Here is a 115,343-nt window from a genome sequence, read left to right on the forward strand (position 1 = left end):
TTGCGTGGCAACGTCCTATCCTTGCAGGGGGCGATCCCCCAACTACTTTTGGCGTTCAAAAGCTTAACTTCTGTGTTCGACATGGGAACAGGTGTATCCTTCTGGCCATCATCACCACACTATTTATCTGTGAGAACTTCGTTCTCTCAAAACTAGATAATATTTTATTCTTCCGTGAGAACAACCTTACTTGGTTAAGTCCTCGACCAATTAGTACTGGTCCGCTCCATGCATCACTGCACTTCCACTTCCAGCCTATCTACCTGATCATCTTTCAGGGGTCTTACTTCCATAAAGGAATGGGAAATCTCATCTCGAGGTGGGTTTCACACTTAGATGCTTTCAGCGTTTATCTCATCCATACATAGCTACCCAGCGATGCGCCTGGCGGCACAACTGGTACACCAGCGGTATGTCCACTCCGGTCCTCTCGTACTAAGAGCAGCTCCTCTCAAATTTCCTACGCCCGCGACGGATAGGGACCGAACTGTCTCACGACGTTCTGAACCCAGCTCGCGTACCGCTTTAATGGGCGAACAGCCCAACCCTTGGGACCAACTACAGCCCCAGGATGCGATGAGCCGACATCGAGGTGCCAAACCTCCCCGTCGATGTGAACTCTTGGGGGAGATAAGCCTGTTATCCCCAGGGTAGCTTTTATCCGTTGAGCGATGGCCCTTCCATACGGTACCACCGGATCACTAAGCCCGACTTTCGTCCCTGCTCGACCTGTATGTCTCGCAGTCAAGCTCCCTTCTGCCTTTACACTCGTCGAATGATTTCCAACCATTCTGAGGGAACCTTTGGGCGCCTCCGTTACTGTTTAGGAGGCGACCGCCCCAGTCAAACTGCCAACCAGACACTGTCTCCCACCACGATCAGTGGTGCGGGTTAGAGTGTTCATACAGCGAGGGTAGTATCCCACCAATGCCTCCATCGAGACTAGCGTCCCGATTTCTATGGCTCCTACCTATCCTGTACAAGCTATACAAACACCCAATATCAAGTTACAGTAAAGCTCCATGGGGTCTTTCCGTCCTGTCGCGGGTAACCTGCTTCTTCACAGGTATCTCAATTTCACCGAGTCTCTCGTTGAGACAGTGCTCAGATCGTTACGCCTTTCGTGCGGGTCGGAACTTACCCGACAAGGAATTTCGCTACCTTAGGACCGTTATAGTTACGGCCGCCGTTTACTGGGGCTTCGTTTCTGGGCTTCGCCGAAGCTAACTCATCCACTTAACCTTCCAGCACCGGGCAGGCGTCAGCCCCTATACTTCATCTTACGATTTTGCAGAAACCTGTGTTTTTGATAAACAGTCGCCTGAGCTTTTTCACTGCGGCTGCACATAGTGCAGCACCCCTTCTCCCGAAGTTACGGGGTCATTTTGCCGAGTTCCTTAACGAGAGTTCACTCGCTCACCTTAGGATTCTCTCCTCGACTACCTGTGTCGGTTTGCGGTACGGGTAGTTAACTACTAACTAGAAACTTTTCTCGGTAGTGTGACATCAACGACTTCCCTACTAAATTTCGGTCCTCATCACACCTTGTCAACACGGTATTAAGCATTTGACTCAATACCTGACTTAGTGCTTGAACATCCATATCCAACAGGATGCTACGTTTAGCCTCCTACGTCCTTCCATCGGTCAAACATAGTTAACTAGTACAGGAATCTCAACCTGTTATCCATCGCCTACGCCTCTCGGCCTCGGCTTAGGTCCCGACTAACCCTGGGAGGACGAGCCTTCCCCAGGAAACCTTAGTCATTCGGTGGATCAGATTCTCACTGATCTTTCGCTACTCATACCGGCATTCTCACTTCTAAGCGCTCCACCAGTCCTTACGGTCTGGCTTCATTGCCCTTAGAACGCTCTCCTATCACGCAACATAAGTTGCGTCCACAATCTCGGTAATATGCTTAGCCCCGGTAAATTTTCGGCGCAGGATCACTCGACTAGTGAGCTATTACGCACTCTTTAAATGGTGGCTGCTTCTGAGCCAACATCCTAGTTGTCTATGCAACTCCACATCCTTTTCCACTCAGCATATATTTAGGGACCTTAATTGGTGGTCTGGGCTGTTCCCCTTTCGACGGTGGATCTTATCACTCATCGTCTGACTCCTGGATATAAATCAATGGCATTCGGAGTTTATCTGAATTTAGTAACCCAAGACGGGCCCCTCACCCAAACAGTGCTCTACCTCCATGATTCTCGACTCCAAGGCTAACCCTAAAGCTATTTCGGAGAGAACCAGCTATCTCCAAGTTCGTTTGGAATTTCACCGCTACCCACACCTCATCCCAGCACTTTTCAACGTACACGGGTTCGGCCCTCCGGTGTGTTTTACCACACTTTCAGCCTGGACATGGGTAGATCACCTGGTTTCGGGTCTATCACAACATACTATGGCGCCCTATTCAGACTCGCTTTCGCTACGGCTCCGACTTTTCATCTTAACCTTGCATGTTATCATAACTCGCCGGTTCATTCTGCAAGAGGCACGCTATCACCCATTAACGGGCTCTAACTGCTTGTAGGCACATGGTTTCAGGAACTATTTCACTCCCCTTCCGGGGTGCTTTTCACCTTTCCCTCACGGTACTGGTTCACTATCGGTCACTAGGGAGTATTTAGCCTTGGGAGATGGTCCTCCCGGATTCCGGCAATGTTTCACGTGTATTGCCGTACTCAGGATCCTGAACTGAGGGAATTAGATTTCGTCTACAGGGCTATCACCTTGTGTCGCAGAACTTCCCAGATCTTTCGACTATCTAATTCTTTGGTAACTCAAATGTTCAGTCCTACAACCCCACCGAGTAAACTCGATGGTTTGGGCTGTTCCCCGTTCGCTCGCCGCTACTGAGGGAATCGAATTTTCTTTCTCTTCCTGTGGGTACTTAGATGTTTCAGTTCCCCACGTCTGCCTTTCAATGAGTATGAATTCGTCATTGAATAATAAACGATTAAATTTATTGGGTTTCCCCATTCGGAAATCTCCGGATCAAAGCTTACGTACAGCTCCCCGAAGCATATCGGCGTTAGTCCCGTCCTTCATCGGCTCCTAGTACCAAGGCATCCACCATGCGCCCTTAATAACTTAACCTATTACCACGTAGTGGTATTTGGTTAATTGAGTAAATACGAATAAAACTAATTTAAAAAACTCAAAATAACGCGGTGTTCTCGGTTGAAATTGTATTTAATACAATTCAATAATTTGGAAAAATTAAAATATTATCTAGTTTTCAAAGAACCAAGTTTGAGAGTAGACCTCTCAAAACTAAACAAAACTATGACTGTGTAAGGTTCCGAATTATTCCTTAGAAAGGAGGTGATCCAGCCGCAGGTTCTCCTACGGCTACCTTGTTACGACTTCACCCTAATCATCAGTCCTACCTTAGGCGGCTAGCTCCTCAAAAGAGGTTACTGCACCGACTTTGGGTATTACTAACTCTCATGGTGTGACGGGCGGTGTGTACAAGACCCGGGAACGTATTCACCGTGGCATGCTGATCCACGATTACTAGTGATTCCAACTTCATGCAGGCGAGTTGCAGCCTGCAATCCGAACTGAGAACGGCTTTAAGAGATTAGCTTGACCTCGCGGTTTTGCGACTCGTTGTACCGTCCATTGTAGCACGTGTGTAGCCCAGGCCATAAGGGGCATGATGATTTGACGTCGTCCCCACCTTCCTCCGGTTTGTCACCGGCAGTCTCACTAGAGTGCCCAACTTAATGCTGGCAACTAATAATAGGGGTTGCGCTCGTTGCGGGACTTAACCCAACATCTCACGACACGAGCTGACGACAACCATGCACCACCTGTCATCCTGTCCCCGAAGGGAACGGCTAATCTCTTAGCTTTGCAGGAGATGTCAAGGCCTGGTAAGGTTCTTCGCGTAGCATCGAATTAAACCACATGCTCCACCACTTGTGCGGGTCCCCGTCAATTCCTTTGAGTTTCAACCTTGCGGTCGTACTCCCCAGGCGGAATGCTTAATGCGTTAGCTGCGGCACTAAAGGGCGGAAACCCTCTAACACCTAGCATTCATCGTTTACGGCATGGACTACCAGGGTATCTAATCCTGTTTGCTACCCATGCTTTCGAGCCTCAGCGTCAGTTACAGACCAGACAGCCGCCTTCGCCACTGGTGTTCTTCCATATATCTACGCATTTCACCGCTACACATGGAGTTCCACTGTCCTCTTCTGAACTCAAGTTTTTCAGTTTCCGATGCACTTCTCCGGTTAAGCCGAAGGCTTTCACATCAGACTTAAAAAACCGCCTGCGCTCGCTTTACGCCCAATAAATCCGGACAACGTTTGCCACCTACGTATTACCGCGGCTGCTGGCACGTAGTTAGCCGTGACTTTCTGGTTAAATACCGTCAAAGCTTGATCATTTCCTATCAAACTTGTTCTTCTTTAACAACAGAGTTTTACGAGCCGAAACCCTTCTTCACTCACGCGGCGTTGCTCCATCAGACTTGCGTCCATTGTGGAAGATTCCCTACTGCTGCCTCCCGTAGGAGTATGGGCCGTGTCTCAGTCCCATTGTGGCCGATTACCCTCTCAGGTCGGCTACGTATCATTGCCTTGGTAGGCCATTACCCCACCAACAAGCTAATACGCCGCAGGTCCATCCTAAAGTGATGCAAACGCATCTTTCAAACAAAAACCATGCGGTTTTTGTTGTTATGCGGTATTAGCACTTGTTTCCAAATGTTATCCCCCGCTTTAGGGCAAGTTACCTACGTGTTACTCACCAGTTCGCCACTCACTTCGATGTTAAGTCAAGTTAATGCAAGCATCAACTATCATTAACGGAAGTTCGTTCGACTTGCATGTATTAGGCACGCCGCCAACGTTCGTCCTGAGCCAGGATCAAACTCTCATCTTATGATGAAAAGCTTAACGTTAGCTCTTCTTAATATTTGTTACTTTAAAGCGAATTGACTTCGCATAAGTTTTTTGTACTTCATTTAAAATGAAGTTCCTTACACATTTTTTGTCATAATTTTGTTCAGTTTTCAAAGATCTACTTTTGCGCGTCGCTCTTAACGACAACTATTTAATAATATCAAATTGATAACTAGATGTCAACAATTTTTTAAAATTAAATTTGGCTGAATTAATAACAAATCTTTATAAGGTCGTCATTAATTTATCAGCATTAACTACTATACAGACATTTAAATTAAAAGTCAACAGATTGAATAAAAAAAGATGAGATTTTTTCAATCCCATCTTTTAAAGTTTTAAAACTATTCTTCTGGTTGTGAATTATCTTCTGGACGCATCGTAGGGAAGAGAATAACATCACGAATGGATTCAGCATCCGTCAGTAACATTACTAACCGATCAATTCCAATTCCCAATCCACCAGTAGGTGGCATTCCGTATGACAAGGCTTCGATAAAGTCTTCATCAATTCCTTGCGCTTCATCGTTACCAGCATCTTTTTCAGCAGCTTGAGCTTCGAACCGTTCTCTTTGATCAATTGGATCATTAAGTTCAGTAAATGCATTTCCGTATTCAGTTCCAGAAATGTAGAGCTCGAAACGATCGGTAAAACGTGGATCATCAGCATTTTTCTTAGCTAATGGTGAAATTTCAACTGGATGGCCGTAAATAAAAGTTGGTTGTTTAATCGTATCTTCAACAAACTCTTCAAAGAATTCATTAATGATATGACCAACTTTCCAGTATGATTCGTATTTAACGTTATGTTCATCAGCAATTTTACGGGCTTCTTCATCAGTCATTGGTTTCCAGAAATCGACCCCTGTAACTTCTTTAATTGCATCTACCATGTGCTTGCGAGCAAATGGTTTACTAAAGTCAATTTCTTCTCCATCGTAAGTTACTTTTCCGTCATCGGTAACGGCATTGGCAGCAGCTTTAAAAATCCCTTCAGTTTCATCCATTACATCCTTAAAATCAAAATATGCAATGTATGATTCTAATTCAGTGAATTCTGGGTTATGATCTTGGTCCATCCCTTCATTTCTGAATACGCGTCCAATTTCATAAACCCGTTCCATTCCACCAACAATCAACCGTTTCAATGGTAATTCTAGTGCGATTCGAAGGTATAGATCGATATTCAAAGCATTGTGGTGGGTAATAAATGGACGTGCACTTGCTCCACCAGCTTGGTTGTGAAGTACTGGCGTTTCAACTTCAGTACAGTCCATTTCGTTATTAAGGTAACTTCTAATTGCAGAAATAATTTTAGTCCGTTTTTGGAAACGATCAAAACTTTCTGGATTTGAAATTAAATCAAGGTATCTTTGACGATACTTTTGTTCCTTATTTTGTAAACCATGGAATTTATCGGGTAATGGCCGTAGTGCCTTTGATAAGAAAGTAATATGAGTAGCACGAATCGTTAACTCACCCATATCAGTCTTAATGATGTCACCTTCTACACCAAGGTGATCACCAATATCAGAACGCTTAAAGATGTGGTAGTTTTCTTCCCCTACAACGTCTTTTCTAACGTAAATTTGCATCCGACCAGTTCGATCCATGATGTCCGCAAATCCAACTTTACCCTTACCACGTTTAGCAACCATCCGACCGGCAATAACTGCTTTTTTACCTAATTCTTCAATTGATTCCTTACTTAAATCATTGAATTCAGAATGGAGTTGCTTTGCTAAATAAGTTCTTTTGAACGCATGACCAAAAGGATCAATTCCTTCTTGGCGCAGTTCGTTCATTTTATCTAAACGAACCCGCATTTGATCATTCATTTCTTTTGCCACAATAAAACCTCCGTTTTTTGTTATGATGCATTGTTTTTCCATAACTTATTATCAAAAACATTATATCATTTTTTAAAACTACTGGCGATTAACGATTGGAATTAAGCCATTCTAGTAGTCCGCTTTGCTCTTTTTGCTTGTTTATCAACAAATTGATCAAAAATTTCATTCATTTCAGCTTCAGTATTTGCATCATTCAAAGCTGCTCTTGCCCGTGCTGAATGTGAAATTCCCTTCAAGTAGTAAGCAGCTTGGCCTCTAAACTCACGGGGAGCAACAAAATCACCCTTCAGACCAACTAAACGGTGGAGGTGTTCCTTTGCAGTTTGAATTTTTTCTTCCACGCTTGGTTCTGGCAGTAATTCACCTGTATCTAAATAATGGGTAGTTTGTTTTAAAATCCATGGATTCCCTTCAACTGCTCTACCCATCATTACTGCATCCGCTCCAACTTCTTCAAGCATTTGCTTAGCTTCTTGAGGGGTTCTAACATCCCCGTTTCCCATAAATGGAATGGAAATATTATTAGCCACTTCATGTAGGATCTCCCAGTTAGAGTGTCCCCGATACATTTGAGCCTTAGTCCGACCATGCATTGCTAAAGCAGAAATTCCAGCTTCTTGCGCAGCTAGGGCGTTTTCAACCGCATAGAGATGATCATCGTCCCAACCAGTACGCATCTTAAGCGTAACAGGTTTTTCAACGGCACTGGTAACTGCCTTGGCCATTTCATAGATCTTATTTGGATCTAACAGCCACTTGGATCCAGCATCAGTTCTCACTACCTTATTAACTGGACAACCCATGTTGATATCAATAATATCAGCATCAGTTTGTTGATCGATAAATTGAGCAGCTTCAACTAAGGTCTCCTTACTCCCTCCAAAAATTTGGATACTCATTGGATGTTCCTCAGGATTAACCCCAATCATAGTCATGGTTTTCTTATTGCGATACATTAGGCCCCGATCAGAAATCATTTCACAGACTACTAAACCAGCTCCAAATTTTTTACAAATAATTCTAAATGCAGAGTTAGTGACCCCAGCCATTGGGGCAACCACTACTCGATTAGGAATTTCAATGTTCCCAATTTTCCAACTATCATTTTTCATAAATTTTCTCCTTAATCCTTTGATTCATCATCTTCAGCATCCATTTCAGCACGTTTTTCACTAATTGCTAATATGGATTTTAATTCTTGTTCATCATAATTATAACGAGCTCCACAAAAATGGCAAACTAATTCTGCCCCATGATCCTCATCAATGATTCTTTTGATTTCATCAGGACTGACCCTTGATAATGCCTTTGCAAAACCTTTTTTAGAACAACTACATGTGAATTCAACTGGTGTATCAGTTAAAAAGTCTAAATTTTCTTCACCAAAAATCAAATTTAAAATATCCTTTGGCGTTTGACCTGAGAGCAATAGTTCAGATACCATTGGAATTTCTTTTAATCGTTTTTCCAATCTGCTGATTGCCTGGTCATCAGCATCAGGAAGGGTTTGAATTAAATACCCTCCCGCAACCTTAATTGAATTATCTTCGTTAACGAAGACTGATACTCCAACGGCTGAAGGAATTTGTTCAGATTGAGCTAGGTAATAGGTAAAGTCATCACCGATTTCACCAGATGCCAATGGCACACTACTAGAGTAGGGTTCATCGCCCCCCATACTCTTCATCACCTGCATGAAGCCATTTATTCCCACAGCCTTACCAACATCAATTTTGTGAAATTTATTAAGTGGTAAGTGAACATGTGGATCTTGAACGTATCCCTTAACATGTCCATTCGCATCGGCATCAACCATAATCGTTCCGACTGGTCCACCACCATTAATCTGAACCGTCATTGTCTCTTGACCCTTCAACACAGAAGCAGAAAGTAAAAGACTCCCTACTAATGTCCGTCCAAGAGCAGCAGAAGACGCACTCCAAGTATCTTGACACTTTTGAGCTTCAGCAACGACACCGGTTGCATCAATTGCGTATGCTCTAAACATTCCATCCTTAGTAATACTTTTAATCAAATGATCTTTTGGCACCATTTTAATCCATCCTTTCATTTCATTAATCAATGGTATTGATATACAAAAAACGTGAGTGCAATGTTTAACCCACGTTTTTTAACTAGATATTCATCTTTTTAATAATAATTATCGTCATCATCATGTTTTTTTTCATCGTGCTTAGCTTGTCGATCAGCTTCTGATTCAAATTCTTTATCCTTATCAGCCTCTTGCTTAGCTAACTCCTCTTTAGTTTGTTCAAAAGTAGCAGCTTCGCTTGGATATTCACTATCCTCGGTAGGCATCTTACCAGTATTGTATAAACTAAGGATTTGCTTTTCATCAAGTGTTTCATACTTAAGCAATGCTTCAGCAATAACCCGATGTTGTTCACGATGCGATTCAATGATTTGCTTAGCAGTTTCATGCCCTTCACTAGTAATCCGACGAACTTCAGAGTCAATCAATGCAGCAGTTTCATCAGAATAGCGAGGTTGAGCATATGCTTCTTGGTTTGGATTTTCTAATTGGACCATTCCAAGCTTTTCACTCATTCCATATTGAGTAACCATTGCTCTTGCAATATTGGTTGCTTGTTCAAAATCATTAGAAGCTCCAGATGATTGAGAGTTAAAAATAATTTCTTCAGCAGTCCGTCCACCCATTAAACCAGCAATTTGTTCCATTGCATTTTTCTTAGAAAGCAATTGTTGGTCTTCCTTAGGGAGCATAATCGCATATCCACCGGCACGACCACGTGGGACAATGGTAACCTTATGAACAACCCTTGCGTCGTTCAGAACTAATCCAACGATCGTATGACCAGCTTCATGATAAGCGACCGTCTTTTGCTCTTGTTGATTAATGACCCGATTCTTCTTGGCAGGACCAGCAATGACCCGATCTTCAGCTTCGTCTATTTCAGCGGGTCCGATTAACTTCTTATCCCGACGAGCAGCTAATAATGCTGCTTCATTCAACAGGTTAGCAAGGTCAGCCCCAACGAACCCAGGCGTCTGCTTAGCAATCTCATGTAGATCCACATTATCAGCAAGGGGCTTACCCTTAGCATGCACATCCAAGATTGCTTCACGTCCCTTAACATCAGGACGACCAACAAGCACCTTTCGATCAAAACGACCAGGACGAGTCAAAGCATTATCTAAAACATCAGCACGGTTAGTAGCTGCAATAACAATGACCCCTTCATTCCCGCTAAAACCGTCCATTTCAACCAGGAGTTGGTTAAGGGTTTGTTCACGTTCATCGTGACCACCACCGGTTCCGGAACCACGTTTTCTACCAACGGCATCAATTTCATCAATAAAGATAATTGCTGGTGCGGATTTTTTAGCCTGTTCAAATAAATCACGAACTCGACTAGCTCCAACCCCAACAAACATTTCAACGAAATCAGAACCAGAAATGGAATAAAACGGTACGTTCGCTTCACCAGCAACTGCCTTAGCAAGAAGTGTTTTACCAGTTCCAGGAGGTCCCTCTAAAAGAACCCCATGTGGAATCGTTGCTCCCAATGATGAATACTTTTTAGGATTCTTCAAAAATTCCACTACTTCAACTAGTTCTTGTTTTTCTTCCTCTTCACCAGCAACGTCAGAAAAACGAACCTTGTTTTCCTTACTATCTGTTGGTTTAGCCTTACTCTTGCTAAACTTCATGATTCCATTTCCGCCACCACGGCCGGCTTGGTTCATCATCATATAGAAGAAAAAGACTAATAAAATCATTGGTAAGATATAAACAATTAAATTAATCCAAATACTATTAGATTCAGCTGGTTTAACATTCACCTTAGTATCTGATTGTCTTGCTGCCTTATTAACTTCAGCAACTGAAGAATTGTTCTTTAAAATCGTAGTTGAAAAGTTAGTAACCTTATTGCTCTTAGCTGCCCCAAGTGTGAAGGTGCTTTGGTTAGAATTACTTGCAGATTGTGCACTACGATATTGACCAGTAATCCTATAAACACCGCCAGAAGGCTGGATTGAGAAGTTTTTAACTTTATCTGTTTTTAATGAACTTATGAATTGGCTTGATTGAATTTGTTGAGTCTGGCCGCTATTGCCATTGCCACTAACGAAGTATAAAACCCCAATCAACAACATGGCAATAACAATATAGAACAGACTACTTCGGAATAGTCCATTTTTATTGTTTTTCATTAAGTGCCTCCTAATTAACCGATTACGATTAAGCGGTATTTCGCAACAATCGTAAACTTATTTTACAAAAAATAATGATACCATGATTTTCATAAATGAACTAATTATTTGTTTTGATAAATATCAGGCTTTAACACCCCAATATAAGGTAAGTTACGATACTTTCCCTGATAATCAAGTCCATATCCCACTAAAAATTCATTAGGAACGTCAATTCCAACGTAATCAACTGGTAATTCAACCACGCGTGCCTTAGGCTTATCAACCAGTGTACACATTTTAATCGACTTAGCTCCGCGATCATTAAGTAGTTCTTGAACGTACTTTAAAGTCCGTCCAGTTTCGATAATGTCTTCAACAATGATTACATCACGGCCCTTAACATCACTATCTAAGTCCTTGATTAAATTGACCTTCCCAGAAGATTGAGTGCCACCATTATAACTAGACACATCGATAAAATCGATTGATAAGTACAAGTCCATATAACGAACGACATCGGTCATAAAGAAAATCGCACCATTCAACACCCCTACTACCAGCGGTTCTTTACCTTGATAATCTTTTGTAATTTGTTCCCCAAGTCGCTTACAAACTTGCTGAATGTGCTTTTGATCACAGACAGTCTTCAATATGTCGTTATTCATGGAATTCTCCTCTCAAAATTAAGTCCGAATTAATAATTGATATGAGTCGACTGCTCCATCATTTTCAACAAAAATAGAATCCTTATATCCTAACAGCGAAATGACCCGATCATTGTTATCAACCAGTACCATTGCTTGTTCACGCTGTGCATTAGGAACTTTTTGATTAATCAAGACTCTTTTTACCTTCTGATGGCCACCAGATTTCAAAGTCACTTTATCCTGTGGTTGCCAAGGTCTAATCGTTAATGGTAAACAAGAGACGTTCAACTGGAAATTTAGGATGTGGGCATTCGTTAATTTAACGGGGCTCTGAGGTGTAAAAACCCCAACAGTCATTCGATCATTAATTCGATACCAATGATTTAATCTTACCATAATTTTATTAATTTTGATTGCATTTTTCTTAATAATTTTACTAACATCTAATTTAAATCCAACGTAAGTTTTCCGAAGAATTATGCTTGCATTAATTTTAAAAATTCCCTGCGGTTTTTGGTGATTATTCAAAATTCGTAAAATATTTTGCACTTGTTTTGCGTTTAGCGGCCGTCCAGCTCCTAGATCTCGATCAATTCTAAATAACAATTGTTTCTGTACATCTAACGGAAACTTCAAAAAAGGAGCTAAATGATAATAATCCGCTACTTTAATTTGATTAATTAGTTGTTCGAGCATAAATTGATTGGTAGATAAAACTTCAGAAATTTGACTGGCAAATTGGCTTAATGCACTCACTATTCGTGGATTTTCACGTTCCATCATCGGTAGTAAATTATGACGGACTCGATTGCGCATTACATCATCATCTTGATTAGTTTGATCTTCGAACCACTTGATCGAAGCTTCATTTGCATACTCAATTAGTGTTTTTTTAGAAAATGCTAGTAACGGCCGCACTAATCCCCCGTTAGCAAAGCGACGCTCGGGTTGAATCCCCCTGACTTGCCCAATACTATCACCACGGATCAGCTTCATTAAAACCGTTTCAGCTTGATCGTTTTGGTGGTGAGCGGTAACTAACACTTGAGCATGATTTGCATTCATTACCTCCTTAAAAAAAGCGTACCGAAAATCACGTGCTGCTGCTTCAACCCCATTTTTCGGATGATCAGCACGGGGCCAAATCGTTTCTGCTAATTCTATTCCATGCGCTTTGCAGTAGTCTTCAATATAAAGTTGTTCCTCATCACTAGCTATTCTCAGCTTATGGTTAACATGTGCCACGATAATTTTTGGAATGCGAGTCCTTAAATGCAACAATAGATCCAGTAGTACCATTGAGTCTACTCCAGTTGAAACCGCTACCACAATCGGTTGATCTGATTGCCAATATTTATTTCGTCTAACAATACTAGCGAACTGTTTTCGAAGCGCTAATTTCATTGCACCCCTCCTAAATAAAAAAGACTAAGGTTTCATCCTTAATCTTTTATAATTATTAAATAATTTAACGGTTAACTCCGTCGGCCACCACGACCGCCACGTTTACCTTCAGTATTCTTTTTAAGTGTTGCTAATCGACTATCACTTTGCTTGAGAAATTTTGACATCATATCATCAAAATTTTCCGTCTGGGTATTTTTATGGTTTACGGCACCTTCATTATGGTGATTATTAAAGTGGTTCTTATTGCCACCATTTCCATGAAAATTCTTGTGACCGTTGTGTTCGTGATGTTCACCGTGGTTTTGATTATGTCCACCATGTTTTTCACTAACATGACTATGTTCATCATTTGCTTGCTTCATAGAAAGAGCAATTTTTCCATCGTCACCAACTTTTAGGACCTTAACATTTACTTGGTCGCCAACCTTAAGTACATCATGAATATCCTTAATAAAGCCATCTGAGACTTCACTAATGTGTACTAAACCAGTTTTGTGATCTCCTAGGTCTACGAAAGCCCCAAAATTAGTAATTCCAGAAACTTTGCCAGGAACTTTTGTTCCAACTTCAATTGCCATAAAAAAGTGTTTCCTCCTAATAATTAAGTGCTTTTAGTATAGCACCAAAAGCATCAATATTACATATAAAAAACGTAAAAACATTTAATTTTGTGTAACATCCTTAGCCGTGTCATTAGGCAAACTATAAACGGTTTCACCAGACTTAGTATAGTAATATTTGTCACGAATCAATTGTTGGACGTATTCAGAATTATTCAATTGTTTTACATTCAACTTTAACTCTTGGTTTTTTGCCTTTGCATCAACTAAATTTTGTTTGCTAACGTTTGTTTGTTGCTGAATTGCGGATGTTTGTGAAGACGACTTAATAATCCCAAATAACATCGGAATTGAAAACAATAAAAAAATAATCGAAGCTAGACAAATGCGCCTAAATTTTGGTTTATTAATGAATGCCCACTTAATTTTACGATAATAACTCTTGGTATAATCGTTATTCAGCGCCTTGACATTGCTATTTTTCATAAATAATTCCCCCAAAAATTATTCAATTGCCTTAAGTATAGCAATAAGTCACGCCATTGTCTATCGTACTAGGGATGAAAGCGTTTAAAATTGTTCATTTTGATAATCATGTTCATAATCTTCGCTTAAAATTTTATACATTTTATCTGCATCGGCCTTTTTAGTGGTATCAACTAATTGAACCACCTCGATTGTTAAAGTTTTATTACCAAACTTAATTGTTAATTGATCGCGGGGACTAACGTTGGTCGATGACTTTGCAACCCGACCGTTAATTTCAATTCGTCCTTGATCAGAAATACTTTTAGCAACGGTTCTTCTCTTAATAATTCTGGAAATCTTTAAAAATTTATCTAATCTCATAAAATTCACTCTCCGAATTTAATTATTTTTTCATCCAATGATTAATAATTGGTAAATCGCTTAGCTCATCGGGTTCAAATATTTTCAACTTTAGTACTGCAAGCAAAGCTGTACAACCACCAAATAATGTTTCAATAATTAACATCCCTAACGTCACCATTCTTCCAGGTATCGGCGGCATTAATTGGTTTAGCCCAAATTGAATAATAATAACGACGACGGCCATTATAAAAGTAGCCATTAGTAATTTTAAAATCATCTGCCACGAATATGCCTGGATTGAAAGCAGCTGCTTAACCCCGATTTCATTTACCATTAATCCAACTAGCAGTGCAACGACGGTCGAAATACTACCACCCAATATCCCAATTCTAGCAACTAATGCCTCTGTAATGAATGCTTTTATTACCATACTTGTAATAACCGCATAAAAACCAATTCGAAAATTACCAATTCCCTGCAAGATACTATTATCGGTAGTAATTAAAGTTACAATAATGATACTTAAACAATAAAATGCTAGCGTCATGCTTCCTGAAGTCGTTCCAAACAACACCCGATTGATTGAAGGCATTAAAATGATCATTCCCGTCGTTATCAAAACGGTTATTACCAAGCTGCTCTTTACCATCAACCGTGCAGTGGATTCAAACGTTCTTTGATGGTGTTCTTGGATTGACTTTGCTAGGGATGGTAATGCGGCAGAAGCAAACGAGGTCCCAATTACTAACCCGACTTGCACTAATGGTTGCGCCCGATCATAAACCCCCTTGATATCTTGCGAAAGCAATCCATCTACGCCTGATAGAATTAATCCCTTTCTAATCGTAAATGAATCGACCAATTGCATCATTATCATGATTGAAGATAATAAACAAATCGTGCCACCTTCGATGAATAATTTTCTTGTAATTTGCCAATTACTGATTTGAGGGCGCTTACCATGTTTTTTGAAAGTTGGCCAAATGAACATTAGTAAAACTAAGCTAGAAAAAATTGCCCCAATCGGTGATGACAACATTGCATTCCGCCCCATTAAATAAAGGTCCCAGTGATTACGGTGGGCTAAAATTGCAACTATGATAATAATTGAAATTCTAATGATCTGCTCAACTACCTGCGAAATTGCAGTTGGCAACATGTTCAAGGTGCCTTGAAAAAAACCACGACTAGTTGATAAGAACGGCATTAATAAAAACATCCAGCTAACCGCACGAATGACAATCGATAATCGGACATCCCCCATCTGAATTGCAATCAATGGCGCCCCTAATTGTAGTCCTGAAAAAATGAATATTGCTGCAACCACCAAAATCAAGTGGATCCTTTTGATCAAACCAATTCGCTGTTCTAAGTTGGATTCTTCAGCCACTAGTTTAGAAATTAAAACTGGCAGTCCGGAAAGCGCAAACGTCATCCCAATTCCATAAATTGGGTAAACTTGTTGATAAATATAAAAGCCAACGTTCCCGACTAGGTTTTGTAATGGGATTCGATAAGCTGCACTTAAAATTTTAGCGATCAAAGCGGAAATAGTTAATATTCCAGCGCCACTCATTACGGTTTTAATTTGGGAATTACCGCTCATCATCAATCTCCATTCTGCGTTGGAACAATGACTCAATCAACTTCATTAGCTCGTTTAGCCATTCAGATTGTTTCATATTGGGCTGAATGATCAGCTTAATTTGAATTCGTTCATTCACAACCTCAATCGTAGAACGAAACTTGGTTTCAGCAATGGCCCTTAAAATATCCTTGGAATCGAATTTATCGGTCCCCAATTTAGAAAGCGTAATTAAGATGGCCTGATCATTGTTACTAATTTTTTTAATCAAAGCTTGATCCGATAACATCTTCATTCGGCCGATCAATAACAGGTTGGCAACCGCTTGTGGATAATCACCGAATCGATCGATCAAATCACCCTGAATCTCAGTGTATTGATCTTCATTCTCCAATTGGCGAATCCGTTTGTAGAGCTCGATTTTTTGTTGATGATCGCTAATGTAATCATCTGGCAAGTATGCTTCAACATCCAATTCGATCGTGGAGTCAACCTTCTGGGTGCGACTCGTCCCACGTTTTTGAGCCACTGCATCTGATAACATTTCGGTATACAGATCATAACCAACCGAATCAACGAACCCGTGTTGCTGCTTCCCCAGTAAGTTACCAGCACCACGTAACGATAAATCGCGCATGGCGATTTTAAATCCAGATCCCAGTGCCGTAAAGTCACGGATGGCATCCAAGCGATTCTCACTAACCTCGGTCAACACCTTATTGGGCTTGTACATGAAATAAGCATAAGCGATTCGATTACTCCGCCCAATCCGACCGCGCAACTGGTACAGCTGTGACAAGCCCATGTGATCAGAATTTTCCACGAAAAGCGTATTGGCGTTTGGGATATCGACACCCGTTTCAATAATCGTCGTGGTGACTAATACGTCGTATTCACCATTCACAAAGTCATAGAGAACGCTTTCCAATTGATTTTCGTTCATCTTGCCATGAATGTAACCAACCCGAGCATCTGGCACCAATTGTTCTAGTAGCCCGACCGTTTTTTCAATATCTTCGACACGGTTGTGAAGATAAAAGACCTGCCCGCCGCGGTCCATCTCACGGTGAATCCCATCTTTGATCGTCCCAGCATTTTCTTCTAACACATATGTTTGAATCGGATATCGATTGGTCGGGGGCGTTTCAATTACTGACAGATCACGGACCCCCATCATCGACATGTTTAAAGTTCTGGGAATCGGCGTTGCCGTCAAAGTCAAAACATCGACGGCAGAACGCATCGTTTTGATCCGTTCCTTATGCTTGACCCCAAACCGTTGTTCCTCATCGACGATCAATAGGCCGAGGTCCTTAAAACGAACGTCCTTAGACAACAATCGGTGGGTGCCGACCACGATATCGATCGAACCATCAGCAAGTCCGCTAATCGTCTCTTTAATCTCTTTTGGGGTTCTAAAACGTGATAATACGGCCGCTTGAACTGGAAATCCATCGAAACGTTTTAGAATCGTTTCATAGTGTTGGTGAGCCAATACGGTCGTCGGGACTAAAAAGGCAACTTGTTTGCCCGCTTCAATGGCCTTAAACGCCGCGCGTAATGCGACCTCGGTTTTACCATACCCAACGTCACCGACTAATAGGCGATCCATTGGATGGGGCTTTTCCATATCGGTTTTAATTTCATCAATGCTCTTGAGTTGGTCAGGCGTTTCTGGATATGGGAACGCATCGTCGAATTGTTCTTGATAAACATCATCAGGTGGGAATGCAAAGCCAGTTTCGGATGATCTTTTAGCGTATAGTTCAATCAAGTCATCAGCGATATCTTCAATCTTGCTGGCAACCTTACTTTTGGTCTTGGCCCATTCGGTCCCACCAAGTTTATTGATCCGCGGACGTTTATCTTCCGATGAAACGTATTTTTGAATCAAATTTAACTGTGTCACAGGAATGAAGAGCTGGGCATTATCACGATAGGTAATCGTCATGTAGTCTTGATGTTTACCATCGACTTCCATCGTCTTCATACCTTCATAACGGCCAATCCCGTGGTTGACATGCACAACGTAATCACCAGGTTTTAGATCAACGTAACTCTTGATCCGCTCCGCATTCGAAAAGGTCTGGCGTTTGGCGCGGCGCTTCGTAACGTGATTGAACATCTCCGCTTCGGTAATCAACGCCAAGTTCGCAAACGGCAACTCGAAGCCGTTGTTCAACCGCTCTGGAATCAATTGAACTTTATTTGCAATGATGTTATCCCAATCGGTTTGGGTCGCATGAATTGCAAAGTCTTCCATCGTGTTCGCTAGTTTAGCCATTTGGGCCTTATCACGGACCATAATGATAACGGTTTCTTTTTGCTTCAACCAGCGATTCATCTCGGTCTTAAGTAGTGGAATTTGCCCATAGAATTTCTGCATTGGTTGAACTGTAATTTCAATCAACTGGGTTAATTTCAAACCATTCAATCCCCGTTGGAACCGCGAAAACATTAGTTCTGCTTGCTTAGCAGCTTTGAAAGTCTTTTTAAAGTCGTGGCCGAACTTTTGGTCGCTAAAGATTTCACCATTCAATAACTTATCGGCCGCCCACTGCTGTTCATCGCCCAGTAGTTCCTGTTCTGACTCTAATAACCGATTATAGTCATCACAAACGATGACCCCATCAGCTGGAACGTAGTCGAAAATCGACGTAGGTGTCTTGAACAGGTAGTTAGCAAACAAGATTAATTGATCATCAATGATCCCCTCTTTAAATTCATCAATGATCGGTTGCAAATAATCGGTCATCGCTTCAGCGACGCGTCGATCCTTCATCTGCCCAGTCGAGAGGTTTAAGTGGCTTTGCAAAAGCTCGGGACCATTTTTTAATTGATCGGCATTCAGGATAAAATCGGTTGCAGGAAGCACCTTAAATTGTTCAAGGTTTTGAATACTACTCTGTGTGGAGACATCAAAATAGCGAAGTGAATCCACTTCGGTATCAAAAAAATCAATTCGAATTGGGTATTCAGAATTGAGTGGATAAATATCAACAATCGAACCACGAACCGCAAACTCACCAGGAGCAGCGACCATCCGCGTTTTGCGGTATCCTAGCCGAAATAATTTTGCCTGCATCTCGGCTAATTCAATTTCTGCCCCGACTTCAATTGCAAACTGGTTTGCTGAGAAGTCCTTCGGAGTCGGCAACATTCTGCGGATTCCTGACATAGATGTCACAACTACGCACGGTTGATCGGTCTGAAGGGCATGCAGCGCCCGCACCCGTTGCGAACGATACTGCGGGGAACTAGTCGCTGCTTCAGCTGCGATCAATTCCTCTGCTGGAAATTCAAACACCTGATTTTCAGATAGCAAGTTAGTGAAATCATCCGCAACTTGGGTCATATGATGTAGATTATCCACTACTAACAAGATCGGGTGGTTAATCCGCTGCATTAAAATCGATAGTAACAATGTTTTGGCTGAGCCTGACATCCCCGTAATTAGTTGACGGGTGGCAGGCTTTAAGTTGTCAGTAATTGTTTTAAATTGGGGAATCGAAGTAAAAAACTGACTTAGTTTCATTCAAAGGGTCCTTTCAACACTTTAATTATATTTATTTTCAAGTTTATCGAACGCTTCGCCACCTACCCAATCGTTCAAAGCGGCTACTGAATGGTCACAAGCGGTCTTAAAATCAGGGAGTTGTTCATCAGTAAACTTCCCCAATACATAGTCAACAACGCTTTGTAACTTGGGATGATCCGTACCGACTCTGATCCGATTAAATTGATTAGTTCCTAAATGGGCAATTAAGCTCTTAATCCCATTATGACCACCTGCAGCACCATGGGTCCTTAATCTAATCTTACCAACTGGCAGGTCCATATCATCATATACAACGATCAAGTCTTCAATATCTAGTTTATAAAATTTCATCAATGGACCAACTGCACGACCCGATTCGTTCATAAAGGTAGTTGGTTCCACTAATAAGACCTTTTCACCATCGATCATCGTGGAGCCTAACTTAGCATCCATCTTACGAGTGGTAAATTCAATTCCGTGGTCAGCAGCAAATTGATCTAAAACTGCAAAGCCAGTGTTATGACGAGTCCCATCGTATTGGGGGCCAATGTTTCCTAATCCAACGATCATTTTCATTTTTAATTGCACTCCTATTTTTATCTATTTCTATCTATTATAGCAAAATATCAATTTAATATAATTAAAGGTGTCCTCTTCGTTATCAACTTAAGGTTAATTATGCTATAATTACCTCTGGAAGCATTAAAATCAAAATTCTTTTGAAGGGATGATTATTTTGGCATTAAAACACCAAAAAGTTGCTTTAGTCGGTGACGGTGCGGTTGGTTCATCATACGCATTTGCTATGATGCAACAAGGAATCGCTGAAGAATTCGTCATTATTGATATTGTTAAGGATCGTACAGAAGGAGACGCTTTAGACCTTGAAGACGCTCAAGTTTTCACTGCTCCAAAGAAGATCTACTCTGGCGATTATGCTGATTGTAAGGATGCTGACCTAGTAGTTATTACTGCTGGTGCTCCTCAAAAGCCAGGCGAAACTCGTCTTGACTTAGTAAGCAAAAACATCAAGATCCTTTCATCAATTGTTAAACCAGTTGTTGATTCAGGATTTGATGGTATTTTCTTAGTAGCTGCTAACCCAGTTGATGTGTTAACTTACGCTACTCAAAAATTATCAGGTTTTCCAAAGGAAAAGGTTGTTGGTTCAGGTACTTCACTAGATACCACCCGTTTCCAAGTTGCTGTTGGTAAGAAGTTGGGTATCAACCCAGCTGATGTTCACGCATACATCATGGGCGAACATGGTGACTCCGAATTTGCTGCAATTGATGAAGCAGAAGTTGGTAGTCGTCCATTACTTGACGTGGCTAAGGAAAATGGCGTAAGCAAGGACGATCTTCTTAAATTAGAACAAGAAACTCGTGACAAGGCTTACACGATCATTAACAAGAAGGGTGCTACCTTCTACGGTGTTGCAACCGCATTAATGAGAATTTCTCGTGCCATCCTACGGGATGAAAACTCAGTATTACCAATTGGTGCTCCAATGAACGGTGAATACGGATTAAACGATATTTACATCGGAACTCCTGCCGTTATTAACGCATCTGGTGTTGCTAAGGTTCTCGAAGTCCCATTGAGTGCTGATGAAGCTAAAAAGATGTCAGCATCCGCTGAAACTTTGAAGGAAATGGCTAAAAAGGGTATGGATTCATTAAACTAATCCACCAATTTTAAACATTTAAAATAACCGCACTCCGTTGAGTGTGGTTATTTTTTATTAGAAAGAAGGTTTGCGGGAGTTCCCGAACAATTAACTATGAAACGGCAAATCAATCAAAAACTCGGTTGGCCTTTAATTATCCTAACCGCAATATTAAGTTTAATAATTACCGCATTTGTCACCACCACTTCCCCCCTATTTGCATTTAACAATTCATGGGACGGTAATACCATGTTTACAGTTGGTAAGGGGCTATGGCATGGTTTGATGCCGTATCGTGATCTGTTCGATCAAAGAGGGCCGTTAATATACTTAATGAATTCATTTGCAGCTTTAATTAGCTATCGGACATTTATTGGTGTATATCTATTTGAAGCAATCACGGTCCTATTTGATTTAATCTTAAGTTATAAAATCATCAACCTTAAATTTAGCAAGCCGATTGCATATGCCAGTAGTTTTACATTACTGCCGATCGTTTTTAACGACTACTTCTTTGAAAACGGTGAATTACCAGAAAGTTTGATCATGCCCCTGGTGCTTAGTTTAATCTACATCGTTTTAAAGAATAACGGAAAATCAGAAAGTAACTGGCAATTGTTTGGCCAAGGAGTGGCATTATCATTAGTCTTTTGGACCAAGTTCAGCCTGGTATTACCATGGGTCGCATTTTTCGTTTGGATCGGTCTGAACGCCATTTTTAAAAGGGAATGGCATGAGCTGTTACGTAAAGTTACCTTTAGTATCGCTGGTTTTTTAACTGTTTCCATCCCAATTATTGTTTTTTATGGAATCATGGGGGCTTTAGGAGATTTATTTAAAATTTATTTCTTTGCTAACTTTAAGTATTACCCCCACAGTAAATTTTTATCAGTTCAAATAATATATACAATTACGGATTTCATCATCAAAAATTGGCGAACCATGACCATTACGACGCTATTTTGCTTAAGCATTGGTTACTTTATCTGTGCAACTAAGTTCAAATGGTTCCCCAAAGTAATTATATTAACTGGAATTATGTTTGAAGTGATCATGATCGTTGGTAATCAACACAGTTATCGTTATTACTTCGTTGGATTAGGCGTTTTCATGATCTTTCTATCAATGGGAATTGCTAGCCTCTTAACTTTCTTTGCTGAACACAGCTTTGATAATCAAAAGCAGTTAAGCATTATCGTAATGGCAATTGCAATTGGATCAATCTTCATTACCAATCAAATTTATCGCAACACGATCTTATTTCCACACAACCAATCAATTAGTACCAACCAAAAATCAACCATCCCATTTCAAATTGAATTTGCTAAAATTATTGATCGCAGTAACGACCGCACTATTTTAAATTATAATAATCTAGACGTAGGGGTATATACAGCGTCTGGAACATTGCCCCCGACTAAATACTTTGCTAAACTGAATTTGAAGGGTTTTAAACCGTTGATGCGCACCCAAAATTATATTTTAAATAATCATAAAGCTCATTTTGTAATTTTCACACTTCTTGCTGGTGAAACAATTTGGGATTCACCAAACCATCCAGATGAATACTTTACCAAAGCATATCATCTAGTTGCAAAGCGTCGTGCAATTTTCCAAAATCACAAAATGACATACTTACTATATGAATTAAGGAGCTGATTTTATGTTATTAAAATCTCTAGTTAAACCTAAAAATGGTTTAACAATGGTCACTGAAAACAATACGTTGGCAGAAGCGTTACAAATTTTAGAAGAAAAGGACTTTCGCTGTGTGCCAATTTTAGATGAAACAGGCACCCTTTTCCGTGGTAACATTTATAAGATGCATTTATATCGTCATAAGTCACGGGGCGGAGATATGAACCTTCCCGTTACCCATTTGATTAAAAATTCGACTAAGTTCATTAGCGTTAACGCCTCATTTTTCAACGTTTTCTTCTCAATTAAGGATCTACCATACATTGCAGTTCTGGATGAACAAAATTCATTTTACGGAATTTTAACCCATAATCGCTTAATGGACATGCTTTCTCAGTCCTGGAACGTTAACGTTGGTAGTTACGTAATTACGGTTGTATCAACTGGCGAACGTGGTGATTTAGAAAAAATGGCCAGAACCATTTCTAAGTTTACGAGTATTGCTAGTGTAATCTCCCTAGATGTCCAGGAAGGCGAATTAGTCCATCGGACCATGTTCACCCTACCATCAGATGTGGATAAGGAATTACTCAATAAGGTCATTACCACCCTTAACAAGCGTGGCTTCAAGGTCCCAGAAATTGAAAATCTAAATAGCATGCAATAACCAACTAAAAAGATTCGTAAATGATGAATTCATTTACGAATCTTTTTGGTTATGTATACTACTTTTTATCATTCACTTTTGAAGATAATCCAATGCTTAACTCTAAAGCAGTATCAACTTTTTTCATTAGATATTTATTTAAATGAGCAACTCGGTCGTTAAGCCGCTGCTTATCAATCGTTCGAATTTGTTCCAGTAATATTACCGAATCCTTCTCAATATCCGATTGACTTGCCTTTATCCCCACATGGGTGGGCATTTTAGGTTTAGAAATCCGTGCAGTGATTGCGGCTACAATGACAGTCGGACTGTAATGATTTCCAATATTGTTTTGGATTATCAATACAGGTCTGACCCCTCCTTGTTCGGAACCGACGACCGGAGATAAATCAGCATAAAAAATATCACCACGTTTAACATCTGTCTTGGCCATTTCTGATATACCCCTCCTTTATATTATTAACGAATTTGTGTTTCACTAAATATTCATTAATAGTTCTTGCCGCACAATCCTCAGAGGGCATAAACTCTTTAACGATATCCTTATTTAAATTCCCCATAAAGATATATCCATATATTAATTCCTGAAAATATGGGGAATAGTTATATTCAGGATTAACTAATACAGAAAACGTTCTATAATTAGTTTGGTTATTTCTAATTTCATTGATCAAAATTAGTTTAGACGTTCTAACTAAAAAACGTTCACACAAAATAAATGGCATAATAAATACCCCTTATTATAATATTAATTGAAACAATCACTAAATATATACTCTTGGTAGTCGCTCTTGGAATAAACAAGCAACTTCATAATGAATTGTATCACAAAATTGAGCTATTGATTCCAATGAGATTATATTTTCTCCATCTTTTCCAACTAGGGTCACCTTAGTTCCCAACTTAACTCGTTCGGGCAACCTAATCATAAATTGATCCATGCAGATCCTACCAACGATTGGGCAAAACTGACCGTTAACCAATACGTGAAAATTCTGTAACGATCTTACATACCCATCAGCATACCCCACTGGGACCGTCCCAATCCATTGCTCTTCATCCGTTGTATATGTGGCTCCGTATCCGATTGAGCGACCAGCTGGAACTAATTTACAATGGACCACCTCAGAAAACAAACTTAAGGCTGGCAATAATTTATATGGCGGTTTGATTTCAGTCCCAGAAGGATTTAGACCATATCCAGCTACCCCAAAACGAATCATGTTCCCGTTACATTCTTGATGCCATAAACTAGTCGCAGAATTTGAAACATGAACATAACGTGGTCGCTTGGGAAGAGCTTTAAGGAAGCGTTTGAAACGATCTACTTGTAGTCTAAAGTATCTTTCATCATTAGAATCAGCAGTTGAAAAGTGGGTAAAAATCCCCTCAATATTAATCAATGATGCATTTGTGTTGACCACAGCGACTGCTGCATTCATTTCATCGATCGACTGAAAACCAATTCTACCCATTCCAGTATCTAAGGCGATGTGAACATTTAATCGGGGCGCACTAGGCTGCTGTGCTAAAACTTGAATTGCCTCGTTAAGCCATTCATTTGAAGGTAACGTAATCGCAATATTATAAGTAGCAGCCAATAAAACATCTTCGGGTCTTGTAACCCCAAGAACCAAAATTGGTTCCGTAAACCCAGCCGAACGTAAATCAATTGCTTCATCCAAGATCGCAACACAAAAGCCAGTTGCACCCGCAGATTTAGCAATTTTAGCAACTTCAACCGCCCCATGTCCATATCCATTGGCCTTAACAACCATAAACATTTCAGTCCCGTTAGCTAATCGCTTGACCTCACTGTGAATATTATGAAAAATTGCCTGCCTATCAATTACTAGGCTAGCGTTTCGATGAAATCCAACACTCATAATCTGCACCCTCAAATATAATTTATAGTCTATTTTAGCATTAAATCATATAATAAAAAATAGGAACGTAGATTTATAATCCATCATTCCTATTTCTTATTAATATCTTATTCTTTTAAAATCATTAAATTAATCGCGTTGTTTGATTGTAAATGACTTGCCATTTCCGTTTGAGCGATGGTTATCATTACCACGTCGATCATTGCTTCGACCATGATTACGATCATTACGACGGTTTCCACCACGACCATTAAAACGACGGCTACCGCCACCGTAATTACGATTTCCGCCGCGACCACCACCATGACCGCTATAACGACGACCATGACTAAAGCGCCGTTTCTTGTTTGGTAATGGCCGTTCTGGAGTAATTCGTACCTTTACCTGACTTCTAGTCATCTTACTGAGCAATACGGATACTAATTCCTTAGCAGAATATTTTTCTAGCAATTCATCTGCGGTTGCTGAAAATTTATCCATATCAGTCTTTTCAATCATGCTAGCCAATTCGCCCTTAACAGCACCTAATTGACCGTTTAATGCTTCGGTTTCCGAAGGAGGCTTAAGTGGTAACATTCTAACCTTGGTTAATTTTTCAACTTCACGAAGGTAGTCCTTTTCATTGGGTTCAACAAAAGTAAGTGATACCCCATGCTTACCGGCCCGACCAGTCCGACCGATTCGGTGAACGTAACTTTCTGGGTCTTGTGGAATATCGTAGTTATAAACATGCGTAACTCCACTAACATCGATCCCACGTGCAGCAACATCAGTTGCAACTAAGATTGAAATTTTGCCATCACGAAATTCACGCATGATTTGTGAACGCCGCTTTTGAGTTAAATCACCGTGTAATCCAGCAGCTGGATACCCACATGCAATTAAGCCACGGGAAACTTCGTCCACTCGACGCTTAGTCCGACAAAAGACGATCGTTACCTTTGGTGCTTGAACATCAAAGAAGCGTGTCATTAAGTCAAACTTCTCAGCTTCTTTAGAACGAACGTAGAATTGATCAACTAAGTCGGTAGTCAATTCCTTGGCTTTGATTTTAACTTGCTTAGGTTGATTCATAAATTGAACCCCAACCCGCTTAATTTTATCTGGCATCGTAGCTGAGAATAAGAGCGTTTGACGTTCAGTAGGAAGGGCTTTGATGATACTTTCAATATCATCTAAAAATCCCATATCTAACATATCATCAGCTTCATCAAGAACTAAGAATTTAACATTCCCTAGTTTTAAAGTCCGTCTATTAATATGGTCTAAAATCCGTCCAGGAGTTCCAACCACAACTTGTGGATGCTTTTTAAGATTTCTAATTTGTTGACGAATATCTGCACCACCATAAACTGCTTGAACCTTAGCGCCTTCTACCCTACCAAAACGATTCATTTCGCGTTGGGTTTGGATTGCTAATTCTCGCGTTGGTGATACGACTAATGCTTGGACATTTGAATCTTCTAAATCAATCTTGTCCAAAATTGGTAAGGAAAATGCAGCTGTTTTACCAGTCCCCGTTTGGGCTTGACCCAACACATCATGGCCTTCAAGAATCAAAGGAATCGTATCCGATTGGATAGGGGTAGCTTCGGTAAAACCTGCTTTTTCAACGGCTGTTAATAGGTCTTGTGATAAACCTAAATCTCTAAATTTCAAAAAATTTCCTCCTATGATTTCGAAAATTACTAGTGAGCTAAGAAAAATCCGTTTCCGTCAAACACCCAAAAGCTGATTCAAAATCAATAAATCTATTATTAAAGTTGTATATCTAAATAATAATAATCCTTTTTCTTTAATTAAGCAACAATATTAATGCTGATCAGTCAGAATATTTAAGATTATCTCCAAATGAATTCCATGACTAGCCTTAAGTAATAACACATCATCAGCAGTAATTATTTTTTCTAGTTCTAAAGCACCTTGCTTAATTTGATCGGCTTCATAATAATGAATTCGATCAGAAGCGTACTTGCCAATTAATTTATCGCGTAACGCTGCCATATCAGTTCCAATTAAAAATACTTCTGGAATTAAAGATGGGTTTAAATAGTCAGCAAGTGACTCATGCATTGCTTTTGACTGCGCCCCTAATTCTAACATGTCGCCTAACACCGCAATCCGCCGCCCAGTAGTTTTAACTTCATCAAACGCTTTTAAAACCTCCTTAACGGCAGTAGGGTTAGAGTTATAGACATCACTTAAAATTAATTCACCACGTTTTCCCTTAATCCATTCGGTTCGATTAGCAGTTAGGTTAACGTTTTTTAAACCCTTCCGAATTGATTCAGGTCTAATTTGAAATAATGAACCAGTTAAGACAGCAGCTAGGGCATTATTAACATTGTATTCACCAATCATTGGGATTGTGAATGAAAAATCTTGCCATTTATTAGTAACGAAACTCGTTTGAGTAGTTTGGTCACTAATTTCAGTTGGATAAATATCGTTAACTCCGTTGCGTCCGAAAGTTAATTCATTAAAATTAAATTGGGCCGCACGCTGCTTTAAGAGCGGTTCATCACCATCATAAATAAACGTCCCATCTTCTTTTAGTCCGTGTAAAATTTCTATTTTGGCATCGGCAATCTTATCACGGGTCCCAAAAAACTCGATGTGGGCTTCACCAATCATCGTAATAATCGCAACATCAGGTTGGACCAACCGACTTAAGAAGTCTAATTGACCAGGGCGATCCATCCCCATTTCCACCACCAATACTTCTGTATTAGACTCCATTGAAAGCACGGTAATCGGAACTCCAATCTCATTATTAAAATTAGCATGCGTCTTGGTAACGTTAAAATTAGTCGCTAAAATTGAAGCAACCATATCCTTAGTCGTGGTCTTACCGTTGCTCCCTGTAACGGCAATCACCTTCGGATTAATTTTGTTTAAGTAGTACTGGCTTAAATCCTGGAGTGCCTTCAACGGATCGGGTACTACAATAATTGGAAAATCAGTCGGCATACCATCGTGATCGCTCGCCCAAAATGTGGCACTCGCACCATTGATAATGGCACTGTTAACAAACCGATGGCCATCTTGATCACCAACAAGCGGCACAAATAATGCTCCCGATTTCAATTCTCGACTATCGAAAGATACACTCGTTAATTCAACGTTAGCAAATTTGGTAACGTCATTTTCTGCTGATACAGCCTTAGCAATTTCAGCTAAACTCATTTTCATATTTTTTAACCCCATTAAGCTATCAAATAAAAAACATTCTGGTGTTTCTAACAACCAGAATGCAATTAATCTTCAAAAATAAAATTATTTGGTAATTTATCTTCATCAATGTGAAGTTGCCATTTTTGTTCATAGATTAGATACTTTAGTGTCCCAATCGAAACAGCATTCTGATATATATCATGTTTAGTATACCATGTACTCTGTTTTTCTGGATACTTTTCCATCAATAATGGGATATTATATTGCCGTTGTTGCTCAAAAGATTGGTCAAAAGCAACTACTAATCCCTCACTACTTAATTTAATAATTTTAGTTAGGACCATTTCATCAATATCCTTAATTACCAATGGTCTTACAAACATTCTTCTTCCACTATGCATTTCCCTAAGGTGCCGCTTCAGACTAATTTCTAAAACATGGTTGAACTTAGAAAACTGCCGATAAAAAACCTTTACAAAATCAGATTTCAAAAGAATATAAATATAATTATTACGCAATTTAGAAGAAAACGGGCTATTCATTGGATATGTCATATGTCCCAGATAAAGTAAATTTGCAATCTCGCTATCCAGCAGAACATTTAAATCATCATTGGAATGAAAATCAATAATTTTTTTATCTGTAATCTGTTTATTAAGTAAGTAATCACGCACCGCTCCACTTCCAGTAATCGTGCTAAACTTAGCGTGTGCATTATAGCTATTTGCATTTTTACGATCATCATTCAATAAAATAATATTACTCGGAACGTTTGCTAGTCCATTTACAAAATCTGCGGAATCGATTCCCCTAGTAATCGTCATGTTTCTTACTAAATTAGCGTCGATGTAAATAAAGTTATCCCGCATTACAACCACACTTTCCCAAATATTTAACTATTCAATTGTACTACTTTTTAAATCAATTGAAACATGCTAATTACATTTTCTCCAATCTTTGAATACGCGATTCAATCGGTGGATGAGTATCAAAAAGGCGGGAAAAAGAAAATCGATGCTTTCCATGGTATGGATCTTCGATATATAATCCTGCACTATTTGAATTAATATCGTGCATTGGTTGCCCACCTGAAATTTTCTTCAAGGCGTTAATTAACCCCAACGGATTTCTGGTTAATTCGACCCCAGAAGCATCGGCTAAATATTCTCGATTCCGTGATAAAGCCATTTGAGCAATGCTAGCAGCGATTGGTCCTAAAATAATGATCACAACGGATGCAATGATTTCAATGATTCCATTATCCTTTTCATTATCATTCCGTCGGCCACCACCAAACCAAAGGGAACGCATTCCAAAATCAACAATAATTGAAATTGCAGCTGATAGTGCTAATCCAATCGTTGATACTCGAATGTCATAGTTCCGAATGTGAGAGACCTCGTGGCCAATCACACCCTCTAGTTCCTCACGATTTAAAATCGCTAATAGGCCAGTCGTAACCGCCACAGCAGCTTTTTTAGGATTATTTCCAGTTGCAAACGCATTCGGACTATCATCATTAATGATAAATAACCGTGGCATTGGAATTCTTGCAACTAATGCCATATCAGAAACAATATGCCATAATTCTGGGGATTGATGTTCATCTGTTATTTCTTGACCATGATTCATCATCATCACAATATCGATCGATTGGTTAATCATGATCAATGAGTAAATCAGGCCAACAACAAAAGCAATCACCATACCCACGATTGGATTTCTAAAGAATAAAATACCCACGGCTGCCCCAACGGCTAATAGTAATAAAATAAACCCAAATAAAACATAGATCGTTTTTCGTTTGTTATTCGCAATTTGTTCGTATAACATCTGGGCGCCTACTTATTAAAGCCCTTAAATTCATCAAAGTTAACTTTAGGAGCTTGTTTTTCTGATTCTGGCACTTCTAGATAATCACGCTTAGTAAAGTGGTGAATGCCTGCAATTAGATTAGTAGGAAAACTATTAATTTGCATATCATACTTAGCGACCGTTGAATTATATAACTGTCTAGAATAAGCAATTTTATTTTCAGTATTCGTTAATTCTTCCATCAATTCTTGAAAATGAGTGTCTGCTTTTAAGTCTGGATAATTTTCAGCAACTGCAAACATTGATTTCAAAGTTCCTGATAATTGATCGGATACCTGCATTAACTTATCACGATCAACATTCCCATCAATTGAAATCATTTGATTTCTTAATTCGGTTACCTTAGCCAAAGTTTCTTGTTCATAATTAGCATATCCCTTAGCAGTAGAGATTAAATTTGGAATCAAGTCGTTCCGCCGTTTCAATTGAACATCAATTTGACTCCACGATTCGTCTACGTAGGTTCTGGAACGTACGAGCCCGTTGTAGATTAAAATGTATGCAAATACTAAAATTGCAATCACGATAACTGTAATAATAATTCCCATCTTAAATATCTCCATTCTGTTAATTTCGTATTAATCATAACAAAAACAATCTAAATTAGCTATAATAATTATAATCAATTCAAATATAATTTAGGGGGATTCACAATGGTTAACGTTTTATTTGTCTGCTTAGGAAACGTTTGTCGTTCACCAATGGCAGAAGTTATCTTTAAAAAATTAGTTCAAAAACAAGGACTGACCAACCACATCCAGGTAAAATCAGCGGCAACTAGTGATGAGGAACAGGGTAACCACCCCCAACCAGGGACGATTCAAACTTTGACAAACCACGGCTTCGATTGGCACGATTTGTATTCGCATCAAATTACCACGGCTGATTTTGAGTGGGCTGACTACATTATTACCATGGATCATCAAAACGTGATTGATTTAAAATCCATGGCACCAGCTGATTGTCAGTCTAAGATTCATCTTTGCCTAGACATCTTCCCAGAAAAAAGGGGGACTGCGATTCCAGACCCCTGGTATACCCATAAGTTTGACTATACCTATGATGTTTTAGCTGAAGCGATGCCTGCTTGGTTAGATAAAATCAAAAAAGATAATGGAATTCAATAAAAAAAGAGTTCGTCATTCGACGAACTCTTTTGCGTAATTATTAATATAATTACTTGTTTAAACCGTAACGCTTGTTGAAACGGTCCACAGCACCATCTGCTTGAGTGAACTTTTGACGTCCAGTGTAGAATGGGTGTGAATCTGATGAGATTTCCACAAGAATCAATGGGTAAGTGTTACCATCTTCCCATTCAACGGTTTGATCGGAAGTAGCAGTAGAACCAGTTAAGAAACTGAAACCAGTACTTGAATCCTTAAATACAACCTTGTGGTAATCTGGATGAATTCCTTTTTTCATTATATATATCGCTCCTTTGCCCTGAAATCTTTCTGAAAACAGAGATTATCGATTAGTCGATAGTTATTATATTAACACCAAATAATCGTTCAATCAATCTTTTTTTATTTTATTAAATTAGTATTATTGATTAATTCAACCTGTGCATGTAAATTGGTCAACTTATCAATTACGTTATCATAACCACGCAAAATATTATCAGCGTTAGTGATCTTTGTAATGCCATTTGCCATCAGCCCTGAAATCATCGCAGCCGCTCCAGCCCTAATTTCACCAGCATCAACGACCGCTCCCGTTAGCTCAGTGGTGGGGCTAACGATGATGATATGGTCATCTTCATTTACCTTAATGTGTGCACCCATTTTAACTAATTCAGCAACATGCCTTGTCCGTTCAGGATAAATGGTATCAACAATGATACTATCGCCATTCGCTTTTAATAACAACGGCGTAATTGGCTGTTGTAGATCAGTTGCAAAGCCTGGGAATGGCAACGTCTTGATCTTAATCGGTTCAAAATCATCACATCGATGAACATAGATACTATCTTCGTTAGTATCTAATTTGACGCCCATCTCAGTTAACTTAGCAATAAACGATTCCAAATGTTCTGGAATTACATTATTAACTAAAACGCCATCACCAATTACCGCGGCCATTGATAAATAAGTCCCCGCTTCAATCCGATCAGGAATAATCGTGTGGGTATTTTTAGCAACTAAATTATCGACCCCATCGATTCTAATCACATCGGTGCCTGCACCCCGAATTTTAGCCCCCATGTTATTTAAGAATGTAACAACATCGATAATTTCTGGTTCCTTAGCAGCATTCCAAATCGTAGTGGTCCCCTGTGCCCGTACAGAAGCTAAGATCGCATTAATTGTAGCCCCGACTGAGACGACATCCAAAAAAATGGGCGCCCCATGTAAGCCGTTCGGACCAGCTTCAATCTTAATTGTGCCATCTTCTTTTTCATCAACGATTGCACCTAGGGCCTTGAAAGCCTTAATATGTTGATCAATTGGCCGTGGTCCAATGTTATCACCACCGGGAAAAGTTAATTCCGCACGGTTAAAGCGACCTAACAACGCCCCCATAAAATAATAAGAAGCCCGCAAACTCTTGATTGCCCTACTTGGGAGCGGTGATTGTTTAATATCGGTCGGATCAATCGTTAATACCCCGTCAACAAATTCCGAATGGACATTCATTGACTCTAAAAGTAACATTAGATTCTTAACATCCAGGATATTAGGAACCATGTCCAATTGAACTGGTGAATCAGCTAAAATTGATGCCGGAATGATTGCAACTGTACTATTCTTCGCACCGCCAATAGTTACCTCTCCTGAGAGTCTATGCCCCCCATGAATAATCATTTCACTCATTATTGCATTTCCTCGCTTAATTTTAATCATTAACACTGGTTTTAAATGGTCACTATGCCATTCACCAAATGAAAAATCAGTCGTGATATAAAATTTAATCACTGACAATAAATTATATCATTTTTTATATCCATTTTGTGAATTTATTAGCAAATGTAAAATAAAAAAGACTAAGTTTTATGAAATAATCTCATAAAAAATGTCTTTTTTATTGAATCAATTTAGCTTATTAGTTTACGCATTGCCATGTTGTTTATTCGCAGCTGCAACAAAGGCTTTGAATAATCCTTCTGGCCGATTTGGTCTGGATAAAAACTCTGGATGGTATTGAGCAGCAACGAAGAACTTGTTTTCTGGAACTTCAATTACTTCGACCAAGTGGTTATCAGGAGATGTTCCTGAGAATACTAAGCCCTTTGCTTCTAAGTCTTTTCTAAACTTGTTATTAAATTCATAACGGTGTCTGTGCCGTTCTGAAATTTCTTCTTTATTATCATAAGCAGCAGCGGTAACCGTTCCTGGCTTAATCTTACATGGGTATGCCCCTAGTCTTTGGGTCCCACCCAATTCTTCGATATCAGATTGATCAGCCATAATATCAATTACGTTATGCTTAGTATCTGGATCGATTTCAGTGGTGTTAGCATCAGCAAAACCAGCCACATCACGAGCAAATTCGATACTTGCTACTTGCATTCCAAGACAAACCCCGAGGAATGGGATGTCATTTTCACGCACGTACTTAACGGCTCTGATCATTCCTTCAACTCCACGACGGCCGAAACCACCGGGTACGATTACACCATCAGCGCCTGCAAGCATTTCAGCAACGTTATCATCGGTAATATCAGCAGCAGCCACCATCTTCAAGTTGATTTTGGCATCCACTGGATATCCAGCATGATGTAAAGCTTCAGCAACTGAAATGTAAGCATCGTGTAGTGATACATACTTTCCAACTAATGTGATGTTCACTTCGTTCTTTAAGTTCAGTGCCTTGTGTTCTAGTTCGCGCCACTTCGTCATATCTGCTTCTGGAGCTTCGATTCCAAAGTGTTCAAGGATTTGATCATCCATGTGTTGAGCTTGCAAGCTCAATGGAACAGAATAGAGGGACTTAGCGTCAATTGATTCAACAACCGCTTCTGGTTTAACGTCACAGAACAATGAAATCTTCTTCTTCATTGAGTCGGTCACTGGATGTTCAGCTCGTACTACCAATAGGTTTGGTTGAATCCCTAATCCCCGTAATTCCTTAACACTGTGTTGAGTAGGCTTTGTCTTCATTTCACCAGCAGCATGTAGGTATGGAATCAAAGTCGTATGAATGTAAAAGACGTTATTGGCACCCATTTCAGTCTTCATTTCCCGAATGGCTTCCAAGAATGGTTGGGATTCAATATCACCAACAGTTCCACCAATTTCAGTAATCACAACGTCTGCATCTGAAATATCAGCAGCCCGCTTGATTTTTTCCTTAATCATGTTCGTAATGTGTGGAATTACTTGAACGGTTGCACCAAGGTAATCCCCACGCCGTTCTTTTTCCAGTACTTCTGAATAAATTTTTCCAGTCGTAACGTTTGAATATTTATTTAAGTTAATATCAATAAAACGTTCGTAATGACCTAAATCAAGGTCAGTTTCAGTACCATCATTGGTGACAAACACTTCACCATGTTGGTAAGGACTCATGGTTCCTGGATCCACATTAATGTATGGATCAAACTTTTGAATCGTCACCTTAAGGCCTCTATTCTTCAATAGTCGACCAATCGATGCTGAAACAATACCTTTACCAAGTGAGGAAACAACTCCACCAGTTACAAAAATATACTTAGTCAATTGAATTTCTCCTTTTTCTAATGATTTAGGGATACATTTAAAAACAACAATAAAAAATAAAAAGACTCCCCATTCCATGGAACAGGGAGCTTATTTACTACATAATATAATCGATCAATTCCTTACGAACTACTCGTAAGGAGCCCAAACAATATACTACCCATATTTAAGATTATAGTCAAGCAAAAAAATTATTTTTTACTTTCGTCTGAATCATCATCATCGTCAACATCGGTATCATGAAGGTCGATATCATCTGGAACATCATTACTATCTTCATCATCGATTGGGTTTTCTTCGTCAATATCATCTAAATCATGATCTTCATCGTCATTATCATCGTCACCATCAAAATCATCTTGATCTTCAGGATCGTCATCATCGTAATCGATAACATCGTCATCGTCATCTGCATCAGCTAAAAATGCATTTACCTTCCGACGCTTCTTCTTTGGGCGTTCTTCATCTTCGTCTTCTGGATGAACAGTTGCTTCATCAATTGATTCGTATGGATACCAAGTCCGAAGGCCCCAAAGGTTATCACCTAATGAGATGAAACTACCATCAACGTTTAAATCAGTGTAGAACTGAACTAAGCGGTTTCTGATTTCTTCATCTGAATCACCAAGGTATTTTTGAATCTCATTAGCTAAATCAGCAAATGACATAACATCACCGTGTTGAGCTAAAATTGCGTGTGCAACTTCAATCATTGAGAGTTCTTTTTTGTTTTTACCTTCTAAGGCTTTTAATTCCAAATTGGTGCACGTCCTTTCAAACACTTTCAAATCGTATTAATCGCTTTATACATATACTACCTTATGTTACTCGTCTAGGCGTTAAATTGCAACCTAATCTTATAGTCACCAAGTAAGTTTTCCCCTGAATATAGCCGATAATCAACTTGCAGGCTCCCGTGAGCGGGATTATCTAAATATTGATATGATAATTGCACTGTTTCAGCATCCATACTCATTAGTCCATAGGGTGTACTATAACGCGCCGTGTGTTTTTGTCCCTGTTCAAAACGAACCTGGAGGCGATTTTCAGCTGCACGTGTTAACCGCACTTCCCCGTTATCATCTAGTTTAAATGTTACTGGGACTTGCTTACCCGTTTTAGGATCATCTTCTTTATACCTTAAATAAAAGGACATCCCAACTCGTGCTAGTTGTCCTTGTACATCGTATACAAAATCTGAATGGTCACCAGCTTGACTTACGCTCGTTTCCAGATGAATCGTGACATCTTGTACGTCTGTATCTCTAATTTTTATCACCCCTAAATAAAGTTATCCTACTTTTAATTATACTTATGAAAAAGTAAATTGCACTCATTTAATAGTCACGAAACTGAATTTTAGTTATAATAATATTATAAACATTTGATTTAAAAACTTGGGGGAGTACAGCATGTCATACGCTAACAAATTACTGCCACGCGAAAAGGTTTTTCGCGATCCAGTTCATAACTATATCTATGTACGCCATCAAGTGATTTTGGACCTAATTAACACTCCGGAATTTCAAAGATTGCGCAGGATTAAACAACTAGGAACATCATCATTCACTTTTCACGGTGCTGAGCATTCCAGATTTACCCACTCGCTGGGCGTTTATGAAATTGCCAGACGGATTTGTGATAACTTTCAACGTAATTTCCCATCCCAAAATCCTAACGATGGATTATGGGATGATGATTCACAAAGGCTAGTCGCTCTTTGTGCAGCTTTACTGCATGATATTGGTCATGGTGCATATTCACACACGTTTGAACACATTTTCAAAACTGACCACGAAAAAATCACTCGTAATATCATTACCAATCCAAATACAGAAGTCAACAAAGTTTTGCACAAGGTCGACAAAGATTTTCCCAAAAAAGTGGCCAGCGTAATCGATAAATCATATCCTAATAAGCAGGTCGTCCAAATGATCTCCAGCCAATGCGATGCCGATCGAATGGACTATTTACTCCGTGATTCTTATAGCACCGGGACCAGTTATGGTAACTTTGATCTTACGCGCATTTTAAGAATCATGCGCCCGTATTCTGGGGGGATTTGCTTTGATATGAATGGGATGCATACGATCGAAGATTACATTATTGGTCGGATGCAGATGTATCTACAAGTTTATTTCCATCCGGTCTCACGTTCAATGGAGGTCATTTTAAACCATCTCCTCCAACGTGCTAAGGATCTATATGAAGCTGGGCAAATGAAACCTGAAATGGTTCCATACCAGTTAATACCATTCTTTAATAAGGATAGCTTCAACCTATCGGACTACTTGGAATTGGACGACGGCGTTTTAAACACCTATTTTATCCATTGGCAACACGCTGATGATCCGATTTTAAAGGATTTAGCGGATCGCTTCATTAACCGCAAACCATTTAAATCGGTTAAATACCAAAAAAGCGACATCACAACCATCGATCAGCTGCGCTCGTTAGTAAGTGATTGTGGATACGACGTTAAATATTACACTGGCATCGATAATAGTTATAACTTGCCTTATGACTCCTATGATACGAAGCGCGGGATTAACGATAATCGGATTCAGTTAATTAATCGTGATGATAGCCTCGTTGATTTGTCAAATGTTAGTGAGCTCGTCAAAGTGATTACCAATAAAACGGTTGGTGAGGATCGTTTCTTCTTCCCCCGTGAATTTCTTAAAAATGATGGCGAACAAACTGATTTATTTTTACAGAAACAAGAACAATTTAGAAAATACATTAAAAACGACCACGTTATTTAAAGTGAGGAATAAAAAATTATGGATATTAAATTAATTGCAATTGACATTGACGGAACCCTTGTTGACGATGAAAAGGTCCTCCAAGAACCTACCAAACAGGCGATTGCTGCTGCTCGTGAAAAGGGAATCAAGGTCGTCCTTTGTACTGGCCGTCCCATTTCAGGGGTTGAAAAATATCTTGAGGAACTATCCATTTCTGGAGCAGATGAATATGCAATCACGTTCAATGGTTCCACAATTCAAGATGCTAATGGTAAGGTCATTACTAACCACACCATTACCTATGATGATTTCGTTGATACCGAAGCACTGGGCCGTAAGTTAGACGTTAATTACCAAATTGAAACGCCCGAAGCCATTTATGCTTTTAATCATGACCTAAGCCAATACACAGTTTACGAAAGTTCAATCGTTAGACTGCCAATTAAGGTTAGAAATCCTGAAGATATCAAACCAGAATTGACCATTACTAAGTCAATGTTCGTAAGTACTCCTGATAAAATTACGCATGCCAAAGCAAATATTCCAGCAGCCATTAGTGATAAACTATACGTTGTTCAAACCGAACCATTCTTTTTGGAATTTTTGAATAAACAAATCAGTAAGGGAAATGCACTGAAGGAACTAAGCAACAAACTCAACTTAAAGCCAGAAAATGTGATGGCAATTGGTGATCAGGGCAATGACCTTTCAATGATTAAATTCGCAGGGCTAGGCGTCGCCATGGGTAACGCGATTGAAGATAATAAACAAGCAGCTCAATTCGTTACTAAGACTAACGTTGACCATGGGGTTGCCTATGCAATCAATAAATTCGTTAACAATCCCGAATAAATCCACTAAATAAAAAAAGCTGACCAATCTGGTCAGCTTTTTTAAATTAGTGTAATTAAAATACTCATGATTATCATTGGCAGTGCAATTTGTAAGCAGTAACTAGCAGCACGACTAACCTTGATGGGGGCGTTTTTTAAACGGCCCACCTTTCTAGCAGGCACCTGTTCATCTGGTAACTCAGCATCGTCACCACGACGCCGAACTCGATGCCAGCCGGTAAACAAATGTCCACCTAATAGCATAATAAACGCTGCAAACACTAAAAATAACAATCCCACCATAAAATAGAAGTTACTTATGGTAAAAATTACGGTCCTAGAATTAATCATTAACGAAATTAAAGCAATGAAAACCGTAATAATGATTACCAATAACGCCACTTTAAAGCGCAATATTAACTGCTTCATCATTTTAGGCCTTGAATAGTGGACTTAAGGCTTTATTTTGGTGAATTCTAGTAATTGCATTCGCCATTAATTTTGCAATTGTAATTTGGTTAATTTTGCTAATTTTTTGTTCAGGCTTTAATTGAATCGAATCAGTAACCACCAATTGCTTGATTGGTGATTTCTCAATTCTTTCAATTGCTGGGCCGGATAAGACTGGATGGGTACAACAAGCATATACTTCCTTAGCACCAGCATCAATTAGGGCCTGTGCACCAAGGGTAATCGTCCCTGCAGTATCAATCATGTCATCAACCATTAAACAGGTTTTTCCTTCAACATCACCAATAATGTTCATAATCTTAGCAACGTTGGCCTTGGGCCGCCGTTTATCAATAATAGCAATTGGTGCCTTTAGACATTCAGCTAACTTTCGTGCTCGGACTACTCCACCATGGTCTGGCGAAACAACAACCGTGTTTGAATCGAAACCTTCTTTTAAGAAGAAGTCAGCTAACAGCGGTGCTGCCATTAGGTGATCAACTGGAATGTTAAAGAAGCCTTGAATTTGAGCAGCGTGTAAATCAAGTGAAACCACCCGACTAACCCCTGCAGTTTGTAAGATATCAGCAACTAATTTAGCTGTAATTGGTTCTCTTGATTGTGCCTTGCGATCCTGACGCGCGTAACCATAGTAAGGAATTACGACGTTAATCGTTCTTGCACTGGCCCGCTTAAGCGCATCGGCCATAATCAAAAGCTCCATCAAATTATCATTTACCGGTTCTGAAGTAGATTGGATGATGTAGACATCATCCCCACGAATACTTTCTTCGATTTGAATTTGAATTTCACCGTCGCTAAAATGATTAACGTTTGCCTTCCCCAATTCAATTCCCATATCATCAGCAATCTTCTTTGCCAATGGGCGATTTGAACTTAAAGCAAAAAGTTTAAAATTAGGATCGATTTTTTGTTCAGCCATGAGTTCCTCCATCTAAAAATCCATTCATATTGATTATCATTTCAAATAAAACAGGCATGTTTTACTCTTGTTACTTACTATTTTACACTAAAATCCCACATTATCATACAATGTTACGTGAATTTATTCACTATCCATTGTAAGGTAACTTTTTATAATATCCGGGTTTATTAGTTTGTCTTGCCCGTGCAATTGCCATATCATATTCATTTACATCATCAGTGATGGTCGAACCAGCGGCAATAAAGGAGTGATCAGCAATGGTCACAGGGGCGATCAAATTGGAGTTACTACCGATAAACGATGCATCCCCAACGGTAACGTTGTGTTTATTTTTACCGTCATAGTTGGCAAAAATAACCCCACATCCAACATTGATGTTCTTCCCTAAATGAGCATTTCCAACGTAAGTTAGGTGCCCTACCTTCGTACCTTCATCAATTTGGGCTTTTTTAACCTCTACAAAGTTACCTAGGTGAACATGCTCACCAATTAGAGAGCCTGGTCTTAAATGGCTGTAAGGGCCAATATTAGAATTATCTAGCATTTCTGATTCCTGAAGATATGATGAGATCACATGAATATTATCGTGAAGAACGCAATCAGTGATTTCAGAATGGGCCCCAATTCGACAATTTGATCCAATCGTCGTCTTACCATGAATTTGAACCCCAGGTTCGATAACCGTATCTGAACCAATCTTAATATCAACATCAATGTAGGTATCATCAGGATTAATAATGGAAACCCCTTCAGTCATGTGGTAGCGATTAATTCTCTTCTGCATCACTTTCGTTGCTTTAGATAGTGCAATTCGATCGTTAACCCCCATCGATTCACTAAAGTCAGCCATTTGATAAGCTGCAATAATTTTGCCAGCGTTTTTCAAAATTTCAATTACATCAGTCAAGTAATACTCGCCCTGTGCATTATCGTTGTTAATCTTGTGGAGGGAGTCAAATAAAGCTTGATTATCAAAAACATATACCCCGGTGTTGATTTCGTTGATCGCCTGCTCTTCCTTCGAAGCATCCTTTTGTTCAACAATTTTTTCAACAATCCCCAAATCATTACGCACAATTCTACCATAACCAGTTGGGTCGGGAGCCTTGGAAGTCAAGATGGTAACGGCAGCCTGCTTTTCTTCATGATATTTAAAAAGCTTTTCAAAGGTTTCACTAGTGAATAGCGGGGTGTCACCACTTACCACCATCGTAGTCCCTTCAAGGTCTGCCAATAAGGGTTCGGCCTTAATCACGGCATCCCCAGTCCCTAGTTGCTTTTTTTGAACAACGTATTTGGTACGGTCGCCTAATTCCCGTTCAACATCTTCAGCACCATAACCAACCACGGTCACAACGTTGTCCATATTAGTCTTTTCAACTTGCGTCAAGACATGGTCAACCATTGTCCGACCACAAATGCGATGTAGGACCTTATATAATTTTGATTTCATTCTAGTTCCCTTACCAGCAGCTAGAATAATTGTGTTTCTTAATGCCATTAAATTGATCCTCCTATTATTGATTAAAGACGGTCGTTAAGAAGTTCCCGTCTGATACTGTAATATGTTTTGCAATATCAACTTTGACTAATGACACATATTGTTGATCAGCAAACTCATTCCGATCATAATTTTCCTCAGCTAGGACCGAAATCCCAGCTACTTCACAATTAAACTCACGAGCCAAAGTAGCTAGTCCATTGACAGTGCCACCACCCTTAAGGTAGTCATCAACGATCAATACTCTGGAATTAGCCTTTAGGCTCCGTTTAGATAATACCATTTTTTTGACATTATTATTAGAACCAGATACGTAATTAACACTAATCGTCGAACCATCTGTGATTTTGGAGTCATGCTGCGCAACCACGAATGGAACGTTTAAATTACTAGCAATGCTTTGGGCGATTGGAATTCCCTTAGTTGCGACTGTCAATACCGCATCGATCTTTTGATCAGTATATTTAGTTGCCATTATTCGGCCGATCGTTCTAAGCGTATCAGGATAGCTCAATACATCAGACATATAAATATAGCCACCGGCTAAATACCTACTATCATCATTTAATGCATCCTTTAAGTCGTTAACGAACGATTGTGCCTCCGCTGCTGGAATCGATGGTAAAAACTTAGTTCCACCAGCTGCTCCAGGAACCGTATCAACAATTCCAATTCCACGCTCTTTAAAAGTTTGCTTTAATATTCCTAGGTCTTCACTAATGGAAGACTTTGCAGAACCATAACGGTCCACAAAAAAAGTCAGGGGAATAAGAGTATGTGGTCGATCTAAAAGATATTTAGTCATATCAATCAATCGATTACTTCGTCTGACCTTCAAATCTTTCACCTCTATAATAAATAACAAATTTTCCTATCAATCAAATTTTAGCATAAAAGTTCGTGTTTTACTCAACTTTTTCGTAAATTAATATATGAATGTAAGTAATATTATAAAGGTCTAACTAGGTATGCTTCGTTACAAAAACCGCGAATGCTGTTTAAAATCCGTTTCGCACGGCTATATTTATGGCACACTGCAAATACAGTCGGCCCAGTTCCACTCATTTGAGAACCGTCCGCACCGAAGCTCATTAAGCGATTCTTGATTTCTAAAATTTCTGGATAGTGCCCCGCTGAAATTGATTCTAAAACATTTCCCATGTTAGCGGTGATTCCGGTCAAGTCCCCCCGCTTTGCAAATAATATTAATTTATCGATATTCGGATGAATCAACCGATCATAATTAATCTCTTGCAAAATTTTAGGCGTTGAGACACTCACCCGCGGTTTGACTAAAATTACCCACATTGAAGGCAGCTTAGGCATTAGTTCGATGACTTCACCGCGACCAGTTACTTTAGCCGTTTGACTATAAATACAGTAAGGAACGTCAGAATCAACCCGCAGTCCAATCAATGCTAATTCTGAATTATTAAGCCCCAGTTGATAAAGTTTATTTAAGCCCCTTAAAACGGCAGCGGCATCAGATGATCCGCCTCCCAAACCTGCAGCAATCGGAATATGCTTAATAATTTTAATTTCAATTCCATCCTGAATATTAAACTGCTTTGTAATCAGCAACGCCGCCTGATAAGCAAGGTTACGTTGATCATTAGGAATAAAAACACTATCAGATTCCACAACGATCTTACCACTTTTATTAGTGCTAATCTCTACGTAATCCGCTAAATCAATCGAAGTCATAACCATTTTCCACTCTGGTAACCCATCTTGATGGATGTAAGGTGTATCTAGCCCTAAATTGATTTTAGCAGGCGCTTTTTCTACGATTTTCAAGTCCACCCCTCCAATCATCTAATTTATTTATTTTTCATTATACTAAAAAATCAATGAAAAGTCAGTGGACTAAAAAAGCAACTATTTTAATTAATAGTTGCTAATTAGGTTATTTTAAAATGCCAATTTTATGGTAGGTATTAGCAAGTTTCACAAAGTCACTCACCGTTAATCTTTCGGGGCGAACGCCTGGATCAATGTCTAATTCTGCCAAACCTTTTTTGACCTGCTCCTTTATTTCTGGGCGCTTCCCAAAAACACTTTGTAAATTATTCCATAACGTCTTACGACGATGAGCAAAACACCCGCGAACAAAACCCATGAATGACTTATCATTGAATGCTTGATCATTTCGATGGTTATAACTAGTTAATGTTACAATTGCGGAATCCACGTTCGGTGATGGGATGAATGATTTTCTAGAAACCTGCATTGGAACTGTCACCCGATGCAGATATTGCACAATTACAGAAAGGGAGCTATATGCCTTCACACCTGTTTTGGCGCATAATCGATCGGCAACTTCCTTTTGCATCATCACCACAATTTTAGAAAAGTCAATCGGGCCCTTTAATAAACTTAAAATAATTGGAGTAGTAATGTAATATGGCAAATTGGCAACCACCTTGACATGTTCGTTGCTACCAAACTCTTGATCGATCATCTCTGGCAAGTTTGCCTTTAAAATATCTTGATTAATGATTTTAACGTTATCATATTGATGTAAAGTATCATCTAGAACTGGTAATAAATTTTGGTCTAATTCGTATGCAACGACCTTATTCGCCCGCTTGGCCAATTGCTCAGTTAAAGACCCAATTCCAGGTCCAATTTCAATTACATTATCTTCCTTTGTGATTTCTGCAGCATCCACAATCCCGACTAAAATATTTAAATCGGTCAGAAAATTTTGTCCCAAACTTTTCTTTGCAGAAAGGTGGTAACGATTCAATATCGCCTGAGTTCTGGCTGGGCTCCCAATTGCTGGTGTTTCTGTCATTATTGCTCCTCCTTGATTTGCTTCATTGCGGCATCAAATTGTTGGGGGGTGATCGAAAACATTTGCAGTCGTTTTCCGAGTCGCTTCCCGTTTACATATCCGATGTTCAAAATATCACATAACTTTTGCCGTCGTTGCTTGGCTCCTGGTCCCCCTAATAGGTTATATTCCAATAACACACGTTCTGGAATCAGCGGCTCTGCGGTTAGATTTTCAGTATACAGATTCGCAAGCGCCTCTCTAATCGTATCCATAGAGGCATGTTCGACGCCCAATGAGCCATGGTGATGGTTAGGGGTTGCTAAATTGCGCTTGATGAAGGCATGCTTAGCATCTGGAACCGCTTTGGCAACAATCTTTCGAATTCGTTCACCAGAAAAATCAGGATCTGTAAAGATGATGATTCCCCGTTGTTCAGCAATCTTTTTGATCAATGCAATCGTTGCATCATCAATGGCTGAGCCCCTAGTCTCTAAGGTATCAGCGTTCACAGCCATCTTAATGCGGGTAGTATCATCTTTACCTTCCACCACAATTACTTCTTTAATTTTTTTCATTATTCCTCGATTCCGAACAAGCGTAACGTATTACGGTAAGTTGCATCAGCAACTACGTCTGGAGTCGTATCGCGATACCTAGCAATTGCTTCGACTGTATAGAGTGTATAGCCAGGTTCATTTTGCTTTCCACGGTATGGCTCTGGTGCTAAATATGGAGCATCAGTTTCCACTAGGATTTTATCCAGTGGGGCTTTAGCAGCAGCTTCATGGATTTCACGGGTCTTTTTAAAGCTGGCAACCCCACTAAATGATAGTAACATCCCCAAGTCGATAAACTTCTGTGCCCATTCAGGATCACCATTAAAGCTGTGCACGATTCCATGAGTCGCACTGACATCGGTTGATTTAATAATATCGTAGGTATCTTCGAACGCATCCCGATTATGAACGGAAATTGGCAGCCCTGCATCCTTTGCAATTTCAATTTGGCGTTTGAAAACACGGCGTTGGGTGCTTTGCTTCACTACGTTTTGGTGGTAATCAAGGCCGATTTCACCAACGGCAACGACCTTTGGATCCTTAATTTGTTCGATCAACTCCGCTTCGGCAGCTTCATCAAAGTCATTGGCCGATTCTGGATGGTAGCCAACGATTGCATATAAATTATCGTATTGGTGGGCTAATTCAATTGCTAAGCGATTTAAATGTTGATCAGAACCAACGATTGCCATCTTAACTACCCCTAACCTTTGGGCATGGGCGATGTATTGCTTAGCATCGGGATATAAAATATCATCATTCAAGTGGGTATGGGAATCAAAAATCTTCATAAAATCTCCTCCAAAACGAAATTAGCCATTAATCAAATTGATTGAATGGCTAATTTAGGGTTTTCATTATTCTAAAGTAGCCCCGTTTTCGAAGCTTTCAGGAAGGGTCGCTAATTCAATTGAACCATCCTTGTGTTCAACGGAAAGTAACATTCCCTGACTGACTTCACCACGCATTTTACGAGGCTTTAAGTTCGATACGGCAATTAGTTTCTTACCAACTAATTTTTCGTAATCTGGGTACCATTGTGCAATTCCCGAAAGGATTTGCCGATATCCTTGATCACCCGCATCTAATTTGAACTTCAATAGTTTATCCGAACCTTCAACGGGTTGAACTGCAACCACTTCAGCAACCTTTAATTCGACCTTATCAAAGGCTTCGTAACGAATTGCTTTTTTAGTTAACGTTAATTCAGTCGTATCTGGGTCGAAACTGCCTTCAGCAGCAGCCTTTTGGGCTGCCCGCCCCTTCGTTTTATCAGACTTGGTCATTTGCCCCTTGATAAATTCAACTTCAGCTTCCACATCAAGCCGTGGGAAGATTGGAACACCCTTCTTGATTACCTGGGTGTTTGCTGGTAAATCAGCGATATTCAAGTTCGTTAAGTCGAACGAATCGCTTGGCAAGCCAAGTTGTTCAGCAATCTTTTTAGGAGCTTGTGTCATGATTGGACTAACCAAGAAGGCAATTACCCGTAAACTAGCGGCCAAGTGGGCCATCACGGAGTCTAATTGATCCTTATCAGCAGCAGCATCGCTTTTGGCTAACGACCATGGTTCAGTTTGGTCAATGTACTTATTGGTTGCAGCTACTAACTTCCAAACTGCAGCTAGTGCATCGGCAAAATGAACGGAATTCATTTTTTCCTTGAACTCGGTAATCGATTCGGTTGCGACTTGTTCCAAAGGTTGGTCAAATTCTGTCACTGCTGACTTAAATTCTGGGACGGTCCCGCCTTCGTACTTGTTGATCATCGCAACTGTCCGATTCAATAAGTTTCCTAGGTCATTGGCAAGGTCATAGTTGACCCGATCAACGAAGTCTTCTGGCGTAAAGACCCCATCGTTTCCATAAGGCATGGAACGAAGGAGGTAGTAACGCGTAGCGTCTAGCCCGTAACGTTCGACCAATGTTTCTGGATAAATAACGTTGCCCTTAGACTTGGACATTTTACCATTCTTCATTAATAGCCAACCGTGGCCAATTACGTGCTTAGGTAGTTCTAATCCCAATGCATGTAAGATAATTGGCCAGTAAATCGTATGGAAACGAACGATTTCCTTCCCTACCATTTGAACGTCAGCAGGCCAGTACTTCTTAAATAATGAATCATCATCAGAACCGTAACCCAGGGCAGTGATATAGTTAGTCAAGGCATCGATCCAAACATAAACGACGTGCTTAGGATCACTCTTAACAGGAACCCCCCATTTAAATGAAGTCCGTGAAACGGCAAGGTCTTCAAGGCCTGGCTTGATGAAGTTATTGATCATTTCATTCATCCGCGCTGATGGTTCAATGAAATCTGGATGATCACGATAGTATTGAAGTAACCAATCAGCGTATTTACTCATCTTAAAGAAGTAACATGGTTCGTGAACCAATTGGACTTCGTGACCGCTTGGTGCCTTTCCACCAGTTACATTACCATCATCATCCTTGTAAACCTCGGATAATTGGGATTCAGTGAAGTATTCTTCATCAGATACGGAGTACCAACCAGTGTATTCACCAAGGTAAATATCCCCATTATCTTGTAATTTTTGGAAAATCTTTTGAACAGCTGCAACATGGTAATCATCAGTCGTTCTAATGAACTTGGTGTTTGAGATATCAAGGGTCTTCCAAAGCTGCTTAATGCCATCGGCCATTTTATCAACGTAAGCCTTGGGCTCCATCCCTAATTTTTCTGCTTTTTGTTCAATTTTGAGTCCGTGTTCATCAGTTCCAGTTAGGTAAAAAACGTCATACCCCGTGTAACGTTTGAAACGAGCTAATGCGTCACACGCAATCGTTGTGTATGAATTTCCGATGTGTAATTTACCAGATGGATAATATATTGGAGTGGTAATATAATAAGTTGGTTTTGCCATAGATGATGCTCCCTTTCTGAAGCGGCAGCCGCTAGTTAATTATTTTTCATTATAGCATAACTGCCGTGCTTTAAAATAAATCTAGTTGTTTTGGTGCTAATCCAGTAAAATGTAGCCCTAATAAGGATTGTAACTTTAAGGCATTGGGGGCCGCATCTTTGCCAGAATTGTTATTAAAAATAATACATACTTCTCTTACTTGGGAATCTAAATCACGAACGATATTTGCTAAACCAGCTAGTTCATGATCATTATAATGATACAAAGTCCTGCGCTTGCGCCAATCTCGGCCTTGATTGAACCAGCCTTCTGCATTGCGCCCATGAAGCCGAATAAATACTAAATTTGGGTTAGTAATTAGTGGAACGAATGGGACGCCATCATTTAGATTATGGGGCTCATCCACAATGGCCAATGTCAAATGCAATTGCTTTAAGCCGTGAAACAGCCGATTAATAAATGGATTTTGATACCAAGAAGGATGCCGAAACTCGACCGTAATCGGCAACCCAGGGAGGTGGTTAGGAATGCTTGCTAAGTAGGCAAGGTTTTCATCACTGACCTTAAAAAAGGGCGGAAATTGAAATAAAACCGTCTTTAGCTGGTGGGATTCAACCAATGGCTTAATCATTGCATTAAATTCAGTAAAAACCTGCCAACGAGTTGGTAAAGAAACCGCATCTGGACTTTTTAAGTCATGTTGAGTCATCAAACGATTCGCCTTCACCACAAATTGAAACTGACTAGGGACTTGTTTAATCCAATTATCAACTGTGGTAATTTGGGGAATCGCATAAAATGGAGTATCAACTTCAACGGTCGGTAAAAAACTCGCATACTCATTTAACTTCGGTGGTTGATTAGTATTAGAAAACAAGGGATGATCAGACCACGTTGTTAAACCAATTGTAATCATTAAACTCGCAGCTCCTTAAAGAATTTAACTGCATCCCCTTGAATCATCTTCAAGGGAATCCCTAAGTCTAGTTTTTCTTGATTGATTGCAATAACCGGTGCACTGGGGTTGCGATACTGAAGTAGCCCTGCAAATGGGTAGACACGCATTGAAGTCCCTACAATTACGATCAAGTCGCTTTTAGACATTAAATCAACACTGTTTTGGACCCTATCTGGATCCAATCCTTCATCATACAAAACAATTCCAGGACGTAATACACCGCCACAATCCTTATGAATCGGACTATTCAAATATTCATGCCAATCAACTGATTGATGACACTTTTGGCAAGTAACATCATATAAATTACCATGAAATTCAATTAGGTGGGTGGCATGTGCAACGTTATACAAATTATCGACGTTTTGTGTAATGATGCTAGCACGATCCTGATTAGTTAACGCAGCCTGCTTTTCATGAATTGCATTGGGTTTTGCATCTGGGTAGTACATATTATTTTTCACAAACGAATAAAATTTATCAGGCTCATTTTGCAAACAAGCATGACTTAAATAGTATTCAGCGGGTCGTCCATCGTTATCCTGTTCATATAACCCATTTTTAGAACGATAATCTGGAATCCCAGAAGGAGTTGATACCCCCGCCCCAGTTAAAAAAACAATTCGCTGCGATTGATCAAATACCCTTTGAACATCTGCATCCATATTTGACGCCCCCCAAATTAATTAACGAATAATAAATGGCATTTTAAGTTCCTTGAACAAGTCTTTGACGCTTAAATTGTAAAGTCGTTTAAAATAAGCTGGACTATCATCCATCCCTGTTGGTGATGGAACAACAAATGAATTTTGATCATCGACCTTACTAAAGCCAACGTAGGCTCTTCGATTGGTGACCTTTTCGTGCAGTTCAGAATGAAAAATTTCAAACATTTGATTTACTTTAAGGTTTAATTGGCGTTCTGAAAGCACACTAGTAATCGTTGTAAAGTCCTTATTATTTAATGGTGGTAAACCCCACGCCTTTAATTGATCATCAAACAATCTGAATAATTTAACAACGTTTCTACGCAAGCCAAATGGTGAATCAGTTGGCTTAACAGTAATCTGTTTATAAATTTTTTGAGCAGCAGCTAGTGAAACTGGATAATCATGCTTCAATTCGTCAACAACTGTATCGAAATGATCTCCGTAAAAGACCATTGCATCCAAAAGGGTTAGTAATCTTAATGACATTTCATCATCCAGTTCCTTAGGTTCTGGTTTGATGGTTTCCTTAATTCCCTTTAGATACATAGCTTCAATATCAGCATTGATCAATTCATGTTTGCGTTGTTCTGAAACAACAACAAAGTGAGAAACAATATCAAATAATTCAGTTCCCATTGCTTGCAATTGATCATCTAATTCTGGATTACCAGTAGTTAATGAGAAGAAAATCTGGGGAAAGCCCCGTAAAGTCATTAACAAGTGCAACAATTCATGTGAAGCCGTGTAGTTAGGAGCAGATAAATCTGAAATTTGTACATAAATATTTTTACCTTCCTGAACTACTTGTGCTTGATCATGTCTTACATATCCTGATTGTAGGCGACCAATAAATTGAACCTCAATCTTACCAGGAAAAAATTGATTCACAACGTTGATCAAACTTTGGGTCTGTTCATTTAAATTAATATCTTCTGGTTCCAAGTAATTTCAACCTCACTTATTAGATTTTCTGATTTGTTGGATGATTGAACGAGCATCTTCAATTCCAACGTTCTTAATGGTTCTTAATTTTTTTACAACTGGCGCAACTTCCGATGGAGTAGCCCCAGCGCTAATTGCTAATGAATTTAATTGCAGTGCCATATGCCCCTTTTGGATTCCATCCGTCACGATTGCCTTCAGGGCAGCTAAATTCTGTGCCAAACCAGTTGCTGCAATTAACTGCATTAACTCACGTGCATTTTTAACCTTAGCAATGGACTTATTAATCTGAACAAGTGGAAAGACCTTAGTCGCCCCACCAACGAAACCAACAGGCATTGGAACAACCATCTCGCCAACTAGTTGGTTATTAATAATCTTCCAGTGACTTAATCCGCGGTACTGTCCATCTTTTGCTGCATAGGCATGAATCCCACTTTCAATTGCACGCCAATCATTACCCATTGCAATCGTTACTGCGTCGATTCCGTTCATAATGCCCTTGTTATGGGTCGTTGCGCGATATGGGTCAATTTGGGCAATATGGCTAGCTAAACCAATTCTAACAGCAACTTCTTGTCCCGTCATCCCAGGGGCACCTAATTGATCAAAGTCAATTCGGCCAGTTACTTTGACCAAACTTTTTGTCGCATAATTGGATAAAATTTGCATTAAAACAACTCCGGGTTGTTGTTCATTGATGGTTGCACCCAGTTGTTCTAACATCGAATTAATAATGTTTGCACCCATCGCTTCAGATACATTAACGCTCAGATCAATCGAATAATCATCCTTATCCAATGCTCGCACGGTAACTTCGGTAGCCCCACCACCATAATTACTAATGCTCGGGTGGGCTGAATCAGCTAGGGCAATCAAATTCCCCTTATGATTTTCAATCCATTCCAACAGCGCTGAGCTAGGTTTATGCAAAATTACCTGACCAATCAATTCCCGATTAATTACTGTTGCCGAGATCCCATTCTTTCTGAGCATCCGTGCCCCGTTGCTGACGGCCGCGACTACAGATGGTTCTTCAGTCACCATGGGAATGGCATGCTCAACGCCATTGACCATTAAGTTAACCCCTACGCCTTCAGGCAACGAATAATCAGTAAGATAGTTTTCGATTAGGTGGGCATCAGTATCGTTTACATGATCCTTAATCAATGACCGTGCGTTTTCATCTAAAGATGCGTACTCCCCAACAACTGATAACCTATCAGCATATGATTTACGATAAAAATGTTTAAATATATTATCCATAAATAAAGCTTCCACCTTTGCAATTGCTCCCCACAATCAGGAGCATTTAAAACAACTAATGTTTTTGGTTTGATTTCATGTGGCGTAAATATTCATTAATTAATCCCTCACGGACCCCGCTATCAGCAAAGATGACCTGCTTAGAATTAATTCTGTTAATAATCGAGACCAATGGTAATAATCCACCAACGATAATATCGGCACGATCGGACTCTAACCCTGAAATCTGTTTGCGTTGTGCATTATCCTTTGCGATCAATAGCTCGAATGTTTTTAAAACCTGTGATTGCCTTAATTGATAGCGATTTAAGCGGTGCGAACGATTTAGGTGCTGGTGGTGCTGATTGATTCTTGCCAACGCCCTAGTTGCGCCACCAAGTAAGACTAATGGATAGTGATAAGCCCATTTCAGCCAGAAAACCCGATGTAGTTCTTGTTGGATATAACACTCTGCTTTGAACAAATCAGATGATTTAATATAACTATTTAAATGGTAATGTTCTGAAATACTTACCGCTCCCATTGGAAGGCTAATTAAATTCTTTTTTTTATGGTTTTGAACTAGTACTAACTCCATACTGGCCCCACCAATATCAACTAAAATATAATTAGACTCCTTGATGTTGTTTACAACCCCTAAATAGTCATAATAAGCTTCCTGATTTCCAGATAAAATTTTAACCCGCAAACCAAGGGTATCACGAACCTGTTTTAAAAATGTATCTTGATTATTAGCTTGGCGGACCGCAGCAGTAGCAATGACTTTCACATGCGCATTTGGGTATCCCTTATAAACATTTTGGAAATTTTGTAACGCATTAATTGTCCGCTTAATCGCTGCTGGTCTCAACATTTTTTCTCGACCCATCCCTTCGGATAGTCGACTATCATTTTTTAATCTTTTAATTTCATGATATGATCCATCATTTTCAATTTGATTAATGGCCATTCTCACTGAATTGGAACCAATATCTAGAATTACAAAATTTTCCAATTTAAACACCCTTCTTTAAATAATGTTTTAGTTCAGTGATTATTTAAAGTAATTAATCCCAATTGCATCCCGAACTTCTTGAAGGGTTTGATTAGTAACCGCTTGGGCCCGTTCACTCCCTGCCTTTAAAATATCATAAACCGCAGCGGGATCCTTTGCGAATTCTTCTCTACGTGTCCGAATTGGTTCTAGTTCTGCTTGAAGGACCTCGTTCAAGTAACGCTTAATCTTTACATCACCAAGTCCACCATGTCTATATTGTTCCTTTAATTCACTAACATGGTCTTGATCCTTTGCAAAAATATCTAAGTAGGTGAAGACGGTATTGCCTTCAACTTTTCCAGGGTCTTCCACGTGAATATGGTTCGGGTCAGTGTACATGGACATGACCTTCTTTTGAATCGTGTCTGGGTCATCTGCCAGGTAAATGGCGTTACCAAGTGATTTACTCATCTTAGCATTACCATCCAGTCCAGGAATCCGTCCCATTTCTTTTGGTGGGAAGTAGCCTTCTGGTTCAACTAAAATATCCTGTTTATAAATTGAATTAAATGAACGCACGATTTCACGAGTTTGTTCAAGCATTGGTTCTTGATCAGCCCCAACTGGAACTGTATTGGCCTTAAAGGCAGTGATATCAGCAGCTTGGCTTACTGGATAGATGAAGAAACCAGCTGGCACACTTTGGCCGAAGTTTTTTTGTTTAATTTCGGTTTTAACAGTTGGGTTACGGTTTAACCGTGAAACTGTAACTAGATTTAAGTAGTGCATCGTCAATTCATCTAACGCTGGTAATTGTGACTGAACACAAATGGTGGATTTCTTAGGGTCAATGCCAACTGCTAAGTAGTCCAGTGCCACTTGAAGTAAACTGTGTTGAATTTTTTCTGGATCACGAGCGTTATCGGTTAACGCTTGCATATCTGCAATTAATAGATAGGTGTCATATTCACCTGAGTTTTGTAAAGCAACCCGATTTCTAAGAGAACCAACATAGTGTCCAATGTGTAACTTGCCGGTTGGGCGATCACCAGTTAAAATTACCTTTTTTTCTGTCATCATAAATCATCCTTTCTAAAAAAAGGCGTGCTACTGGATGAATATCCAATAGGACGCCTTTAACGTGGTACCACCTATGTTGCGAGAGTTAAAACCCGCCACTCTTTCCGATAAGGAGGAACCCATTCAACCATTTCATTTCCCCTAATCATTCTCAGCATCTATGATCTCTCTGAAGGTGGGGCAACTACTTTTTTAACATTTATAATCATCTAATATTTTAATTGATTACTAATTTAATGTCAAAGTGAGTTTAATTGACATTTAAGCATTTTAAACCTAAAATTATTGCACGTTGAAAAGAATTTGAAGAAATGGAGGAATGATCTTGGAACCCGGTGAATATGAAAAAGAGGAAGCCCGTGTTGAATCAATTGTTAAAAAAATTACGAAACGAATTCAAAAGACTAAAGTTGATTTAAATAGAGCTCACCAAGAAACTGAAAATGTTCAGCAAAATTATAGTGCCAATACGTCTGTTAACTACTTTGAAGTTGACGATCGAATTGAAACGAGTGCTGAACTACAACAACAAAGAGGATTAGTTAACCGAGATATTGAAAATGAAGCAATCATCAAACGACACTTAAACACGTTAAAGGATTTAGAAAATTCTCCCTATTTTGGGCGCATTGATATTCTTGATGATGGTGATACAAAACCAGAAAAACTTTACATTGGGACAGCATCATTTGTTGATGATAATCAAAATTTTTTAATCTATGATTGGCGGGCTCCTATTTCTAGCATCTATTATAATGGAACCCTGGGCAAGGTTAGCTACACTACTCCTGCGGGGCGTTTCTCAACCGAATTAATAAAAAAGCGTCAATTTCAAATTAAAAATGGCAAAATTGATAATCTGTTTGATACTAATGAAACCGTTGGCGATGAAATGCTTCAACATGCATTAGGTGAACAAAATGATGAGACGATGCAAAATATCGTTGCTACGATTCAAAGTGAACAAAACGATATTATTAGGGATACGACTAGTGACCTATTAGTTGTCCAAGGGGTCGCTGGATCAGGAAAAACATCAGCAATCCTCCAAAGAATTGCATTCCTACTTTACCACAGCAGAAGTTCGCTAGTGGCAGATCAAATCGTGTTACTTTCACCCAATAAACTGTTTAGTCACTACATTTCAGATGTGCTACCTAGTTTAGGGGAACGCAACATGCGACAAGTTACGCTTGCTGAATTTTTTAACCATCGATTTGAGGGATTAAAAGTTCAATCAATTTTTGATCGTTACGAAAATCAACAATCATTAAGTAATTCCCAACAACAGATTCATCAGTATAAAGATAGTGATAAATTCATGAATGCGTTATCAGATTATGTTTCTGATATTTCAGCCGATCAAATTCAATTTAGTTCAATTTTATTTAGGGGCAATCCATTCTTTACTGCTGAAGATATTCGCGCAATTTATGAACAATACCCAAAGAGTATGCACACATCACAAAGAATCTTAAAAACTAAAAACCAACTTATCAGAACTTTAAAAAGAAGAATTAAAACTTCAATCCACGATCCATGGGTAAATGATGAACTAGAAGTTTTAAGTGAAGAACAGATTCGAACCATGATGAAGGGAAAGCAGCTTCGTGAATTCCAAAGCCAAGATGACGAACGGGATTTTCTAGCACAGAAAATCGTTAAACGTGAATACCGAATTATTTATGATGCAATTTTTAATAATAATTTTTTTGATCCATATATTCAATATGTCGATTTTCTAAATAGCTTAACGCTTCCTGCAAATATCGATAATAAAGAATGGCAAGCCTCTATTAAGAAGTTTTCAGAAGACTTAGAAAATCATAAATTAGGTTTGGAAAATGCTGCACCGCTCCTATATCTACGTGATTTAATTACAGGTGAAGGTAGAAATCGTGCAATTAAATATTTGTTTATCGATGAAATGCAGGACTACTCAATTGCTCAATTAATTTACTTGCGATTTATATTTTCAAATGCCAAATTTAACCTAATTGGTGACAGTGAACAAGCTTTATTTAAAGAAGTTGAATCCCCTAAAGAACTGCTAAATAAACTTAACGATGCGTTTGGCACTAATCATTCTAGGCTCATAACGTTACGTAAGTCCTATCGATCGACTTATCAAATCACAACATTTGCTAAGTCATTATTACCAGATGGAAATGAAATTGAAGCATTTAATCGTCAAGGACCACTTCCTGAAATCATTGTTAGATACAATGATCAAGAAGCATTAGCAAGTTTAAAATCATCCGTTAAAAAACAATTAGCTGATAATGGAACTGTTGCTATTATCACTAAAAATATGAATGATGCTAAGTTTATCAACCACAATCTATACCATAGTTTTAAAACTAATATTCTAGATGATGCTGATCGCACCTTACCGAAGGGAGTAATTATTTTGCCCGTCTATTTGGCAAAGGGATTAGAATTTGATTCAGTAATCGGTTGGAATATTTCTAATGATAACTTTAATAGCACTGATTTAATTGGAACGCTTTACACGATTTCAACAAGAGCAATGCATAACTTAATCTTAATCAGTGTTGGTGCAGTTAGCTCGCTAATTACAAAATCCAAAGTCCCGAAAGAAGTATTTAAAATTGACCATCAATTAAGCTCACATAGCTAATATTAAAAAAACTGCCGTCCCCACTAAGAGTTAGTAGGGACGGCAGTTTTTAATTAAAGCCGTTTCCGGGATTTGAACCCGGGACCTCTTCCTTACCATGGAAACGCTCTACCTCCTGAGCTAAAACGGCATTTAAATATTAAAATAAAAAAGACCTTCGTAAAAAACGGAGATCTTTTTTGTTTGCGTGGCAACGTCCTATCCTTGCAGGGGGCGATCCCCCAACTACTTTTGGCGCTCAAAAGCTTAACTTCTGTGTTCGACATGGGAACAGGTGTATCCTTCTGGCCATCATCACCACACTATTTATCTGTGAGAACTTCGTTCTCTCAAAACTAGATAATATTTTATTCTTCCGTGAGAACAACCTTACTTGGTTAAGTCCTCGACCAATTAGTACTGGTCCGCTCCATGCATCACTGCACTTCCACTTCCAGCCTATCTACCTGATCATCTTTCAGGGGTCTTACTTCCATAAAGGAATGGGAAATCTCATCTCGAGGTGGGTTTCACACTTAGATGCTTTCAGCGTTTATCTCATCCATACATAGCTACCCAGCGATGCGCCTGGCGGCACAACTGGTACACCAGCGGTATGTCCACTCCGGTCCTCTCGTACTAAGAGCAGCTCCTCTCAAATTTCCTACGCCCGCGACGGATAGGGACCGAACTGTCTCACGACGTTCTGAACCCAGCTCGCGTACCGCTTTAATGGGCGAACAGCCCAACCCTTGGGACCAACTACAGCCCCAGGATGCGATGAGCCGACATCGAGGTGCCAAACCTCCCCGTCGATGTGAACTCTTGGGGGAGATAAGCCTGTTATCCCCAGGGTAGCTTTTATCCGTTGAGCGATGGCCCTTCCATACGGTACCACCGGATCACTAAGCCCGACTTTCGTCCCTGCTCGACCTGTATGTCTCGCAGTCAAGCTCCCTTCTGCCTTTACACTCGTCGAATGATTTCCAACCATTCTGAGGGAACCTTTGGGCGCCTCCGTTACTGTTTAGGAGGCGACCGCCCCAGTCAAACTGCCAACCAGACACTGTCTCCCACCACGATTAGTGGTGCGGGTTAGAGTGTTCATACAGCGAGGGTAGTATCCCACCAATGCCTCCATCGAGACTAGCGTCCCGACTTCTATGGCTCCTACCTATCCTGTACAAGCTATACAAACACCCAATATCAAGTTACAGTAAAGCTCCATGGGGTCTTTCCGTCCTGTCGCGGGTAACCTGCTTCTTCACAGGTATCTCAATTTCACCGAGTCTCTCGTTGAGACAGTGCTCAGATCGTTACGCCTTTCGTGCGGGTCGGAACTTACCCGACAAGGAATTTCGCTACCTTAGGACCGTTATAGTTACGGCCGCCGTTTACTGGGGCTTCGTTTCTGGGCTTCGCCGAAGCTAACTCATCCACTTAACCTTCCAGCACCGGGCAGGCGTCAGCCCCTATACTTCATCTTACGATTTTGCAGAAACCTGTGTTTTTGATAAACAGTCGCCTGAGCTTTTTCACTGCGGCTGCACGTAGTGCAGCACCCCTTCTCCCGAAGTTACGGGGTCATTTTGCCGAGTTCCTTAACGAGAGTTCACTCGCTCACCTTAGGATTCTCTCCTCGACTACCTGTGTCGGTTTGCGGTACGGGTAGTTAACTACTAACTAGAAACTTTTCTCGGTAGTGTGACATCAACGACTTCCCTACTAAATTTCGGTCCTCATCACACCTTGTCAACACGATATTAAGCATTTGACTCAATACCTGACTTAGTGCTTGAACATCCATATCCAACAGGATGCTACGTTTAGCCTCCTACGTCCTTCCATCGGTCAAACATAGTTAACTAGTACAGGAATCTCAACCTGTTATCCATCGCCTACGCCTCTCGGCCTCGGCTTAGGTCCCGACTAACCCTGGGAGGACGAGCCTTCCCCAGGAAACCTTAGTCATTCGGTGGATCAGATTCTCACTGATCTTTCGCTACTCATACCGGCATTCTCACTTCTAAGCGCTCCACTAGTCCTTACGGTCTAGCTTCATTGCCCTTAGAACGCTCTCCTATCACGCAACATAGTTGCGTCCACAATCTCGGTAATATGCTTAGCCCCGGTAAATTTTCGGCGCAGAATCACTCGACTAGTGAGCTATTACGCACTCTTTAAATGGTGGCTGCTTCTGAGCCAACATCCTAGTTGTCTATGCAACTCCACATCCTTTTCCACTCAGCATATATTTAGGGACCTTAATTGGTGGTCTGGGCTGTTCCCCTTTCGACGGTGGATCTTATCACTCATCGTCTGACTCCTGGATATAAATCAATGGCATTCGGAGTTTATCTGAATTTAGTAACCCAAGACGGGCCCCTCACCCAAACAGTGCTCTACCTCCATGATTCTCGACTCCAAGGCTAACCCTAAAGCTATTTCGGAGAGAACCAGCTATCTCCAAGTTCGTTTGGAATTTCACCGCTACCCACACCTCATCCCAGCACTTTTCAACGTACACGGGTTCGGCCCTCCGGTGTGTTTTACCACACTTTCAGCCTGGACATGGGTAGATCACCTGGTTTCGGGTCTATCACAACATACTATATCGCCCTATTCAGACTCGCTTTCGCTACGGCTCCGACTTTTCATCTTAACCTTGCATGTTATCATAACTCGCCGGTTCATTCTGCAAGAGGCACGCTATCACCCATTAACGGGCTCTAACTGCTTGTAGGCACATGGTTTCAGGAACTATTTCACTCCCCTTCCGGGGTGCTTTTCACCTTTCCCTCACGGTACTGGTTCACTATCGGTCACTAGGGAGTATTTAGCCTTGGGAGATGGTCCTCCCGGATTCCGGCAATGTTTCACGTGTATTGCCGTACTCAGGATCCTGAACTGAGGGAATTAGATTTCGTCTACAGGGCTATCACCTTGTGTCGCAGAACTTCCCAGATCTTTCGACTATCTAATTCTTTGGTAACTCAAATGTTCAGTCCTACAACCCCACCGAGTAAACTCGATGGTTTGGGCTGTTCCCCGTTCGCTCGCCGCTACTGAGGGAATCGAATTTTCTTTCTCTTCCTGTGGGTACTTAGATGTTTCAGTTCCCCACGTCTGCCTTTCAATGAGTATGAATTCGTCATTGAATAATAAACGATTAAATTTATTGGGTTTCCCCATTCGGAAATCTCCGGATCAAAGCTTACGTACAGCTCCCCGAAGCATATCGGCGTTAGTCCCGTCCTTCATCGGCTCCTAGTACCAAGGCATCCACCATGCGCCCTTAATAACTTAACCTATTACCACGGAGTGGTATTTGGTTAATTGAGTAAATACGAATAAAACTAATTTAAAAAACTCAAAATAACGCGGTGTTCTCGGTTGAAATTGTATTTAATACAATTCAATAATTTGGAAAAATTAAAATATTATCTAGTTTTCAAAGAACCAAGTTTGAGAGTAGACCTCTCAAAACTAAACAAAACTATGACTGTGTAAGGTTCCGAATTATTCCTTAGAAAGGAGGTGATCCAGCCGCAGGTTCTCCTACGGCTACCTTGTTACGACTTCACCCTAATCATCAGTCCTACCTTAGGCGGCTAGCTCCTCAAAAGAGGTTACTGCACCGACTTTGGGTATTACTAACTCTCATGGTGTGACGGGCGGTGTGTACAAGACCCGGGAACGTATTCACCGTGGCATGCTGATCCACGATTACTAGTGATTCCAACTTCATGCAGGCGAGTTGCAGCCTGCAATCCGAACTGAGAACGGCTTTAAGAGATTAGCTTGACCTCGCGGTTTTGCGACTCGTTGTACCGTCCATTGTAGCACGTGTGTAGCCCAGGCCATAAGGGGCATGATGATTTGACGTCGTCCCCACCTTCCTCCGGTTTGTCACCGGCAGTCTCACTAGAGTGCCCAACTTAATGCTGGCAACTAATAATAGGGGTTGCGCTCGTTGCGGGACTTAACCCAACATCTCACGACACGAGCTGACGACAACCATGCACCACCTGTCATCCTGTCCCCGAAGGGAACGGCTAATCTCTTAGCTTTGCAGGAGATGTCAAGGCCTGGTAAGGTTCTTCGCGTAGCATCGAATTAAACCACATGCTCCACCACTTGTGCGGGTCCCCGTCAATTCCTTTGAGTTTCAACCTTGCGGTCGTACTCCCCAGGCGGAATGCTTAATGCGTTAGCTGCGGCACTAAAGGGCGGAAACCCTCTAACACCTAGCATTCATCGTTTACGGCATGGACTACCAGGGTATCTAATCCTGTTTGCTACCCATGCTTTCGAGCCTCAGCGTCAGTTACAGACCAGACAGCCGCCTTCGCCACTGGTGTTCTTCCATATATCTACGCATTTCACCGCTACACATGGAGTTCCACTGTCCTCTTCTGCACTCAAGTTTCTCAGTTTCCGATGCACTTCTCCGGTTAAGCCGAAGGCTTTCACATCAGACTTAAAAAACCGCCTGCGCTCGCTTTACGCCCAATAAATCCGGACAACGTTTGCCACCTACGTATTACCGCGGCTGCTGGCACGTAGTTAGCCGTGACTTTCTGGTTAAATACCGTCAAAGCTTGATCATTTCCTATCAAACTTGTTCTTCTTTAACAACAGAGTTTTACGAGCCGAAACCCTTCTTCACTCACGCGGCGTTGCTCCATCAGACTTGCGTCCATTGTGGAAGATTCCCTACTGCTGCCTCCCGTAGGAGTATGGGCCGTGTCTCAGTCCCATTGTGGCCGATTACCCTCTCAGGTCGGCTACGTATCATTGCCTTGGTAGGCCATTACCCCACCAACAAGCTAATACGCCGCAGGTCCATCCTAAAGTGATGCAAACGCATCTTTCAAACAAAAACCATGCGGTTTTTGTTGTTATGCGGTATTAGCACTTGTTTCCAAATGTTATCCCCCGCTTTAGGGCAAGTTACCTACGTGTTACTCACCAGTTCGCCACTCACTTCGATGTTAAGTCAAGTTAATGCAAGCATCAACTATCATTAACGGAAGTTCGTTCGACTTGCATGTATTAGGCACGCCGCCAACGTTCGTCCTGAGCCAGGATCAAACTCTCATCTTATGATGAAAAGCTTAACGTTAGCTCTTCTTAATATTTGTTACTTTAAAGCGAATTGACTTCGCATAAGTTTTTTGTACTTCATTTAAAATGAAGTTCCTTACACATTTTTTGTCATAATTTTGTTCAGTTTTCAAAGATCTACTTTTGCGCGTCGCTCTTAACGACAACTATTTAATAATATCAAATTGCTAACTGGATGTCAACGATTTTTTAAAATTAATTTTGAACAACTTTTGAAAGTTGTTAGTCGAAATGAATAACGCAAGTAATAATATACCGCGTTCAAACTTTAATGTCAACATAAAAAATAAAATTAATTTGAAATGACTTTGCTAAATAAAAAATGGGCCATGGATAAATTATTAACCATGGCCCATTAATCAAACTCCTACTTAGTAACTCGTGCTAAGTAGTAACGCTTTTTACCTTTTCTAACAACTACGAATTTACCATCAAAATTATCGTTCGGGTTAATTACTGCTTCAACATCATCAACCTTTTCACCATTAATTCTGATCGCACCATTTTTGACATCTTCCCTAGCTTGTCTTCTTGATGGTTCAATTTTAGTATCATCAACTAACCATTGAATAATATCATTTGGTTCAGAACTAACGTCGACACTTGGCATGTTCTTAAAACCTTGTTCAACTTCACTTACGGTTAAATTCTTGATTCCATTTGTAAATAAAGCTTTGGTGATATTTTCAGCTTCTTCAACTGCCTTTTCACCATGGACGAACTTAGTAACTTCTTCAGCCAATCTTCTTTGGGCTTCGCGTTTCTTAGGTTCTGTTTTCACCTTTTCAGCCAACTCTTCAATCTCTTCATGACTAAGGAACGTAAAGTACTTCAAGTACTTCACAACATCCCGATCATCTTGATTGATCCAGAATTGGTAAAATTCGTATGGAGTTGTCTTTTCAGGATCTAACCAAACTGCTCCACCTGCAGTCTTACCAAACTTAGTTCCATCAGACTTAAGCATCAATGGAATCGTAAGCCCGTATACCTTCGCATCGGCACCTTCCATCTTGTGAATTAGGTCAGTTCCAGAGGTAATGTTACCCCATTGATCAGACCCACCAATTTCAAGTTGTACGTCGTTGTTCTTAAAGAGGTGTAAGAAGTCCATCGATTGTAAAATTTGGTAGGTGAATTCAGTAAATGAAATCCCAGCATCCAAACGACTAGCAACGACTTCCTTATTCAACATCGTATTCACGTTGAATACCTTTCCGTAATCACGAAGAAAGTCTAGTAGCGTGAACTTGGAAATCCAATCATAGTTATTAACGATCGTAAAACTACCGTCTTGGCCAAATAACTTGGTCATTTGCTTAGTTAAGGCTTCTTCATTATGTTTAACTTGGTCCATCGTTTGTAGCTTTCTTTCAGCCTTTTTACCACTAGGATCACCAATTGAGCCGGTTGCCCCACCCACTAAGATCACTGGATGGTGTCCCGCTAATTGAAAACGCTTTAAGATCATGAATGGAATTAAATGCCCAATGTGCATACTGTCACCAGTTGGGTCAATTCCAGCGTATAGTCCAATTTTCTTTTCATTAACTAGTTCGTTCAAACCTTCTGCATCCGTTTGTTGATTAATGGCGCCACGCCACTTTAAATCATCAATAATATCCATTTCATTTCCTCCTTAAGATAACAAAAAATCCCCTACAGCTTAATAAGCCATAGGGGACGAAAATAGTTCCGCGGTACCACCCAAGTTATCATTTATAATGATCACTCTAACCATTAATAACGAAATGACCCGGCAAATATGCACGCTCCATAGGTGTAATTTCTCAAATGAATTGCTTAGCTCACAGCCCCGCTAAGTTTCTGAATTCTCAAATTCATTTGATACTAGAACTACTTCTCAGCATTTGTTTAATTACCAATATCATAATAACCAACTGCTGTTTTGTCAATAAACTAATTACTTAATTTTGTCCAATTGAGCTTGGACTGATGGTAATAACTTTTTAAGTGCAGCTGCTTTTGCTTCAGCTTCGACCTTCTTCTTACCAGCAGCAGTAGCTTGTTTAACGACTGCTTCTTTTTCACCAGCATTCATTGAAGGATCTTCCTTTTCAGCTAAAGTCAGTTCTTTTTGAACGTATGCTTGCACTTGTTGCTGTAATGCTGCTTGTTGTTGGGCTTGGGAAGCGCCGGATTGCTTTTGCAATTTCGCTTGTTCTTGCTTCATGATGGTTGGCAATGCCTTGACCTGTTTAGCATTTAGCACTAACCAATCCTTTGGTACGTAGAGTGTGTTGGTCTTATGATAAACAGATGACTTTTGGGCTAATCCATACATAAATCTTTCAAAGCTATTCTTGTATTCCCAACGAACTGTCTTGGTAACTAACTTAGCGTGCTTTAAGTTACTACTTTTCACTACTACGTTAGTAACGTCAGTATCCGGTTTAACCGTCTTCTTAGCACTACCGCTCTTGTATACAATCGCCTTATCCTTACTATTACTTTGGCCAACTGGTTGGTCAACAACTAAATTAAGACTAGGTGATAAGGAAGCAACCTTAGTAGTAGTATCGGTAGAAGCCACCTTATGCATCCCATAGTGGTACTTAAAGTTGGCAACTGATAAGAACATTACACCAATCAACAATGCAGTAAAGATAATATTTAAAATCAAATGAAGTGGTTGCTTGCCTACTAATAAATTCCAAGAGATGAAGAATAGGATCGCAACGATCACTAATAGAATAATAATCATTATTGACGACCTCCTTCAACCTTAGCTTCTGGAATACTTTTACCCTTTTTCAGCATGAACGTGAATGCTAACCCGATCAAACCAAAGATAAATGCAACTAAGAAAGCGGAATGATAACCACTCAACACAGCATTTAGCATTTTATCTTTGTATTGTAATGGGTCAACAGTTAGTAAATGATGGGCTGGTTTGGCATTATTAGTAACGTTGGTCAAAACGGAAGTCATTACCGCAGTGGCAATTGAACTAGCGATTTGCCGTAACGTATTATTTGCAGCAGTCCCATGATTCATCATACTAACATCTAACGCATTCATACTATAGGTAGTAATCGTCATCATTGACATTGCGATCCCACAAGAACGGATGGCGTAAATCACTACCACGTACATGATTGGCATATCAGTAGTTAAGAAGAAGAATGGAATCGTTCCAATTGTTAATAGTAAGAAACCACTAATTCCTAAGTAACGAGCCCCATACTTATCGAAGATTCGACCAGTAAATGGACTCAATACCCCAATCATCATTGCTCCGGCTAATAGCGTTAGTCCGGAATGAAACGCGTTGTAACCACGAACGATTTGTAAATACAATGGGAGAATCATTTCAAACCCAATCAAAGACATCATTGCAAGGGCTCCAATTATTGAGCCGATTGTAAATTGTTTGGATTTAAATACGTTTAAATTCACCAATGGATTACTAGTCTTGAATTCACGCATAATGAATGCAATCACAAAGATGACTCCAATAACTAACGTGGAGATAACAACGGCGCTACCCCATCCCTTATCACCAACGGATGAAAATGCGTATAGCGCACTCCCAAAACCAATCGTTGATAATAGTAATGAAGGGAAATCGAGCTTCGTCTTGCTAGTTGGTAAGATTGGCTTCATGGCAAATAAACTACCGATAATCACAAATGCCATAATTGGAATGATCATCCCAAAGAGATCACGCCATTGCGCATTCACAATAATCCAACCAGAAACAGTCGGACCAATTGCAGGTGCTAATCCAATTACAACTCCGGATAGCCCCATTGCAGTCCCCCGCTTTTCAGGTGGGAAAATTGATAACATGATCGTTTGTAGCATTGGCATTGAAATTCCAACCCCAACGGCTTGAATTAAACGCCCTGACAATAATGTCGCAAAGTTTGGCGCAGCGAAACACATTACCGTTCCAACTTCAAAGATCACCATTGCTGAAATGTAAAGCCACTTGGTATTAAAACGACTGGATAACCAAGCGGTAACGGGAATCAAAATCCCATTGACCATCAAAAAACCACTGGTTAACCATTGAACTGTGGAAGTATCAATGTTAAACACATCCATTAGCTTTGGATATGCAGTCGCCAATAGCGTTTGGTTCAACACGGTACAAAAAGTACCAATTAAAAGGAACAACACAAGTAGAGTTCTACTATATGGGTTTCCCTTTTGATCTAACGGCTTATCCATTAGAACATTCCTTCTTTCTAATTAATAAATAAAATAGATATCAAATATTACTTTCTTCACTATCTAATTTAGCACTAGCATTTTATTTTGTCAACTAAATTGACAATAGGCTTATATGTTATATAATCATTATATATTATTAAAGTTGATTTTAATTAAGTTAGAAAGGGGAGCTCATTAATCATGGATAGAGAAGACGATACATTTAAAGAAGTCAAAAGCAGAATCTTTAACCTATTCAAACGCGAAGACTTTCTGTTTGGCATCGGTGAAATCGCAAGCTACACTGATATCCCCCAGAGTAAATTACGCTACTGGGAAAAATGTGGGTACATTCGATCCAAAAAGTGTTCTAAAAATCAGAATCGCAAATATTCTTACCACACCCTCATGAAAATCGAACTAATCAAATCATATTTAGAATCAGGTTTCACTCTCAATGCCGCTGCTGATAAAGCCAGTAATTTTACTAATTACAACATCGTCATCGCCCGCATGCTAAAGAACCGCATCAAAGAAATCGGAACTGTTGATGATAAACCCGCGATCAATATGGGATGTTTAAACGACGATCCTTCCAAATCAATTTACTTTGTTGATGATGGAGATGAAATTAAGGCTTATATTAAAAATAATAATTAATTTAAAACTTCCAATTTATTGTTTTCATAATTGGAAGTTTTTTCATTCATAAAATTATGTGATTCCAAGCGATAAGCAATCTAAAATATGGTATGATAAAAAGGATTATGCAATAATAAACTTGTTGCGATAAGCTCGAATTTATATTTGCTTAAATCCCAATGCAAATCTTTCGTCGGGAAGATTACCTTCCCAGTTTTCAAGGAGGAAAACAATTTATGTGGTTCAGTAAAATGATTAGCGATTTTATATTCGGATACCCCGTAATGGTGTCAGTCGTATGGATCGTTGGTTGTATCTTCAAGGAGTGGACACTTCATCATACTCAAGATAACGATTCCGATCGTAAACCGTTGGTTTCAATATTAGTACCTGCTCACAACGAGCATGATACCCTGGAAGAAGCGGTTAAGTCACTTGCTAACTTAACCTATAAAAATTATGAAATTGTATTGATCGATGATAAAAGTTCAGATGATACTTTAGAAATAATGCATCGATTACAGGATCAATACAAATCACAATTTAATATCCAAATCGTTGCCATCCCCGTTAACCAGGGAAAAGCAAATGCTATGAACCAAGGGCTGAAAGCTGCTCGTGGAGAATACCTATTGGGAATTGACTCTGATTCTGTTTTAGATCCAGACTCACTTTCGTACGTTGTTAAAACTTTAAATAATAACCCTAAGGCTGGTGCCGTTGCTGGAAAACCAGTTGTTAGAAATCGAACTACTATTTTGGGCCGCCTTCAATTACTGGAATACATCGGTGTTATCGATATCATTAAGCGTGCAGAATCATTCTTAACTGGTAAGATCACTACCGTTTCAGGAGTTATTGTTGGTTTTAGAAAAACAGCCGTTGAATCGGTTAATGGTTGGAACACGAAGGTCATGACCGAAGATATTGATATTACATGGCGATTATATCGTAACCACTGGGAAGTATTATATAACCCCAATATTATTTGTTGGATTTTAGTTCCAGAAAGCGTTCGAAACCTAATCAAACAAAGACAGCGATGGGCGCGTGGTGGTTTAGAAGTACTCGCTGGTAACCGTGATATGTTGATTCATGGTAGTTTTAGCGAAAAGTTTTTACTATCTGAAACAATCGTAAGTAACACGTGGGCAGTGGTTACAATGCTAAGTACAATTACCTACATCCTTACATTTATTTTGGATCGCAATTTGACCCTTGATGGTAATATTTTACTATTCATGCTAATGGTCAGTTTCACCCAGTTCTTAATCAGTTTTTCTTTCTCAAAGAAAGCAACATTTATGAGTTGGGGGGACTTCTTACTAATCCCTGCTTACATTATGTATTATTGGATCATTAATTTGATCAGTTGTATCTATGCTATGATTTCATTCTTCTTAGACCCAGAACATGTTGGAACATGGCGTAGTCCGGATCGGGGGCGCTAAAATTGGAAAATAAACCACAATATAATTTCGTAATTCGTAAAAAGATCAGTATTAAAAGAAGAATTTGGAATTTTTGTTTATTTGCGGCTCTATGGTCAGCGGTGCTATTTATTTTCTACGTTAACTACGGATTTATCTTTGATTTATACACAGATAATCTAGTTACTTACTACTTACTTCTTAACTTAGACTACGGATTTTACTTTGGGCTACTATATACAATTTTATTTTTTGGAATTGGAACTATTATTTTTAGCTTTTATAGATTAAAAAAAATGCGGAGGAATCTAAAAAATGACACGAAGAACTCGTAAAATTATTGTTTGGATTATTGCAATCCTAATCGTTCTTGGAATGTCATTAACGATTCACAGAACGGTTCAATACGATAAGGGTGAAAACACTAACTATGCATTAAAAGCACAAGCTGCTTCACAAAAAAATGGGATTTTAGTTTTTTGTTATCACCGAATTATTAATGATGATTTAGGGGTTAATGTTGTTAAATCACTATCTGATAACTCACAACTCCATGACTTTGCAGTTACTACAACTGAGTTCAAGAAACAAATGAAGTTTCTTAAAGATCATGGAATTAAGGTCATTAGCGGTCAACAAATGTATGAAATGGTTAGTAATCAAGAACCAATTAAGGGTAAATATGCCGTCCTAACCTTCGACGATATTGACCGTTCAACCATTGAAAATGCAATGCCAGTAATGGAAAAATATAACTTCCCGTTTACCACTTTCATTGTTACCGGAAATACAGGTCGTTATCGTGAAGGATCTAAGTTCGCTACTTGGAAAAATATTTTAAAAGCCAAGAAAAAAGCCGGTAACTTACAAAGTCTAGAATTGCATACTAACAATATGCACTACCTAACCCGTGGATTAATCCCAATTATTCAAAGACCGGACGAATATAATCACTTCAAACGTGACTTTATCACTAGTCAACGAATTATGCATGAAAAAACGGGACAATTCGGAACTTCATTTGCCTATCCTTATGGTGGTGGAACCGATAAAACAACTAATTTCTTAAACTCTCAAAATCTCCAATGGATCGCTACATTGAATACTGGAATTGTAAACGACAAGACTAATTTAATGTACACCCCAAGAATGATCATTAATAATGATTCTTGGCCAAGTATTCAAAAATGGTTCTCAACCAAATAAAAGGTGCGCTAGATTAAATTCTAGCACACCTTTTTATTTGCTCTTAAGAGCGTTTAATCAACCTTTTAATGCCATAACATAACCAATTAAACCGATCCAGCCAATGATTGAAACCCAAATAAGGCCTCTAAACCAACCAGCACTTTGGTATTGAATCGTTAAATGATTAACTCCTGATTTTCCATTTACAGTAATCGCACCGATTGAATCGGTCTTAACGGTTTTTAATTGTTTCCCATTTAATTTTATGATTGAGTGGGCATATTTAACAACTGCTAACTTATGGGGTTGAGTATGATTACTCTTATTTGTCCATTTAACAGTCATTATACCGTTTTTAACCTGATAATCATGGTTTATATTCGGCTTGATAATTGATTTACGATACTTGATATATGGACTAAATTTTTGATATTCAAATACTGAAATTTTTTGCTTCACTGGCATATAATCTGGGGTTGCCTTAATTACCAACTGCAAAATTCTTTGCGGATCATCAGAACGCAATGCTGAACGTAATCTATTCGGATCGGACGTTCTAATAATCGTTTTACGAGTACTAATGATTACTTTGTGTGAATTAAAGTAACGACTCTTACTTAAAACATGCCTAAAGTCCTTATACATCACAAGTAGCATTAGTAAAATCGTTATGCCCCCAATTACATAACGAGACCAATTGATGCTTTTATCAGAAAGCAGGATTCCAATCGCCAAATATAATAAAACGTACGGGATCACTAAAAACCGAATCGGATTTTGAATCACGGAGTCCACCGCTGGGATTAGCTTAGATAGCAATGTCCACGGGAAAAGGAAGGTCGGAATCCATAGAAAAAATGTTCCATTCAGAATAATAACCCGAGTAGTTAAATCAATGTGCTTCCATCTAATAATTAGGTATAAGATTGCAATTACAAATAAGAACAGCGTACTGTACTGAAGCCTAGTGGTGCCGTTGGGGGCAAACAAAGAATCAGATGCTAAATGTAAATCTGGCAGCACGGGCAACAAATGATTGGAAGAAAATAGTTCTAACATCCCACCCCAAACGTTGAATGACAACAATAACGTTAGGCCAATTGATTTAAAAAGTGATTGCCACATTTGTTTGCGATCATCTGTGATAACCAACCCTGTTACAAAAAATGGAATTAACGCTAATGCACAAATCGCACTAGTAATGTTATGAATTTCAAGCAATAAAGTCATCGAAAGGGCCAATTTAATCCAAGCAATCCGTCTGGTGCGAATCATTTCAGTTCCACATAGCATTATTAATGGAACAAAAGCCGCTCCCCATGCGGTAAATTGTTGCCCATTGATCCAATACAAGATGGGGGTCGAAAACATATAACATCCAGCAATTACTAGCGCCCATAACTGCTGAACGTTGTTTTTAATTGATAAATGGTACATTAAACAGCCACTGATAATGAATAATAACGCTGAACTTATTAGCTGATAATTAACCCAGTTTTTGCTAATAAGTAGCAAAAAACCGTTAAAATATGCAAATAATGGTCCATAGACGGCGTTAACCACCCTACCAGACTGGCCAAATCCGAAAAATGATTGAAAATAGCTATAGCTACCAGTTTTAATTTGCATCATTGCATCATAGAATCGATTCATATGAAAAAGTGAGTCGATTCCTACATAAGCGGCATTAGTGTACCATTGTGGAAACATTGCTAATAATGAAATAACCAAAATGACTCCGTATGGCCACGTAGTTCGCCAATTAATTTTGTTATTAAGTGATTTCATGATCAACTTCCCTATCAAAATTTGTATAAAAAATAAGGCAATTGATTTAGACATAGTAAATCAATTACCTTAATTATAATAAATTAGTCGTCTAATTTAGTCTTGTTAGTAACTTTAAGTTTGTCGTCAAAGTCATAAACAACTGGTTCACCAGTCTTCATTTCTAAGTCCATGATGTCATCATCGCTGATTCTTTCAATGTACTTGCTTAATGCACGAAGTGAGTTACCGTGAGCAGCAATAATTACATTCTTACCGTCTAATAACTTAGGTGCAATTTGATCTTCCCATAAAGGCATAACTCTTTCAAGCGTAACCTTGAGGTTTTCACCTGCAGGAATCAAGTTTGGATCTAAGTCAGCGTAACGACGGTCCTTCTTTGCAGAGTATGGAGAGTCATCTGGAAGAAGTGGAGGAAGAGTGTCATATGAACGACGCCAAATGTGAACTTGTTCGTCTCCATATTGTTCAGCAGTTTCCTTCTTGTTTAATCCTTGTAACTTACCATAGTGACGTTCGTTCAAACGCCAAGTCTTAGTTTCAGGAATCCATAGTTGGTCTGATTCTTCTAAAGCAAAGTGTAAAGTCTTAATCGCACGGGTCAAAACTGAAGTAAATGCATAGTCAAATTCTAGACCGTGTTCCTTCAATAATTTACCAGCGTTCTTAGCTTCTTCAACACCCTTGTCACTTAAATCAACGTCAACCCAACCAGTAAATTGGTTAGAAAGGTTCCATTGACTTTGTCCATGACGAATTAATACTAATTTTGCCATAAGTTCCAAACCTCTTTCTATTTTATAATTAAAGAATTCATAACAATGATACACCATCTATCATTATTTTTCAGTAGATTTAGATTTTTTTATGATTTTTACTTCATCATTGGGATGATTGTCGACCCGTTGCACATTTAATATATGGAGAATAAAAGTAAAAATTGGGACAGACACAATCAATCCCCAGCCACCAAAAATTTTTTCACCAACAATCAAAACAACAAAGGTATAAAAAATTGGTAGCTTAGTTCTCGATGACATAAACTTTGGGTTTAATACGTATGCTTCAATTCCATGAACCACTATAATTGTAATGATCATATAAATCACATCGTAAATGCCGCCAGTAGAGTAACAAACTAATGATAATGGAATAAATGAAATAATTACCCCAGCCACTGGAATTAAACTAAGGAAAAACACTAATAATGCTAGTATCAATAGTTGTGGTAACCCCATTACTGCCATCACAATGGTCGTTAAAATGGTATTGCAAATCGCAATAAATAACTGTGCTTCTAAAACAACACCAAACGTCTTAACGAAAATTTGAGCATAGTAATAAATATCTTGGAATAACCAACCGATATTACTCGTCAAAAATTTCTTGGAAAAGGTAGCCATTCGATCACTTTCCAGTGTAAAAAAGAAACTCAATATTAAAGAAATAAAAACTGAAACACTGACTGATCCGATACTGGTAATATATTCAAAGACAGTATTCGCACTCCCCTTTAGAAACGAAACAACGTTAAACTTAGACAAAAAATCAGCAATGTAAGCCTGAATCTCACTATCTTGTCCAGTTATGTCATTAGGACTCTGGTAGAAATTAATCAATGATTTAATCCCCATAATTGCTTGTTCGATAATTTGGGGAACATAAACTGCTAAGGCCCATGATACTAATACTACGATCGTAGCATAAATAATACATACTAATAACGACTTAGGAATTTTAACGTATTTCCAAATCCAATTAACAATGGTGGTTACTAAGAACGTAAATATAAAAGTTAGTAAAATAATCGTCATCATTCCACGGACCAAGTAGAGGACGGAAATGATTGCTAATAACACCACCAATCTCCGTAATCTCACGTTTTCAATAAATTGATCCCATAAATGCATTCAAATTCTCCTATTCTGATTAGTTATTTAGAACTTGTCCACTCTCTAATTGATTGATGGTTTGTGGACGGATTGCTAAGCGATTCGTAACGGCTGCCCGATCCATTTTTTTAGCTGAATTAGCATTTCTTAACGCTTTAATTCGATCGGTAATATTCTTAAAATAGCTATTATTTAAATTGCCATTGGTAAATGCTTGTTGTAATAATTTCGCTGATTGAGCATATTTTTTAGAATGGTTAAGTCGTAATGATTGGTTATAAATGCCCGTTAGTTCAATTGCACCGTTCAATAAATTTTCACTATTTTTTAATTGTTCGTTTGCCCGTTGTACCAGTAATGATGACTGCTTCAAACTAGCTACTTTTTGATACTGGGCAATTGCGGTTACAAAGTGTTGAGCATTATAAAAAGTATCAGCAGCTTGAATGGTCTGTACCTGCTGAAGCGATTTAAGTGCAACTTGATTATCAGGCTGAGCATCTAATGCCTGCTTAAAATTTACAACTGCTTGGTGATATTGCCGATTTTGAATTGCCTGATTACCCTTACTGATGGATGAATTAGCTTCATGATTACTGGAACTATGGCCATTAATCATAAGGCCGCCAAACAATCCAACTACAATAATGGCAACAATCGCTACCAATATTTTTTTCATATCTAATCCCTCTTATACTTTATTTTATTCAATTATACCATTTTTCCAGTAGTAAAATAGAATACATTCCTTCCAAAAAATTAATAAATAAGCGTATAATATTATTCATAGTTAAATTTCTAGAGAGGATTTGTTTATTTATGTTAGAAAAACCTTTTTATCGGCAGTTTTTGAAAAGAAGCTTTAATATGCCTGTTAAAGTAACTTATTGGGACGGTAAAAGTGAAGTCTATGGTGAGGGTGAACCCCAGGCTCACATCACATTTAAGGAAGCAATTCCCATTCGACAAATTACCAAAAATGCTTCAATTGCACTTGGTGAAGCTTATATGGATGGCAAAATTGAGATTGACGGTAATATTGAAGATTTAGTTACCTCAGCTTACGAAAGTGCGGGCAGTTTCATGCGTAACAGCAAGTTCATCAAGTTCTTGCCTAAACAATCACACAGTGAAAAAGAAAGTATGAAGGATGTCCAAAGTCATTACGATATTGGAAACGACTTTTATAAGATTTGGCTCGATCCAACAATGACATACTCATGTGCCTACTGGGAAAACCCAGATGACACATTGGAACAAGCACAGATGAATAAAGTTAGACACATCATCAAAAAACTAAATCCTAATCCAGGAAGAACCCTTCTTGATATTGGTTGTGGTTGGGGAACCTTAATGCTAACTGCTGCTAAGGAATTCGGCTTGACCGTTGCTGGAATTACCCTCAGTAAAGAACAATATGATTACGTTCAAAAGCGGATTCAAGATGAAGGCTTAGAAGATGTTGCAACCGTTTACCTCCGTGACTACCGTGATTATCATGATGAACAATTTGACTACGTTACTTCAGTTGGAATGTTCGAACACGTTGGGAAGGAAAACCTTGGTGAATACTTCAAATACGTTAATAAATATTTGAAGCCAAACGGTGTGGCTTTGATTCACGGAATCACCAGACAACAAGGTGGTGCCTACAACGGTTGGATCAATAAGTACATTTTCCCAGGGGGATATGTTCCTGGATTAACGGAAAATATTGACCATATTGTTGAAAATGGAATGCAAATTTTTGACTTAGAAACCTTGCGGAGACATTATCAAGTGACCCTCGAACATTGGGATCATAATTTCAATGAGCACTTGGATGAAGTTAAAAAAATATTCGACGAACGCTTTATTCGGATGTGGGACTTATACCTACAAGCCTGTGCCGCATCATTTAAAGCTGGAAATATTGATGTTATCCAATACTTAATCTCAAAGGGACCATCTGGGCATGCTTTGCCAATGACTCGTGAATACATGTACGATGATAAAAACAAGCCAGCAAGTAAATAATTAAAAAAGTGGTGATAACGATTAATGTTATCATCACTTTTTTTAGAATAGATTAGTCAAGCCGCGCCAGAATCGAACAAAGATGTTAGCTTCATCAACAGAATTGCTAGCTACCATTGGCACTGATAATTGTTTATTATTTAATGTCTTAAAATCGGTAAACGTTAAATTCCCAATTTTTTGATTAGCCTTCACTGGAGCTTTAATCCCCTTACCGTCCTTGACGTTATCGTCCAAATTTAATTTTACATTAGAACCAGCTTCATTTTTATCAATCCAGTAATTAAATTGTGCTTTGGTTTTAACTTTAACGCTAGTGGATTTACCATCGGGAACCGCAACTTTTTGATAAGCGGTGGTTGAGCCGTTGGCAAGGCTTACATAGCGGTAGTTATCATAAACATAGTTCATAATTTTTTTAGTTTGGATAAAGCGACCAGGATCGGTAGGCATCGTATTGGAAGCATGCATCACAACAGTAATAATGCGGTGTCCATCCCGATTAGTCGTTCCAATAAAACTTCCCCCACAAGTAGAAGAAGTCCCGGTCTTCAGCCCTTGAACTGGCAGATTTTTATCGTACTCACTTCCCCCTGGTAACATGTAGTCACCATTCCTTAGGGTCTTGCCCCCTAATGTATACTCACTAACGGAAGTATTATTTAAAACATCTGGAAATTGTTTAATAAATTGCTTTGCAATGGTCGCCATATCACGCGCAGACATCTTATTTTCATCGTTATCATTAGCATCTGGCATGCCAAGGGCTTTACCAACTTCCCCGTTGGTTAAACCACAAGCAGTATATAACTTAGCATCGGTAATCCCCAACTGCTTAGCCGTTTTGCGCATCATAAGCGTAAAGTTCTGCGTTGAGCCACCAACTAGGTTCGCTAATGACATCATTGCAGCATTAGCTGATTCAAATGACGCTTGGTAAATTTGTCTAACTGTATAGTGCTCTCCCTCAGCTAACGGTGCATTAGCGTATGTGGTATCAACACTTAATTTATGTAAAGCAGAGGATACTGGAACCTTTTGATTCCAGCTAATTTTGCCCTCTGCAATTGCTTTTCTAACGATATACAAAGACAGTAATTTACTCATCGAGGCTAATGCCATTGGTTTATTGATGTTCTTAGAATATAGCATTTGACCTGTATTCGCATCAATTGCAATTCCAGTTGTGGCATCAATATCTGGCTGCGCAGTTGTCTTAACAGCACTGGCACTTGCTGAAATCGGCAAGGCCAAAGTCATCAAAACGATTCCGATCATCAAAATCATTTTAGAAAATCGGTGAGTAATATTCATAACTATTTATCCTTCTTATCTGTAAACTTTAATTTTTCAAATCCTGTTTTTTTCAACGGTTGATCAGCATGAATTGGCAAATGAATCGCAAAACTCGTTAATTTGCGGTTAGATTCAACTTTAATAAATCCATTATGACTATCAACGATGTTTTGGACAATCGCTAAACCAAGTCCGGTCCCTCCGGTTTCCTTATTTCGTGATGTTTCAACCCTGTAAAACCGTTCAAAAATTTGGTTAATTGATTTCTTAGGGATTGGTTCTCCATCGTTTGCAACCGAAATAACCGCTTCATTGGCATTCATTTGGGAAGCACTTAGGTAAATGTGTCTAGCGTCTTTTCCATATTTCAACGCATTTGAAATTAAATTATTAAAGACCCGCCCTAATTTTTCGGCATCAGCTTCGATGTACAGATTATCATCCTTACATTCAGTAATAATTTTAATGTTCTTCTTTTCCGCTTCTAGTTCAGAACTTATTGCTAGCTGCTCAACTAGTTGTTTAACATTGACCCGATTCATTTGGAGATTCGTCGGCAATGTCCGTGCTTTTGAATATTCGAATAAATCATCTGCTAATGACTTCATCTGCTTAGACTTAAAAAAAGCAATGTGGGTATATTTAAGCAGGTCTTCCTTACTCTTATAGCCACCAGATTCAATTAACCCTAGGTAGCCAATAATCGATGTTAGGGGCGTTCTAATATCATGGGATACGTTAGTAATTAATTCATCCTTAGAACGCTCAATTGCGCGTTCCTCATTCATAGATTCAATTACACTATCGACCAAAGAATTAACACTATCAACGACCTTTTGATTCTCACTGTTAATTTTAAATGGAATGCGGTGATCAAAATGACCATCAGCAATGTAATGAATTTCATCAATTACATGCCGTAATTGAATTAAATGGTAGCGACGTAATAGCCGCCAGTAAATTACTACTAGGTCCACGATTCCCATCAATGCTGTCAAAATATTCTGCCACGTTAATAGTTTCATCCACCACGGAGCGGGATGCCCCATCGGATTTTGAAATGGAGCGCCCGGATTAGTAAAAATAGAATGCTTAATTGTAATAAACCCAAATTTTAATCCTGGATTATGAAAAAGCGCCTGGCTAAATAATACAATTATCGACAAATTAAGCAACAATAGTAGGATTAAGGTAATTACCCCTTCACCAAACAGCTCCGTTTTTTCTCGTGTTGTTAATTTCAATTTAAAGTATCCCCGTTAATTATTTCATTTCAATCTTGTATCCAACACCCCAAACGGTTTGGATTACCTTTTCGCCATTAGTGGCTTCTTCAATTTTATCACGCAAATGACTCACGTGAACCATCACGGTTTTAGCTGAAACCACACTTTCTTGTCTCCAAACGCGTTCAAAAATTTCATCAGCTGAGAACACTCGATTAGGATGGCTAGCTAGGAGGTATAAAATCCCAAATTCAAGTGCCGTTAACTGAATTTCCTTATCATCAGATGTTTTTACTTCATGTGAATCCTTATTAATGGTTAATGAACCAATATCTAATACATCGGGTTCATCATTGGTCATCTTATCTTGACTTCTTCTTAGAAGGGAGCGCACTCTGGCCATGATTTCCAATGGATTAAATGGCTTAGTAACGTAATCATCGGCTCCACTGATCAACCCTTGAATTTTATCCATATCGGTGGTTTTAGCAGATAGGATAATCACTGGTAACTTAGAATCGCGACGCAATTCCTTGAGCACTTCAATTCCAGTCATATTTGGCATCATAATATCCAAGATCATCAAACCGATGTCATTTTCAGTCCGTAACACCGAAAGAGCGTCCTTACCGTTGTAAGCAGAAATTGGTTCGTATCCTTCGTTTCGGATGTAAATTTCTAATAATTGTGCGATTTCTTTATCGTCATCTACGACTAAAATTTTCATAATATCATCATCCTTAATTTCATAATTTTATTAATTATAGTGTAACAAATTAAAGCCAAATTTATTTTCTTAAGGTTTATTCTTTAATACTATTTTACTTGATTTACAAAACTTTAACATTTCTATTTTATCATACTAATTATAATCTAAAAAAAGCTAAGGAATTGAGAAAGCCCATTCCTTAGCTTTTTGTTATTTATTTTATTTGTAATTAGGAGCTGCCTTTGTAATTTGGACATCATGTGGATGCGATTCAATTAGTCCAGCATTTGAAATTCTGACAAATTGAGCGCGATCGATCATGGTTTGAATATCCTTAGCTCCGGTATAGCCCATTCCAGAATGTAAACCTCCAACCATCTGGAAGATAACATCCTTAGCGCTACCCTTGTATTCAACCCGAGCTTCAATTCCTTCTGGAACGAGCTTTTGGGCTTCATTCACTTCCCCTTGGAAGTAACGGTCCTTTGAACCATGTTCCATGGCAGCGATACTTCCCATTCCACGGTATGCCTTGTACTTCTTCCCGTTTTCTTCGAAGACCTTACCAGGAGCTTCGTCAGTTCCTGATAACATACTTCCTAGCATAACGGCATTTCCACCAGCAGCGATTGCTTTAACAACATCACCACTGTACTTGATTCCACCATCGGCAATGATTGGCTTGCCCCATTCACGAGCAACTGAAGCAGCATCATAAATGGCAGTTAGTTGAGGAACCCCAACTCCGGCAATGATTCTAGTGGTACAAATTGAACCAGGACCAATTCCGACCTTAACTACATCCACCCCAGCTCTGAACAAAGCATTGGTTCCTTCACCGGTTGCAACATTCCCAGCAATTAAAGTGGCCTTTGGATAGGTATCACGGATTTCCTTGATCTTCCGTAAAACCCCTGCGGAATGACCGTGCGCAGTATCAATAACGATTGCGTCAGCCCCAGCATTTAACAATGCTTCTGCACGTTTGAAAGTATCACTAGTCACCCCAACGGCAGCGGCAACTAGTAAATGATTATTTGAGTCAACAGCAGCATTTGGAAAACGCTTGGCGTCTTTTTCAACCGCCTTAACCTTTTCTACTTCTTTAGCTTGATCATCGATCACCATGTTCTTGTGAATTACACCTAATCCACCTAAATTAGCTAAAGTAATGGCCATTTCATGTTCAGTAACGGTATCCATACTGGCACTTAAAAATGGCACATTTAGCTTTAAATTGGGTGCTAATTGGACACTGGTATCAACTTCGTTCGGTAAGACGTGGCTTTCTGCAGGTATCAATAAAACATCATCAAATGTGATTCCTTCTTTGGCAAATTTTGTATCCCAATTAGACATAATTTAAAGCGCTCCTTTTATAAATATTCAACTGTGTAAAATTATATTGTTTCTAATTTACCAAAAAAAAATATACTTGTAAACAAAACTTTATCAAACAAGTAAAAACTAATCTTTTTCACATCATTATCTTATTTTTGGAACAAAAAACGCTGAATTCACGAACAATTCAGCGTCAAATTTTTGATTATTTACGAACTGGCCTTCTAGAAACGAACAATCCAGTTGTAATGTTGTAATTTTTACGAACCCACAATGATACCCCAGCAGATACCAATGCGATAATGATATAAACCACCCCTGGCAAGACTGGATTAATGGCTGTTGGAATTATCAATACCAGGCCAAAGAACACAGAAATCCAGACGATTGCAAGCAACAGCATCCCTAATAATCGCATATACCACTTGCTGGTGTGTTTAACAGCTGGATCAAAGAGACGGGTGAAAATCGGCATTAGTGCCCCAGTAATAGCTGAAGTAACTAAGATAACAGCAACCCCAGAAGACTTAGCTTGTTCTGCGGTAACATTCTTGGACATTAAGAGGGTGATTCCATATAACACTGAGAACAAAGCCAGAAAAATTAAAAAGTTATAAACGGCGTTAGACCAGTAGTTAGTGAATAACTCCTCTTTTTCACGCGGTGGATTCTTAATGAACTCAATTCGTTGTTCGATCGTTCCATAAAGATTCCGAGCGGTGGCCCCACTTTTTTGTTCCTTGACCAATTCAGTGACCATTGATTCAACCGTCGTTTGTTTCTTTTCAGCAGGTAAATTGACCCGATCTAATTGCTGTTTAAAACGAAACATGTACTCGGCATTCCGCTTCGTTAAGCCCATGTTATCGAAGGCATTACGTTCTTCTACTTTAGCAGCAGCCTTCTTTTGTTGTGCAGCAGCGGCTGCATTTCGTTTTCGATTATCGTTACTCATTCAATTCCTCCGTTATTAAACGTTAAATCTAAAGTTAACAATGTCACCATCTTGCATGACGTATTCTTTTCCTTCGACCCGTAGCTTTCCAGCTTCCTTAACGGCACTTTCACTACCGAGTTGGTCTAAGTCATCAAATGACATTACTTCAGCTCGAATAAAGCCACGTTCAAAGTCAGAGTGAATAATCCCAGCAGCTTGTGGTGCCTTCGTTCCCTTTAGATAAGTCCATGCCTTAGTTTCCTTTCCACCAGCGGTAAAGAATGTCTCAAGCCCTAATAACTTATAAGAAGCCCGAATCAACTTGTTTAGGCCAGGTTCTTCAACCCCTTCAGCTTCAAGGAAGGTTTGCTTATCATCATCATCTAATTCAGCAATTTCTTCTTCTGTTTCAGCAGCAATTCCAATTGCTTGAGCACCATCCTTGGTTGCGTAATCTTGCACTTGTTTGAAATATTCTGAACTTTCAGGATCAGCCATATCATCTTCACTAACGTTGGCAACGTAAAGGACTGGCTTTGAGGTAAGTAAGAACTCACCCTTTACGATTTTGGCTTCGTCTTCGTTAAAGTCGATTGAACGCACTGAGCCACCATTTTCGAGAACGGGCTTAATCTTCTCTAAGACTGCCTTTTCCGCTAGGGCATCTTCATCCTTACCCTTAGCGGCCCGTTCAACTTTTCCTAACCGCTTGTTAACAGCATCCAGATCAGCAATCCCTAATTCCAAGTTAATCGTTTGGATATCAGCAATTGGATCGACTTTACCAGTAACGTGGGTGATATTATCATCATCGAATGCACGCACTACATGAACGATGGCATCGACTTGACGAATGTTTTCCAAGAACTTATTTCCTAGTCCTTCACCCTTACTAGCACCCTTAACGATTCCAGCAATATCGGTAAATTCAAACGTAGTTGGCACGATTTTCTTAGCTGGAATCAATTCTTGAATCCGCGCTAATCGTTTATCTGGTACTTCCACCATTCCCACATTGGGATCGATCGTAGCAAATGGGTAGTTCGCCATTTCTGCTCCGGCATTTGTAATTGCGTTAAAGAGGGTTGACTTACCAACGTTAGGCAGCCCAATAATTCCTGCTGTTAATGACATAAAAAAATTCGCTCACTTTCTGTTTATTCTGTTTCGTGTTTTTCAAGTACTTTTTTGATTTTGTGATCAAATTGACGTCTGGGAAGCATTACAATATGACCGCAATTAGTACACTTGATTTTAATATCGGCACCCATCCGAATAATTTCCCAACGGTTCGCACCGCATGGATGGGGCTTCTTCATTTCAACAATATCATGTAGTTCATACATTGCAAAAACTCCAATCTAGTCAATGTTAATATCTAATATTTTTAGAATTCGGTTCAAATCGTCATTAGACATGTAATCGATCTCTATTTTCCCATGACCACGTTTAGAACGATTGCCATTGATTGAAACAGCGGTTCCAAAGCGATCCTGGAGCTGATCTTCAGTTGCTCTGAGGAACGGAGATTTATGACCACCACGAGCGCCCTTCTTTGCCTTTTTAGAACGCTTGCCACTGCCCATTTCTTCGATCTCGCGATTGATTTGACGAACCGTCAAAGTCTGCTCATAGACCCGTTTCGCCAATTTTCTCAATTCCGCCTTATCACTAATTGATAACAAAGCCCTTGCTTGCCCCATTGATAACTGCTTTTTTTGCACCATCGCTTTAACTTCATTAGGTAAGCCAAGTAGTCTTAAGTAGTTAGCAACGTATGAGCGACTTTTTCCCAGGCGGTTAGCAACTTGAGCTTGCGTTAAGTTCAAGTTCACCATTAGCGTGTTATAGGCCTCAGCCTCCTCAATTGCTGTTAGGTCCTCTCTTTGTAAGTTTTCAAGAACCGCAATTTCCATCATCTTTTCATCGGTAACATTCCGAATGATGGCTGGAATTGTTTTTTTACCCGCAATCTCAGATGCTCTAAACCGTCTTTCACCAGCTAGAATTTCATATTGACCATTCTTAGCTGCTTTTCTTACGATAATTGGTTGGAATACGCCTGATTTTTTGATTGAATTTGCCAAATCATTAAGCGCATCCTTATCAAATCTGGTCCGTGGTTGGTATGGGTTCGGAACCAACTCCGCAAGTTTAATATCATTGACCGTTTCTTCGGATTGAACTTCATTATCTGAAAATAACGCTTCAATCCCACGGCCTAAACCTTTTTTATTTGCCATGAGCAGCCAACACTTCCTTTGTAAGTTTCATGTATACAACTGCACCCTTAGATTTAGGATCATAATCATTAATTGGTTTTCCATAACTAGGTGCTTCTGATAGTCGGACATTCCGTGGAATTACAGTATCATAAACCTTATCCTTAAAATAATCGCGAACTTGCTCATTGACCTGACGGCCCAAGTTAGTGCGTGAATCAAACATCGTAAGCAAGATGCCTTCAATTTTAAGGGTTGGGTTAAAATGCTTTTTAACTAAATTAAAAGTATTTAGCAATTGGCTAAGGCCCTCCAACGCATAATACTCACTTTGAACTGGGATTAAAATGGAATCACTAGCGGTAAACGCATTTACGGTAATCAAACCAAGCGATGGTGGACAATCGATTAAGATATAATCATAATCATCTTCCACTTCAGCAATCGCTGTTCTTAAAATGGTCTCGCGCGCCATTTTAGAAACTAACTTAATATCAGCACCAGATAAATCAATTGTCGCAGGAACTGCATCTAAGTGGTCATAATCGGTATGAATAACGGCATCTTTAATTGGTGCATCTTCAACTAAAATATCATACATTGTGGGGAGCTGATTTTCTTTAATCGACTTTTTTTGAATATTAATCCCACTAGTTGCATTTCCCTGTGCATCAGCATCAATTAATAAAACCCGCTTTCCTAAAGACGCTAAATCTGCACTCAAATTAACAGCAGTCGTTGTTTTGCCGACGCCACCCTTTTGGTTAGCTAATGCGATTACATATGCCATCTTAAGCCCTCCTTTTATTCCCCAATTGGTTTTTTATTTGGCGTTCCCGCCTTACGTGGATACTGACTTGGGGTTGGTTTTACCTTCTCGATCACCACAATATTTCTTTCATCATTTGAAACAGGCAACTCAAATTCATGGTCTTGGGTCAACTTACCACCCAGTAACTGAATTGCTTTTTGGCCAACGCTTAATTCGCTAGCAGCTTTAGCAGCCTTAAGTGCAATTAAATTGCCGCCAACTTTTACGAGTGGCAAGCATAGCTCTGCTAAAACACTCATTCGAGCAACTGCACGGGCAGTAACAATATCAAATGACTCCCGACTAGCAGACTTTTTACCGCCAAACTCTTCGGCACGTGCATGAACGGTCTTAACATCAGTAAGACCTAGCTTTGCAACTAAATCATTCAAGAAATTAATCCGTTTGTTCAAAGAATCTACGATCGTTACTTTTAACTGGGGAAAAACGATTTTCATTGGTAAGGATGGAAATCCAGCCCCTGCACCAACATCACAGATAGTAAGTGGCTCTGTTTGCAGTTTATTAAAATAAAATGCGGGAGTAATAGAATCGTAAAAATGCTTTAAATAAACGTCATTTCGATCAACAATCGTTGTTAAATTAACGTTTTTATTTGTTGCTACCAACAGCTGGTAGTATGTATCAAACTGCTTCATTTGATTATCGGTTAACTCAATTCCATTATGAGCCAATTGTGCTTTAAATTCTTCTGGATTCATTTAATTACTCCATTAATAATTCTATTTCTTTACCCATTAATACTTATAGATAGTCAACTTTTATTTTATCATAAAATAACGGTGCTGGATAAATTGAAAGATATCTTTAAGCAAAAAAAATAAGCTCCTACCTTTAGCGGCTAAAAGCTTTGCGACTGGTAAATATGTACATGCAGTTTAAGCAAGCCACCGCACAAAGCAAATTCATGACATCGTCCACCTAATCCATCAAAAGGTGACCCTGAATCACGACACGAATAGTATTGTAACATAAAATCCAAAGAAAGAAATAACTTTTTTAAATTTTAATAAAAAAAGATACTGAAGTTATCAGTATCTTCAAAAAATGGCTGAAATCAACCTATTTTTTTATTATTTTTAAATATCCCTTGTTGTTAGCGGAGTATTTAATTCCCTTGTAAATCACAATATTGTTCTTAACTAATGAGCCGTCACTAATACTATAGTACTTCTTTACCCCGTGTTTACCAAAAACAACAGCACCACGAGTTTGAACACCATCTTCATTAAAGTGATATTCAACTCCGTTTATCACTTTCGTCCCAGATGTTGTTTGGCCATCCTTATTGAGGTAATACCATTTATTATTAATGTTTTCGAATTGGTTCCGAACTTCATTACCAGTATTAGCATCATAGTAATACTTTCCACCCCAGCCGCCAGCAACCTGGTCTCCGTTTTCACGATCAAAATATTGATATTGACCGTTCACTAGGGTTCTACCCTTAGCCATAACACCATTTGCAAAGAAGTATCTAGGGTTTCCTAGTTCTGGATCAGTAAAGAATCCTGAATGATACATCCCACCATTTGCACCAAAGTAATATTGTTTGCCGCTACTATCACGATAAACTGAATTAGTTAATTCAGAACCATCGGGTAAGAAGAAGAATTTAGAGCCGTTAATTTTTTGCAACCCAAATACCATATTTCCATTATCATCAAAATAATAGGTCTTTTTATCGTAACTAATAAATGTATCCTTAGCCTTGTAGCCACTATAAGTGTAATAATTAATGTTCTTACCGTTTTGAACGAATCCAGTTTTGAAGGATTGGCCCATCATTTGTAGTGGCATTGTACTTAAATTATTAATATTTAAATATTGACCAGTAATCCCATTATTTAAAATGTAATCAATCCCAACTCCTTGGACATTAGTTCCATTAATGTACTTAGCACTCCAGGTTGTAATTTTTTCGCTCGGATCGATCGGTTTATTCGTCGAAATTTGCTTAGTAGTAAATAAATCTGGGTACATTTTTTGAAGTGCTTCCAAGAACTTGCCACCATATTGGGCTTGATAGTCGTTACCACTACCAATTGTATTGGAATAGTATAATTGGTTCGTAATCTTGGTTCCAATTAATTCTTGGCCATAGTTATTAACCCGCTTAACCGTTACTAACTGCTTATTTGGCATGTCATATACTTGATCCGGTACAAAGTCAGCCATCGCTTGAATTCCATTTGCATGTAACGCTTGAATCGCTTGAATCAACTCATCGGCAGTTCCATATTTGTTCGGACCACTGAGTCCTAAATCATATCGGTCACTAAACGCATATCCATTTTGGAATGTTTCATCTAGGAATGAATTACCCTCAGTCGAATTATACTGTGGTGGAAATTCAAAGCTAGTAATTCCCCATTGTTTAAATAAGTTGGCATTGTTTGCAATCACTACGTTTTCTCTTTGTGAATCAGTTGTTGGGAATGATTGGAAGTTAGAGAAGCCCTCAAAAATCACGTTAGAATCCAAAGCAGCATTTGATACGTAGTTACTACTCTGTTTAACATTCTTGCTTTGGGTCTTATTTGTAGCGGAAGCAGCTGTTCTAGAATCTTGATCATCAGCAGCCCCCATTGGCACCCAGGCAGAAAGATATCCTGATACCTGCGGGTTGGAATATCCCTTAATATCTGCACGAGTTAGAATTAATTGCCCTTTGGCATTTGTATATTTAATCTGGGACTGACTAACATCTGAGTCATTATTAAAGACTGACAAACCAGTCTTAGTCGTATTCAACAATGGTCTAAAGGCCTGATTTTTATGACTAGCCCCCATGTTGATAACGACTTTATCATTACTAGAAAGCTTTAATTCAGGGTTATTAGATTCAACAATTGCGATTCCGCTCTTATTATTTGGATTAACATTTTTAGGCCCCCAAATATCCTTTCCATAACGAACTGATGTTAAAACGCCGGTATATTTATCCTTAGCCTTAGTCATTGAAGGGGCTCCAACCATTGTTTGAACGTTAGATGTTTGCCCACCAGCAACATATTTAACCCGCGCCCTCAATAATGCATCGATCGAATCATAGTATGGCGATTTGGATTCCATGAACTGCTTATTTTCCATATACATATCACCATAGTAAACCCGTGGGACTAAGGACTTATCAGTCAATAATAGCGCGTAGGCAGCTGGGGTATTGTAAAGTGAATATTTTTTATCCGTTTTCCATTCGTCATCAGCATAAATCTTAAGGGCCTTTTGGAAAATTTGCATCGTAGATGATGGATTATCTGGGTTGACAGAACTATCAAATTTATCTTGAATAATTTGACCGACAATTCCTTGAACAGAGTTATCGTGTGCTCTAAAGAAGCTATAACTAGGAATCGTATCATCGACCTCATTCCAATCAGCATGACGATCAGCCAACCCATCATTAATTAGAAAATCAAGATTGGTCCTTTGGGTAGGATCAGCTGTTGAAAGGGATTCTTGGAGTGCATTTTTCAGTTGCGGATTCATTGTAATTTGTGGATTCCCATTCTTGCGCATGTAGAATGGATCAATCCAATTATCCCAATCTTCCAAAATGCTTAAATGATTATTAGCATTTTGATCGGATTGACTAGTTTTATAAGCATCATTAAAGTACTTTCCAATAATTTGAATTAAATCAGAGTCAACATCATCAATCGCATCCACTCTGACCCCATCAAAATTACCGTTAGGATTATTCTTTAAAATCGTCCCCAAATTCATGACATAGTGCAACCAGTTCAGATCTTCAGCCTGAACGGTCGGATTAGAGTTATCAATATCATTCCCTAATAGAAATTCAAAGTCCCCTCCGGAGGCAATCGTTTGCTTCAAGGTCTTTCCATTTTGATCTGAAAGGCCCCGATTCAAAAGACGATAATTAGAATTAGCATCGCTAGTTAATGGATCGTTAACGTATAAGAACTGACCACCTTGTAACCCATCTGAACCACGTTCTTCACTATCGAAATTCCACTCGGATTGTGTTTTAATGAATTGATCCAGTAGATTATGAAGCCATGTTGTATCACCATTGTTGGCATTAATCTTCTTTTCAATCGATACTTGCACTTGTCTAGCAGATTGATTTAAGCTATTGGCCCCATCCCCAGCAGAATGCCAAGAAGGTGTCACTCCTAACCCATTTTTATTCATAAAGTTAAGATAATTTGCTTCCACTTTTTTATTTGGCCACCAAGTCATCAATAGTGGGCGCATATCATTTTGATTCGATGCCGTCCAATCATCACCATTTGATAAAATTTTCTTTGGACGATACCAGGTATCAGGGGTCAAATAACCATTAACGTTTGTAATACTAGCATTGTCAACGTTATAAAATGCATTATTCGTTGTAAAATCATCTGATTTCACAGTCTCACTTTTGGTAATAGGGAGGTCTTTCTTAGCAGTTAATGCTCCTGTTTTCTTGTTAAAATACATAACTTGATTACCTAGTTGAACAGTAACGCCCAAATGGGGATCACCGTATGTATCAACATAGTAATATTTACCGTTCTTTTTCTTAATATTAGTAACCTTGTATTTTTTCAATAAACGTTTAATGGTTCCATCATCGGCATTAGTAAGGCTTTTAATTTTGCTAGTACTATTAGCATTTTTACTCGTTGTTCTATCAGCAGACGATGAACTACTCTTAAGAACTGCATTTGATTTCACAACAGCAGCTGAACTACTACTAGAACTTGAGCTAGTATTGCTGCTAGAAGTATTAACATCACTAGTGCTACTAGACGAATTAGAACTACTACTAGAATCAATACTAGCGCTGCTTTGTGCCACTGATGACTGGCTAGCGGCACTACTAATGCTAGCATTAGAGCTCGCCGCTGAAACATTTGCACTACTAGAACTGCTAGTTGCACTGACGCTGCTTTGCGTATCAGCTTTAACTGAATTTACATTAACTTGATCAGCGTAAAAAATCCCCATCGTTGCTGTGAACAGCATTGCTGTAACCCAATGCTTACCCGATTTATACATTTTATAATGTTTTTTGGTTTGTCCGTTAAACATTATTCAATCCCCCTATTTAATTCCTACTGGTAAATAAAATTGATTATTTTTCACCATATAATACTTTTTGGTAGCTAAATTTCTTAATATATAATTAATCCCACGTCCTTGGATATTGCTACCGTTCAAATACTTGGCAGACCAAATGCGTAGTGGATTACTATATACTAATTTTTTACCATTCGAAATTTGTTTAACATTAAACAAGCTCGGATGTTGACGATGTAACGTTTTTAAAAACATCCCACCATATTGATACTGATAACTACTCTTAGAACTACGGGCATTCGCTAAATAAAGGCGATTAGATAGTTTAGTCCCCTTGATCTTTTTACCGTTAATATCGACCCGCGTTGCAGAAACAACCTGCCTTCCAGGCAGATCATAAAGTTGGTTCGGCACAAAATCAGCAAGCGATTTAATCCCAACACTGTGGAATGCTTCAATCGTATTGGCTAGTTCACTTGCGGTTCCATACTTAGTGGGACTGCCAAATCCGAGGTCATAACGATCATTAAACGCATATCCATTCTGCACGGTCGCATCAACGAATGAGTTCCCCGTAACGGAGCGATATTGAGGAGGTAATTGCATATAAGTAATACCCCATTTTTTAAAATCATTCACTTTTTTAGGCAAGACCACGTTTTCATATTCACTCGTTTTAGTTGGAATTGGCTGAAAATTAGAGAACGCCTCAAAAATGACCTGTGAATCCAATGCATTATTAGATCGGAAGGTTTGCTTGCCACCATGATGTTTAGAACTAGCCTTAGTTCTAACGTCTTGATTATCCTTTGCCCCTACTGGCACCCATACGGATAGATAGCCAGATAACTGAGGATTACTGTACCCCTTAATCTGGTTATTATTCAAAATTAACTGGCCCTTAGCATTAGTTTTAACTGGATTAGCATCCGTTTTAGCATCCGCATCTGATAAATAAGCCTTAACCCCATCGATTGTTGGTGTGATTACCGACCGATAATATTGATTCTTGTGGGCAGCCCCCATATTAAGAACGATTTTATCCTGTGAAGATAACTTGAGTTGGGGTTGGTTACCAATCACAACTCCAATTCCAGAGGTTCTAGTTAACGAATTCCCCTTACTATTAATGCTATTAGCACCATCCCCAAACCGCACCGACGTCAACAAACCATTTTGCACTTTCATTTGTTGACCACCAGCAACGTATTTGACGCGTGCCTCAAGCATTGCCTCAATTGCATCATAATAAGGTGATTCTTCTGCCATGAACTGGCCATCATCCTTATACATATCGCCATAATAAATTCTCGGCACCGTATCCTTATTCGTTAACATAAATGCATAACTGGATGGGATATTATAATACGTATATTTTTTATTCGTTAACTGTTCATCAGCATCATAAACCTTTAGGGCCTTGCTCAAATCTTTCGGATCGACCTTTCCACCAACAAAATTATGATTGTACTTATCTTGAATAATTTGAAATAAAATTTCTTGAACTCCGCTATCATGAGCACGCATAAATGAATAATTAGGGATCGCTTGATTTTGTTTGGTATCGTTATCACGATTAGATACGATCGTATAGTCGTTTAGATGTTGCATATTCATTCGTTGCTTTACTGGTAACGCGAGTGAATTAATCATCGCAAAGTGTTGATCACCATCCATCGTTAGTTGATTATTGCCGTGATCTTCAACGTAGTTAGGATCTTTACCGGCCCAATCTTCTAGAATGGAAAGGTGATCAATGGCATTTTGGTCACTTTGGTTCACATGGTATTCCTGCTTAAAGTAATCTGACATAATATTTAATAGGTCCGCATCAACATTATCAACAGCATCAAAACGAATGCCATCAAAGTTAGCATTGGCATTATGCTGCGTGATGGAACCAAAATGAGTCAAGTAATAAACCCAGTTCAAATCCTCAGATTGAACAACCGGATTTGAGTTATCAACATCGTTAGCTAATAAGAATTCATTCCCATCTGATTCGCCATCATCATTATATTTATACTTACCAGTTTGCTGATTGGGATAACGATTAATAATGCGATACTTAGAGTTAGCATCGGGCGTGTCCTTATTATTACCGTAAAGTAACGCGCCTCCTTGAAAACCATCCTGTAGATTATAGCCCTCACTTTTAATATTCCATTGTGATTGCGAATTAATAAATTGAGTAATTAATTTTTTTAACCAACCGATGCGTCCAGTTGCGCTGATCTTTTTTTCAATATCAACTTGAACTGCACGGCTAGCGACCGCTAATTGGTGGTTTGATTCATCAGTCGTATGCCATGAAGGTGTAATCCCAAATCCACGGCCATTCATAAAGTTTAAATAATTAACTTTCGTGGATTTATCTGGCCACCAAGCCATCAACAACGGGCGCTTATCAAACGAAGTTGATTTAACCCAAGTTGTCCCCGCACGCAATATTTTCCTAGGTCGGTACCAAGAATCAGGCGTTAAAAATCCCTCTGCCGTATCAAAGAATGAAGCAGTGGAATGATTATAAGCCCGATTATTACTATTAATATCAGTTAATTTCACTGTACTTGCGATGGCTTTGGGTGCAAACTGAATCGCAAACCAAGTACCAGTAACTAAAAGCAGTGTAATTAACACTAAAAAAGTTCTTATGATTTTCTTAAACATTATTAATTTATCCTTATTTTCAATTGAATCTTAAACATTTATTAATAATATCTCAATATGTTAATACGTGCAAACTTTGCACAAAAAAAGCCGTCTATCACAAGCGAACTTGGATGACGACCCTTTAAATTAAATTATTTACTTTCAATTCCTAAATTAAATAACTTAGTGGTGTAGGTGTATGGCTGACTATAGCCAGGTAAGTTATTAACAGTAACTGTATAACTGTGATTTACTTTAATGGCATTGGCATCTGGAGTGAACCAAACGTTGCCGCCAAAGTAACCAGCAGTTCCAGAACCCGAATTGATCGAAGCTGCGTTTACATCTGAAACGTTTACATCAACATTACTGGTATTATCGTGAATGGTAACGCTTGGCGTTGCATTGAATGAACTAGAAGGAACTGAAATTGACCAAGGCGTGTTTTGTACTAATTCGAATGGGAATAATCCATTCCCTGGGAAGTTAACAGGGGTGTTGACTCCAGATACTTCGCCATCATTTGAATTATCAAAAACCTTATAATCATAATAATTTCCATTATTATCAGTTGAAACATAACCAATTCCAACACTACTAATATTGCCAATTAACCATTCACGATGCCCTGGTCCCAGTTGTGGAATTCCATTATTCCCATCATTTAAAAAACCAGAAACAATGTCATAAGGGGTGGGATTCGATGTCGGATAACTAAATTGAAATCCAATATTACTATTCATGGTTACGTCAGAAGCATGTTGCCAATCTTGTGAATTAACGAAACTAGGTTCGATGCTAGCGGGTAAGCCGTGTTGAATCGTCCCAATCGTATTGTTACTAACGTTCAGTGCCGCTAATCCTGCAGCACCGTATTGTGCATCTTGACTCCATGAACTATTTTCAGACAATGAAGATAATCCTAACATATTTCGGAAGAAGTTAATCCATTGAATACTGTTATCAATATAGCTTTGGTTTAATTTTCCAGTGCTAAATTGCCCATTAACATTTGGTTTCGCACTATAAACGTCGGCATCTGCGTTTCCGTTGCCGATCTGAGCTGCCTCACTCTTGTAAGTATTAATTTGATTAATTTCACTGCTCGTAAAGTATTTAGCTAATTCATTGGCACTAGCTGAATTGGCTGATTGCCCTGCATTGTTACTATTTGAACTAGATGTAGCACTAGATGATGAACTAGCTGATGAACTAGCTGATGAATTAGCTGACGTTGCTGAACTCGCACTTGAGCTTGATGCAGATGATGCGCTTGAAACATTGCTAGTAGCACTATTAGATGCTGAAGATGCTGTTGAACTAGCAGTTTTGGCACTGGTTGACGAATTAGAGGCAACGGAACTCGTAGTACCATTACTTTGGTTACTTGATGGAGTAACGGGATTAGTAGTTGGAAGTGAACCGTTATTATTGTTATTGTTGTTAGTCCCATTATTGTCACTACTTACTGCTGGGGTATTATTACTTAAGCTATTAACATTAGTAGTGGTTTGAGAATGGGCATTATGGTGCTTCTTGGCCTTCTTGACTTTAACCAGTTTTAGCTTGTTACTTAACACAACGCCCTTAAGTTTCTTATGCTTGATCAAACTATAAGTATGTTTTTTACCCTTTTGATCCTTAATCACATACTTTTGTTTCGTTTTAAAGGCAACGTTCTTATGTTTCCTAAGGTTACTTACTACCTTATTCAATTTATAGTTAGAATAAATAACCCCATTTTTTCCCTTTACAGTTTCTGCATGTGCTAATTTAATTTTTTTAACTAACTTAGCTGATTGGTTAGTCTTAGCAAAAGCACTAGCATTTGAGACCCCAAAAGTGCCGACTGCTACTACTGCTACTGCAATCAATTTATAAATATTCTTTTTCTTCATATGTAAGCTCCCTAATAAAAAATATTAAAATCATTATTTTAATTATAAAATAATTAAGTTTTTTTAGCAATTATCATGTTAAATCGTTGTGATATCAGCATTTTATGTATAAAAAAATAGCTACATTAGATCATTTTCTAATGTAGCTATTTATATTTAACCGTTTGATTTAATCCCTAAATCAAATAACTTGGTGGTGTAGGTATATGGTGAAGAATAACCAGGGAGATTGTTGACCGTAATCGTATAGCTGTGGTTAACCTTAATGTCATCACTATTTGGTTTGAACCATAAATTAGTACCAAAGAAGCCGAAACCATAGGATGTAGAACTTCCACCATCATAGGTATTTACAACGGTTCCATTCATATTAACACTAGTGACTGCAACGTCTTTATTACTGGTATTATCGTGAACTGTCACAGTTGGTACAGTAGGATTATTATTAAAATTAATTGGGAGTGAAATTGTCCAATCTGCATCCTTTATTAAATTAATTGGGAACAATCCACTTGCAGGAAAATTAACTGGAGTGGTAGTTTGATTACCTTTAAAGTTATTATTAGCGTCAAATATCTTATAGTCACTGTAATCCCCAGATTGTCCTACTCCAACTTTATCAATGTTACCAATTAGCCATTCTCGATGCCCAGGTCCATCTGATGGGTCATCATTATTGGCATCGGATAGGAAGTCATTAACTACAGAGTAAGGAATTGAACCAATTTTAGTTGCTCCATCAAAGTATGAACTATAATTAACGTTACTAGAGTAGGTTGCATCAGATGCTCTTTTGAAATCTTGATCACTAATAAATGAAGTTTTAAATTTATTATCGAAACCATGGGCTAGGAATGAACCGTAATTATTCGCAACGGCAATCATGTTTAATCCGGCAGCCCCATATTGAGCATCTGCACTCCATGAATCATCTTCATTTAAAGGTTTAACCCCCACCATGTTTCTAAAGAAGTTAATCCATTTAACGGTAGTATTAATGAACGTCGGGTTCAACTGACCAGGATTAAAAGTATTCTTAACTTGTGAAGGTTCAGTGTAAATATTTTCATCAGCACCACTATTATTAATATTAGCTGCTTCACTTTTATATGCATTGATTTGATTTATCTCGTCGCTGGTAAAGTAATCAGATAAATTAACTTGATTGTGCTTTTTATTATCATCTGATTTGCTATTATTACTATTTGAAGTCGGTGTTCTTTTTGCTTGAATCGACTTAATTGACTTACTTAAAACGACCCCCTTAATTTTATTACTCTTAATTAGGTTATATGTACTTCTCTTACCATTCTTATCTTTAATCACAAATTGACGATTAGTCTTAAAGGTAATGTTTTTATAATTTTTTAAGTTACCAATAACCTTATTAAGCTTATAGTTTGAATATATTTTACCACTAGTCCCTCGAACATTTTTTGAACTAGAGAATTCAGTATCACTTATGACTTTAGCTTGATGGATACTTTTAGCGGAAGCATTAATAATGAAAACATTAGTTAATCCCAATGATATTGCTAAAGCAATAGCTACTCTTTTGTAAATATATTTATTTAGCATATAATAACTCCTAAAATTTAAATTTTTAAATGTTAATTTAATTATAAATTAACGAAAAATCTTTAGCAATTATTAAATAATAAAAAAGCACCCCATAATCGCTAGATTTATTTAACAATTATCGGGTGCTTCAATTATCATTAATCAAACGGCCACCAAGCTACTCGCTTAGAAGTTGCAGGTTCATCCTTCATTTTGGCCACGTATATCGGGCCAACTTGTTCTCGCATTGAAATTGGAATCTGAGCTTTTGAAATCAAGCGAATGGACGAAACGTATGAACCCTTATGCTTCACAACTGCCCATCTTTGCTCTTTACCATACTCACCCGTATAAAATTTCAGCCAACTGCCAGCGCCAAATTGATCATCAGATACATACGCACTTACTTTTTTCATTGGTTCTGGACTCTTTAATGGCAGGGTTGCATAACCAACCTGAGTTTTTAAAAACGGGTTGACTGCATCGATATATTCATTTTGGGTCGCCCGACCATAACCTAAAATCCCTAGCCCCAGCAATAAAATACTAACAATTCCCAATCCGCTTGCTAAAATTAGCGTGTACCATTTATACTTTTGCTTTGATCTTACATCATTACTAATTTGATTAACCATCCGATTGTTTTCCCCCTTCAATAGCTCATCTAACGTCACGTTTAAAATTGCCCCTAGATTGACCAACGTATCCAAGTTCGGATAACTCAAATTATTTTCCCATCGTGATAAAGTCTGTCTCGTCACGTGGAGTTGATCGGCTAATTGTTGCTGAGTTAACCCAGCCGATTTGCGTTTGCTTTTTAATACCGTTGCAAATTCCAATTTAAGCACTCCTTTCCAAGATCACGATAGCAAATTAGCTTCTGAATGTAACGCAATTATCGTGTTACATCATTGATATAACAACATTTTATGTATAAAAAAAGGAAGTCAGTAGTGACTTCCTTTCGATGTTTAGTGTAATCTTACCAAACGAATAAACCAACAATTCCTGCTGACATTAGTGAAACTAAGATTCCGGATAGGAGCAAGTAAACAACGTTCTTACTGATTAAGTCGTTGTGTTCCTTATCAACGATCCCCTTAAATGCACCGATGATCATCCCAACAGTACTCAAGTTCGCAAATGAAGTAATGAATACAACCAATTGAGCTTGGTAGTGAGGTGGAAAGACGCTGTGGTTATTAATCGTCTTAGTAATTTGTTGCATAATTACGAATTCGTTCGTAACCAACTTCTTACCCATAAATTGAGCAAATTCAAAGGCATGGTGAACATCGAGCCCCATTAACCATGCAAATGGGAACATGATGATTCCTAAAACGTGTTCAAGTGAAAGCCATGGGTTAACGAAGCCTAATAGCTTATCGATCAATGCAGCTAAGGCAACGAATGCAATCACGTTAGCGGTAATGATTAAGATTAACTTCCCAGCGCCAAGAATGGAATCACCCAAGAATGAGAAGAATGGTTCGCGACCCTTTGCAGAATCACCATCAGCAGCTTCAGCGGTCGCATCTGCAACGTCTGAGCTGGAACCTAGTTTTGCAATTGTATCTTCTTCTGGTGTAACTTCGACTGGATTTAAAATACTAGTGATAATTACCGCATTCAAAATGTTCAATGGAACGGCAGTCAAAACAAATTGACCAGGTACTAATTGAACATATGCTCCCAAGATTGAAGCAGTAACACATGACATTGACATCATCGCAATCGTTAAATCACGATTAGCCTTCATTTGCTTCAACTGAATTTGAGAAACAGCTAAAGCTTCAGTGTTACCAAGGAACATCATTTCAACTGAGAAAAATGATTCGAATTTTGGTTGACCAGTAACGAATGAAAGCCCCCGGCCAATCCACTTGATCAAGAATGGTAGTACTCCGATATAGGTTAAAATATCGAAAACCGGAACGATCAAGAGGATTGGAAGTAATGCACTAGTGACAAAGTCAGGTGTCTTCAAAGCAAGCCAACTAGGTAACGCAAATCCAATCCCGGCATTAGCAACTTCAACTAAGCCACTAAAGCCATCAGCCGCAGCCTTAACGGCTTCACGACCCCACGTAAATTCAGTGAGCAGAAAAGCAATCACTAAATTGAGAATTAAAACAGTAATAACTGAACGCCAGTTAATGTTTTTACGGTTCTTAGAGAAAAGCACCGCAATCGCAAGGAATACAATGATTCCTAGGATGTTAATTAAGAGATACATTAAAACTGATCCTTTCTGTAAATAAATAAAGAACTAAATCTAAACAAGAAACAGAGCAACAAATCACCAATTTGTCACACATCACTCCTCTCAAATTAGCGGGTTACTTAGTTAGTTCATGTAATAAACTATGTTTAAATTTATCTTTACTCATGGAATCAGTAAAGTTTTCCATTATTGTTGTTGCCAAATCACCCAAAGTTCTTCTAATCCCTAAGGAATGCCCCTCGGTAAACTGCTTTGCGTATAAGATGATTGGTAAGTACTCCCTAGTGGTGGGGAGATCAATTGTAATATCCTTTGCAAAACTAGAAGTAATGACCAATAGGTCAGTATCTAACATTGTATCCATTAGCAATTGAATTTGTTTATCAATAATCATTAAGCGGCTGGCATAGTCCTTAGCATCACCACTTCGCGCTGAAATTGATAATTCTGGAACCTGATTATATATGATTCCCTCTTCGATCTTCTTTAAGTTATAAAGAACTTCCACAAATGAAATATCATCGCTAGCACATTGTACTTGTTTACAAACATCTTGATTTTCTAGATAGTTTACAAACCTTGAAATTAACACATTTGAGAATCCTTGGCGTGCTAAAGTATTAAAAATACTGACTACCCGCAGTGGTTCGGAATAATCAAACATTTCTCTCAACGTTGAGGAAGCATGACTAGCCTCCACAGCCGCATGCATCTTACCATAGAAGCCCTTGGGATGCTCAACCATTGGAACCGTCTGTAATTGATGATCCCATCTAATATTGCCAAATCCCAACGATTCAAGGGTTGGCAACTTTAAGGTATCTGTAAACTGTTCATCTAAGTGTCCAATGGTATCAGCACCAACTGAATCGTACCGATTGGCATCGCTTGCTTCACCCATCCCCAGTGAAGCCACATCAATGATGATAATTCGCCGAAAATTCATTTAAATAGCTCCTTAAACTTTAAGAATCTTTAAAATCTTTATAACGATTATAGCAGTGTATTAATTGTTAGTAAATAGAATTTAAGCGCCACCATCAAAAAAAGCACCAATCATCCAAATTATTTTGGAATAATCGATGCCATAATTAGTGCCGACCAAATGGCCTGCCCCTGCCAAGGAACTACATTATATCACTAAATTTAATGTCATTTTCGGATTCATAATATATAATAGAGACAATATTATCTCTAAGGGGGATTCATTTTGAAAATACTTGCACTTGGTGATTCCATCACCAATGGATACGATGGTGACCGCGATCTTACTTCCGGCACTTATCCGCAAGAACTCAGTAAATTATTAAATTGTGAAGTCGATAACTATGGTGTGAACAATGCGATGATCACCCGCCATCAATATGGTGATCTTACCCCACGGGTGTCCAGCGTTGACTTTACTAAATATGACCTGGTAATTATATTTTACGGTACTAATGACTATGCACACATGTCATCATCACTTGAGGAGATTGAAAACGAATTAGGTGCCGATGTTGAGGAAATCAAAAATAAAAATCCCCAAGCCAAATTACTTGGTATCGTGCCGATGAACCGCTGGGATTTCAATCAAAACGCTGATTCAATCGTTCGAGCTGGCGGTTATTCTTTTCACCAGCTACAAGACGGCATCGCTGCAACATACGTTAAGCATCAAGTTGCTTGTCTTGATTGGCGTAAAATCGCTCCTAACCTATTGACTGATGAAAACTACCAAGAACGCCTCCATGATTCTCATCTTCACCCTAACGCTAATACTTACGGTATCATGGCAGACTATATCGCTAAATTCATCACCAATAATCACCTGATTTAGGTAGGAGGATTTTCAAATATGATTTCATTTGCATACCGTGCATTTAGCGCCGTAGTCCAGGAAAAAAGCTTTTACAAAGCAGCCAAACTATTAGATGTTACCCCATCAGCAATTAGCCATGCGATCAATCAACTTGAAAAATTTCTTGGCTTTTCAGTGTTCATCAGAAACCGTTCTGGGGTTAAATTGACTGCTGATGGCAATGCTGTCATGCCGATTATTCAAGATATAATCAATACTCAACAACGCCTAGAGCAAGAAGCTGCTAACATCACTGGACTTAATGCTGGTTCCGTTAGATTAGGTGCCTTTAGTAGCGTTTGTATCAACTGGCTGCCCCAAATAATTAGTTCGTTTCGGGAACAATATCCAGACATCTTAATTACAGTTGATCAAGATGCCTACGATGAAATTGGCAATAATGCTAAATTAGGCACGATCGACATCGGTTTTACGTGCGACCCCATCATTGAAAAGTTAATTAAGGTCCCATTAGTTAAAGATCAAATTTACTGCATTACCCCCAGTGACTTTATTCCATTAAACGGGCAAAACATTACCAGCGAAGACGTTGAAAATCAAAGTTTTATTTTACAACGTAGTGACTACTATGGCGATACGAAAAAAGTATTAGATCGCTATCACGTTACCAATGCCGCCTTACAATTTAGTATTGATGATCAATCAATGCTGGCGATGGTCCGTAGCAAATTAGGAATGGGGATTTTACCTAAGCTAGCATTGACCAATATTCCAACTGGAGTCAAAGTATATCCATTTGACCAAAAATACTACCGAACCATTTACTTAGTTATCAATTCAGTTCAAATTAAAACTCCTGCAACTAGAAGAATGCTAGACCACATTAAGGATTTCATTAAACAAAATTATCCATCAGGAATTCTAGACTAAAAAAACTGCTCATGATGAGCAGTTTTTTTAGTTTGAATTTAATTATTCAGCACTTAAACTTTCAATTGGATCAAGCTTAGCAGCCCGTCCAGCAGGAAGGAGAGCAGCAAGTAAGTTAATAATCACTGCGACTACGATTCCAAAGATTGCGTTTCCAGGCGTAATTTGAATAATGGAGTAATGAATTGCACCACTAGCGGCGGAATTGATCCCCCATTCGATCAAGTAGGCTACGATGGTAGCTGAAATGGATGAGAATAAACCAAGGAGTAATGATTCGCTAAAGAATAATCCCCGAACGTTACCCTTAGTAACCCCGAGAGCACGGAGAATTCCGATTTCCTTCGTCCGTTCAGCAACACTAATGTATAGCACAACGATAATCATGATGGCAGAAACTAGTAGTGAGATTCCGGCAATTGCAGCCAATACGTTCACTGCTAAGCTAATGTATGTGTTCAACGTTGAAACGATTGAACCAGCACCAGTGATTTGGAAGTCCTTCTTACCATTAGCATCCTTTAGAGCCTTGATCTTATCTTGAGTTGGGTTAACTTCTGCTACCCCACCCTTGATATTAGCTGTAATGAAGTTGGTCTTAAGGGTTTGCTTATTATTCTTGTAAATATCCTTTAAAGTATCGTAACTTACGGCAATTACTGGTGAAGCACTATCAGAAATCCCGCTTACCGTTACCTTCTTGCTCATTTGAACTGGTTGACCATTCTTACCACTAGCAGCAAATGAAAGGGTAATTTCCTTGCCAACTAATGACTTGTAGTCACTCTTAATCTTTTGAGCGATACTCTTTGGTAGTAATACGGTATTGCTTGCAGTAGGTTTGCTACCATTCTTGATACTCTTATCGAGCATCGTCGAATTGTAAGTCTGAAGCACTTGACCTTGCGTCGTCTTACCATTGTAGCTCAATTGGGGACTAACGGCCATGGCACCCTTTTCAACCGACTTAACGTTCTTAACATCCTTAATCTTATCGATATCCTTATCGGTAACATTAGATTTTAGGATTGCAGATGCGTCAGTTCCACTGTCAGCCTTCCCCTTCGTTACTTGAACTGAGTTCGGGTTAATCTGATCGTAGATTTGGTGGTTAATATAACCTTTAATCCCGTTTCCAAGCCCCAGCATGAAAATCACACTGAAGATTCCGATCGCACCCCCGAAGATAATCAAGAGGTTTCGCTTTAGATTATATGACATTTGTTGGAAAGCCATCTTGAACGTATCGATCAAATGAAGTGGATGTAACTTCATCCCACTTGATGGTTCGGTCTTGTAAGCATCCCGTAACTTTTTATCACTATCGATTTGTCCACTGGCCATGTGAACCACACGGGTCCCGTAGGCAGCCACCTTATCGGAGTGGGTAACGGTCAACACTAATTTTCCTTCTGAAGCAATTTCATCCAACAACTTCAAAATTTCATCAGTATTTTGCGCATCCAAAGCCCCAGTTGGTTCATCGGCAATGATGATGTCTGGATCAGAAGCTAACGCCCGCGCAATTGCAACCCGTTGCTTTTGACCACCTGATAATTGGTTGGGGTGCTTATGAATGTGTTCACCCAAACCAACACGCTTTAATAGGTCTTCTGAACGCTTGTTTTGTTCAGAACGGGATAAATCACTCATTTCAAGAGCGACCCGCACGTTGTCTAAGATCGTCATGTGTCCGATCAAATTAAAGTTTTGGAAGATGAACCCAATTGTTTTCCGTCGGTATTCATCTAATTGTTTATCTGTATCGTGTTTGAGCGAATTACCATTTAGTAAAACGTCCCCCTGGTAGTTACTGTCTAACCCACCAATGATATTCATTAAAGTGGATTTCCCACCACCAGATTCACCAAGTAGTGAAACAAATTCACCATGGTTAAATTCTAGGCTAATCCCCTTCAGGACTTTGAATTCTTGCTTACCAAGGTAATAGGACTTTTGAATATCCTTTAATTCAAGTAAAGCCATCTGCGTTCTCCTCTCAAAATTGGATCTTTTTTAATGTGTTTGTTAACTTTGTTTCCAATAGTATATCAAAATATAACAATCGTTAAAAGTAATTTAACTCAAAAAAAGAATTAAAATTATCTAAAGACCTAAAATTAGAATTTATATTTGTAAAAATGTGCATATCAGTGTACGATATAAAAATCGTGAATTTTCACATTCGTTGTATTTTACAACCTTTAGAATTAAAATTAAATATAAATAGATAATTAATAAGGAGCGATTAACATGGAAATCAAGTGGCACTTAGAATCATTCGAACATTTAATGAACGATGAAATTTGGCAAATTTACGCACGTCGGGTTCAAGTATTTGTAGTTGAACAAAACCGTGCTTTTCAAGAAATTGATCAATTAGATAAACATGCCTTTCATCTCTGGGCAACTGATGAAAACGATAAAGTCGTTGCCTATGCAAGAATCTATCGTGAAGAAGACTACATTTCATTTGGTCGAGTCCTTACAACTCCAGATACCCGTGGGACTGGAATGGGCAAGGCCTTAATGGACCATGTCATGAAGGCCATCGCTGAAAACTATCCTGGCGAACCAGTTAAGATTCATGCCCAAGCAGATAAGGAACACTTCTACGAAAAATTCGGCTTTGTTGCCCATGGTGAGCAATATACTCACATCCATACTCCCCACATCTTCATGGTGAAGGAAAAATAATTAAACCCGAATGGTCAATCCGCCAATGGATTGGCCATTTTTAATTTGGCATTTTAATCGCTACTAATAATTACGTTAAAATAATCAACTATTGTTGATTAAGAAGAGTATAATTACTTTTAAATTAAAATACAAACGACATTTATTAAACAAAAGTTGATTAAAGTAGAGAAGGGGTTGATTGAATGGGGAAACAGGATTTAAGAATTAAAAAATCGAAGCATGCAATCAAAGCTGCTTTTTGGAATTTGATCATCCAAAAGGGGCTCAAAAATGTTACTACCAAGGAAATTATTAATGAAGCTGGCGTTAATCGCACTACTTTTTATAATCACTATGCCAATCAATCAGCATTATTATCTGAAATTGAAAATGATCTAATCGATCGAATTAACAAAGAAGCTAACCACTTTCCAATAGATGAAACTCTAAACAGTATCCCATGGCAGGCCTACCATAAAAAAATCATTAACGTAATTTATGAAAACGGTACCTACATCAAAACGTTGATCGATAATGATGAATCACAATTTTTACAAAAGGCCGTCCATCAAAATCGCATCTCATTAAAAGAAAATAACATTCTGGATAAAATTACCATCCCTGAGCGATACGTAGTCGAAGGATTATTTGGCCTAGCCACCACCATCATCTATGAATGGATTCGTTCTGGGTACAAAGAAACTCCTGATGAATTTTTCAAAATTTTTCAAAAAAATGATTCAACCAGTTCTAATTAGTAATAATATTTTAAGATAAATATTATTTATCGCAATAATGATCAACCCCTACAGTTAAAAACAGTCTAAAACAAAAAAATTCCGCAATTGCGGAATTTTTTTATTAATGCTATTTAATTGGGGTAGTTGTTTTAAGAATTTCTGGTTTCCAAAGCATTAATAGGTAACCATATCCTTGTGAATCAAAAGTTAAATCTTCAAATTCACGACCCGTATTAAAGGAAATGTAATTAACATCTGATGGTTGAACGGTCCCTGCACCTAATTTATCAGCTGGAACTGAAGTAATAATATCATCTGAAACAATGTATAAACGATTATTAACTGGGTTATATGAAAGTCCTTGGTTATGCGTCCCACCCCAATTGATCGTCTGTTGAACTGGAGCAAAGCTAACCTGACCAGTTGTTTCGTTTAATTGTCCCTTGAAAATTTGATACTTCTTACCAGACTTACGTCCAAAGTATGCGTTCCCATCGTTATCAAAAGTTAAAGTATGCAATGCATAATTTGAATTATTGTGTAGCATTTGGAAATTAAACTGTTTAATTGGTTGTAGGGTATTTGAATCCAATTCAGTAATTACGTTACTACCATTCATAGCTAGATCACCAGAGGTTTCATCTTGCGCCAAGTAAAGGTTCTTCGTAGCTGGATTGTAAGAAAGTGTCTGACCATGCCCGATATTAATTAAAGGACTAATTTGAGCAGCATGGGCAATTTCGGAATACTTAGCAAAATCAACTTGGTTTTGGGATAGTTGATCAATTGCCTTTTGAGCATCAACCACAGCTTGGTTGGCATCATCAACAGCTTGTTGATCTTGACTCACTAAGTCATTAGCATCCTTGACGTTTTGGGTATTAGTAATCCAATTCTTAGCAAAACCATTCTTAAATTGATCAATATATGAATTGTTAGTAGCTTTTTTATTTTTAATAGCAGTCTTTTGAGCAGTCAACTTAGCTAACTTTTTAGTAAGTGGAGCGAGCTTCTTTACATATTCATCCTTAGAAATCTTCTTAAGCTTAGTCTTGGTATCAGTACTACTAGAATCACTAGAACTAGTGCTACTATCACTAGCTACATTCGATGAATTACTACTATCAGCACTGCTATTGTCATCACTGGAACTAGCTGCACTGGATGCATTTGCTGCATTTGCTGCACTTGCTGCAGTATCATCTGCACTACTATCAGCAGTTAAATCACTATCATCAGCGGATGATGAGCTATTGGAATTAACATCCGTTTCTGTTTTTAAAGTAATCTTTTTAGGGGTTTTGCCCTTGTAAGCAGCCTTTAAATCGCTCATTGATTGTAGAACTTGTTGTTCCTTTGCAATCAACTTGTTTAACCGTTCATCATAAGCACTATTGGCAGTTTGTAAAGTCGTCACAAAATTATCCAAAGTCAATTTGACTGGCTTAGGAGTGCTTTTGTCGGTTTTCTTATCAATTTTATAAGCATTGTTTATTTGGGTTTGAATCTTTTTGATTTGCTTATTAGCTAATTTAGCATCATTATTAACTTGTTTTTGGTAATCATCAACTTCTTGTTGATCACTAGCCATTTGATCCTTAGCATTTTGCACCTGGTTTTGCGTACTCTTTAAGTTGCTATTAGCATCATCTAAGTAAGATTGATAGTTAGCATACAACGAAGAATGATTATTTCCCGACTTAGTATAAGGTGAAATGTACTTCAACGCCTTCCAAACTAAGTCAATTCCATTCCCGTTATCAGATAAAACCCCCATTTGCTTCAAATCATTAATATTATAACGAACAATGGCCCCCTGATTCGTACCAGTTCCCATTGATTCAACAACATAGATGTTATCGCCGACCTGAACTGAACTTTGGTAGTTACCATGTTCGGTATCCTTAACGTGAAAACCTTCTGGAAGGTAATAATAAGTATTAAAAGTGGTACTCCCATCTTGAGAAGTATAACTATCCGCTTTATTTTGAACATTCATATCCAACTTCGTATGAACATACTTAGCAGGCACAGTCACCTTAGGTGCGGTAGTCGCAACGTTTTGTATCGAGCTATCGCTATAACTAGCCATTGCATTGGAAGTATTCGTTTCTTGTTGAATATTAGTATTAGTATTAGGAACGCTATAAAATTGTTCAGCAGCAGATACCTTCGTATGTTGTTGTGAATAGCCAAACGCAAATATACCTAATGAAATTGCAGAGATTGCTCCTATTCTGACCCATTTATTCATTGTAAATAATTCTCCTATCCTATATGTAATCATTAATCTATATTTTACAACATCCTTTCATAAATATCCTATTTTCATTCTAAATGTTATAATATGGTAATAATTAGTAATGAAAGGAAACATTAATGAAAAACTATCAAAATACTAATGATCAGTTTCAAATTGGTCAACAATTTACTTTAAATACCAAACCGGAGTTTGACAGAATGGGTGTCAACGGTGAAGCTGTTGGTTACGTTGAACGGACATTAGTCTTTATCCAAGGAGCCCTACCTAAGGAACGGGTCACGATCGAAATTACCGATACCTACCACCACTATCTAAGAGCTAAGGTCGTAAACATTATTACCCCTAGTCCCTATCGAGTTACCCCACGCGATGATTACGCAGAATCAGTGGGTGGATTTGAACTAGAGGCAATGGCATACCCTGCCCAATTAAGATATAAAAAAGAAATCGTTAGACAATCACTTTATAAATACCAACCAATTGGGTTTGAAAGTTATAAAATTCACAACACCATGGGGATGAAAGATCCTTATGGTTATCGCAATAAGGCCCAATTTCAAATTCGCAAACGCGATGGTAAGGTCATTGCTGGATTATATAAAACGCGTAGTCACGACCTAGTCGATCTAAAAACGTGTTCAGTCCAATATCCAGTCACAATGAAAGTAATGCGAACAGTCGTCAACATGATCCAAGAACTCGAGATTCCAGTATACGATGAATCTAATCATTCTGGAATTATCAAAACCGTCGTTGTTCGTGCATCATTACACACTGATGACGTGCAGGTCGTTTTCATTACTAATACACAAAAATTTGTTAAACAGCATCGGATGTTAATGAAGATTGCCCTCCAGCTGCCAGAAGTAACCTCAGTTATGCAAAACGTAAACCCAGGCGATACTCCATTAGTATGGGGCGATGAAACGATCCTCCTTGCTGGCGATCCATTTATTGTCGAAAAGATTGGTGGATTAGAATTTGAATTATCAGCACGTGCTTTTTTACAGCTTAATCCGTTTATGACCCCCCAACTATATGAAGTAGCAATCAATGCGCTTGATTTAGACGGGAACGAACGATTAGTTGATGCCTATTCTGGAGTCGGGACAATTGGGTTGCCGCTTGCTAAGCACGTTAAGGAAGTGCGTGGAATGGATACGATTGCAGAAGCCATAGAAGATGCCAATCAAAATGCAGGTATTAATGGCATCAAAAACGCTCATTACTACGTTGGTAAGGCCGAAGATCTAATCCCTGAGTGGATCAATGATGGCTGGACACCAGATGCAATAATTGTTGATCCACCTAGAACTGGTTTAGCTGAACCATTATTAGATGCGATTTTGGATGTTGCTCCTCAAAAATTCGTCTATGTTTCTTGTAACCCTGCCACGATGGCCCGTGACCTAGTAGCATTAAGTCGTATCTACCGCGTTGATTTCATTCAACCAATCGATATGATGCCCCAAACCGCTCGCGTAGAAGCGGTCGTTAAATTTACCCGTAAGTAAACACTTTGTTTTAAAAAAGTGCTAATTAGTGTTACGCTATTTTATAAAATAAAAGGAAAGTAGGGATTTGCATTGCAGGATCCATTTGGAAATGGAATGATTCCGATTCCACCGAATTATGCAACTTTCAAAAATCCGCACACTGGTGAACTGAAGATTAGTAAAGTTGGATTTTCTTATACTTCATTAATTTTCGAATTTATTCCAGCCATTTTTAGGGGCGATTGGTACAATTTTTGTTGTATCGTTTTCATTAACGTCACGTTGGGAATGACTCTGGCACTCATAATTGGTAAACCCCTTGATTTTGCTTATCAATACACGGAAATTATTATGCACTTCATCTGGGGCTTTTTATATAATCGGATGTATTGTCGGCATCTATCAAATATTGGTTTTGTTCCAACCGATGAACGCTCTGCGGCATTATTATTTAAACACAAATATATTAAAACAAAATAAAAAGCTGACCATTGAATTGGCCAGCTTTTTATTTTAATTAACGCTTAATTTCTACTCGAATATCGACGCCTTCATTAGGATTCAATTGTTCATCATAAGTGAAATTAGCTTCTTGGAAATACTTCTTAATTTCTGAATTAATTTCTTCCAATGGACGTTTGTCATTATCTTGACGATGTAGAACTAGTGTATATTCCTTATTATCATCATCAGTATGTTCAAAATCATATAAAACGTCAACTGTATTTAAAATTTCTTGAATTAATTTCCGTTCTGAATTTTCCATAATCAATTCCCTCTCAACTAAATAGTATACAATTTTCATTTTATTCCGTTAGTATCAATTTATAAAGTAAAAAGCTCTCAATTAAATCAACGAACGATCCGTCTTGCTTATGAAACTACCCTTCCCATCAACAATTTGATAGTTACGATCAACGTATTTAATTAACCGTGCATCATGGGTGATCAATAGCACCGTTTTATGTTGCTCATGTGCAATTTGCTTAAAAATCGTCATGATTTGAACTGCCCTTTTTCCATCCAATGCGGCGGTTGGTTCGTCAGCTAAAATAATGTTAGGGTTGGGATACATTGCCCGTGCGATTGCGACTCGTTGTTTCTGACCGCCTGATAATTGATCTGGATATTGGTTCATTAAATCAGTAATTGATAAATCATCACAGAGCTGCTTGAATTCAGCTGAACCCATATTGCCGCTGGGTTTAACGCGATCAACTAGTTCAAATTGTTCACTTACGGTCAAGTATGGCACTAGATTATATGATTGAAGGATAAAACCGAGCTGCGCTAGTCTAAACTGGCCTTGTTGACGCTTATTCATCTTTCCATAATCATTTCCATCAATATCCAATTGACCACTAGTTGGCGATAAAATTCCACCAATGATTTTCAAAAAAGTACTCTTTCCAGATCCAGATGGTCCCGTAATCGATATCAATTCACCCGAATCAGCCGTAAAATTAATTCCTTGAAGCGCCTTGGTCGCACTTGAACCGTTCCCATAAATTTTTTCAATTTGATGCAGCTTAATTGTTTCCATATTCACTAACCTCCAATAACCGTTGCAGGATCAATCTTAGCAACCGTTCGCATTGGAATAATGGCTCCCAATGCAGTGATCACAATAATTGCGAATGCCACCAGTCCTAGCCACCCTAAATTAAATTGAATTGGGACGCTACTTGGAATTACTAACGCCGTTAAAAATGTCAATCCACCGCTAACTATAATTCCTGCAATTGCTAATATCAACGCTTGGCAAACAATGCTTTTTAATAGGTAAAAGTTGCTAATTCCTTGAACCTTCATCACTGCTAAAAATGGAATTTTCTGAATTGTTAAAACATACAAGAAGATTGCAATAATAAATAGGGTGATCACCAATAAGAAACCGATCATAAAGTTAAAAGTATTATTTTGAGCAGTATAACCCGGTAGCTTATTAATAAATTCACCAATCGAAAGCGTTTGGGTCCCACTGACCTTATCAATGTTAGCAGAGTGTTTCAAAACAATTGCACTCACCATTGCAGCGTTTTGGTTCCCAAATTTAGCTTCTTGAACAGCCTTAGTATTAGCATAAATAACTGGCGCAATGCTCAACTTAGCATTATTAGTCGTCCCCACAATTTGGTAACGTGTTGAACGATTAGCAATCTTGATCCACTCACCAATATGATAGCCATCGGTTTTAACCAAACTGTCATCAACTACAACTTCATGCTCATTTTTAAACTTTCTTCCTGCTTCGATTTTTAAATCCTTATAAATCGGTTGCCCAGAATTAATTCCGACGATTTGCGTATTTAACTTTTCACCATTGCCATTGCTAGTAACGTTTGCATTCAATTGAACGATGGCAGAGCTCCCAACAACATGGTCATATTTAGCAGCTTGCCCCTTCGTCAAATTGGATTGAGTCAAAGAACCATTTGCTTCATTATTTAATACAATTTGTTGAGCATCCCAAGAATCGATGGCCAACCGATTCGAAGATGATAATCCATTCGCTAACCCCGTCAGAACAAAAATTAAATATGCGATCAAGACTAATACTAACCCGATTAATCCATATCTAAATTTATATTTTTTAATTTCCCTTAATCCTAAAAACATACTAGTGCATCCCTTCTAATAATCCTTGGTTTATAATCATCAACATCGTCTTTAAATCAGCTAGTTCAACCTGTTCGTCAGCACCGATTAAAATCGAGCGAATTGCATTATGACTAGCAGCAGTCGCCGCTTTATAAACCACTGCGACCACATTTGCATCATCGATCAAATTACCGTTCACGATCATTACCAAACGATCCATGCTCATACTATGATAATCAAATGGTAGTGATTTTAAATTGTATTGATTATACGCAACGTGCATTCGATAAAAATCACGGTATCGAGATTGATTGATCTGTGCAATGAAATCAACAGTCGATTGATAAAAACTATCCAGAGTATTTTGATGCTCATTTTTAATCATCTTAAAAACATCAAAATGAACGGCATCTAATACCCTTCTTAAAACGTAATTGTAACTATCCGTAATATCATCAAAATACTTATAAAATGACCCCCGTGCAATATCACAATTCTTAATGATCCTTGCTACTTGGGCATCTAATAATTTATGTTCTGAAAATTCACTTAATAGTGCATTAAAAACTAATTCTTGTTTAGTTTCATTTAAATTCATAAATGTTTTCGTTGGCATGATTAATTCTCCTTAGTGACACGGTGTCATTTTTAGTGATTTTAATTCTATCATTGCTATGACACCGTGTCAATATATAAACATTTTTAATTCTCAAATGATATTAGTATCTTATTTGATTCATTTCTTTTAGAATGGAAGTAGAATATTTTTAGATAATTACGAAAGAGTGAATAATAATGACAGATAATGAAAGATTGTTGGATATCAAAAATGGTTATAATTTTCGCGATATTGGTGGTTATCCTACCAAGGATGGTCGAACTACTAAATGGCATAAAGTGATTCGATCTGGTAATTTAGCGGAGCTAGATCAAGCTGACCAAAACTATCTTCAAAAATATGGCATTACTAACGATATTGATTTGAGATCAAAGATGGAAAGAGACTCAGAACCAGATTTAGTCCCAGAGGGAGTTAAATATTCTAAAAACCCCATTTTTGAACAAAAAGAAAGACGAACTGCAGATGTAATGAAAGAGCTTTACTCTGAAGACCCTACGGTTGGTAAACTACACATGAAACATGTCTATGAAAACCTAATCGAAAGTCCAATTGCACGTAATTCTTACCGTAAGTTATTTCAAATTCTTTTAAAAGACTCAAATGGTGGATCGATAATTCACTGTTCACAAGGTAAAGATCGCACTGGAATGGGCATCGTAATGCTATTATTCGTGCTAGGCGTTGATGAAAAAGATATCAAGGAAAATTATTTAGAATCAGCTAAACAAATGGTTCCATACGTGCAAAAGAAGATCAAAGAGTATGAACGTTATGATATTAATAATATCTGTAAGGAAAACATAACTGCCCTTTACACGGTATCAATTGATTATTACAATGCTGCCATGGGTAAAATTAAGGAACTATATGGAAACATGGATAACTTTATCCACGAATACCTTGAATTGAGCGATGAAGATATCGCAACATTAAGGAATGAATACCTAACTAAATAAATCACTATTTATGGAGGGATAATGATGTCAAAGCATAGTAAATTACCATTCATTTTGGGAATTCCAATTGCTGCTGCAGCTGGGACTTTCGCATTGAGTGAATACTTTTTTAAAATTGGAATGGCACGGCGAACCAAAAAGCCACGCCCATCCAGAACACTATTGCCATATGCTAAAGAATATTACCGTTGCTTAAATTGGTATCGTAAAATTCCAAAACAAACTTGGTACAACTCAGATGCAGATACAAACGAAACCATGGTTGCGGATTTCATTCCTAATGAAACTCCCACTAAAAAAACGGTTATCATTGCCCACGGTTATAATGGGACTCGTGAGACCATGTCTGGATACGCCAAAATGTACTACGACATGGGCTTTAACGTATTGCTACCAGATGATCGCGGTCATGGTGAAAGTGCCGGTAAATACGTCAGCTTTGGTTGGTTAGATCAAAAGGACTACCTCGCTTGGATCGATAAGTTAATTAATCAAATTGGTGAAGATAGTAAAATCTTGTTGTTCGGAGTCAGTATGGGAGCTGGAATCGTTTCAATGCTGAGTGGTGCAGAGCTACCGCATCAAGTTGAGGCAATCATTGCCGATTGTGGATACTCAAGCGTTCGTGCGGAACTGAAGTACCTACTCAAATATAGATATAATCTTCCAGAATATCCTTTTGAGGCCCTTGTCAGTTCGATCAATAAACGCCGTTTGGGATACTATTTAAATGATGCTTCCACTACCAAACAATTGAAGAAAAATCACCTACCAATTTTAATTATTCATGGAAGCGAGGACACTTACGTTCCGACTTTTATGGCATATGAAAATTACAGCGCTTCTGATTCACCAAAACAACTATGGATTGTAAACGGTGCTAAGCATGCTGAAAGTTTTTGGAAAAAACCAGTTGAGTATCAAAAACGCGTTAGCGATTTTTTAAAAACCTATTTCAACTAAAAAAAATAACCATTCACAAATGTGAATGGTTATTTTTTTAATTGAACCGATATGCTTTAATATCTGCTTTATGTTGCGTAATAAATTGAAGTTGATTATCAGTTGAAAGCTTTAAAATGGTATAAATCTTACCTAATTCAGGAATTGAAACCTCAATCGAACTTTTATCAATGTAAAAAATAAACTTTCGTGCAGGATGGTCCAATAAATTAGATAAGTCGCTTGCCCCACTCAATTGGCTAAATGGTTGCGAAATCGTAACGTTATTCTGTTGATTATTTTTACCATTGGAAAAGACATTTACATTAGTCGTAGTATCACTTTGAATCATTGAAAAAACATTTTGTTGGACTGGCTTTTTAAATGTCACCACAATTTTGCTACTCGTATTAGTTCCAGTTAGCGTTAAACCCTTACTTTTTTTCTTATGGTAGAAAAGACTGTTATTAGGTTCAACTACCTTTTCATTTAATACCCCATTTTGCAAAGTTAAAATGCGAGGTAGGGTAAACGAACCAATATGATAATTATTGTTGGCTTTCATAAAGTTGTCATAACCACGGTTCCAGTTACCAATCCACCCAATCATAATGATTTGCTTTCCTTCTGAATCCATTGGTTCATAGTTGGCAGCATAATCATCCGAACCATTATCGATTCGCCGAACGGTTTTACTATCCGCAATAAATAAACCATCATCATTAATATGACCAACTTGGTAGTATAGTCCCTTACCATTATTGCCACCATCCCCACTAAATAGTAGGACTGATTTTTCTTGATGGGTAGCATAATCATAAACATTTCGAATTACGTTAGGACATTCTAACATGCTAGGGGCTGTATCATTCATTGCTGGATTAAATGACGCGCTATTACCAATATCCTTCCAAGTGTTCGCAGATCCATCTGGACTAGTAAAAGTCCGAATCTGATCGCCCCCACCGTTGGAATCACCCTGAGCAATATACATTACGATTTGATTTTTATTTGCATCCCATAGCACCTTCGGATCACGAAACGCACCGCCTTGACTAAACTGTGTCATTACAGGCGCATTTTGTGCTGGTTGAAAATTAACACCACCATCGACCGAGTATGCTTCGTAAACATTCTGGCGTCCCTGCGTAAAACCGGTGAAGAACGCCAACATTGCATTGGAAGGCAAATTTTTATTAACAATATGACCATTTTGATCATTCATCATTACGGAACCAGTCGCTACTGATTCCCATCCACCAGTATTCCGTGGAATTGCAATCCCACGATTAACAAACGACTTAAAATCTTTCGTTTGGACTAATGCCCATTCTGTATTACTATCAACGTTTTTTTGATCATTAGATAGATAGTAGATATTCCAAACATTTCCGACCTTTATAATTGATTGAATATCATTCATAAATCCGGTTGGAATGTTGTAATGATAACGTTGTGTAAAAGTATTTTTATTTAACAGGTTGTTCGATGCTGTTTCAATCGTGCTAACTGAATCTTGATTGACGTAATAAAGGTTATTATTATACATCGCAGGAACCTTATCTTTAACTAAATAATCAGCAGTTTGCACCTGCGTATTATCACTTACTAACGAATCAGTAACGTTATCATTAACTGGATTATTATAAAGCTTAGTATCAGAATCAATGTAAGAATCATTGAACTGCTTTTTCAAAACAACTCCATTAATAATGTTAGTGGCGGATTGAATAATTGAATTGGCAGCATTTTGACCTAATGGTACGGCATTCATTGGATCGGTCGCAATTGTATTATTGGCAGCGTTAGCAGAAACACTAAATTGACTTTGTTGCTTTTTATCAACTTGACCAACTATCTGAGAGCTAGCAAATGCAGCGCTATTGACTTGTGATTGGGCAAGTTGAACAGCACTCTGGCCAAAATTAAACGTGGGAATAATATCAGCAGCGGCAGGGCTAGTTAAGGTAGTATCTGTTTCAATGAACGAAAATAATGCGAATGTAGAAGCAGAAAAAATTAACCATTTTAAATTACTTTTAATCTTATATCGATATTTTAATTTCATTTTAATTCCCACCCTTACTGTTAATTACTTAGTGCTCTGTGAAAACGGACTCGTCATGTTAGTCGCCGTATTGGTCGTCGTCCCACTAGTACCCGTGGTATCGGCAAATGTACTTGCCGTAAGGGCCCCCTGTGGCAAGATCGAGTTTGCAACCACACTTGTGGTATCACCATTAATATTAATCATAAAACTAGGGGCAAATGTAGCATGACCCCCACGTAACTTTGCATCCCCCGCCTTAGTCATATAACTAGTTACGACCAAGTTATTGCTATCAGGGTTATTAATCACAAAGTAAGAGTAGGTAAACCTTCTATTATCAGGGTTTAATTCAGTTGATGAAAGAACCACTCCACTACCACCATTCAATGGCTTGTATGGACCTGTCAACTTATCAGCAACGAACCCTAGCATGAAGATTCCCTTTCTACTGATGGTCCCCTTCAATAGATGGGTCCCACGGGTATCGGTGAATAAATACCACTTACCATTCTTCTTAAATAAGTTTGGTCGTTCTGTTTCATCATCAACCCCGTTGAAAGTCACCAATGGCTTCATGACCTTCTTAACGGTGTAGTTATTGTTTAACTCAAGGATTCCCAACGCACCATTTGTATATTGATTTCTAAGGCCGTTCCAAGTATTGCGATTCTTAACCAACTTCTTTTGGACCTTTTTTTGATACTTCTTGCTGCCACCAATATTAGCATAATTATAGTTATTATTGTCACTATAAGCAGCTCCGCTGAACTTAGTCCCAGTATTCCCCTCAAAGACCAAGTATTTATGCCCGTTATCTTCAATGTAATGGGGATCACGAAGCGTAAAATCATCAGCGGTATATTGAAGGGCTTCTCCAACCGTTTGATCTGCATTTTGATAGTATTTACCATCACCGAAGAAAATCGTCTTATGATCAGTAGTTGCACTGTGATCAATACTCAATCCATTACCAGTAGCATCGATTTTTAGCTTAGCAGTTGCCAAAACTTGTTGGTTATGGCCATTTCCACCATGCTTTTTGGCACCAGAAAATGCAGTGTAGAATAACCGCACGTGGTTAGCATCTTGCAGAACGGAAGAACCAGACCATTCATCGGTTTGGAGTTTCAGATACTTGCTCTTTCCATCACTTCCATCTGTCCGAGAGGTAAATACTTTCCCGCCGTTGTACCATGATGAGATATCGCTGGTGTCAGTCCCGATCTTTTGATAGAACATGTAAATCGCAGCACCAAATTCAGCCCCGTTATCCTTATTAGTGGTAGGATCATCAGCCATCGCAAAGACCACGTGATAACCATTGTAATTTACTAAGTTACCCTTCCCATCTTGAAGTGGCCAACTATCCCAGACGTCCAATTGATCAGTTCGATCTTTATGGAGTCGATTCGTGATTCTCGCATTCGTTATATCAGAAATCGCAACGTTTTTGAAGCTAGGAACTTGATTCTTAGTTTCCTTAGCCGCAGCTGGAATTTTCTTCATATTATACCGAGTGTAGTGATTAGTTCCGTAGGTATCACTAAAGGTAATTGGTTTAGTAGTCAACTTGCTAGCATCAACATAAACTTTCTTGCCATCATAATTAGTAACGACCTTCCCAGAAGTGGCGTCAGTCTGTACTAACACATTATGATCCATAAGTTTACCAGCAGCCTTATCTGAGTCTGCACTCTTATAATATTGGGCTCCCTTTTGAGCGTACT

The 115,343-nt window shown here is 38.7% G+C and carries 91 protein-coding genes, 1 tRNA gene, 6 rRNA genes and 1 other annotated feature (1 of these 99 running past the window's edge); of the genes, 19 read left to right on the forward strand and 79 right to left on the reverse strand.

Annotation, left to right across the window (positions count from 1 at the left end):
* Positions 1-2: 2 nt before the first annotated feature.
* The 15 genes from rrf (ACSYTE_RS00005) to pth form a co-directional block, all read right to left on the reverse strand.
* Positions 3-119, reverse strand: a 5S ribosomal RNA gene (rrf, locus tag ACSYTE_RS00005).
* A gap of 71 nt (positions 120-190) precedes the next feature.
* Positions 191-3,106: ribosomal RNA gene (locus ACSYTE_RS00010) — 23S ribosomal RNA — on the reverse strand.
* 221 nt (positions 3,107-3,327) lie between these two features.
* Positions 3,328-4,903 (reverse strand): 16S ribosomal RNA (locus ACSYTE_RS00015).
* Together the 16S, 23S and 5S rRNA genes form the textbook arrangement of a ribosomal RNA operon.
* Positions 4,904-5,267: 364 nt before the next feature.
* Positions 5,268-6,761 carry a lysine--tRNA ligase gene (gene lysS / locus ACSYTE_RS00020; protein ID WP_491717262.1) on the reverse strand — a complete coding sequence of 498 codons (1,494 nt, stop codon included), beginning with the start codon at positions 6,759-6,761 and terminating at the stop codon, positions 5,268-5,270.
* A 113-nt stretch (positions 6,762-6,874) separates the two neighbouring features.
* Positions 6,875-7,888: a tRNA dihydrouridine synthase DusB gene (gene dusB, locus ACSYTE_RS00025; protein ID WP_491716688.1), complete on the reverse strand. Its 1,014-nt coding sequence runs from the start codon at positions 7,886-7,888 to the stop codon at positions 6,875-6,877.
* Positions 7,889-7,899: 11 nt separating this feature from the next.
* A complete protein-coding gene (gene hslO / locus ACSYTE_RS00030; RefSeq protein ID WP_491716689.1) occupies positions 7,900-8,829 on the reverse strand; it encodes an Hsp33 family molecular chaperone HslO in 930 nt (309 codons plus the stop codon).
* Between the two features lie 98 nt (positions 8,830-8,927).
* Positions 8,928-10,973 (reverse strand): ATP-dependent zinc metalloprotease FtsH, encoded by a 2,046-nt coding sequence (gene ftsH, locus ACSYTE_RS00035; RefSeq protein ID WP_491716690.1) that lies wholly within the window; start codon positions 10,971-10,973, stop codon positions 8,928-8,930.
* Between the two features lie 104 nt (positions 10,974-11,077).
* Complete coding sequence (gene hpt / locus ACSYTE_RS00040) at positions 11,078-11,620, reverse strand: hypoxanthine phosphoribosyltransferase (protein WP_491716691.1); 543 nt, start codon at positions 11,618-11,620, stop codon at positions 11,078-11,080.
* Positions 11,621-11,638: 18 nt separating this feature from the next.
* Positions 11,639-13,006 carry a tRNA lysidine(34) synthetase TilS gene (gene tilS / locus ACSYTE_RS00045; RefSeq protein WP_491716692.1) on the reverse strand — a complete coding sequence of 456 codons (1,368 nt, stop codon included), beginning with the start codon at positions 13,004-13,006 and terminating at the stop codon, positions 11,639-11,641.
* Between the two features lie 71 nt (positions 13,007-13,077).
* On the reverse strand, positions 13,078-13,587 hold the full coding sequence (locus ACSYTE_RS00050; RefSeq protein WP_491716693.1) for a S1 domain-containing RNA-binding protein: 510 nt from the start codon (positions 13,585-13,587) through the stop codon (positions 13,078-13,080).
* Positions 13,588-13,671: 84 nt separating this feature from the next.
* Entirely contained in the window at positions 13,672-14,055 is a 384-nt protein-coding gene (locus tag ACSYTE_RS00055) for an FtsB family cell division protein (protein ID WP_491716694.1), read from the reverse strand.
* A gap of 84 nt (positions 14,056-14,139) precedes the next feature.
* Positions 14,140-14,418, reverse strand: coding sequence for an RNA-binding S4 domain-containing protein (locus ACSYTE_RS00060; RefSeq protein WP_491716695.1), 279 nt, complete (start codon positions 14,416-14,418; stop codon positions 14,140-14,142).
* Between the two features lie 22 nt (positions 14,419-14,440).
* Positions 14,441-16,006, reverse strand: coding sequence for a putative polysaccharide biosynthesis protein (locus ACSYTE_RS00065; RefSeq protein ID WP_491716696.1), 1,566 nt, complete (start codon positions 16,004-16,006; stop codon positions 14,441-14,443).
* Complete coding sequence (gene mfd, locus ACSYTE_RS00070; protein WP_491716697.1) at positions 15,996-19,520, reverse strand: transcription-repair coupling factor; 3,525 nt, start codon at positions 19,518-19,520, stop codon at positions 15,996-15,998. Before mfd ends, ACSYTE_RS00065 begins: the two co-directional genes overlap by 11 nt.
* Positions 19,521-19,541: 21 nt before the next feature.
* A complete protein-coding gene (pth, locus tag ACSYTE_RS00075; protein ID WP_491716698.1) occupies positions 19,542-20,099 on the reverse strand; it encodes an aminoacyl-tRNA hydrolase in 558 nt (185 codons plus the stop codon).
* Between the two features lie 160 nt (positions 20,100-20,259).
* Between pth and ACSYTE_RS00080 the strand changes: the two genes are divergently transcribed.
* The 3 genes from ACSYTE_RS00080 (at position 20,260) to cbpA (ending at position 23,497) form a co-directional block, all read left to right on the forward strand.
* The gene (locus ACSYTE_RS00080; protein ID WP_491716699.1) at positions 20,260-21,210 is read left to right on the forward strand and encodes an L-lactate dehydrogenase; all 951 of its coding nucleotides are present in this window, start codon (positions 20,260-20,262) and stop codon (positions 21,208-21,210) included.
* Positions 21,211-21,441: 231 nt separating this feature from the next.
* A complete protein-coding gene (locus ACSYTE_RS00085) occupies positions 21,442-22,851 on the forward strand; it encodes a hypothetical protein (protein WP_491716700.1) in 1,410 nt (469 codons plus the stop codon).
* A 4-nt stretch (positions 22,852-22,855) separates the two neighbouring features.
* Positions 22,856-23,497 (forward strand): cyclic di-AMP binding protein CbpA, encoded by a 642-nt coding sequence (gene cbpA, locus ACSYTE_RS00090; RefSeq protein ID WP_491716701.1) that lies wholly within the window; start codon positions 22,856-22,858, stop codon positions 23,495-23,497.
* 58 nt (positions 23,498-23,555) lie between these two features.
* On the opposite strand, the gene ACSYTE_RS00095 is transcribed toward cbpA, so the two are convergent.
* The 8 genes from ACSYTE_RS00095 to ACSYTE_RS00130 all read right to left on the reverse strand — a co-directional run bounded on the left by ACSYTE_RS00095 (position 23,556) and on the right by ACSYTE_RS00130 (position 30,980).
* Complete coding sequence (locus ACSYTE_RS00095) at positions 23,556-23,930, reverse strand: type II toxin-antitoxin system PemK/MazF family toxin (protein ID WP_491716702.1); 375 nt, start codon at positions 23,928-23,930, stop codon at positions 23,556-23,558.
* Positions 23,911-24,222, reverse strand: a complete 312-nt coding sequence (locus ACSYTE_RS00100) for a hypothetical protein (protein ID WP_491716703.1) — start codon at positions 24,220-24,222, stop codon at positions 23,911-23,913. The genes ACSYTE_RS00095 and ACSYTE_RS00100 overlap by 20 nt, the downstream gene beginning before the upstream one ends.
* Before the next feature lie 39 nt (positions 24,223-24,261).
* Positions 24,262-25,383, reverse strand: a complete 1,122-nt coding sequence (alr, locus tag ACSYTE_RS00105) for an alanine racemase (protein WP_491716704.1) — start codon at positions 25,381-25,383, stop codon at positions 24,262-24,264.
* Positions 25,384-25,512: 129 nt separating this feature from the next.
* On the reverse strand, positions 25,513-27,042 hold the full coding sequence (gene cshA, locus ACSYTE_RS00110) for a degradosome RNA helicase CshA (protein WP_491716705.1): 1,530 nt from the start codon (positions 27,040-27,042) through the stop codon (positions 25,513-25,515).
* Positions 27,043-27,195: 153 nt separating this feature from the next.
* Positions 27,196-28,575: a UDP-N-acetylmuramoyl-tripeptide--D-alanyl-D-alanine ligase gene (locus tag ACSYTE_RS00115; RefSeq protein WP_491716706.1), complete on the reverse strand. Its 1,380-nt coding sequence runs from the start codon at positions 28,573-28,575 to the stop codon at positions 27,196-27,198.
* 65 nt (positions 28,576-28,640) lie between these two features.
* A complete protein-coding gene (locus tag ACSYTE_RS00120) occupies positions 28,641-29,426 on the reverse strand; it encodes a hypothetical protein (protein WP_491716707.1) in 786 nt (261 codons plus the stop codon).
* Positions 29,427-29,496: 70 nt separating this feature from the next.
* Positions 29,497-30,390 (reverse strand): zinc metalloprotease HtpX, encoded by an 894-nt coding sequence (gene htpX, locus ACSYTE_RS00125; RefSeq protein WP_491716708.1) that lies wholly within the window; start codon positions 30,388-30,390, stop codon positions 29,497-29,499.
* A gap of 8 nt (positions 30,391-30,398) precedes the next feature.
* Entirely contained in the window at positions 30,399-30,980 is a 582-nt protein-coding gene (locus ACSYTE_RS00130) for a LemA family protein (protein WP_491716709.1), read from the reverse strand.
* 105 nt (positions 30,981-31,085) lie between these two features.
* On the opposite strand from ACSYTE_RS00130, the gene ACSYTE_RS00135 reads away from it, so the two are divergent.
* Positions 31,086-31,559, forward strand: a complete 474-nt coding sequence (locus ACSYTE_RS00135) for a low molecular weight protein-tyrosine-phosphatase (RefSeq protein ID WP_491716710.1) — start codon at positions 31,086-31,088, stop codon at positions 31,557-31,559.
* Between the two features lie 49 nt (positions 31,560-31,608).
* Here ACSYTE_RS00135 and ACSYTE_RS00140 read toward each other — a convergent pair whose 3' ends face one another.
* From ACSYTE_RS00140 to ACSYTE_RS00160, 5 genes are all read right to left on the reverse strand, one after another.
* A complete protein-coding gene (locus ACSYTE_RS00140; protein WP_491716711.1) occupies positions 31,609-31,857 on the reverse strand; it encodes a type B 50S ribosomal protein L31 in 249 nt (82 codons plus the stop codon).
* 104 nt (positions 31,858-31,961) lie between these two features.
* Positions 31,962-33,248 carry a UDP-N-acetylglucosamine 1-carboxyvinyltransferase gene (gene murA, locus ACSYTE_RS00145; protein WP_491716712.1) on the reverse strand — a complete coding sequence of 429 codons (1,287 nt, stop codon included), beginning with the start codon at positions 33,246-33,248 and terminating at the stop codon, positions 31,962-31,964.
* 234 nt (positions 33,249-33,482) lie between these two features.
* Entirely contained in the window at positions 33,483-35,093 is a 1,611-nt protein-coding gene (gene pyrG / locus ACSYTE_RS00150) for a CTP synthase (RefSeq protein WP_491716713.1), read from the reverse strand.
* Positions 35,094-35,284: 191 nt separating this feature from the next.
* Positions 35,285-35,851: a DNA-directed RNA polymerase subunit delta gene (gene rpoE / locus ACSYTE_RS00155; protein ID WP_491716714.1), complete on the reverse strand. Its 567-nt coding sequence runs from the start codon at positions 35,849-35,851 to the stop codon at positions 35,285-35,287.
* 74 nt (positions 35,852-35,925) lie between these two features.
* Positions 35,926-36,372 carry a YwiB family protein gene (locus ACSYTE_RS00160; protein ID WP_491716715.1) on the reverse strand — a complete coding sequence of 149 codons (447 nt, stop codon included), beginning with the start codon at positions 36,370-36,372 and terminating at the stop codon, positions 35,926-35,928.
* A 133-nt stretch (positions 36,373-36,505) separates the two neighbouring features.
* Between ACSYTE_RS00160 and ACSYTE_RS00165 the strand changes: the two genes are divergently transcribed.
* Both ACSYTE_RS00165 and yidA read left to right on the forward strand, forming a co-directional pair.
* A complete protein-coding gene (locus tag ACSYTE_RS00165; RefSeq protein ID WP_491716716.1) occupies positions 36,506-37,858 on the forward strand; it encodes an HD domain-containing protein in 1,353 nt (450 codons plus the stop codon).
* Positions 37,859-37,876: 18 nt separating this feature from the next.
* Positions 37,877-38,692 (forward strand): sugar-phosphatase, encoded by an 816-nt coding sequence (yidA, locus tag ACSYTE_RS00170; RefSeq protein WP_491716717.1) that lies wholly within the window; start codon positions 37,877-37,879, stop codon positions 38,690-38,692.
* A 41-nt stretch (positions 38,693-38,733) separates the two neighbouring features.
* Here the strand turns inward: yidA and ACSYTE_RS00175 are convergent, their stop codons facing one another.
* From ACSYTE_RS00175 to trpS, 15 genes are all read right to left on the reverse strand, one after another.
* Positions 38,734-39,105 carry a DUF3899 domain-containing protein gene (locus tag ACSYTE_RS00175; RefSeq protein ID WP_491716718.1) on the reverse strand — a complete coding sequence of 124 codons (372 nt, stop codon included), beginning with the start codon at positions 39,103-39,105 and terminating at the stop codon, positions 38,734-38,736.
* Between the two features lies 1 nt (position 39,106).
* A complete protein-coding gene (locus tag ACSYTE_RS00180) occupies positions 39,107-40,066 on the reverse strand; it encodes a ribose-phosphate diphosphokinase (protein WP_491716719.1) in 960 nt (319 codons plus the stop codon).
* Between the two features lie 130 nt (positions 40,067-40,196).
* Positions 40,197-41,570, reverse strand: coding sequence for a bifunctional UDP-N-acetylglucosamine diphosphorylase/glucosamine-1-phosphate N-acetyltransferase GlmU (gene glmU, locus ACSYTE_RS00185; protein WP_491716720.1), 1,374 nt, complete (start codon positions 41,568-41,570; stop codon positions 40,197-40,199).
* A 16-nt stretch (positions 41,571-41,586) separates the two neighbouring features.
* Positions 41,587-42,408 (reverse strand): pur operon repressor, encoded by an 822-nt coding sequence (purR, locus tag ACSYTE_RS00190; protein ID WP_491716721.1) that lies wholly within the window; start codon positions 42,406-42,408, stop codon positions 41,587-41,589.
* Between the two features lie 110 nt (positions 42,409-42,518).
* The gene (ispE, locus tag ACSYTE_RS00195; RefSeq protein ID WP_491716722.1) at positions 42,519-43,367 is read right to left on the reverse strand and encodes a 4-(cytidine 5'-diphospho)-2-C-methyl-D-erythritol kinase; all 849 of its coding nucleotides are present in this window, start codon (positions 43,365-43,367) and stop codon (positions 42,519-42,521) included.
* A 109-nt stretch (positions 43,368-43,476) separates the two neighbouring features.
* Complete coding sequence (rsmA, locus tag ACSYTE_RS00200; RefSeq protein ID WP_491716723.1) at positions 43,477-44,367, reverse strand: 16S rRNA (adenine(1518)-N(6)/adenine(1519)-N(6))-dimethyltransferase RsmA; 891 nt, start codon at positions 44,365-44,367, stop codon at positions 43,477-43,479.
* On the reverse strand, positions 44,367-44,924 hold the full coding sequence (rnmV, locus tag ACSYTE_RS00205) for a ribonuclease M5 (RefSeq protein WP_491716724.1): 558 nt from the start codon (positions 44,922-44,924) through the stop codon (positions 44,367-44,369). The genes rsmA and rnmV overlap by 1 nt, the downstream gene beginning before the upstream one ends.
* Positions 44,924-45,697 carry a TatD family hydrolase gene (locus ACSYTE_RS00210; RefSeq protein WP_491716725.1) on the reverse strand — a complete coding sequence of 258 codons (774 nt, stop codon included), beginning with the start codon at positions 45,695-45,697 and terminating at the stop codon, positions 44,924-44,926. Before ACSYTE_RS00210 ends, rnmV begins: the two co-directional genes overlap by 1 nt.
* Positions 45,698-45,763: 66 nt before the next feature.
* Positions 45,764-47,794: a methionine--tRNA ligase gene (gene metG / locus ACSYTE_RS00215; protein ID WP_491716726.1), complete on the reverse strand. Its 2,031-nt coding sequence runs from the start codon at positions 47,792-47,794 to the stop codon at positions 45,764-45,766.
* Positions 47,795-47,864: 70 nt separating this feature from the next.
* The gene (locus ACSYTE_RS00220) at positions 47,865-48,710 is read right to left on the reverse strand and encodes a DUF72 domain-containing protein (protein ID WP_491716727.1); all 846 of its coding nucleotides are present in this window, start codon (positions 48,708-48,710) and stop codon (positions 47,865-47,867) included.
* Positions 48,710-49,417: an NAD-dependent protein deacylase gene (locus tag ACSYTE_RS00225; protein ID WP_491716728.1), complete on the reverse strand. Its 708-nt coding sequence runs from the start codon at positions 49,415-49,417 to the stop codon at positions 48,710-48,712. The genes ACSYTE_RS00220 and ACSYTE_RS00225 overlap by 1 nt, the downstream gene beginning before the upstream one ends.
* Before the next feature lie 21 nt (positions 49,418-49,438).
* Positions 49,439-50,404 (reverse strand): IpaB/EvcA family protein, encoded by a 966-nt coding sequence (locus ACSYTE_RS00230; protein ID WP_491716729.1) that lies wholly within the window; start codon positions 50,402-50,404, stop codon positions 49,439-49,441.
* Positions 50,405-50,416: 12 nt separating this feature from the next.
* The gene (locus ACSYTE_RS00235; RefSeq protein WP_491716730.1) at positions 50,417-51,670 is read right to left on the reverse strand and encodes a hydroxymethylglutaryl-CoA reductase, degradative; all 1,254 of its coding nucleotides are present in this window, start codon (positions 51,668-51,670) and stop codon (positions 50,417-50,419) included.
* A gap of 55 nt (positions 51,671-51,725) precedes the next feature.
* The gene (locus ACSYTE_RS00240; protein ID WP_491716731.1) at positions 51,726-52,664 is read right to left on the reverse strand and encodes a Ppx/GppA phosphatase family protein; all 939 of its coding nucleotides are present in this window, start codon (positions 52,662-52,664) and stop codon (positions 51,726-51,728) included.
* A 39-nt stretch (positions 52,665-52,703) separates the two neighbouring features.
* Positions 52,704-53,723: a tryptophan--tRNA ligase gene (trpS, locus tag ACSYTE_RS00245; RefSeq protein WP_491716732.1), complete on the reverse strand. Its 1,020-nt coding sequence runs from the start codon at positions 53,721-53,723 to the stop codon at positions 52,704-52,706.
* A gap of 322 nt (positions 53,724-54,045) precedes the next feature.
* Between trpS and helD the strand changes: the two genes are divergently transcribed.
* The gene (gene helD, locus ACSYTE_RS00250) at positions 54,046-56,367 is read left to right on the forward strand and encodes an RNA polymerase recycling motor HelD (protein ID WP_491716733.1); all 2,322 of its coding nucleotides are present in this window, start codon (positions 54,046-54,048) and stop codon (positions 56,365-56,367) included.
* A 57-nt stretch (positions 56,368-56,424) separates the two neighbouring features.
* On the opposite strand, the gene ACSYTE_RS00255 is transcribed toward helD, so the two are convergent.
* From ACSYTE_RS00255 to ACSYTE_RS00285, 7 genes are all read right to left on the reverse strand, one after another.
* A tRNA-Thr gene (locus ACSYTE_RS00255) sits at positions 56,425-56,497 on the reverse strand.
* A gap of 55 nt (positions 56,498-56,552) precedes the next feature.
* Positions 56,553-56,669: ribosomal RNA gene (rrf, locus tag ACSYTE_RS00260) — 5S ribosomal RNA — on the reverse strand.
* A 71-nt stretch (positions 56,670-56,740) separates the two neighbouring features.
* Positions 56,741-59,655, reverse strand: a 23S ribosomal RNA gene (locus ACSYTE_RS00265).
* A 221-nt stretch (positions 59,656-59,876) separates the two neighbouring features.
* A 16S ribosomal RNA gene (locus ACSYTE_RS00270) occupies positions 59,877-61,452 on the reverse strand.
* Positions 61,453-61,840: 388 nt separating this feature from the next.
* A complete protein-coding gene (gene tyrS / locus ACSYTE_RS00275; RefSeq protein WP_491716734.1) occupies positions 61,841-63,100 on the reverse strand; it encodes a tyrosine--tRNA ligase in 1,260 nt (419 codons plus the stop codon).
* Between the two features lie 49 nt (positions 63,101-63,149).
* Positions 63,150-63,348: a binding site (T-box leader), on the reverse strand.
* Positions 63,349-63,397: 49 nt separating this feature from the next.
* Positions 63,398-64,198, reverse strand: coding sequence for a DUF4811 domain-containing protein (locus ACSYTE_RS00280; RefSeq protein WP_491716735.1), 801 nt, complete (start codon positions 64,196-64,198; stop codon positions 63,398-63,400).
* A complete protein-coding gene (locus ACSYTE_RS00285; RefSeq protein ID WP_491716736.1) occupies positions 64,198-65,670 on the reverse strand; it encodes an MDR family MFS transporter in 1,473 nt (490 codons plus the stop codon). The genes ACSYTE_RS00280 and ACSYTE_RS00285 overlap by 1 nt, the downstream gene beginning before the upstream one ends.
* Positions 65,671-65,853: 183 nt before the next feature.
* Between ACSYTE_RS00285 and ACSYTE_RS00290 the strand changes: the two genes are divergently transcribed.
* The 3 genes from ACSYTE_RS00290 (at position 65,854) to ACSYTE_RS00300 (ending at position 68,930) form a co-directional block, all read left to right on the forward strand.
* Positions 65,854-66,312, forward strand: a complete 459-nt coding sequence (locus ACSYTE_RS00290; RefSeq protein ID WP_491716737.1) for a MerR family transcriptional regulator — start codon at positions 65,854-65,856, stop codon at positions 66,310-66,312.
* A gap of 218 nt (positions 66,313-66,530) precedes the next feature.
* Entirely contained in the window at positions 66,531-67,745 is a 1,215-nt protein-coding gene (locus ACSYTE_RS00295; protein WP_491716738.1) for a glycosyltransferase, read from the forward strand.
* A gap of 294 nt (positions 67,746-68,039) precedes the next feature.
* A complete protein-coding gene (locus ACSYTE_RS00300; RefSeq protein ID WP_491716739.1) occupies positions 68,040-68,930 on the forward strand; it encodes a polysaccharide deacetylase family protein in 891 nt (296 codons plus the stop codon).
* Between the two features lie 57 nt (positions 68,931-68,987).
* Here ACSYTE_RS00300 and ACSYTE_RS00305 read toward each other — a convergent pair whose 3' ends face one another.
* The 4 genes from ACSYTE_RS00305 to ACSYTE_RS00320 form a co-directional block, all read right to left on the reverse strand.
* Positions 68,988-70,700 (reverse strand): hypothetical protein, encoded by a 1,713-nt coding sequence (locus ACSYTE_RS00305; protein WP_491716740.1) that lies wholly within the window; start codon positions 70,698-70,700, stop codon positions 68,988-68,990.
* 83 nt (positions 70,701-70,783) lie between these two features.
* Positions 70,784-71,476, reverse strand: coding sequence for a 2,3-diphosphoglycerate-dependent phosphoglycerate mutase (locus tag ACSYTE_RS00310; RefSeq protein WP_491716741.1), 693 nt, complete (start codon positions 71,474-71,476; stop codon positions 70,784-70,786).
* A gap of 63 nt (positions 71,477-71,539) precedes the next feature.
* Positions 71,540-72,610 carry an AI-2E family transporter gene (locus ACSYTE_RS00315; protein WP_491716742.1) on the reverse strand — a complete coding sequence of 357 codons (1,071 nt, stop codon included), beginning with the start codon at positions 72,608-72,610 and terminating at the stop codon, positions 71,540-71,542.
* A 19-nt stretch (positions 72,611-72,629) separates the two neighbouring features.
* Positions 72,630-73,271: a hypothetical protein gene (locus ACSYTE_RS00320; RefSeq protein WP_491716743.1), complete on the reverse strand. Its 642-nt coding sequence runs from the start codon at positions 73,269-73,271 to the stop codon at positions 72,630-72,632.
* 140 nt (positions 73,272-73,411) lie between these two features.
* Here ACSYTE_RS00320 and ACSYTE_RS00325 point away from each other — a divergent pair, with 140 nt between their 5' ends.
* Positions 73,412-74,608 (forward strand): class I SAM-dependent methyltransferase, encoded by a 1,197-nt coding sequence (locus ACSYTE_RS00325; protein ID WP_491716744.1) that lies wholly within the window; start codon positions 73,412-73,414, stop codon positions 74,606-74,608.
* Between the two features lie 42 nt (positions 74,609-74,650).
* Here the strand turns inward: ACSYTE_RS00325 and ACSYTE_RS00330 are convergent, their stop codons facing one another.
* From ACSYTE_RS00330 to ACSYTE_RS00410, 17 genes are all read right to left on the reverse strand, one after another.
* Entirely contained in the window at positions 74,651-75,922 is a 1,272-nt protein-coding gene (locus ACSYTE_RS00330; protein ID WP_491716745.1) for a D-alanyl-D-alanine carboxypeptidase family protein, read from the reverse strand.
* Between the two features lie 2 nt (positions 75,923-75,924).
* Positions 75,925-77,148 (reverse strand): sensor histidine kinase, encoded by a 1,224-nt coding sequence (locus ACSYTE_RS00335; protein ID WP_491716746.1) that lies wholly within the window; start codon positions 77,146-77,148, stop codon positions 75,925-75,927.
* Positions 77,149-77,167: 19 nt separating this feature from the next.
* A complete protein-coding gene (gene croR, locus ACSYTE_RS00340) occupies positions 77,168-77,857 on the reverse strand; it encodes a response regulator transcription factor CroR (RefSeq protein WP_491716747.1) in 690 nt (229 codons plus the stop codon).
* A 201-nt stretch (positions 77,858-78,058) separates the two neighbouring features.
* Positions 78,059-79,198, reverse strand: a complete 1,140-nt coding sequence (gene guaB / locus ACSYTE_RS00345; protein ID WP_491716748.1) for an IMP dehydrogenase — start codon at positions 79,196-79,198, stop codon at positions 78,059-78,061.
* Between the two features lie 187 nt (positions 79,199-79,385).
* Positions 79,386-80,135, reverse strand: coding sequence for a DUF1129 family protein (locus tag ACSYTE_RS00350; protein ID WP_491716749.1), 750 nt, complete (start codon positions 80,133-80,135; stop codon positions 79,386-79,388).
* A gap of 15 nt (positions 80,136-80,150) precedes the next feature.
* Positions 80,151-81,251: a redox-regulated ATPase YchF gene (gene ychF / locus ACSYTE_RS00355; RefSeq protein ID WP_491716750.1), complete on the reverse strand. Its 1,101-nt coding sequence runs from the start codon at positions 81,249-81,251 to the stop codon at positions 80,151-80,153.
* Positions 81,252-81,274: 23 nt separating this feature from the next.
* Positions 81,275-81,463: a DUF951 domain-containing protein gene (locus ACSYTE_RS00360; protein WP_491716751.1), complete on the reverse strand. Its 189-nt coding sequence runs from the start codon at positions 81,461-81,463 to the stop codon at positions 81,275-81,277.
* 15 nt (positions 81,464-81,478) lie between these two features.
* The gene (locus ACSYTE_RS00365) at positions 81,479-82,360 is read right to left on the reverse strand and encodes a ParB/RepB/Spo0J family partition protein (protein ID WP_491716752.1); all 882 of its coding nucleotides are present in this window, start codon (positions 82,358-82,360) and stop codon (positions 81,479-81,481) included.
* The gene (locus ACSYTE_RS00370) at positions 82,350-83,129 is read right to left on the reverse strand and encodes a ParA family protein (protein ID WP_491716753.1); all 780 of its coding nucleotides are present in this window, start codon (positions 83,127-83,129) and stop codon (positions 82,350-82,352) included. Before ACSYTE_RS00370 ends, ACSYTE_RS00365 begins: the two co-directional genes overlap by 11 nt.
* 14 nt (positions 83,130-83,143) lie before the next feature.
* Positions 83,144-83,872, reverse strand: a complete 729-nt coding sequence (gene rsmG, locus ACSYTE_RS00375) for a 16S rRNA (guanine(527)-N(7))-methyltransferase RsmG (protein ID WP_491716754.1) — start codon at positions 83,870-83,872, stop codon at positions 83,144-83,146.
* A 361-nt stretch (positions 83,873-84,233) separates the two neighbouring features.
* Positions 84,234-88,214 carry a glycoside hydrolase family 70 protein gene (locus ACSYTE_RS00380; RefSeq protein ID WP_491716755.1) on the reverse strand — a complete coding sequence of 1,327 codons (3,981 nt, stop codon included), beginning with the start codon at positions 88,212-88,214 and terminating at the stop codon, positions 84,234-84,236.
* Positions 88,215-88,226: 12 nt separating this feature from the next.
* On the reverse strand, positions 88,227-90,872 hold the full coding sequence (locus ACSYTE_RS00385) for a glycoside hydrolase family 70 protein (RefSeq protein WP_491716756.1): 2,646 nt from the start codon (positions 90,870-90,872) through the stop codon (positions 88,227-88,229).
* Positions 90,873-91,006: 134 nt separating this feature from the next.
* Complete coding sequence (locus tag ACSYTE_RS00390; protein WP_491716757.1) at positions 91,007-92,752, reverse strand: hypothetical protein; 1,746 nt, start codon at positions 92,750-92,752, stop codon at positions 91,007-91,009.
* A gap of 156 nt (positions 92,753-92,908) precedes the next feature.
* Positions 92,909-94,330, reverse strand: a complete 1,422-nt coding sequence (locus ACSYTE_RS00395) for a CAP domain-containing protein (RefSeq protein WP_491716758.1) — start codon at positions 94,328-94,330, stop codon at positions 92,909-92,911.
* A gap of 140 nt (positions 94,331-94,470) precedes the next feature.
* Positions 94,471-95,151, reverse strand: a complete 681-nt coding sequence (locus ACSYTE_RS00400; RefSeq protein ID WP_491716759.1) for a helix-turn-helix domain-containing protein — start codon at positions 95,149-95,151, stop codon at positions 94,471-94,473.
* 143 nt (positions 95,152-95,294) lie between these two features.
* Positions 95,295-96,548 (reverse strand): NupC/NupG family nucleoside CNT transporter, encoded by a 1,254-nt coding sequence (locus ACSYTE_RS00405; RefSeq protein WP_491716760.1) that lies wholly within the window; start codon positions 96,546-96,548, stop codon positions 95,295-95,297.
* Between the two features lie 103 nt (positions 96,549-96,651).
* Positions 96,652-97,482, reverse strand: a complete 831-nt coding sequence (locus ACSYTE_RS00410) for an alkaline phosphatase family protein (RefSeq protein ID WP_491716761.1) — start codon at positions 97,480-97,482, stop codon at positions 96,652-96,654.
* A 264-nt stretch (positions 97,483-97,746) separates the two neighbouring features.
* Here ACSYTE_RS00410 and ACSYTE_RS00415 point away from each other — a divergent pair, with 264 nt between their 5' ends.
* Both ACSYTE_RS00415 and ACSYTE_RS00420 read left to right on the forward strand, forming a co-directional pair.
* Positions 97,747-98,355, forward strand: coding sequence for an SGNH/GDSL hydrolase family protein (locus ACSYTE_RS00415; RefSeq protein ID WP_491716762.1), 609 nt, complete (start codon positions 97,747-97,749; stop codon positions 98,353-98,355).
* Between the two features lie 18 nt (positions 98,356-98,373).
* The gene (locus ACSYTE_RS00420; protein ID WP_491716763.1) at positions 98,374-99,267 is read left to right on the forward strand and encodes a LysR family transcriptional regulator; all 894 of its coding nucleotides are present in this window, start codon (positions 98,374-98,376) and stop codon (positions 99,265-99,267) included.
* Between the two features lie 42 nt (positions 99,268-99,309).
* On the opposite strand, the gene ACSYTE_RS00425 is transcribed toward ACSYTE_RS00420, so the two are convergent.
* Positions 99,310-101,253 carry an ABC transporter ATP-binding protein/permease gene (locus ACSYTE_RS00425; protein ID WP_491716764.1) on the reverse strand — a complete coding sequence of 648 codons (1,944 nt, stop codon included), beginning with the start codon at positions 101,251-101,253 and terminating at the stop codon, positions 99,310-99,312.
* A gap of 267 nt (positions 101,254-101,520) precedes the next feature.
* Here ACSYTE_RS00425 and ACSYTE_RS00430 point away from each other — a divergent pair, with 267 nt between their 5' ends.
* Together ACSYTE_RS00430 and ACSYTE_RS00435 are read left to right on the forward strand one after the other, a co-directional pair.
* Positions 101,521-101,964, forward strand: a complete 444-nt coding sequence (locus ACSYTE_RS00430; RefSeq protein ID WP_491716765.1) for a GNAT family N-acetyltransferase — start codon at positions 101,521-101,523, stop codon at positions 101,962-101,964.
* A 185-nt stretch (positions 101,965-102,149) separates the two neighbouring features.
* A complete protein-coding gene (locus ACSYTE_RS00435; protein WP_491716766.1) occupies positions 102,150-102,704 on the forward strand; it encodes a TetR/AcrR family transcriptional regulator in 555 nt (184 codons plus the stop codon).
* Positions 102,705-102,813: 109 nt separating this feature from the next.
* Here ACSYTE_RS00435 and ACSYTE_RS00440 read toward each other — a convergent pair whose 3' ends face one another.
* Complete coding sequence (locus ACSYTE_RS00440) at positions 102,814-104,940, reverse strand: hypothetical protein (RefSeq protein ID WP_491716767.1); 2,127 nt, start codon at positions 104,938-104,940, stop codon at positions 102,814-102,816.
* Positions 104,941-105,065: 125 nt separating this feature from the next.
* On the opposite strand from ACSYTE_RS00440, the gene rlmD reads away from it, so the two are divergent.
* Together rlmD and ACSYTE_RS00450 are read left to right on the forward strand one after the other, a co-directional pair.
* Positions 105,066-106,463, forward strand: coding sequence for a 23S rRNA (uracil(1939)-C(5))-methyltransferase RlmD (rlmD, locus tag ACSYTE_RS00445; protein WP_491716768.1), 1,398 nt, complete (start codon positions 105,066-105,068; stop codon positions 106,461-106,463).
* Between the two features lie 72 nt (positions 106,464-106,535).
* Entirely contained in the window at positions 106,536-106,925 is a 390-nt protein-coding gene (locus ACSYTE_RS00450) for a hypothetical protein (protein ID WP_491716769.1), read from the forward strand.
* A gap of 37 nt (positions 106,926-106,962) precedes the next feature.
* Here ACSYTE_RS00450 and ACSYTE_RS00455 read toward each other — a convergent pair whose 3' ends face one another.
* The 4 genes from ACSYTE_RS00455 to ACSYTE_RS00470 all read right to left on the reverse strand — a co-directional run bounded on the left by ACSYTE_RS00455 (position 106,963) and on the right by ACSYTE_RS00470 (position 109,662).
* Entirely contained in the window at positions 106,963-107,211 is a 249-nt protein-coding gene (locus tag ACSYTE_RS00455; protein WP_491716770.1) for a hypothetical protein, read from the reverse strand.
* 81 nt (positions 107,212-107,292) lie between these two features.
* Positions 107,293-107,988, reverse strand: a complete 696-nt coding sequence (locus tag ACSYTE_RS00460; protein ID WP_491716771.1) for an ABC transporter ATP-binding protein — start codon at positions 107,986-107,988, stop codon at positions 107,293-107,295.
* Positions 107,989-107,993: 5 nt separating this feature from the next.
* The gene (locus tag ACSYTE_RS00465) at positions 107,994-109,064 is read right to left on the reverse strand and encodes an ABC transporter permease (protein ID WP_491716772.1); all 1,071 of its coding nucleotides are present in this window, start codon (positions 109,062-109,064) and stop codon (positions 107,994-107,996) included.
* Position 109,065: 1 nt separating this feature from the next.
* A complete protein-coding gene (locus tag ACSYTE_RS00470) occupies positions 109,066-109,662 on the reverse strand; it encodes a TetR/AcrR family transcriptional regulator (protein ID WP_491716773.1) in 597 nt (198 codons plus the stop codon).
* A 179-nt stretch (positions 109,663-109,841) separates the two neighbouring features.
* Here ACSYTE_RS00470 and ACSYTE_RS00475 point away from each other — a divergent pair, with 179 nt between their 5' ends.
* Together ACSYTE_RS00475 and ACSYTE_RS00480 are read left to right on the forward strand one after the other, a co-directional pair.
* Positions 109,842-110,624: a tyrosine-protein phosphatase gene (locus ACSYTE_RS00475; RefSeq protein ID WP_491716774.1), complete on the forward strand. Its 783-nt coding sequence runs from the start codon at positions 109,842-109,844 to the stop codon at positions 110,622-110,624.
* A gap of 21 nt (positions 110,625-110,645) precedes the next feature.
* Positions 110,646-111,587, forward strand: a complete 942-nt coding sequence (locus ACSYTE_RS00480; RefSeq protein ID WP_491716775.1) for an alpha/beta hydrolase — start codon at positions 110,646-110,648, stop codon at positions 111,585-111,587.
* A 37-nt stretch (positions 111,588-111,624) separates the two neighbouring features.
* Here the strand turns inward: ACSYTE_RS00480 and ACSYTE_RS00485 are convergent, their stop codons facing one another.
* Positions 111,625-113,634, reverse strand: a complete 2,010-nt coding sequence (locus ACSYTE_RS00485) for a glycoside hydrolase family protein (RefSeq protein WP_491716776.1) — start codon at positions 113,632-113,634, stop codon at positions 111,625-111,627.
* Between the two features lie 24 nt (positions 113,635-113,658).
* Positions 113,659-115,343: the 3' portion of a glycoside hydrolase family 68 protein gene (locus tag ACSYTE_RS00490; protein ID WP_491716777.1), read on the reverse strand. 331 nt of this gene lie beyond the right edge of the window; only the last 1,685 of its 2,016 coding nucleotides appear in the window; its start codon lies beyond the right edge, outside the window — the gene reads right to left on this strand; it ends in the stop codon at positions 113,659-113,661.

The sequence above is a fragment of the Nicoliella sp. ESL1120 genome (assembly GCF_058508515.1).

Coding starts and splice junctions, on each gene's coding strand:
- lysS (WP_491717262.1), bottom strand. CDS start 6,761: ATGAATGATCAAATGCGGGTTCGTTTAGATAAAATGAACGAACTGCGC.
- dusB (WP_491716688.1), bottom strand. CDS start 7,888: ATGAAAAATGATAGTTGGAAAATTGGGAACATTGAAATTCCTAATCGA.
- hslO (WP_491716689.1), bottom strand. CDS start 8,829: ATGGTGCCAAAAGATCATTTGATTAAAAGTATTACTAAGGATGGAATG.
- ftsH (WP_491716690.1), bottom strand. CDS start 10,973: ATGAAAAACAATAAAAATGGACTATTCCGAAGTAGTCTGTTCTATATT.
- hpt (WP_491716691.1), bottom strand. CDS start 11,620: ATGAATAACGACATATTGAAGACTGTCTGTGATCAAAAGCACATTCAG.
- tilS (WP_491716692.1), bottom strand. CDS start 13,006: ATGAAATTAGCGCTTCGAAAACAGTTCGCTAGTATTGTTAGACGAAAT.
- ACSYTE_RS00050 (WP_491716693.1), bottom strand. CDS start 13,587: ATGGCAATTGAAGTTGGAACAAAAGTTCCTGGCAAAGTTTCTGGAATT.
- ACSYTE_RS00055 (WP_491716694.1), bottom strand. CDS start 14,055: ATGAAAAATAGCAATGTCAAGGCGCTGAATAACGATTATACCAAGAGT.
- ACSYTE_RS00060 (WP_491716695.1), bottom strand. CDS start 14,418: ATGAGATTAGATAAATTTTTAAAGATTTCCAGAATTATTAAGAGAAGA.
- ACSYTE_RS00065 (WP_491716696.1), bottom strand. CDS start 16,006: ATGAGCGGTAATTCCCAAATTAAAACCGTAATGAGTGGCGCTGGAATA.
- mfd (WP_491716697.1), bottom strand. CDS start 19,520: ATGAAACTAAGTCAGTTTTTTACTTCGATTCCCCAATTTAAAACAATT.
- pth (WP_491716698.1), bottom strand. CDS start 20,099: ATGAAAATGATCGTTGGATTAGGAAACATTGGCCCCCAATACGATGGG.
- ACSYTE_RS00085 (WP_491716700.1), top strand. CDS start 21,442: ATGTTTACAGTTGGTAAGGGGCTATGGCATGGTTTGATGCCGTATCGT.
- cbpA (WP_491716701.1), top strand. CDS start 22,856: ATGTTATTAAAATCTCTAGTTAAACCTAAAAATGGTTTAACAATGGTC.
- ACSYTE_RS00095 (WP_491716702.1), bottom strand. CDS start 23,930: ATGGCCAAGACAGATGTTAAACGTGGTGATATTTTTTATGCTGATTTA.
- ACSYTE_RS00100 (WP_491716703.1), bottom strand. CDS start 24,222: ATGCCATTTATTTTGTGTGAACGTTTTTTAGTTAGAACGTCTAAACTA.
- alr (WP_491716704.1), bottom strand. CDS start 25,383: ATGAGTGTTGGATTTCATCGAAACGCTAGCCTAGTAATTGATAGGCAG.
- ACSYTE_RS00115 (WP_491716706.1), bottom strand. CDS start 28,575: ATGAAAATGAGTTTAGCTGAAATTGCTAAGGCTGTATCAGCAGAAAAT.
- ACSYTE_RS00120 (WP_491716707.1), bottom strand. CDS start 29,426: ATGCGGGATAACTTTATTTACATCGACGCTAATTTAGTAAGAAACATG.
- htpX (WP_491716708.1), bottom strand. CDS start 30,390: ATGTTATACGAACAAATTGCGAATAACAAACGAAAAACGATCTATGTT.
- ACSYTE_RS00130 (WP_491716709.1), bottom strand. CDS start 30,980: ATGGGAATTATTATTACAGTTATCGTGATTGCAATTTTAGTATTTGCA.
- ACSYTE_RS00135 (WP_491716710.1), top strand. CDS start 31,086: ATGGTTAACGTTTTATTTGTCTGCTTAGGAAACGTTTGTCGTTCACCA.
- ACSYTE_RS00140 (WP_491716711.1), bottom strand. CDS start 31,857: ATGAAAAAAGGAATTCATCCAGATTACCACAAGGTTGTATTTAAGGAT.
- murA (WP_491716712.1), bottom strand. CDS start 33,248: ATGAGTGAAATGATTATTCATGGGGGGCATAGACTCTCAGGAGAGGTA.
- ACSYTE_RS00165 (WP_491716716.1), top strand. CDS start 36,506: ATGTCATACGCTAACAAATTACTGCCACGCGAAAAGGTTTTTCGCGAT.
- yidA (WP_491716717.1), top strand. CDS start 37,877: ATGGATATTAAATTAATTGCAATTGACATTGACGGAACCCTTGTTGAC.
- ACSYTE_RS00175 (WP_491716718.1), bottom strand. CDS start 39,105: ATGATGAAGCAGTTAATATTGCGCTTTAAAGTGGCGTTATTGGTAATC.
- ACSYTE_RS00180 (WP_491716719.1), bottom strand. CDS start 40,066: ATGGCTGAACAAAAAATCGATCCTAATTTTAAACTTTTTGCTTTAAGT.
- glmU (WP_491716720.1), bottom strand. CDS start 41,570: ATGGCATTAAGAAACACAATTATTCTAGCTGCTGGTAAGGGAACTAGA.
- rsmA (WP_491716723.1), bottom strand. CDS start 44,367: ATGACAGAAACACCAGCAATTGGGAGCCCAGCCAGAACTCAGGCGATA.
- rnmV (WP_491716724.1), bottom strand. CDS start 44,924: ATGAAAAAAATTAAAGAAGTAATTGTGGTGGAAGGTAAAGATGATACT.
- ACSYTE_RS00210 (WP_491716725.1), bottom strand. CDS start 45,697: ATGAAGATTTTTGATTCCCATACCCACTTGAATGATGATATTTTATAT.
- metG (WP_491716726.1), bottom strand. CDS start 47,794: ATGGCAAAACCAACTTATTATATTACCACTCCAATATATTATCCATCT.
- ACSYTE_RS00220 (WP_491716727.1), bottom strand. CDS start 48,710: ATGATTACAATTGGTTTAACAACGTGGTCTGATCATCCCTTGTTTTCT.
- ACSYTE_RS00225 (WP_491716728.1), bottom strand. CDS start 49,417: ATGGATGCAGATGTTCAAAGGGTATTTGATCAATCGCAGCGAATTGTT.
- ACSYTE_RS00235 (WP_491716730.1), bottom strand. CDS start 51,670: ATGGATAATATATTTAAACATTTTTATCGTAAATCATATGCTGATAGG.
- trpS (WP_491716732.1), bottom strand. CDS start 53,723: ATGACAGAAAAAAAGGTAATTTTAACTGGTGATCGCCCAACCGGCAAG.
- helD (WP_491716733.1), top strand. CDS start 54,046: ATGATCTTGGAACCCGGTGAATATGAAAAAGAGGAAGCCCGTGTTGAA.
- tyrS (WP_491716734.1), bottom strand. CDS start 63,100: ATGGATATTATTGATGATTTAAAGTGGCGTGGCGCCATTAATCAACAA.
- ACSYTE_RS00280 (WP_491716735.1), bottom strand. CDS start 64,198: ATGATTATTATTCTATTAGTGATCGTTGCGATCCTATTCTTCATCTCT.
- ACSYTE_RS00285 (WP_491716736.1), bottom strand. CDS start 65,670: ATGGATAAGCCGTTAGATCAAAAGGGAAACCCATATAGTAGAACTCTA.
- ACSYTE_RS00290 (WP_491716737.1), top strand. CDS start 65,854: ATGGATAGAGAAGACGATACATTTAAAGAAGTCAAAAGCAGAATCTTT.
- ACSYTE_RS00295 (WP_491716738.1), top strand. CDS start 66,531: ATGTGGTTCAGTAAAATGATTAGCGATTTTATATTCGGATACCCCGTA.
- ACSYTE_RS00300 (WP_491716739.1), top strand. CDS start 68,040: ATGACACGAAGAACTCGTAAAATTATTGTTTGGATTATTGCAATCCTA.
- ACSYTE_RS00305 (WP_491716740.1), bottom strand. CDS start 70,700: ATGAAATCACTTAATAACAAAATTAATTGGCGAACTACGTGGCCATAC.
- ACSYTE_RS00310 (WP_491716741.1), bottom strand. CDS start 71,476: ATGGCAAAATTAGTATTAATTCGTCATGGACAAAGTCAATGGAACCTT.
- ACSYTE_RS00315 (WP_491716742.1), bottom strand. CDS start 72,610: ATGCATTTATGGGATCAATTTATTGAAAACGTGAGATTACGGAGATTG.
- ACSYTE_RS00320 (WP_491716743.1), bottom strand. CDS start 73,271: ATGAAAAAAATATTGGTAGCGATTGTTGCCATTATTGTAGTTGGATTG.
- ACSYTE_RS00325 (WP_491716744.1), top strand. CDS start 73,412: ATGTTAGAAAAACCTTTTTATCGGCAGTTTTTGAAAAGAAGCTTTAAT.
- ACSYTE_RS00330 (WP_491716745.1), bottom strand. CDS start 75,922: ATGAATATTACTCACCGATTTTCTAAAATGATTTTGATGATCGGAATC.
- croR (WP_491716747.1), bottom strand. CDS start 77,857: ATGAAAATTTTAGTCGTAGATGACGATAAAGAAATCGCACAATTATTA.
- guaB (WP_491716748.1), bottom strand. CDS start 79,198: ATGTCTAATTGGGATACAAAATTTGCCAAAGAAGGAATCACATTTGAT.
- ACSYTE_RS00350 (WP_491716749.1), bottom strand. CDS start 80,135: ATGAGTAACGATAATCGAAAACGAAATGCAGCCGCTGCTGCACAACAA.
- ychF (WP_491716750.1), bottom strand. CDS start 81,251: ATGTCATTAACAGCAGGAATTATTGGGCTGCCTAACGTTGGTAAGTCA.
- ACSYTE_RS00360 (WP_491716751.1), bottom strand. CDS start 81,463: ATGTATGAACTACATGATATTGTTGAAATGAAGAAGCCCCATCCATGC.
- ACSYTE_RS00365 (WP_491716752.1), bottom strand. CDS start 82,360: ATGGCAAATAAAAAAGGTTTAGGCCGTGGGATTGAAGCGTTATTTTCA.
- ACSYTE_RS00370 (WP_491716753.1), bottom strand. CDS start 83,129: ATGGCATATGTAATCGCATTAGCTAACCAAAAGGGTGGCGTCGGCAAA.
- rsmG (WP_491716754.1), bottom strand. CDS start 83,872: ATGAATCCAGAAGAATTTAAAGCACAATTGGCTCATAATGGAATTGAG.
- ACSYTE_RS00380 (WP_491716755.1), bottom strand. CDS start 88,214: ATGTTTAACGGACAAACCAAAAAACATTATAAAATGTATAAATCGGGT.
- ACSYTE_RS00385 (WP_491716756.1), bottom strand. CDS start 90,872: ATGTTTAAGAAAATCATAAGAACTTTTTTAGTGTTAATTACACTGCTT.
- ACSYTE_RS00390 (WP_491716757.1), bottom strand. CDS start 92,752: ATGAAGAAAAAGAATATTTATAAATTGATTGCAGTAGCAGTAGTAGCA.
- ACSYTE_RS00395 (WP_491716758.1), bottom strand. CDS start 94,330: ATGCTAAATAAATATATTTACAAAAGAGTAGCTATTGCTTTAGCAATA.
- ACSYTE_RS00405 (WP_491716760.1), bottom strand. CDS start 96,548: ATGTATCTCTTAATTAACATCCTAGGAATCATTGTATTCCTTGCGATT.
- ACSYTE_RS00410 (WP_491716761.1), bottom strand. CDS start 97,482: ATGAATTTTCGGCGAATTATCATCATTGATGTGGCTTCACTGGGGATG.
- ACSYTE_RS00420 (WP_491716763.1), top strand. CDS start 98,374: ATGATTTCATTTGCATACCGTGCATTTAGCGCCGTAGTCCAGGAAAAA.
- ACSYTE_RS00425 (WP_491716764.1), bottom strand. CDS start 101,253: ATGGCTTTACTTGAATTAAAGGATATTCAAAAGTCCTATTACCTTGGT.
- ACSYTE_RS00430 (WP_491716765.1), top strand. CDS start 101,521: ATGGAAATCAAGTGGCACTTAGAATCATTCGAACATTTAATGAACGAT.
- ACSYTE_RS00435 (WP_491716766.1), top strand. CDS start 102,150: ATGGGGAAACAGGATTTAAGAATTAAAAAATCGAAGCATGCAATCAAA.
- ACSYTE_RS00440 (WP_491716767.1), bottom strand. CDS start 104,940: ATGAATAAATGGGTCAGAATAGGAGCAATCTCTGCAATTTCATTAGGT.
- rlmD (WP_491716768.1), top strand. CDS start 105,066: ATGAAAAACTATCAAAATACTAATGATCAGTTTCAAATTGGTCAACAA.
- ACSYTE_RS00455 (WP_491716770.1), bottom strand. CDS start 107,211: ATGGAAAATTCAGAACGGAAATTAATTCAAGAAATTTTAAATACAGTT.
- ACSYTE_RS00460 (WP_491716771.1), bottom strand. CDS start 107,988: ATGGAAACAATTAAGCTGCATCAAATTGAAAAAATTTATGGGAACGGT.
- ACSYTE_RS00465 (WP_491716772.1), bottom strand. CDS start 109,064: ATGTTTTTAGGATTAAGGGAAATTAAAAAATATAAATTTAGATATGGA.
- ACSYTE_RS00470 (WP_491716773.1), bottom strand. CDS start 109,662: ATGCCAACGAAAACATTTATGAATTTAAATGAAACTAAACAAGAATTA.
- ACSYTE_RS00475 (WP_491716774.1), top strand. CDS start 109,842: ATGACAGATAATGAAAGATTGTTGGATATCAAAAATGGTTATAATTTT.
- ACSYTE_RS00480 (WP_491716775.1), top strand. CDS start 110,646: ATGATGTCAAAGCATAGTAAATTACCATTCATTTTGGGAATTCCAATT.
- ACSYTE_RS00485 (WP_491716776.1), bottom strand. CDS start 113,634: ATGAAATTAAAATATCGATATAAGATTAAAAGTAATTTAAAATGGTTA.